The sequence below is a fragment of the Pseudomonas sp. GP01-A4 genome, assembly GCF_058780865.1.
The window spans coordinates 1-104,832 of record NZ_JBYSWF010000016.1; the positions used below are offsets into that span (position 1 = coordinate 1).

93 protein-coding genes and 1 tRNA gene are annotated in these 104,832 nt (G+C 61.1%); 50 read left to right on the forward strand and 44 right to left on the reverse strand.

The window, feature by feature from the left end; all coding sequences use genetic code 11:
• Nucleotides 1-278: 278 nt before the first annotated feature.
• A complete protein-coding gene (gene tyrS / locus AC3WKX_RS11920) occupies nucleotides 279-1,478 on the reverse strand; it encodes a tyrosine--tRNA ligase (RefSeq protein ID WP_003210928.1) in 1,200 nt (399 codons plus the stop codon).
• A 211-nt stretch (nucleotides 1,479-1,689) separates the two neighbouring features.
• On the opposite strand from tyrS, the gene AC3WKX_RS11925 reads away from it, so the two are divergent.
• Together AC3WKX_RS11925 and AC3WKX_RS11930 are read left to right on the forward strand one after the other, a co-directional pair.
• Nucleotides 1,690-3,105, forward strand: coding sequence for a peptidoglycan DD-metalloendopeptidase family protein (locus AC3WKX_RS11925; RefSeq protein ID WP_003210931.1), 1,416 nt, complete (start codon nucleotides 1,690-1,692; stop codon nucleotides 3,103-3,105).
• A gap of 3 nt (nucleotides 3,106-3,108) precedes the next feature.
• Complete coding sequence (locus AC3WKX_RS11930; RefSeq protein WP_102606493.1) at nucleotides 3,109-4,200, forward strand: anhydro-N-acetylmuramic acid kinase; 1,092 nt, start codon at nucleotides 3,109-3,111, stop codon at nucleotides 4,198-4,200.
• A 66-nt stretch (nucleotides 4,201-4,266) separates the two neighbouring features.
• Here the strand turns inward: AC3WKX_RS11930 and erpA are convergent, their stop codons facing one another.
• Both erpA and argC read right to left on the reverse strand, forming a co-directional pair.
• Complete coding sequence (gene erpA / locus AC3WKX_RS11935; RefSeq protein ID WP_003176443.1) at nucleotides 4,267-4,617, reverse strand: iron-sulfur cluster insertion protein ErpA; 351 nt, start codon at nucleotides 4,615-4,617, stop codon at nucleotides 4,267-4,269.
• Nucleotides 4,618-4,779: 162 nt separating this feature from the next.
• Entirely contained in the window at nucleotides 4,780-5,814 is a 1,035-nt protein-coding gene (gene argC, locus AC3WKX_RS11940) for an N-acetyl-gamma-glutamyl-phosphate reductase (RefSeq protein ID WP_003210935.1), read from the reverse strand.
• Between the two features lie 136 nt (nucleotides 5,815-5,950).
• Between argC and hemJ the strand changes: the two genes are divergently transcribed.
• The 6 genes from hemJ to coq7 all read left to right on the forward strand — a co-directional run bounded on the left by hemJ (nucleotide 5,951) and on the right by coq7 (nucleotide 10,464).
• The gene (gene hemJ, locus AC3WKX_RS11945) at nucleotides 5,951-6,379 is read left to right on the forward strand and encodes a protoporphyrinogen oxidase HemJ (RefSeq protein ID WP_003210937.1); all 429 of its coding nucleotides are present in this window, start codon (nucleotides 5,951-5,953) and stop codon (nucleotides 6,377-6,379) included.
• Between the two features lie 24 nt (nucleotides 6,380-6,403).
• Entirely contained in the window at nucleotides 6,404-7,372 is a 969-nt protein-coding gene (locus tag AC3WKX_RS11950) for an NAD(P)H-dependent flavin oxidoreductase (RefSeq protein ID WP_003210939.1), read from the forward strand.
• A gap of 63 nt (nucleotides 7,373-7,435) precedes the next feature.
• Nucleotides 7,436-8,401 (forward strand): DUF805 domain-containing protein, encoded by a 966-nt coding sequence (locus AC3WKX_RS11955; protein ID WP_003210940.1) that lies wholly within the window; start codon nucleotides 7,436-7,438, stop codon nucleotides 8,399-8,401.
• Nucleotides 8,402-8,463: 62 nt separating this feature from the next.
• Entirely contained in the window at nucleotides 8,464-9,252 is a 789-nt protein-coding gene (locus tag AC3WKX_RS11960; RefSeq protein WP_003210941.1) for an SDR family NAD(P)-dependent oxidoreductase, read from the forward strand.
• Nucleotides 9,253-9,298: 46 nt separating this feature from the next.
• Nucleotides 9,299-9,637 carry a histidine triad nucleotide-binding protein gene (locus tag AC3WKX_RS11965; protein ID WP_003210943.1) on the forward strand — a complete coding sequence of 113 codons (339 nt, stop codon included), beginning with the start codon at nucleotides 9,299-9,301 and terminating at the stop codon, nucleotides 9,635-9,637.
• A gap of 179 nt (nucleotides 9,638-9,816) precedes the next feature.
• The gene (gene coq7, locus AC3WKX_RS11970) at nucleotides 9,817-10,464 is read left to right on the forward strand and encodes a 2-polyprenyl-3-methyl-6-methoxy-1,4-benzoquinone monooxygenase (protein ID WP_003210945.1); all 648 of its coding nucleotides are present in this window, start codon (nucleotides 9,817-9,819) and stop codon (nucleotides 10,462-10,464) included.
• A gap of 64 nt (nucleotides 10,465-10,528) precedes the next feature.
• Here the strand turns inward: coq7 and AC3WKX_RS11975 are convergent, their stop codons facing one another.
• Entirely contained in the window at nucleotides 10,529-10,951 is a 423-nt protein-coding gene (locus AC3WKX_RS11975) for an OsmC family protein (protein ID WP_003210947.1), read from the reverse strand.
• A gap of 250 nt (nucleotides 10,952-11,201) precedes the next feature.
• Here AC3WKX_RS11975 and crp point away from each other — a divergent pair, with 250 nt between their 5' ends.
• On the forward strand, nucleotides 11,202-11,846 hold the full coding sequence (gene crp, locus AC3WKX_RS11980; RefSeq protein WP_003210949.1) for a cAMP-activated global transcriptional regulator CRP: 645 nt from the start codon (nucleotides 11,202-11,204) through the stop codon (nucleotides 11,844-11,846).
• Here crp and AC3WKX_RS11985 read toward each other — a convergent pair.
• Genes AC3WKX_RS11985 through AC3WKX_RS12000 form a run of 4 tightly spaced genes read right to left on the reverse strand, consistent with a single transcriptional unit; the run spans nucleotide 11,843 to nucleotide 15,026 of the window.
• A complete protein-coding gene (locus tag AC3WKX_RS11985) occupies nucleotides 11,843-12,538 on the reverse strand; it encodes a lipoate--protein ligase family protein (protein WP_102606384.1) in 696 nt (231 codons plus the stop codon). The genes crp and AC3WKX_RS11985 overlap by 4 nt on opposite strands.
• Before the next feature lie 2 nt (nucleotides 12,539-12,540).
• Nucleotides 12,541-13,377: an indole-3-glycerol phosphate synthase TrpC gene (gene trpC, locus AC3WKX_RS11990; RefSeq protein WP_102606385.1), complete on the reverse strand. Its 837-nt coding sequence runs from the start codon at nucleotides 13,375-13,377 to the stop codon at nucleotides 12,541-12,543.
• On the reverse strand, nucleotides 13,374-14,423 hold the full coding sequence (gene trpD / locus AC3WKX_RS11995; RefSeq protein ID WP_003210955.1) for an anthranilate phosphoribosyltransferase: 1,050 nt from the start codon (nucleotides 14,421-14,423) through the stop codon (nucleotides 13,374-13,376). The genes trpC and trpD overlap by 4 nt, the downstream gene beginning before the upstream one ends.
• A gap of 9 nt (nucleotides 14,424-14,432) precedes the next feature.
• Nucleotides 14,433-15,026 (reverse strand): aminodeoxychorismate/anthranilate synthase component II, encoded by a 594-nt coding sequence (locus tag AC3WKX_RS12000; protein ID WP_003210957.1) that lies wholly within the window; start codon nucleotides 15,024-15,026, stop codon nucleotides 14,433-14,435.
• Nucleotides 15,027-15,438: 412 nt separating this feature from the next.
• Between AC3WKX_RS12000 and estP the strand changes: the two genes are divergently transcribed.
• Nucleotides 15,439-17,361, forward strand: a complete 1,923-nt coding sequence (gene estP, locus AC3WKX_RS12005; RefSeq protein ID WP_102606386.1) for an esterase EstP — start codon at nucleotides 15,439-15,441, stop codon at nucleotides 17,359-17,361.
• A gap of 138 nt (nucleotides 17,362-17,499) precedes the next feature.
• Here the strand turns inward: estP and trpE are convergent, their stop codons facing one another.
• The 10 genes from trpE to AC3WKX_RS12055 form a co-directional block, all read right to left on the reverse strand.
• Nucleotides 17,500-18,981, reverse strand: coding sequence for an anthranilate synthase component I (gene trpE, locus AC3WKX_RS12010; RefSeq protein WP_087694720.1), 1,482 nt, complete (start codon nucleotides 18,979-18,981; stop codon nucleotides 17,500-17,502).
• A gap of 68 nt (nucleotides 18,982-19,049) precedes the next feature.
• A complete protein-coding gene (locus AC3WKX_RS12015) occupies nucleotides 19,050-19,868 on the reverse strand; it encodes a phosphoglycolate phosphatase (RefSeq protein WP_003210964.1) in 819 nt (272 codons plus the stop codon).
• Nucleotides 19,865-20,539: a ribulose-phosphate 3-epimerase gene (rpe, locus tag AC3WKX_RS12020; RefSeq protein ID WP_003210966.1), complete on the reverse strand. Its 675-nt coding sequence runs from the start codon at nucleotides 20,537-20,539 to the stop codon at nucleotides 19,865-19,867. Before rpe ends, AC3WKX_RS12015 begins: the two co-directional genes overlap by 4 nt.
• Nucleotides 20,540-20,622: 83 nt before the next feature.
• Nucleotides 20,623-21,771, reverse strand: a complete 1,149-nt coding sequence (locus AC3WKX_RS12025) for an iron-containing alcohol dehydrogenase (RefSeq protein ID WP_003210968.1) — start codon at nucleotides 21,769-21,771, stop codon at nucleotides 20,623-20,625.
• Nucleotides 21,772-21,973: 202 nt separating this feature from the next.
• Nucleotides 21,974-22,798: an ABC transporter permease gene (locus AC3WKX_RS12030; protein WP_003210970.1), complete on the reverse strand. Its 825-nt coding sequence runs from the start codon at nucleotides 22,796-22,798 to the stop codon at nucleotides 21,974-21,976.
• A 13-nt stretch (nucleotides 22,799-22,811) separates the two neighbouring features.
• The gene (locus AC3WKX_RS12035; protein WP_102604415.1) at nucleotides 22,812-24,044 is read right to left on the reverse strand and encodes an ABC transporter permease; all 1,233 of its coding nucleotides are present in this window, start codon (nucleotides 24,042-24,044) and stop codon (nucleotides 22,812-22,814) included.
• Between the two features lie 212 nt (nucleotides 24,045-24,256).
• Complete coding sequence (locus tag AC3WKX_RS12040) at nucleotides 24,257-25,297, reverse strand: ABC transporter substrate-binding protein (protein WP_003210973.1); 1,041 nt, start codon at nucleotides 25,295-25,297, stop codon at nucleotides 24,257-24,259.
• A 43-nt stretch (nucleotides 25,298-25,340) separates the two neighbouring features.
• A complete protein-coding gene (locus AC3WKX_RS12045; protein ID WP_003210974.1) occupies nucleotides 25,341-26,453 on the reverse strand; it encodes an ABC transporter ATP-binding protein in 1,113 nt (370 codons plus the stop codon).
• 226 nt (nucleotides 26,454-26,679) lie between these two features.
• Nucleotides 26,680-27,309, reverse strand: coding sequence for a response regulator (locus AC3WKX_RS12050; protein WP_003210977.1), 630 nt, complete (start codon nucleotides 27,307-27,309; stop codon nucleotides 26,680-26,682).
• A 25-nt stretch (nucleotides 27,310-27,334) separates the two neighbouring features.
• Complete coding sequence (locus AC3WKX_RS12055) at nucleotides 27,335-29,722, reverse strand: PAS domain-containing sensor histidine kinase (RefSeq protein WP_102604414.1); 2,388 nt, start codon at nucleotides 29,720-29,722, stop codon at nucleotides 27,335-27,337.
• A 77-nt stretch (nucleotides 29,723-29,799) separates the two neighbouring features.
• On the opposite strand from AC3WKX_RS12055, the gene AC3WKX_RS12060 reads away from it, so the two are divergent.
• Nucleotides 29,800-30,774 (forward strand): alpha/beta hydrolase family protein, encoded by a 975-nt coding sequence (locus tag AC3WKX_RS12060; RefSeq protein ID WP_102604413.1) that lies wholly within the window; start codon nucleotides 29,800-29,802, stop codon nucleotides 30,772-30,774.
• A 180-nt stretch (nucleotides 30,775-30,954) separates the two neighbouring features.
• Here the strand turns inward: AC3WKX_RS12060 and AC3WKX_RS12065 are convergent, their stop codons facing one another.
• From AC3WKX_RS12065 to AC3WKX_RS12075, 3 genes are read right to left on the reverse strand one after another with little or no spacing between them, the layout of a single operon-like run.
• A complete protein-coding gene (locus AC3WKX_RS12065; RefSeq protein WP_102370013.1) occupies nucleotides 30,955-31,722 on the reverse strand; it encodes a TerB family tellurite resistance protein in 768 nt (255 codons plus the stop codon).
• 1 nt (nucleotide 31,723) lies between these two features.
• Complete coding sequence (gene murU / locus AC3WKX_RS12070) at nucleotides 31,724-32,398, reverse strand: N-acetylmuramate alpha-1-phosphate uridylyltransferase MurU (protein WP_003210984.1); 675 nt, start codon at nucleotides 32,396-32,398, stop codon at nucleotides 31,724-31,726.
• Complete coding sequence (locus tag AC3WKX_RS12075; RefSeq protein WP_102604412.1) at nucleotides 32,395-33,414, reverse strand: aminoglycoside phosphotransferase family protein; 1,020 nt, start codon at nucleotides 33,412-33,414, stop codon at nucleotides 32,395-32,397. Before AC3WKX_RS12075 ends, murU begins: the two co-directional genes overlap by 4 nt.
• Nucleotides 33,415-33,544: 130 nt before the next feature.
• Between AC3WKX_RS12075 and AC3WKX_RS12080 the strand changes: the two genes are divergently transcribed.
• The 11 genes from AC3WKX_RS12080 to AC3WKX_RS12130 all read left to right on the forward strand — a co-directional run bounded on the left by AC3WKX_RS12080 (nucleotide 33,545) and on the right by AC3WKX_RS12130 (nucleotide 47,621).
• Nucleotides 33,545-36,343 (forward strand): LPS-assembly protein LptD, encoded by a 2,799-nt coding sequence (locus AC3WKX_RS12080; RefSeq protein WP_102604411.1) that lies wholly within the window; start codon nucleotides 33,545-33,547, stop codon nucleotides 36,341-36,343.
• Nucleotides 36,324-37,661 (forward strand): peptidylprolyl isomerase, encoded by a 1,338-nt coding sequence (locus AC3WKX_RS12085; protein WP_003210991.1) that lies wholly within the window; start codon nucleotides 36,324-36,326, stop codon nucleotides 37,659-37,661. Before AC3WKX_RS12080 ends, AC3WKX_RS12085 begins: the two co-directional genes overlap by 20 nt.
• On the forward strand, nucleotides 37,658-38,647 hold the full coding sequence (gene pdxA / locus AC3WKX_RS12090) for a 4-hydroxythreonine-4-phosphate dehydrogenase PdxA (protein WP_003210992.1): 990 nt from the start codon (nucleotides 37,658-37,660) through the stop codon (nucleotides 38,645-38,647). Before AC3WKX_RS12085 ends, pdxA begins: the two co-directional genes overlap by 4 nt.
• Nucleotides 38,644-39,456 (forward strand): 16S rRNA (adenine(1518)-N(6)/adenine(1519)-N(6))-dimethyltransferase RsmA, encoded by an 813-nt coding sequence (rsmA, locus tag AC3WKX_RS12095; protein WP_076017896.1) that lies wholly within the window; start codon nucleotides 38,644-38,646, stop codon nucleotides 39,454-39,456. The genes pdxA and rsmA overlap by 4 nt, the downstream gene beginning before the upstream one ends.
• 106 nt (nucleotides 39,457-39,562) lie before the next feature.
• Nucleotides 39,563-39,943: a Co2+/Mg2+ efflux protein ApaG gene (gene apaG, locus AC3WKX_RS12100; protein WP_003210996.1), complete on the forward strand. Its 381-nt coding sequence runs from the start codon at nucleotides 39,563-39,565 to the stop codon at nucleotides 39,941-39,943.
• Nucleotides 39,943-40,794, forward strand: coding sequence for a symmetrical bis(5'-nucleosyl)-tetraphosphatase (locus AC3WKX_RS12105; protein WP_102604410.1), 852 nt, complete (start codon nucleotides 39,943-39,945; stop codon nucleotides 40,792-40,794). The genes apaG and AC3WKX_RS12105 overlap by 1 nt, the downstream gene beginning before the upstream one ends.
• Nucleotides 40,795-40,827: 33 nt before the next feature.
• Nucleotides 40,828-41,157: a thiosulfate sulfurtransferase GlpE gene (gene glpE, locus AC3WKX_RS12110; RefSeq protein WP_008434417.1), complete on the forward strand. Its 330-nt coding sequence runs from the start codon at nucleotides 40,828-40,830 to the stop codon at nucleotides 41,155-41,157.
• 285 nt (nucleotides 41,158-41,442) lie between these two features.
• Nucleotides 41,443-43,365, forward strand: a complete 1,923-nt coding sequence (locus tag AC3WKX_RS12115) for a PrkA family serine protein kinase (protein WP_003210999.1) — start codon at nucleotides 41,443-41,445, stop codon at nucleotides 43,363-43,365.
• 126 nt (nucleotides 43,366-43,491) lie between these two features.
• Entirely contained in the window at nucleotides 43,492-44,763 is a 1,272-nt protein-coding gene (locus AC3WKX_RS12120; RefSeq protein WP_003211000.1) for a YeaH/YhbH family protein, read from the forward strand.
• Nucleotides 44,760-46,322 carry a SpoVR family protein gene (locus tag AC3WKX_RS12125; protein WP_102370017.1) on the forward strand — a complete coding sequence of 521 codons (1,563 nt, stop codon included), beginning with the start codon at nucleotides 44,760-44,762 and terminating at the stop codon, nucleotides 46,320-46,322. The genes AC3WKX_RS12120 and AC3WKX_RS12125 overlap by 4 nt, the downstream gene beginning before the upstream one ends.
• A 63-nt stretch (nucleotides 46,323-46,385) precedes the next feature.
• Nucleotides 46,386-47,621, forward strand: a complete 1,236-nt coding sequence (locus tag AC3WKX_RS12130) for a multifunctional CCA addition/repair protein (protein WP_102604409.1) — start codon at nucleotides 46,386-46,388, stop codon at nucleotides 47,619-47,621.
• Here the strand turns inward: AC3WKX_RS12130 and folK are convergent.
• Complete coding sequence (gene folK, locus AC3WKX_RS12135) at nucleotides 47,591-48,109, reverse strand: 2-amino-4-hydroxy-6-hydroxymethyldihydropteridine diphosphokinase (RefSeq protein WP_102604408.1); 519 nt, start codon at nucleotides 48,107-48,109, stop codon at nucleotides 47,591-47,593. The two genes, AC3WKX_RS12130 and folK, sit on opposite strands and share 31 nt — an antisense overlap.
• Nucleotides 48,100-48,453, reverse strand: coding sequence for a dihydroneopterin aldolase (gene folB, locus AC3WKX_RS12140; protein ID WP_003211007.1), 354 nt, complete (start codon nucleotides 48,451-48,453; stop codon nucleotides 48,100-48,102). The genes folK and folB overlap by 10 nt, the downstream gene beginning before the upstream one ends.
• A gap of 74 nt (nucleotides 48,454-48,527) precedes the next feature.
• On the opposite strand from folB, the gene plsY reads away from it, so the two are divergent.
• Entirely contained in the window at nucleotides 48,528-49,097 is a 570-nt protein-coding gene (plsY, locus tag AC3WKX_RS12145) for a glycerol-3-phosphate 1-O-acyltransferase PlsY (protein WP_102604407.1), read from the forward strand.
• Nucleotides 49,098-49,130: 33 nt separating this feature from the next.
• Here plsY and tsaD read toward each other — a convergent pair whose 3' ends face one another.
• Nucleotides 49,131-50,156: a tRNA (adenosine(37)-N6)-threonylcarbamoyltransferase complex transferase subunit TsaD gene (gene tsaD / locus AC3WKX_RS12150; RefSeq protein ID WP_087694726.1), complete on the reverse strand. Its 1,026-nt coding sequence runs from the start codon at nucleotides 50,154-50,156 to the stop codon at nucleotides 49,131-49,133.
• A 203-nt stretch (nucleotides 50,157-50,359) separates the two neighbouring features.
• Between tsaD and rpsU the strand changes: the two genes are divergently transcribed.
• The 6 genes from rpsU (at nucleotide 50,360) to AC3WKX_RS12180 (ending at nucleotide 59,514) form a co-directional block, all read left to right on the forward strand.
• Nucleotides 50,360-50,575: a 30S ribosomal protein S21 gene (gene rpsU, locus AC3WKX_RS12155; RefSeq protein WP_002551877.1), complete on the forward strand. Its 216-nt coding sequence runs from the start codon at nucleotides 50,360-50,362 to the stop codon at nucleotides 50,573-50,575.
• 445 nt (nucleotides 50,576-51,020) lie between these two features.
• A complete protein-coding gene (dnaG, locus tag AC3WKX_RS12160) occupies nucleotides 51,021-52,982 on the forward strand; it encodes a DNA primase (protein ID WP_003211012.1) in 1,962 nt (653 codons plus the stop codon).
• A 67-nt stretch (nucleotides 52,983-53,049) separates the two neighbouring features.
• The gene (rpoD, locus tag AC3WKX_RS12165) at nucleotides 53,050-54,900 is read left to right on the forward strand and encodes an RNA polymerase sigma factor RpoD (protein WP_003211014.1); all 1,851 of its coding nucleotides are present in this window, start codon (nucleotides 53,050-53,052) and stop codon (nucleotides 54,898-54,900) included.
• 120 nt (nucleotides 54,901-55,020) lie between these two features.
• Nucleotides 55,021-58,764 carry a bifunctional diguanylate cyclase/phosphodiesterase gene (locus AC3WKX_RS12170; RefSeq protein WP_102604406.1) on the forward strand — a complete coding sequence of 1,248 codons (3,744 nt, stop codon included), beginning with the start codon at nucleotides 55,021-55,023 and terminating at the stop codon, nucleotides 58,762-58,764.
• A 15-nt stretch (nucleotides 58,765-58,779) separates the two neighbouring features.
• Nucleotides 58,780-58,856: transfer RNA gene (locus AC3WKX_RS12175), tRNA-Ile, on the forward strand.
• 145 nt (nucleotides 58,857-59,001) lie between these two features.
• A complete protein-coding gene (locus tag AC3WKX_RS12180; RefSeq protein WP_102604405.1) occupies nucleotides 59,002-59,514 on the forward strand; it encodes a cupin domain-containing protein in 513 nt (170 codons plus the stop codon).
• Between the two features lie 89 nt (nucleotides 59,515-59,603).
• Here the strand turns inward: AC3WKX_RS12180 and AC3WKX_RS12185 are convergent, their stop codons facing one another.
• From AC3WKX_RS12185 to AC3WKX_RS12200, 4 genes are all read right to left on the reverse strand, one after another.
• Complete coding sequence (locus tag AC3WKX_RS12185; protein WP_003211020.1) at nucleotides 59,604-60,005, reverse strand: type II toxin-antitoxin system HicB family antitoxin; 402 nt, start codon at nucleotides 60,003-60,005, stop codon at nucleotides 59,604-59,606.
• A gap of 55 nt (nucleotides 60,006-60,060) precedes the next feature.
• The gene (locus AC3WKX_RS12190) at nucleotides 60,061-60,243 is read right to left on the reverse strand and encodes a type II toxin-antitoxin system HicA family toxin (RefSeq protein WP_003211022.1); all 183 of its coding nucleotides are present in this window, start codon (nucleotides 60,241-60,243) and stop codon (nucleotides 60,061-60,063) included.
• A gap of 185 nt (nucleotides 60,244-60,428) precedes the next feature.
• Nucleotides 60,429-61,682, reverse strand: coding sequence for an amidase (locus tag AC3WKX_RS12195; RefSeq protein ID WP_102604404.1), 1,254 nt, complete (start codon nucleotides 61,680-61,682; stop codon nucleotides 60,429-60,431).
• A 10-nt stretch (nucleotides 61,683-61,692) separates the two neighbouring features.
• Nucleotides 61,693-62,118 (reverse strand): VOC family protein, encoded by a 426-nt coding sequence (locus AC3WKX_RS12200; protein ID WP_010167388.1) that lies wholly within the window; start codon nucleotides 62,116-62,118, stop codon nucleotides 61,693-61,695.
• Between the two features lie 113 nt (nucleotides 62,119-62,231).
• On the opposite strand from AC3WKX_RS12200, the gene AC3WKX_RS12205 reads away from it, so the two are divergent.
• A complete protein-coding gene (locus AC3WKX_RS12205; protein ID WP_003211026.1) occupies nucleotides 62,232-63,098 on the forward strand; it encodes a LysR family transcriptional regulator in 867 nt (288 codons plus the stop codon).
• A 41-nt stretch (nucleotides 63,099-63,139) separates the two neighbouring features.
• Here AC3WKX_RS12205 and AC3WKX_RS12210 read toward each other — a convergent pair whose 3' ends face one another.
• Nucleotides 63,140-65,500 carry a glucose/quinate/shikimate family membrane-bound PQQ-dependent dehydrogenase gene (locus AC3WKX_RS12210; protein ID WP_102604403.1) on the reverse strand — a complete coding sequence of 787 codons (2,361 nt, stop codon included), beginning with the start codon at nucleotides 65,498-65,500 and terminating at the stop codon, nucleotides 63,140-63,142.
• Between the two features lie 161 nt (nucleotides 65,501-65,661).
• Here AC3WKX_RS12210 and AC3WKX_RS12215 point away from each other — a divergent pair, with 161 nt between their 5' ends.
• The 9 genes from AC3WKX_RS12215 to pqqE all read left to right on the forward strand — a co-directional run bounded on the left by AC3WKX_RS12215 (nucleotide 65,662) and on the right by pqqE (nucleotide 74,614).
• Nucleotides 65,662-66,144 carry an Lrp/AsnC family transcriptional regulator gene (locus AC3WKX_RS12215; RefSeq protein WP_102604402.1) on the forward strand — a complete coding sequence of 161 codons (483 nt, stop codon included), beginning with the start codon at nucleotides 65,662-65,664 and terminating at the stop codon, nucleotides 66,142-66,144.
• Nucleotides 66,145-66,311: 167 nt separating this feature from the next.
• On the forward strand, nucleotides 66,312-67,994 hold the full coding sequence (locus tag AC3WKX_RS12220; protein ID WP_032899288.1) for a flavin monoamine oxidase family protein: 1,683 nt from the start codon (nucleotides 66,312-66,314) through the stop codon (nucleotides 67,992-67,994).
• Nucleotides 67,995-68,004: 10 nt separating this feature from the next.
• Nucleotides 68,005-68,799, forward strand: coding sequence for a carbon-nitrogen hydrolase family protein (locus AC3WKX_RS12225; protein WP_003211036.1), 795 nt, complete (start codon nucleotides 68,005-68,007; stop codon nucleotides 68,797-68,799).
• Nucleotides 68,800-68,850: 51 nt separating this feature from the next.
• Complete coding sequence (gene pqqF / locus AC3WKX_RS12230) at nucleotides 68,851-71,223, forward strand: pyrroloquinoline quinone biosynthesis protein PqqF (protein ID WP_102604401.1); 2,373 nt, start codon at nucleotides 68,851-68,853, stop codon at nucleotides 71,221-71,223.
• Nucleotides 71,224-71,382: 159 nt separating this feature from the next.
• Nucleotides 71,383-71,457: a pyrroloquinoline quinone precursor peptide PqqA gene (gene pqqA / locus AC3WKX_RS12235; protein ID WP_003194766.1), complete on the forward strand. Its 75-nt coding sequence runs from the start codon at nucleotides 71,383-71,385 to the stop codon at nucleotides 71,455-71,457.
• Between the two features lie 77 nt (nucleotides 71,458-71,534).
• Nucleotides 71,535-72,446: a pyrroloquinoline quinone biosynthesis protein PqqB gene (pqqB, locus tag AC3WKX_RS12240; protein WP_003211040.1), complete on the forward strand. Its 912-nt coding sequence runs from the start codon at nucleotides 71,535-71,537 to the stop codon at nucleotides 72,444-72,446.
• A gap of 11 nt (nucleotides 72,447-72,457) precedes the next feature.
• On the forward strand, nucleotides 72,458-73,210 hold the full coding sequence (pqqC, locus tag AC3WKX_RS12245) for a pyrroloquinoline-quinone synthase PqqC (RefSeq protein ID WP_003211042.1): 753 nt from the start codon (nucleotides 72,458-72,460) through the stop codon (nucleotides 73,208-73,210).
• Nucleotides 73,207-73,482, forward strand: coding sequence for a pyrroloquinoline quinone biosynthesis peptide chaperone PqqD (pqqD, locus tag AC3WKX_RS12250; protein WP_003211043.1), 276 nt, complete (start codon nucleotides 73,207-73,209; stop codon nucleotides 73,480-73,482). Before pqqC ends, pqqD begins: the two co-directional genes overlap by 4 nt.
• Nucleotides 73,475-74,614, forward strand: coding sequence for a pyrroloquinoline quinone biosynthesis protein PqqE (pqqE, locus tag AC3WKX_RS12255; protein WP_173882992.1), 1,140 nt, complete (start codon nucleotides 73,475-73,477; stop codon nucleotides 74,612-74,614). Before pqqD ends, pqqE begins: the two co-directional genes overlap by 8 nt.
• A 6-nt stretch (nucleotides 74,615-74,620) precedes the next feature.
• On the opposite strand, the gene AC3WKX_RS12260 is transcribed toward pqqE, so the two are convergent.
• Both AC3WKX_RS12260 and AC3WKX_RS12265 read right to left on the reverse strand, forming a co-directional pair.
• A complete protein-coding gene (locus tag AC3WKX_RS12260; protein ID WP_003211049.1) occupies nucleotides 74,621-74,779 on the reverse strand; it encodes a YqaE/Pmp3 family membrane protein in 159 nt (52 codons plus the stop codon).
• A gap of 186 nt (nucleotides 74,780-74,965) precedes the next feature.
• Nucleotides 74,966-76,246 carry an aspartate aminotransferase family protein gene (locus tag AC3WKX_RS12265; RefSeq protein WP_102604399.1) on the reverse strand — a complete coding sequence of 427 codons (1,281 nt, stop codon included), beginning with the start codon at nucleotides 76,244-76,246 and terminating at the stop codon, nucleotides 74,966-74,968.
• A 209-nt stretch (nucleotides 76,247-76,455) separates the two neighbouring features.
• On the opposite strand from AC3WKX_RS12265, the gene AC3WKX_RS12270 reads away from it, so the two are divergent.
• Entirely contained in the window at nucleotides 76,456-77,346 is an 891-nt protein-coding gene (locus AC3WKX_RS12270; protein WP_003211052.1) for a LysR family transcriptional regulator, read from the forward strand.
• Between the two features lie 226 nt (nucleotides 77,347-77,572).
• Here the strand turns inward: AC3WKX_RS12270 and AC3WKX_RS12275 are convergent, their stop codons facing one another.
• The 10 genes from AC3WKX_RS12275 to bioB form a co-directional block, all read right to left on the reverse strand.
• A complete protein-coding gene (locus AC3WKX_RS12275; RefSeq protein ID WP_102604398.1) occupies nucleotides 77,573-79,351 on the reverse strand; it encodes an acyl-CoA dehydrogenase C-terminal domain-containing protein in 1,779 nt (592 codons plus the stop codon).
• 122 nt (nucleotides 79,352-79,473) lie between these two features.
• Complete coding sequence (locus AC3WKX_RS12280) at nucleotides 79,474-81,258, reverse strand: acyl-CoA dehydrogenase C-terminal domain-containing protein (RefSeq protein WP_102604397.1); 1,785 nt, start codon at nucleotides 81,256-81,258, stop codon at nucleotides 79,474-79,476.
• A 90-nt stretch (nucleotides 81,259-81,348) separates the two neighbouring features.
• Nucleotides 81,349-82,638 carry a GGDEF domain-containing protein gene (locus AC3WKX_RS12285; RefSeq protein WP_023659318.1) on the reverse strand — a complete coding sequence of 430 codons (1,290 nt, stop codon included), beginning with the start codon at nucleotides 82,636-82,638 and terminating at the stop codon, nucleotides 81,349-81,351.
• Nucleotides 82,639-82,843: 205 nt separating this feature from the next.
• Nucleotides 82,844-84,649 carry a phenylacyl-CoA dehydrogenase gene (locus AC3WKX_RS12290; protein WP_003211060.1) on the reverse strand — a complete coding sequence of 602 codons (1,806 nt, stop codon included), beginning with the start codon at nucleotides 84,647-84,649 and terminating at the stop codon, nucleotides 82,844-82,846.
• Between the two features lie 337 nt (nucleotides 84,650-84,986).
• A complete protein-coding gene (locus AC3WKX_RS12295; protein WP_003211062.1) occupies nucleotides 84,987-85,268 on the reverse strand; it encodes a hypothetical protein in 282 nt (93 codons plus the stop codon).
• Nucleotides 85,269-85,375: 107 nt separating this feature from the next.
• On the reverse strand, nucleotides 85,376-86,056 hold the full coding sequence (gene bioD / locus AC3WKX_RS12300) for a dethiobiotin synthase (RefSeq protein ID WP_008434374.1): 681 nt from the start codon (nucleotides 86,054-86,056) through the stop codon (nucleotides 85,376-85,378).
• The gene (bioC, locus tag AC3WKX_RS12305) at nucleotides 86,053-86,862 is read right to left on the reverse strand and encodes a malonyl-ACP O-methyltransferase BioC (RefSeq protein ID WP_102370046.1); all 810 of its coding nucleotides are present in this window, start codon (nucleotides 86,860-86,862) and stop codon (nucleotides 86,053-86,055) included. The genes bioD and bioC overlap by 4 nt, the downstream gene beginning before the upstream one ends.
• Nucleotides 86,855-87,586: an alpha/beta fold hydrolase gene (locus AC3WKX_RS12310; protein WP_102604396.1), complete on the reverse strand. Its 732-nt coding sequence runs from the start codon at nucleotides 87,584-87,586 to the stop codon at nucleotides 86,855-86,857. Before AC3WKX_RS12310 ends, bioC begins: the two co-directional genes overlap by 8 nt.
• Nucleotides 87,579-88,757, reverse strand: coding sequence for an 8-amino-7-oxononanoate synthase (gene bioF, locus AC3WKX_RS12315; RefSeq protein ID WP_102604395.1), 1,179 nt, complete (start codon nucleotides 88,755-88,757; stop codon nucleotides 87,579-87,581). The genes AC3WKX_RS12310 and bioF overlap by 8 nt, the downstream gene beginning before the upstream one ends.
• Before the next feature lie 153 nt (nucleotides 88,758-88,910).
• The gene (gene bioB, locus AC3WKX_RS12320; RefSeq protein ID WP_003211072.1) at nucleotides 88,911-89,966 is read right to left on the reverse strand and encodes a biotin synthase BioB; all 1,056 of its coding nucleotides are present in this window, start codon (nucleotides 89,964-89,966) and stop codon (nucleotides 88,911-88,913) included.
• An 89-nt stretch (nucleotides 89,967-90,055) separates the two neighbouring features.
• Here bioB and AC3WKX_RS12325 point away from each other — a divergent pair, with 89 nt between their 5' ends.
• The 5 genes from AC3WKX_RS12325 to rarD all read left to right on the forward strand — a co-directional run bounded on the left by AC3WKX_RS12325 (nucleotide 90,056) and on the right by rarD (nucleotide 95,745).
• Nucleotides 90,056-90,793 carry a ComFC family protein gene (locus AC3WKX_RS12325; protein WP_102604394.1) on the forward strand — a complete coding sequence of 246 codons (738 nt, stop codon included), beginning with the start codon at nucleotides 90,056-90,058 and terminating at the stop codon, nucleotides 90,791-90,793.
• A gap of 57 nt (nucleotides 90,794-90,850) precedes the next feature.
• Nucleotides 90,851-91,615, forward strand: a complete 765-nt coding sequence (locus tag AC3WKX_RS12330) for a TOBE domain-containing protein (RefSeq protein WP_102604393.1) — start codon at nucleotides 90,851-90,853, stop codon at nucleotides 91,613-91,615.
• 71 nt (nucleotides 91,616-91,686) lie between these two features.
• Nucleotides 91,687-93,585: a PhoX family protein gene (locus AC3WKX_RS12335; protein ID WP_102604392.1), complete on the forward strand. Its 1,899-nt coding sequence runs from the start codon at nucleotides 91,687-91,689 to the stop codon at nucleotides 93,583-93,585.
• Between the two features lie 193 nt (nucleotides 93,586-93,778).
• Nucleotides 93,779-94,753: a serine/threonine protein kinase gene (locus AC3WKX_RS12340; protein ID WP_003211077.1), complete on the forward strand. Its 975-nt coding sequence runs from the start codon at nucleotides 93,779-93,781 to the stop codon at nucleotides 94,751-94,753.
• Nucleotides 94,754-94,860: 107 nt separating this feature from the next.
• Nucleotides 94,861-95,745, forward strand: coding sequence for an EamA family transporter RarD (gene rarD, locus AC3WKX_RS12345; protein ID WP_102604391.1), 885 nt, complete (start codon nucleotides 94,861-94,863; stop codon nucleotides 95,743-95,745).
• A gap of 222 nt (nucleotides 95,746-95,967) precedes the next feature.
• Here rarD and AC3WKX_RS12350 read toward each other — a convergent pair whose 3' ends face one another.
• Nucleotides 95,968-96,486, reverse strand: coding sequence for a glycine cleavage system transcriptional repressor (locus AC3WKX_RS12350; protein WP_003211081.1), 519 nt, complete (start codon nucleotides 96,484-96,486; stop codon nucleotides 95,968-95,970).
• A gap of 420 nt (nucleotides 96,487-96,906) precedes the next feature.
• Here AC3WKX_RS12350 and AC3WKX_RS12355 point away from each other — a divergent pair, with 420 nt between their 5' ends.
• Nucleotides 96,907-99,084: a malate synthase G gene (locus AC3WKX_RS12355; protein WP_102604390.1), complete on the forward strand. Its 2,178-nt coding sequence runs from the start codon at nucleotides 96,907-96,909 to the stop codon at nucleotides 99,082-99,084.
• A gap of 44 nt (nucleotides 99,085-99,128) precedes the next feature.
• Here AC3WKX_RS12355 and AC3WKX_RS12360 read toward each other — a convergent pair whose 3' ends face one another.
• Together AC3WKX_RS12360 and AC3WKX_RS12365 are read right to left on the reverse strand one after the other, a co-directional pair.
• Nucleotides 99,129-99,557: a hypothetical protein gene (locus AC3WKX_RS12360; protein WP_102604389.1), complete on the reverse strand. Its 429-nt coding sequence runs from the start codon at nucleotides 99,555-99,557 to the stop codon at nucleotides 99,129-99,131.
• 134 nt (nucleotides 99,558-99,691) lie between these two features.
• Nucleotides 99,692-100,138 (reverse strand): response regulator, encoded by a 447-nt coding sequence (locus AC3WKX_RS12365; RefSeq protein WP_003211086.1) that lies wholly within the window; start codon nucleotides 100,136-100,138, stop codon nucleotides 99,692-99,694.
• A 246-nt stretch (nucleotides 100,139-100,384) separates the two neighbouring features.
• Between AC3WKX_RS12365 and AC3WKX_RS12370 the strand changes: the two genes are divergently transcribed.
• From AC3WKX_RS12370 to AC3WKX_RS12385, 4 genes are all read left to right on the forward strand, one after another.
• Entirely contained in the window at nucleotides 100,385-102,307 is a 1,923-nt protein-coding gene (locus tag AC3WKX_RS12370) for a putative nucleotidyltransferase substrate binding domain-containing protein (RefSeq protein ID WP_003211088.1), read from the forward strand.
• Nucleotides 102,304-103,011, forward strand: a complete 708-nt coding sequence (locus tag AC3WKX_RS12375; RefSeq protein ID WP_003211091.1) for a 3'-5' exonuclease — start codon at nucleotides 102,304-102,306, stop codon at nucleotides 103,009-103,011. Before AC3WKX_RS12370 ends, AC3WKX_RS12375 begins: the two co-directional genes overlap by 4 nt.
• A 260-nt stretch (nucleotides 103,012-103,271) precedes the next feature.
• A complete protein-coding gene (locus tag AC3WKX_RS12380) occupies nucleotides 103,272-103,790 on the forward strand; it encodes an RNA polymerase sigma factor (protein ID WP_102604388.1) in 519 nt (172 codons plus the stop codon).
• On the forward strand, nucleotides 103,787-104,755 hold the full coding sequence (locus tag AC3WKX_RS12385; RefSeq protein ID WP_102370054.1) for a FecR domain-containing protein: 969 nt from the start codon (nucleotides 103,787-103,789) through the stop codon (nucleotides 104,753-104,755). The genes AC3WKX_RS12380 and AC3WKX_RS12385 overlap by 4 nt, the downstream gene beginning before the upstream one ends.
• Nucleotides 104,756-104,832: the final 77 nt, after the last annotated feature.

The window sequence follows — 104,832 nt, forward strand, 5'->3', positions numbered from 1 at the left end:
TGCGCTTCCGATCTCTCGTTAGCGGGAGGCGAATTCTACAGCGTTACACGCTGCTGTCAACACCTCTTTTTCTCCGCCTTCGACCGAGAAGATCGAAACGTTAACAAGGCCAAACAACACTGCCTTACTAACTCCTTCTGGGCTTCGATGATCTGAAGCAGCTCGCTGTCGAAACCTACATAACTCTTTGTTTACCAAGGAGTTTTCCGTTTCGACTGCGCCGGAAGTGGGGCGAATTATAGACAGATATAAAACGCCGTCAACAGTTAATTTCAGGTTTATTCGGATTTAAGCGTAATACGCGCAAATGCCTTCTTGCCGGCCTGGCAAACGTGGGTCGCGCCCAGTTCGTATATAAAGGTGCGATCGACAACCTCACCATCTATACGTACACCGCCAGACCCCAGAAGGTCGCGCGCCACCGCCGAGTTCTTCACCAGGCCCGCCTTATTAAGGACGGCAGCGATCGGCATTGCCTCGCCAGCAGTCAATTCAATCTCAGGCAGATCATCCGGCAGCTCGCCATCCTTCATACGGTTACCCGCAGCACGGTGAGCACTGGCCGCAGCCTCTTCACCATGGAAGCGCGCAACAATCTCTTCAGCCAGCTTGATCTTCACATCCCGCGGGTTAGCCCCAGCTTCCACTTCAGCACGCAATGCATTGATCTCATCCATCGAGCGGAAACTCAACAGTTCGAAGTAACGCCACATCAGCGCATCCGGAATCGAAACCAGCTTGCCGTACATCACACCCGGCGCTTCCTGGATACCGACATAGTTACCCAGGGACTTGGACATCTTCTTGACGCCATCCAGCCCTTCCAGCAACGGCATCGTCAGAATGCACTGAGCCTCTTGCCCATACGCACGCTGCAGCTCACGCCCCATCAGCAGGTTGAACTTCTGATCAGTACCGCCCAGCTCGACATCGGCACGCAACGCCACCGAGTCATACCCTTGAACCAATGGGTACAGGAACTCATGGATAGCGATCGGCTGATTAGTGGAGTAGCGCTTATCGAAGTCATCGCGCTCGAGCATGCGAGCAACGGTGTACTGGGACGTAAGACGAATGAAATCCGCCGGCCCCATCTGATCCATCCAGGTGGAGTTGAAGGCCACCTCGGTCTTGGCCGGATCAAGAATCTTGAAGACCTGGGTCTTGTAGGTCTCGGCGTTATCGAGAACCTGCTCACGGGTCAGCGGCGGACGCGTAGCGCTCTTGCCGCTCGGATCGCCGATCATCCCGGTGAAGTCACCTATAAGGAAGATTACCTGATGCCCCAGCTCCTGGAACTGGCGCAGCTTATTAATAAGCACCGTATGCCCAAGGTGCAGATCCGGCGCCGTCGGATCAAAGCCGGCCTTAATACGCAGGGGCTGGCCACGCTTGAGCTTTTCGATCAGCTCAGCTTCGACCAACAGTTCTTCCGCACCACGTTTGATCAGCGCTAGCTGCTCTTCAACCGACTTCATAACAGACCCGCAAGGCTCAGATTCAAAAGGGAACCAACCATACAAGATCAGGGACTAATTACAAGTTTTGCCCTGCGCACGGACACCGTTCAGCAAGCCCAGCGTTCGCAAGCTTGCACCACAGATGATTTGGTTATATTTTATACAGTTATTTCATCTTCATCATGTCATTCATCTTTTCCAATTCATCTTTTCAAAGTCAAAATTACTTATGACCACAGAACCGTCTAAAGCGCCGCCGCTTTACCCGAAGACCCACCTGCTCGCCGCAAGTGGGATCGCCGCCCTTCTGAGCCTGGCACTCCTGGTATTTCCTTCCAGCGACGTAGAAGCCAAACGAACAACCCTAAGCCTTGACCTTGAAAGTCCGGTTGAGCAACTGACACAAGATCAAGACGCTTCCGACGCACTTCAAGCCACAAATGGCGCAGCCGAATCGCCGTTTGCCCAGATCGAAAGCAGCGCCGAAGACACCAAGGAAACCGCGCAGGCCGAACCTGCGGTAGTAGAGGCACCCAAGAACCCGCTGCACCGGGAAGTCATTGTTGCCAAGGGCGACACCCTTTCGACCCTGTTCGAAAAGGTCGGCCTCCCCGCCGCGACGGTCAACGATGTACTGGCAAGCGACAAGCAGGCCAAGCAATTCACCCAACTCAAGCATGGCCAGAAGCTTGAATTCGAACTGGCGCCCGACGGCCAGTTGACCAACCTGCACAGCAACGTCAGCGACCTGGAAAGCATCACCCTGACCAAAGGCGCCAAGGGCTTTGCGTTCAACCGCATCACCACCAAGCCGGTCATGCGCTCCGCCTATGTACACGGCGTGATCAACAGCTCGCTGTCGCAGTCCGCCGCCCGCGCCGGCCTGTCCCACAGCATGACCATGGACATGGCCAGCGTGTTTGGCTACGACATCGACTTCGCCCAGGACATTCGCCAGGGTGACGAATTCGACGTGATCTACGAACAGAAGGTCGCCAACGGCAAGGTCGTCGGCACCGGCAACATCCTCTCTGCGCGATTTACCAACCGTGGCAAGACCTACACCGCCGTGCGCTACACCAACAAACAAGGCAACAGCAGCTACTACACCGCCGACGGCAACAGCATGCGCAAGGCGTTCATCCGTACCCCGGTTGACTTCGCCCGTATTAGCTCGCGTTTCTCGATGGGTCGCAAGCATCCAATTCTGAACAAAATTCGCGCTCACAAAGGCGTCGACTACGCCGCCCCGCGTGGCACGCCGATCAAGGCTGCCGGTGACGGCAAGGTCTTGCTGGCTGGTCGCCGTGGCGGCTACGGCAACACCGTGATCATCCAGCACGGGGCCACCTACCGCACGCTGTATGGCCACATGCAAGGTTTCGCCAAGGGCATCCAGACCGGCGGCAACGTCAAGCAGGGCCAGGTGATCGGTTACATCGGCACTACCGGGCTGTCCACCGGCCCGCACTTGCACTACGAGTTCCAGGTCAACGGCGTGCACGTCGACCCACTGGGCCAGAAGCTGCCAATGGCCGACCCCATCGCCAAGGCCGAGCGCGCTCGCTTCCTGCAGCAGAGCCAGCCATTGATGGCCCGCATGGACCAGGAGCGCTCGACTCTCCTGGCTTCGGCGAAGCGCTAAGCCATGTCGCTCTATATAGGTGTGATGTCCGGGACCAGCCTTGATGGCTTGGACATTGCGCTGATCGAGCAAGGCCCGGCGATCAAGCTGATCGCCACCCACTACATCCCCATGCCTGAATCCCTGCGTTCCGAGCTGCTTGGCCTGTGCGCCAGCGGCCCGGACGAGATTGCCCGTTCGGCGCTCGCGCAGCAGAACTGGGTGACGCTTGCCGCCCAAGGTATTCACGCCCTACTCGATCAGGAGAACCTCAAGCCCCAGGACATTCGAGCGATTGGCAGCCACGGCCAAACCATTCGTCACGAACCTGCACGGGGTTTTACCGTGCAGATCGGCAACCCGGCGCTGCTCACCGAATTGACGGAAATCACCGTCGTCAGTGATTTCCGTAGCCGCGATGTCGCCGCCGGAGGCCAAGGCGCCCCGCTGGTGCCTGCATTTCATGAGGCACTGTTTGGCGAGCGTACGGGCAACCGCGCCGTACTGAATGTGGGCGGTTTCAGCAACCTCAGCCTGATCGAGACCGGCAAACCGGTCGCGGGCTTCGACTGCGGCCCGGGGAATGTCCTGCTGGATGCCTGGATTCACCAGCAACGCGGCGAGAACTTCGACCGCGATGGCCAGTGGGCTGCCAGCGGGAAGGTTGAACCCCAGCTACTCAAGGCATTGCTCAGCGATCCGTTCTTTGTGACCAAGGGGCCAAAAAGCACCGGTCGCGAAGTCTTCAACCTGGGATGGCTTGAGCATCACCTGGGACGATTGCCGCCATTCGCAGCCCAGGACGTGCAAGCCACATTGCTCGAGCTGACTGCCCTGACCATCGTCGAATCCCTGCAAACCGCCCAACCACAGACCGAAACCCTGCTGGTCTGCGGCGGCGGCGCCCACAACGCAACCTTGATGAGCCGCCTGAGCGCCCTGCTGCCGGCGACCCAGGTCAGCAGCACCGCCACCTGCGGCGTAGACCCTGACTGGGTCGAAGCCATGGCGTTCGCCTGGCTGGCCCATTGCTGTCTGGAAGGCATCGCCGCCAACCGCCCCAGCGTCACCGGCGCCCGCGGCCTTCGTGTACTCGGCGCGATCTACCCCGCCTGAATCCCACACAGCAAAACGCCGCTTGGCCCTATCAAGGCCAAGCGGCGTTTTTATATCCGCTGTCGATCAGATCGAGAACGAAGACCCGCAACCACAAGTGGTGGTGGCATTCGGGTTCTTGATCACGAAGCGCGAACCTTCCAGACCTTCCTGATAGTCCACCTCGGCTCCTGCCAGGTACTGGAAGCTCATCGGATCGACAACCAGGCTGACGCCCTCGCGCTCAACGATGGTGTCGTCATCGGCCACGTCTTCATCGAAGGTAAAACCGTACTGAAACCCTGAACAACCGCCGCCCGTAACAAATACGCGCAGCTTCAAGCGATCATTACCCTCTTCATCGACCAGGCTCTTCACCTTGTGCGCAGCACCGTGGGTGAATTGCAAAGCCGTGGGGGTGAAGGATTCAACGCTCATGCTGATAATCTCCCGGCGTAGCGCCGCCATATGCGTGATGGCGGGCATTATCCGCTTCTCCTAGAAAAGCGGTCAACTATTGTTACGGTATATCAATCTGCGCAGCGGCCATTAAAAACACGAAAGGCCCGATCAACGGGCCTTTGCGCAACAGCAGAAAATTTACGGCAGCATGCCCGCGTGGGACAGGCCCAGCTTCTCATCCAGGCCAAACAGGATGTTCATGTTCTGCACAGCCTGGCCCGAAGCGCCCTTGACCAGGTTGTCGATGACCGACAATACCACCACCAGGTCACCATCCTGTGGACGATGCACTGCGATACGGCACACGTTGGCACCGCGCACGCTGCGGGTCTCCGGGTGGCTGCCCGCCGGCATCACATCGACGAACGGCTCATTGGCATAGCGCTTTTCAAACAGCGCCTGCAGGTCTACCGAGCGATCAACGACTGTCGCATACAGTGTGGAGTGGATCCCGCGGATCATCGGTGTCAGGTGCGGCACAAACGTCAGGCCGACATCCTTGCCCGCAGCACGACGCAGCCCCTGGCGAATTTCCGGCAAGTGACGATGGCCTTTGACTGCATAGGCTTTCATGCTTTCCGACGTCTCGGAGTAAAGCGAACCTACAGCGGCCCCACGACCAGCACCGCTGACGCCCGACTTGCAGTCAGCAATCAGCCGCGATGCATCCGCCAGCCCGGCTTCCAGCAATGGCAGGAAACCCAACTGCGTAGCGGTCGGATAGCAACCCGGCACAGCGATCAGGCGTGCTTGCTTGATCTGCTCACGATTGACTTCCGGCAGGCCGTACACCGCCTCTTCCAGCAACTGCGGTGCACCGTGAGGCTGGCCGTACCACTTGGCCCACTCATCGGCGTCCTGCAGGCGGAAGTCTGCCGACAAGTCGATCACCTTGGTGCCGGCGGCCAGCAACTCGCCCGCCAGGGCATGGGCCACACCGTGAGGCGTGGCAAAGAACACCACATCACACGCGCCCAGGGTCTTGATATCCGGAACGCTGAACGCCAGGCCGTCATAGTGGCCTCGCAGGTTCGGGTACATATCGGCCACAGCCAGGCCGGCCTCGGATCGGGAAGTGATCACCACCACCTCAGCTTGCGGATGCTGAGCCAACAGACGCAGCAATTCGACACCGGTGTAACCCGTGCCGCCGACGATACCGACCTTGACCATAAACCTGCCCTCAACGAACCCACTGGAAAGCCGTCGATAATAGGGTTCGTATCGTCCTGCGACAACCTTCAACATGACGTGTAGACGCAAGAGCCACTACTATCTTCAGCTACCGTGAACCTGGGAATAACTAAAAATGCTTTATCTATGGGTCAAAGCCTTTCATATCGTCAGCATCGTCTGCTGGTTTGCCGCGCTGTTCTACCTTCCGCGCCTGTTCGTCTACCACGCCCAAAGCGAGGACACCATCAGCAAGGAACGCTTCAGCGTGATGGAGCGCAAGCTGTACCGCGGCATCATGGGCCCGGCGATGATCGCCAGCCTGGTGTTCGGCGGCTGGCTGATCTACCTCAACCCGGCCATCTTTCAATCCGGCGGGTGGATCCACGCCAAGTTGACTCTGGTAGTACTGCTCATCGGCTACCACCATATGTGCGGCGCGCAGGTAAAACGTTTCGCCCGTGGCGAAAACACCCGCAGCCATGTCTTTTATCGCTGGTTCAATGAAGTGCCAGTTCTGATATTGCTGGCTATCGTAATTTTGGTCGTGGTCAAACCGTTCTAATCTCTATTACTCGGGGTACTTCCAATGTCGCTGCCCGCTTCGCTCGAACACAGTCTGCGCCTGCCCGTCGTGGCTGCACCGATGTTTCTGATCTCCAACCCGCAACTGGTGCTGGCCTGCTGCCGCAACGGGATCGTCGGCAGCTTCCCTGCCCTCAACCAGCGGGAAAGCAGCGGCTTCAAGGCGTGGCTGGAAGAAATCGAAGCGGGCCTGGCGCTGCTGGATAACCCGGCGCCCTATGCGGTCAACCTGATCGTGCACAACAGTAACCCGCGGGTGGAAGCTGACCTGGCGATCTGCGTCGAGCACAAGGTGCCGATCGTCATCACCAGCCTGGGCGCGGTGAAAGAATTGGTAGACGCGGTGCATAGCTACGGCGGCCTGGTATTCCACGATGTCACCACCCGGCGCCACGCCGAAAAAGCCGCTGAAGCCGGCGTCGATGGCCTGATCGCCGTTGCGGCGGGCGCCGGTGGCCACGCCGGCACCTGGAGCCCGTTCTCGCTGATCGCAGAAATCCGTCAGTTCTTCGACAAAACCCTGCTGCTCGCCGGTTGCCTGAACCACGGCCACGAAATCCTCGCCGCGCAACTGCTCGGCGCCGACCTGGCCTATTTCGGCACGCGTTTTATCGGCACCACCGAAAGCCATGCCCCGGATGCCTATAAAGAGATGCTGCTCACATCGCGCGCCGCCGACATCGTGCACACTCCAGCCGTCTCCGGTGTTCCCGCAAGCTTCATGCGCCAGAGCCTGGAAAATGCCGGTTTCGACCTCGCCGCGCTGCAAGGCAAGGGTGAAGTCAATTTTGGCTCCAAGCTCAAGCCACTCAACGACGAAGCCAAAGCCTGGAAGACCGTGTGGTCCGCCGGCCAGGGCGTCGGAGAGATTGATGATTTGCCCAGCGTCGATGAACTCGTGGCCCGCCTGGATGCCGAATACCGCAAGGCGCTCGAGCATGCGGCACAATTGCCTGAACGCTGGCCACGCTGATCCGCGATCCAAAGCCTGCTGATCAAGGCAGGCCTCCCCTATTCAAGTGACAAGGATGCCCGCATGAGCGACAACCGTTTCAAGATTGTATTTGATGGCGCATTGCTCCCGGGTGTCGAAAGCACCACCGCCAAGCTGAACCTCGCCGAGTTGTTCAAAAGTGATGTCGACGCGATCGAAAAGCTTTTCACCGGCCGCCCGGTCGCGCTGAAACGCGACCTTTCCCGCGCCGATGCCGAGACCTATCTGCAAGCGCTGAAAAACGCCGGGGTGGATGCGCGGATAGAAGAAGAGCAGCCGGTCGCCTTCAGCCTTGCCGAAACCCATGAAACGGACTCCGGCAGCGCGACTGACTACACCCGCCCCGCCGCATCGCCTTACGCCCCGCCCCGAGCCGCGGTTGGCGAGAACCTGCCGGAGTTTTCCACCCTTAAGGTATTCACCGTCAACGGCCGGATCGGACGCCTGCGCTTCCTGGCGTGGACGCTGGTGCTGAGCGTGGTGATCCTCCTCGTCTCCAGCGTGTTCTTCACCGTCGGACTTGGTATCGCTGCGGTCTCTCCGACGATTGCCATGGTCATTGGCTTCCTCGTGGGGATTGCCATACTCGTGGCCGCTGTGTGGGTCAGCGTACAGATCACCGTGCAGCGCCTGCATGACCTGGGCTGGTCCGGCTGGCTGTGGTTCCTGCACCTGGTGCCCTTCGTTGGCAGCATCTTCCCGATCCTGCTGATGGTCCTCCCCGGTAACACGGGCGCAAACCAGTACGGCGCGCCACCACCGCGTAACTCCACTGCGGTGAAAATCCTCTCCGCATTGTGGCTCGCATTCATTCCGCTGGTATTTGCCGGCGCGGTGTTGGTTGGCATGAGCGGCTACCTGGATCAACTGGAAAGCGATGTAGGTGGCAGCTACGAAAGCAGCTCCATCAACTCCGATGACGACAGCGACCAGGCCACCACCGTCGATGAAGTCGATGTGCAAAGTGCTGACGACACAGCCGAACCTGTAGACTCTACGCAACAGTGAAAAACGCCCGACGCCTGTGACGCCTCTGTCACAGGCCCGGTAGCGTTGCGATGGAGAAACGCATGACCCGTTACGCTCTGATCACCGGTGCCTCCAGCGGCATCGGCCTGGCCTTGGCCGAAGCACTGGCCCGTCGCGGCCGCAGCTTGATTCTGGTGGCCCGCCAGCGTGATCAGTTGGAAAGCATTGCAATCGAATTGACTCAGCGCTTCGGCGTCGAGGTGCTGTTCCGCGCCTGTGACCTGGGCGAGCCCCTGCGGCTCTCCGGGTTCCTGCTGGAACTGGAAGAAGGCGAGCGGCAGATCGACCTGCTGGTCAACTGCGCCGGCATCGGTACCAGCGGCCCGTTCCTGGCGCAGGACTGGATGACCGAGCAGGACCTGATGGAGGTCAACATCCTCGCCCTGACCCGCATGTGCCACGCCCTCGGCAACGCCATGGCCCTGCACGGCGGCGGGCAGATTCTCAACGTCGCGTCGGTTGCCGCGTTCCAACCCGGCCCGTGGATGAGCACTTACTACGCCAGCAAGGCCTACGTGCTGCACTTTTCCGAAGGCTTGCGCGAGGAACTGAAGACCTGCGGCATCAAGGTTTCCGTCCTTTGCCCCGGCCCGACCCGCACCGCATTCTTCGGCACCGCCCAAATGGACACCGCCAAGCTGGATCGCAGCCAACAGTTGATGAGCCCGGAAGAAGTCGCGCTCTACACCGTGCGTGCGCTGGCCAGGAACAAAGCCATCATCATTCCCGGCCGGCGTAATCGCTGGCTGGCATTCAGCCCGCGCCTGAGCCCGCGCTGGCTGACCCGCAAAATCGCCGGCGCGATCAACAAGGCCTATTGCCCGCGCTGATCGCCTGAGTACACTCACCCTGCACTTTCACAATGGAGAAACAGCTGTGGATACTCTGTTCACCAAGATCATCAACAGAGAAATACCCGCGAAGATCATCTACGAGGATGACCAGGTCCTGGCGTTCCACGACATCGCGCCAATGGCCCCGGTGCACTTCCTGGTGATCCCGAAAAAGCCGATCCGCACCCTTAACGACCTCACCGAGGAAGACAAGGCACTGGCCGGGCATATCCTGTTCACCGCCCAGCGCCTGGCGGTGGAGCAAGGCTGTGAAAAGGGCTTCCGTGTGGTGATGAACTGCAATGAAGATGGCGGGCAGACCGTTTATCACATCCATATGCATGTGCTGGGTCAACGCCAGATGAACTGGCCGCCGGGCTGAGCACTACCTGTGGCGAGGGAGCTTGCTCCCGCTGGGCTGCGTAGCAGCCCCAAAAAAGGAGAGCGCTGCGCACTCCAGCGGCAGCAAGCTCCCTCGCCACACAAGCAATTTGACCCAGCGCAAACGCGTCCCCCTCTCTTGCGGTAAACTGGCCGCCGAGATTCTTCCCGGAGGTCAGCATGACTACCCAACGTCACTACTCGCCGATTGATCGTCTGTTGCTGCAAGCCGATACGGCCATGCGCACGCTGCTGCCATTCAGCGGCCAACCGCACCGCCCGTCGCCCGCCATCGTGCGGCCCGAAGCGCAGATGAGCGAGACCGACACCCGCCACGTCGCCGGCCTGATGCGTATCAACCATACCGGCGAGGTCTGTGCCCAGGCGCTGTACCAGGGCCAGGCCCTGACCGCCAAGCTGCCGCAAGTGCGCGCTGCGATGGAACATGCCGCCGAAGAAGAAATCGATCACCTGGCCTGGTGCGAACAACGCATTCGCCAGTTGAACAGCCATCCGAGCGTGCTGAACCCGCTGTTCTACGGCTTATCGTTTGGCATTGGTGCGGTGGCCGGGCTGATCAGCGACAAAGTCAGCCTGGGTTTTGTGGCCGCCACCGAGCATCAGGTGTGCAAACACCTCAATGAACACCTCGAGCAACTGCCGGCTGAAGACGAAAAGTCCCGGGCGATTCTTGAGCAGATGCGCATTGATGAAGAACATCACGCCGAAAGCGCGCTGGACGCGGGCGGCTTCCGCTTCCCGGCACCGGTGAAATTTGGCATGAGCCTGCTGGCCAAGGTCATGACCAAAAGCACGTACCGCATCTAGTTTCAGCAGAAAACAAAAAAGGGCGCTATCAAGCGCCCTTTCTTTTTGCCTGCCGATTGAAGAATCAGCCCAACTCAATGATCTCGTAATCATGAGTGATGGCAACGCCCGCAGCGCCCAGCATGATCGAGGCCGAGCAGTACTTCTCTGCCGACAACTCGATGGCCCGCTTGACCTGGGCTTCTTTAAGCGCCCGGCCCTTGACGACAAAGTGCATGTGGATCCTGGTAAACACCTTCGGGTCTTCGGTGGCACGCTCGGCTTCCAGGAATGCTTCGCAGCTTTCCACCGCCTGGCGGGACTTCTTCAGGATGCTCACCACATCGAAATTGCTGCAACCGCCTACACCGAGCAGGAGCATTTCCATCGGGCGTACGCCCAGGTTGCGGCCACCGGCTTCCGGCGGGCCGTCCATGACCACCACGTGGCCACTGCCCGACTCACCGAGGAACATGGCTTCGCCCGCCCATTGGATGCGTGCCTTCATCGCCCAGACTCCACTGCTAAAAAAGGGTCGCCAGCTTAGCACAGCACTTTGGGCCGGCAGCGTTTCCCATGAAAGCGATCAACAGCAGGGTTTGCTGGGTAAATTCCCTAATGAAGTCAGAATGTGTCTGTTAAGCTGGCGCCAAATCAATGGCGCATTGCCATCCATTGGATGATGTAGCTTAGCCGTTGATCGCGCTGGATAAAAAAACAAGCTCACCAACACCGTGCAGTCTTTTCGGGATACAACCATGGTTGCTATTACTCCCACACCCAAAATCAAGAACCTCGACAAACTGCTGATGCATTGTCAGCGCCGGCGTCATCCAGCCAAGCACAACATCATCTGCGCGGGCGAGCGCTCGGAATCCCTGTTCTTCATTATCAAAGGCTCGGTCACCATCCTGATCGAGGATGACGATGGTCGCGAAATGATCATCGCCTACCTCAATACCGGTGATTTCTTCGGTGAACTCGGGCTTTTCGAACAAGCCGGCAAGGAACAGCAACGCAGTGCCTGGGTGCGGGCCAAGGTCGAATGCGAAGTCGCCGAGATCAGCTATACGAAATTTCGCGAACTGGCCCAGCAGGATCCCGACATTCTGTACGCCCTGAGCGGCCAGATCGCACAGCGCCTGAGAGACACCACGCGCAAAGTCGGCGACCTGGCGTTCTTCGACGTCACCGGCCGGGTTGCCCGCTGCCTGCTGGAGTTGTGCAAGCAACCGGACGCCATGACCCATCCCGACGGGATGCAGATCAAGATCACCCGCCAGGAAATCGGGCGGATCGTCGGTTGCTCAAGGGAAATGGTTGGCCGTGTGCTCAAGGACCTGGAGGAACGCAACCTGGTGCATGTCAAAGGCAAGACCATGGTGGTCTTCGGTACGCGTTAAACCGGCAGGAAACTCGCAAGCATCTGACGGTACAACGTATCAAGCCGGGCAATCGCATCTGGCGCCGCAAAGGCTTCGTGCAGGGCGATGTGGCTTTCGGCGCGCACCCGTTGTTCCAGGCCGCACGCTTCATTGAAGCGATTGACCGCGGCGATCAATTCGACGCGATCGTCATCCAGCAGCAACGCACCATGCACCAACCCCACCGGGCGCCCGCCACTCTGGCGCCAGCGCTGGGCGGTACCGACCATTTTGCGACCATCAAGGTTGACGTTGTAGCGACCGTCGCAAAACGCACCGTCGATCTCGCCCACCGACGCGTTGCCACCCAACTCGGTCAGCAGGTCGCAAATCGGCTGGCACAGACGCTGGTAGCCGGTTTCGATACGGCCCTGGTCACCTTCACTGCGTGGTGGCGCGTAGACCAACGCGATATTGACCGTGGCTGCCGATTGCGGAACAGGCTCACCGCCCGTTTCCCGCAGCAGCACCGGCCAACCGGCATCTGCCGACACCTGGCTGGCGGTCTCGAATGCCGGAAGGCGGCTCAAACGACGAGGCATCACCAACGCCTGATCGCTGGGCTGCCAGAACAGCAGGCCGAACGGTTGCTCGCCGGCACAGACCGCGGCGAGCAAATCCTGCTCGGCCTTAAGGCCTGCCTCGACCGTCATCGCCGCCGGCTGGGTCATGATCAATCCAGGGTCGAGCCACTGACGGCAACGCCACGCTCCGGGAAGAACAGGCGCTGCAATTCAGCCCCCGGGTTCTCGGCACGCATGAAGGTTTCGCCGACGAGGAACGAGTACACGCCGCTGATTTCCATCAGTTCCACATCGGCGCGATTGACGATGCCGCTTTCGGTGATCACCAACCGGTCGCGCGGGATGCGCGGCAACAGGTCGAGGGTGTTTTCCAGGCTGACTTCGAAGGTGTGCAGGTTGCGGTTGTTGACGCCCACCAACGGTGTGTCGAGGGTTTTCAACGCGCGTTCCAGTTCATCACCGTCGTGCACTTCCACCAGCACGTCGAGGCCGACGCTCTTGGCCACGGCCGCCAGTTCAGCCATTTTCACGTCATCCAGTGCGGAGACGATCAACAGCACGCAATCGGCGCCCAAGGCACGGGCTTCGACGATCTGGTAAGGGTCGACCATGAAGTCCTTGCGGATCACCGGCAGCGAACACGCCGCACGTGCTTGCTGCAGGTACAGGTCGGAACCCTGGAAATAGTCGATATCGGTCAACACCGAGAGGCACGTCGCGCCGCCCTTCTCGTAGCTTTTGGCGATGTCTTCAGGGATGAAGATCTCGCGGATCACGCCCTTACTCGGCGAAGCCTTCTTGATTTCAGCGATAACGGCCGGCTGTTTTTCCTTGGCCTGCTTGATCAGCGCATTGGCGAACCCACGCGGTGCATCAGCGGTTTTCGCCAGGCCTTCCAGCTCAGCCAGGCTGACCCGGGCACGGCGCTCGGCGACTTCTTCTGCCTTGCGGGCCAGGATTTTTTCCAGAACGGTCGGAACACTCATCCTTCATTCTCCACTTTGAACACCGCAGTAAACGCACCCAGTTCTTCGAGCTTTTCGCGCGCCAGCCCGGTATGCAATGCATCATGAGCGAGGGCAACACCCTCTTTAAGACTGTAGGCGTGATCCGCGGCGTACAGCGCCGCACCGGCGTTGAGCACAATCATTTCTGCGGCTTTCTGGCCGTTTTCGGTCTTGCGGCGTCCCAGGGCATCGCGAATCAGTTCAAGGGAGGCGGCCGGGCTTTCTACTGCCAGGCCGTGCAGGCTCTGGCTTTTCATGCCGAGGTCTTCTGGCTCGACCCAATACTCGGTGACCTGGTCGTTCTTCAACTCCGCCACGAAGGTCGGTGCCGCCAGGCTGAACTCGTCGAGGCCATCCTTGGAGTGCACCACCAGCACGTGCTTGCTGCCCAGGCGCTGCAGGACTTCAGCCAATGGCCGGCACAGCGCCTGGCTGAACACGCCCACTACCTGATGCTTCACACCGGCCGGATTCGTAAGCGGGCCGAGCATGTTGAACAGGGTACGCAGGCCCAAGTCCTTGCGCGGGCCGGCGGCGTGTTTCATCGCGCCGTGATGGGACTGGGCAAACATGAAGCCGATGCCGACATGATCGATGCAGCGCGCCACTTGTACCGGGGTCAGGTTCAGGTAGATACCTGCTGCTTCCAGCAAATCGGCGCTGCCGCTTTTACCCGACACCGCGCGGTTACCATGCTTGGCCACGGTGCAGCCGGCAGCGGCCACCACAAAGGAAGAAGCCGTCGACACGTTGAAAATGTTCGCACCGTCGCCGCCGGTGCCGACCACGTCGACCACGCCGTCGAGGGTCTTGAGTTCAACCTTGTCGGCCAGCTCACGCATGACCGACACAGCGCCGACGATTTCGTCGATGCTCTCGCTCTTCATGCGCATGGCCATCATGAACGCGCCGATCTGCGCGTCGGTGCATTGACCGGTCATGATCTCGCGCATCACATCGCTCATTTCAGCGGTGCTCAGGTCCAGATGGCCGACGATACGGCTCAGGGCAGTCTTGATATCCATGAAAAGTCCTTAGCGCGTGCCGCCGCTCTGCTTGAGAAAGTTAGCGAACAGCTCGAAGCCCTGCTCGGTCAAAATCGATTCCGGGTGAAATTGCACCCCTTCGACGTTCAGTGTCTTGTGACGCAGGCCCATGATCTCGTCGACCGAGCCGTCTTCCAGCTGGGTCCAGGCCGTCAGCTCAAGGCACTCGGGCAGGGTTTCACGCTTGACCACCAGCGAGTGGTAGCGGGTTACCGTTACCGGCAGGTTCAAACCCTGGAATACGCCCTGGTCCTTGTGAAATACCGGGCTGGTCTTGCCGTGCATTACCTGGCGGGCGCGGACGACGTCGCCACCAAAGGCCTGGCCGATGGACTGATGGCCCAGGCACACGCCCAGGATCGGCAGCTTGCCGGCAAAGTATTGGATGGCTTCGAGGGAGATGCCCGCTTCGGTCGGCGTGCACGGGCCTGGGGAGACGACGATGCGTTCAGGGTTCAACGCGGCGATCTGGGCCACGGTCAATTCGTCGTTGCGCACCACCTTGACCTCGGCGCCGAGTTCGCCCAGGTACTGCACAACGTTGTAGGTAAAGGAGTCGTAGTTATCAATCATCAGCAACATGTGGGTTAAAACCTCTTGAATTCACTGACTTCTAATGACGGCCTTCCAAGGGAGTGACCCGCTGCCAGACGCACTTTCCGGTTGCCGGGGTTGGCCGGCAAGGGGCGTTTAACAGAGGGTGAAGAAGGCAAATCGGTACAGGTCCGGCGGGGCCGGTAGAGAAAAGTTAGGCGCGCCAACGCCAACGGGCGTGTGCCTTGACTACTCGCATCAAGAGTTTGCTGATGATCAACACGGAGAGGGTCTCATTCATACGTTCAGGCACAGTAACGTAGCCTCGCCAACGGTGCAATATCGAGCCGCAAATACGGGGGAAACTGCCCGACTGATAATTGGCGTCAAACTTTTCAGAACCCTTCCAAGGGCGCTACAGTCACAGTGCTGACAAAAAAACAAAATCATGGACGGACTCATGACCAAGATGCCCTATTTCACCCCCATCGTCGGCTGCCTCTTGGCGCTGGCATGCTCGCAAGCCTTCGCCGCGCCCTCGCCTTATTCGACGATGGTCGTTTTCGGTGACAGCCTGGCCGACGCCGGTACATTTGCCGACCCTGGCGCACCGGGCTCAACCTATCGCTTCACCAACCGCACCGGCCCGCAATACTTCGACGGCAGCGGCGAAAGCACATCGCTGATCTCCTCGACGTTATTGGGCGGCAAGCTGGGGGTTGCCCCGGGCGACCTGAATGCCTCGACCTCGCCGGAGCGCGCCGCGCTGGGCCAGCCAGACGGCAATAACTGGGCCGTCGGCGGCTACACCACCCAACAGATCTACGATGCCATCACCGGTAACTCCACCGTCACCGACAGCGACACCGGGCAGGTATTGCGTACACGTCCCGGATACCTGGCATCAACGGGGGGCCGAGCCGACCCCAACGCGTTGTACTTTCTCTCCGGCGGCGGCAATGACTTCCTCGACGGCCTGGTCCTCAGCCCCGACCAGGCCTCGGCCGCAGCCGGGCGCCTGGCCGACAGCGCCCAGGCGCTGCAACAGGCTGGCGCCCGTTATGTAATGGTATGGATGCTGCCGGACCTGGGCCTGACACCTGCCGTCAATGGCACCCCGCTCCAAGGGGCCGTCAGCACCCTGGCCGGCGCGTTCAACCAGACCCTGGTACAGCGCCTGTCGCAAATCGATGCGCAGATCATCCCGCTGAACATTCCGTTGCTGCTCAAGGAAACCTTTGCCGATCCCGGGCGTTTTGGTTTTGCCACCGACCAGAACCTCAACCAGACGTGCTTCAGCGGCACCACCTGCAGGAATCCGGTGTATGGCGTCGGCGGCACCAATCCGGACCCGACCAAGCTGATTTACAACGACACCGTGCACCCGACCGAGGCCGGCCAGGTACTGATCGCCGACTACGCGTATTCGCTGCTGGCAGCCCCCTGGGAAATCACCCTGCTTCCGGAAATGGCCCAAGGCACCTTGCGCGCCCATCAGGATTCATTGCGCAACCAATGGCAAGCCGACTCCCGTAGCTGGCAGGCCGTGGGCCAATGGCGGGCGATCGTCGACGCTGGCGGCCAGCACCTGGACTTCGATGATCAGAACAGCTCGGCCAGCGGTGACGGCAGCGGCTATAACCTGAACATCGGTGGCAGCTACAGGGTCAATGACGAGTGGCGCGTGGGTGTGGCAGCAGGCTTCTATCGCCAGAGTCTTGAGGCCGGCGCCAGCGATTCGGACTACAAGCTCAACAGCTACCTGGGCACCGCGTTCGCCCAATATCAGGAAGATCACTGGTGGGCCGACGCCGCATTGACCGGCGGCAAACTGGACTTCGACAACCTCAAGCGCAAGTTCGCCCTGGGCATCAGCGAAGGCACCGAGAAAGGCGACACCGACGGCTGGCTATGGGCATTGAGCGCACGGGTTGGGTATGACATCGCCGAGCCGAACAGCGAATGGCACTTCTCACCCTTTATCAGCGCTGACTATTCGCGGGTCGAGGTGAATGGTTATTCGGAGAAAGATGCCCGTTCCACCGCGCTGACCTTTGATGACCAACAGCGCGACTCCAAGCGTTTGGGAATCGGATTACAAGCCAACTACCGCTTCACCCCGCAAACCCTGGTGTTTGGCGAAGTGGCCCACGAGCACGAGTTTGAAAACGATACGCAGCGAGTGGGCATGTCCCTCAACAGCGTGCCGGGGATTGATTTCAAACTGGACGGCTACACGCCACGCAGCAATTCGGATCGCTTGAACCTGGGGATTACCCACAAGGTGACCAAGGACCTGGCGTTGAACGCGGCCTATAACGTGAGAAAGGATGACAACTTTACCCAGCAAGGGCTGAGTGTCGGGGTGAGTCTGGATTTCTGACTCGGACTTGAAACTGACAAATACCAAATGTGGGAGCGGGCTTGCTCGCGAAAGCGGTGCGACAGTCACCTTATATATCGACTGATACACCGCCTTCGCGAGCAAGCCCGCTCCCACATTTTTGATCTACGTCTGACTTCAGCCCTGCGGGGTCTGCTCAGCCAACGCCACCGCGCGGAACATCGCCCGGCGCTTGTTCAGCGTCTCTTCCCATTCCAGGGCCGGTACCGAGTCGGCCACGATCCCGCCGCCCGCCTGCACATGCAGTTCGCCGTCCTTGATCACCGCCGTACGGATCGCGATCGCAGTGTCCATATTGCCGTTCCAGGCGAAATACCCCACCGCGCCGCCATACACACCCCGCTTCACCGGCTCCAGCTCGTCGATGATTTCCATCGCGCGAATCTTCGGTGCGCCGGACAAGGTGCCCGCCGGCAGGATCGCCCGCAGTGCATCCATCGCCGTCAACCCGGCCTTCAGCTCGCCGGTGACGTTGGACACGATGTGCATCACGTTGGAGTAACGCTCGATCACCATCTTCTCGGTGAGTTTCACCGAACCGATTTCCGAGACACGCCCGGTGTCATTGCGGCCCAGGTCGATCAGCATCAAGTGCTCGGCGATTTCCTTGTCGTCGCTCAACAGGTCCTGTTCCAGCGCCAGGTCCGCCTCTTCGGTCGCACCGCGAGGGCGCGTGCCGGCAATCGGGCGTACGGTGATCAGGTTGTCTTCGACCCGCACCAGCACTTCCGGCGAACTGCCCACGACGTGGAAGTCGCCAAAGTTGAAGAAGTACATGTACGGCGTCGGGTTGAAGCAGCGCAGCGCCCGGTACAAATCAATCGGCGCGGCCTTGAAGTCGATGGACATGCGTTGCGACGGCACCACCTGCATGCAGTCACCGGCAAGGATATATTCCTTGATGGTATCGACCGCACGCTCGTAGTCATCCTGGGTAAAGCTGGAGCGGAACACCGGGTCAGCCGCCGGTGGGCGGCTGAGGTCCAGGCCGCGACGCGGGGTGATCGGCTGGCGCAGTTTTTCCAGCAGCGCTTCCAGGCTCGCCTGGCCTTGCTCGAACGCATCGGCCTGGGAAGGATCCGCCAACACGATCGCGTGCATCTTACCCGCGAGGTTGTCGAACACCACCACCGCGTCGGAAACCATCAGCAGAATGTCCGGCACACCCAACGGATCGGGGTTCGGGGATTTGCCCAGGCGTTTTTCCACGTAGCGCACGCAGTCGTAGCCGAAGTAACCCACCAGGCCGCCGTTGAAGCGCGGCAGGCCGGCGATGGTCGGCACGTTGTAGCGCGCCTTGAATTCCTCGACGAAGGCCAGCGGGTCTTCCACATCGTGGCTTTCGATCTCGACGCCGTCCAGGGTGATGCTCACATGGTGATCATGTACCCGCAGCACCGTGCGGCACGGCAGGCCGATGATCGAATAACGGCCCCACTTCTCGCCGCCCTGCACCGACTCCAGCAGATAGGAGTTGGGCTCGTCGGCCAGTTTCAGGTAGATCGACAGCGGGGTGTCGAAGTCGGCCAGGGTTTCGCAGGCCATGGGGATACGGTTGTAGCCGGCAGCGGCCAAACGCAGGAATTCTTCGCGGATCATGAGGTGCCTCGTGGCTTGAGGGTCTAACGGTCAGGTGTGCAAACGTGCCGCAGCGCGGCGAGGATCAGTCAGGCGCGCCAACGCCAGCGGGCCAGGGCCTTGATGACTTTCATCCAGAGTTTGCGAGTGACCACCACGATGGGATTTCCAGAAGGGGATGGAACAGCGTCGGGCAACGTTATCTCAGCGCCCGTTCCCAAGCAACCGGGGATTAACAGGCGCAGGTCATCAATCACCAGCGCCGGGGATTCTTCGGCAATCGGCCGGCCATGGTTGTAGCCGTAACTCAAGGCCACACACTTGACCCCCGCCGCTTTCGCCGCCAGCACATCACTGCGCGAATCGCCGACAAACAGCGATTGGGACGCCGGGATATTGGCCATTTTCATCACGAAGAACAGCGCGGCCGGGTCGGGCTTCTTCTGCGGCAAGGTATCGCCGCCGATGATCCAGCGGAAATACCGGCCGATCTTCATCTGGTCCAACAGCGGTGCGACGAAACGCTCCGGCTTGTTGGTGATCAGGGCCATTTCCACGCCCTGCTTGTGCAGCCATTTCAGGGTGTCGCGCACGCCGGGATAAACCACGGTCAGTTCGTGGCCGTTTTCGTAGGCCACGTTGAACAGCTCAAGCGCATGCTCGGCTTCCACATCATCGACACCCTCGGCCTCGATGTTGTTGGCCAAGGCCCGACGCACCAGCATCTGCGCGCCATTGCCGACCCACTCGCGCACCGACTCGATACCCGCCGGCTTGCGCCCCAGCTTGAGCAGCATCTGGTCCACCGCCGCGGCCAGGTCCGGCACTGAATCGATCAACGTACCGTCCAGATCGAACATCACCAGCCGTGGCAGTTTGCCGGGGAACAGTTGCTCAAAGCCACTCATGGACGCGCCAGCGCCAGTTCTGCACGCATCTTGGCGATCACTTCCTGATAGTCCGGGGCATTGAAGATTGCCGAACCGGCCACAAAGGTGTCGGCACCGGCCGCGGCGATTTCGCGGATGTTGTTGACGTTGACGCCACCGTCGATCTCCAGGCGGATATCACGGCCCGACGCATCGATCAGCGCCCGCGCTTCACGCAGCTTGTTGAGGGTGCCGGGGATGAACTTCTGCCCGCCGAAGCCCGGGTTGACGCTCATCAGCAACACCATGTCGACTTTGTCCATCACGTACTCAAGCACGCTCAGCGGCGTGGCCGGGTTGAACACCAGGCCCGCCTTGCAACCGCCCTCGCGGATCAGTTGCAGGGTGCGGTCCACGTGCAACGTGGCTTCCGGGTGGAAGGTGATGTAGGTCGCGCCGGCTTCGATGAAGTCACCGACGATGCGGTCCACCGGGCTGACCATCAAGTGCGCATCGATAGGCGCGGTCACGCCGTATTTACGCAGGGCGGCGCAGACCATCGGACCAATGGTCAGGTTCGGCACATAGTGGTTGTCCATGACATCGAAGTGAACGAAGTCGGCACCGGCGGCCAACACCTTGTCCACTTCCTCGCCCAGGCGGGCGAAGTCGGCGGAGAGAATCGATGGAGCAATGACGAAGGGCTGCATGACGCACCTTTTTGAGCTAAATCACGATGGCGCGCATTGTATACCTCATGCTTTGCCGCGCGCACCGTGACCTCGCTCAATGGTTAATAAGCTGCCCGGTAGATTTTCTCGATATCAGCGGCGCTGAGCTTGCGCGGATTGTTGCGCATCAGCCGCTCGATCCCCGCCGCTTCTACCGCCATGGCCGGGATCGCGTCTTCAGGCACACCGAAGCTGCGCAGGCCGGACGGAATCTCGACTGCGGCACACAGTCGCGTCATCGCATCGACGGCCTGGTCGGCGGCATCCACCGCACTCAACCCCGTGATATTCACGCCCATGGCCTCGGCTATCTCCTGCATGCGCTCCACACACGCCAGCTTGTTCCAGTGCATCACGTAGGGCAGCAGCAAGGCGTTGCTTACGCCGTGGGCGATGTTGAAACGCCCGCCCAACGGGTAGGCCAACGCATGCACCGCGCCCACGCCGGCATTCCCGAACGCCATCCCGGCCATCAGGCTGGCGGTGGCCATGTCGTCCCGGGCCTCAAGGTTGGCGGGGTTGGCGTAGGCCTTGGGCAACGCCTTGGCGATCAGTTTGATCGCCCCGATGGCCAGCGCATCGGTGATCGGCGAGGCATTCAGCGACAGGTAGGATTCGATGGCGTGCACCAATGCGTCCACCCCACTGGCGGCGGTGACGCTGCGGGGGCAAGTCAGGGTCATCTGCGGGCTGATCAGGGCCACGTCCGGCAGCAGGTAATCACTGACGATGCCTTTTTTCAGTTGCGCGACCTTGTCCGACAGAATCGCCACGTTGGTCACCTCCGAACCGGTGCCGGCGGTGGTGGGAATCGCGATCAGCGGCGGGCCTTTGCGCGGCACCTGGTCCACGCCGAACAGGTCGGCCAGGGCGCCGTGGTAACCGGCGTAGGCCGCCACGCTCTTGGCGATGTCGATGGCACTGCCGCCGCCGACGCCGATCAGGCCGTCATGCCCGCCTTCGCGGTAGACGCGCATGCAGTCCTCGACGATGGCGATTTCCGGGTCGGGCAGCACGCGGTCGAAAATCTCGTAGGTCCGTTCGCCCAGGTGTTCCAGCGCCAGCGCCACGGTGCCGGATTTGACCAGTGCCGCATCGGTGACAATCAGCGGGTTGTCGACATCCAGCCGCGTCAGCTCGGCGGCCAGTTGCTCGATGGCGCCTGGGCCGGTGAGCAGTTTGTGGGCGATCTTGAATGAGGAAGTACTCATGTGCGCGGCCTCTTATCAGTTATGGGCTGGCACAAGATTAGCTGACTTGGGCTGGTTGTCTTGCATTCAGCTACTGAATAGACACAAACCCAATGTGGGAGCGGGCTTGCTCGCGAAGGCGGTAGGCCAGTCGATATCTCTGTTGACTGACACACCGCCTTCGCGAGCAAGCCCGCTCCCACATTTTGATCTCTGTTTGGCTTTAGACCTGGGCCGTACGCAGTTTCTCGCTGCGCCCGCGCAGCCATTCCAGGGTCAGCAACAACACCACCGAGAACGCGATCAACAAGGTCGCTGCGGCGGCAATGGTAGGGCTGAGATTTTCACGGATGCCGCTGAACATCTGCCGTGGCAAGGTTGCCTGCTCGGGCCCGGCGAGGAACAGCGTCACTACCACTTCATCGAACGAGGTGGCAAAGGCGAACAGCGCCCCGGAGATCACCCCCGGGGCAATCAACGGCAAGGTCACCCGACGAAACGCCGTCAGCGGTGACGCGCCCAGGCTGGCCGCCGCCCGCACCAGGTTATGGTTGAACCCCTGCAAGGTCGCCGACACGGTGATGATCACAAACGGCACGCCCAGTACCGCGTGCACCACGATCAGCGAGAAGAAGCTGTTGCCCAGGCCCAGCGGCGCGAAGAACAGGTAACTGGCCACACCGATAATCACCACGGGCACTACCATCGGCGAAATCACCAGGGCCATCACCAGCGCCTTGCCGGGAAAGTGCCCCCGGGTCAGGCCAATCGCCGCCAGCGTGCCGAACACCATCGCCAGCACTGTAGCCGCCGGAGCCACGATGATGCTGTTCTTCAGGGCGCGCATCCATTCCGCCGAGCCGAAGAAATCCTGGTACCAGTGCAGCGAGAAACCTTGCAGCGGGTAAACCAGGAAACTTCCACTGTTGAACGACAGCGGGATGATCACCAGCACCGGCAAGATCAGGAACAACAGGATCAGGCCGCAGAGGATCCGCAAGCTGTAGAACCAGACCCGTTCCACGGGCGACATATAAGGGCTCAGCATCGCAACGGTCTCCTTAGCTCAGGCGCAGGCGGCTGGCGCCCACCAGCCAGTTGTAGATCAGGTACAGCACCACGGTGGCCAGCAGCAACAAGCCGCCCAAGGCCGTGGCCATGCCCCAGTTGATGCTGGTGTTGGTGTAGAAGGCCACGAAGTAGCTGACCATCTGGTCGTTCGGGCTGCCCAGCAAGGCCGGGGTGATGTAGTAGCCGATCGCCAAAATGAACACCAACAAGCAGCCGGCACCAACGCCTGCGTAGGTCTGCGGGAAGTACACGCGCCAGAAGCTGGCGAATGGGTGGCAGCCCAGGGAGATTGCCGCCCGCATGTAGGTGGGAGAGATGCCTTTCATCACGCTGTAGATCGGCAAGATCATGAAGGGCAGCAGGATGTGCACCATGGAGATGTAGACCCCCAGCCGGTTGAACACCAACTCGACGGGTTTATCGATCAGCCCCATGCCCATCAGCGCGCTGTTGATCAAGCCGCCGGACTGCAGCAACACGATCCAGGCCGCCACGCGCACCAGCACCGAGGTCCAGAACGGCAGCAGCACCAGGATCATCAGCAAATTGCTTTGCCGCGCCGGCAAGTTGGCCAGCAGGTAAGCCAACGGATAGGCCAGCAGCAGGCAGCACACGGTGATGACCAGGCCCATCCAGAACGTACGGGCGAAGATATCGAGGTAGATCGCCTGGTCCGGGGTGGCCGGGGCGATTTCGCCGAGGTCGTCGATGCGGTGATCGACGGCGGCCAGCAAGTAGTATGGCGTGAGGCTGGTGGTGTTGCGCCGGATCGCCTGCCAGTACGCCGGGTCGCCCCAGCGTTCGTCGAGGTTTTCCAGCGCTTCTTTATAGGAGGCAGGCGCTTCGGTGAACGGCAGCGCCCGCGCGGTTTTCGTCAGCAGGCTGCGATAGCCCGCCAGCTCCATGTTCAAGCGTTTGGAGAGGTCGCCCAGGGTCGAGTTTTTCCGGGCTTCGCCCAGGTCCTCGCTGATGGCTTGATACACCGGCTCGCCCGGCAAGCCACGACCGTCCCAGGCCGTCACCGCCACCACCGTGCGCGGCAGGCCGCCCACCACTTCCGGGTTGCCGACGCTTTTGTAGAGCAGCGCCACAATCGGTACCAGGAACACCAGCAGCAAAAACACCACCAATGGCGCGATCAGGGCCTGGGCCTTCCAGCGGTTGAGCCGCTCGGCACGCGCCAGGCGCTGTTTCAGGGTGGGGCTGGGAATGGCGAGGGCCATGGCGAACTCCGGATCGTAAAAAAGAATGCAGACCTGTGAAGGCCCACACCTGTGGCGAGGGGGCTTGTCCCCCGTTGGGCTGCGCAGCAGCCCCAGTAAAGCCACTGTGGTTTATTAGACTGACCGCGGTGGCTGGTTTTGGGGCCGCTTCGCAGCCCAACGGGGGACAAGCCCCCTCGCCACAAAAAGCCCATCCACCCTGGGTGCGGTGGTTACTTGGCAGCCCAGGAATTGAAGCGCTGCTCCAATTGCTCACCGTTATCCGCCCAGAAGCTCACGTCGATCTGCACCTGATTGGCGATGTTTTCCGGGGTAGTCGGCATGTCTTTCAGGATGTCCTTCGCCAGCAACGGTACGGCTTGCGTATTGGCCGGACCGTAGGCGATGTTTTCCGAATAGGTCTTCTGCTGCTGCGGCTGCACCGAGAAGGCGATGAACTTCTTCGCCGCGTCAGCACGGTCCTTGGCCAGGCCTTTTGGAATGGCCCAGGCGTCGAAATCGTAGATCCCGCCGTTCCACACCACTTTCAAATTGCTTTCTTTCTGCACGGCAGCGATCCGGCCGTTGTAGGCAGAACTCATCACCACGTCGCCAGAAGCGAGGTACTGCGGCGGTTGGGCGCCCGCTTCCCACCACTGGATATACGGCTTGAGCTCATCGAGCTTCTTGAACGCACGGTCCTGGCCATCTTTGCCGGCCAGCACCTTGTACACATCCTTCGGCGCCACACCGTCAGCCATCAAGGCGAATTCCAGGGTGTACTTGGCGCCCTTGCGCAGGCCGCGTTTGCCTGGGAATTTCTTGGTGTCCCAGAAATCGGCCCAGCCGCCTGGCGGTGCTTTCAGTTTGTCGGCGTTGTAGGCCAGCACCGTGGACCACACGAAGAAACCCACGCCGCACGGCTGGATCGCGCCCTTCACGTAGTCGCCCGGGTTGCCGAACAGTTTCGGGTCCAGGGGCTCGAACATGTCTTCGTCACAGCCACGGGACAGTTCCGGCGACTCCACTTCCACCAGGTCCCAGGACACGCTCTTGGTGTCGACCATGGCCTTGACCTTGGCCATTTCACCGTTGTATTCACCGGCGACGATCTTGCCGTTGCCCGCGCTTTCCCACGGTGCATAGAAGGCCTTGACCTGCGCCGCCTTGTTCGCGCCACCAAAGGACACCACCGTCAAATCAGGGCCTGCCATGGCCTGTGTCGCGCCCATCAAGCTCAGAGCCAGGGCGGAATATTTCAGGGATCTCAACATTGTTGTTCTCTCCACGTGCGAGGTTGGTGAAGCAAGGGGGCGATCAATTCGCCTCTAGAAGTGGGTCGAGTGCGCGAACGTGCTCGACTTGCCAGCCAATCGGTACCACGTCGCCGACCGCCAGGGCTGTGTCCAGCTCGGCGATCGGTTGTTTCACAAAAAAATCGGTCTTGCCGCAGACTTCCAGGCGCACCCGTACGTGGTCGCCCAGGTAGATGAACTCGGCCACGCGCCCGGAGAATCGGTTGACGCAGCTTTCACTGGAGCCATTCAGGCTGACGCGCTCGGGGCGCACCGACAGGGTCACCGGGCCGCCGACCTGGCCGACGTTCACCGCCAGCGCCTCGACCTTTTCGCCGCGCGCCAGTTCGACCACGCAGCGGTCGCCAGTGTGGCTGTGCAGGCGGCCATTGAGGCGGTTGTTCTCGCCAATGAAGTTGGCGACGAAGGTGTTTTTCGGTTCTTCGTACAAGGTACGCGGGGCAGCGATCTGCTGGATCTCGCCCTGGTGGAACACCGCCACCCGGTCGGACATGGTCAGTGCTTCGCCCTGGTCGTGGGTCACGTACACCACCGTCACGCCGAGGCGCTGGTGCAGGTGCTTGATCTCCATCTGCATGTGTTCGCGCAGTTGCTTGTCGAGGGCGCCGAGGGGTTCGTCCATCAGCACCAGCTGTGGCTCGAACACCAGCGCCCGGGCCAGGGCCACCCGCTGCTGCTGGCCACCGGAGAGTTGCGCCGGGTAGCGCTGGGCGAAGGCATCGAGCTGGACCATGCTCAGTACACGCTTGACCCGCTCGCTGATGTCGGTCTTGCTCAGGCCGCGTACAGAGAGCGGAAACGCCAGGTTCTCGGAGACGGTCATGTGCGGGAACAGCGCGTAGTTCTGGAACACCATGCCGATGTCGCGCTTGTGGGGCGGCACGTTGTTGATGGAGCGGCCGGCCAGCTGGATCTCGCCGGCGGTGGGGGTTTCGAAACCGGCGAGCATCATCAGGCTGGTGGTCTTGCCAGACCCGGACGGCCCGAGCAGGGTCAGGAACTCGCCCTTGCGAATCTCCAGGTTGAGGTCTTTGACGATCAGGTTCTCGCCGTCGTAGCTCTTCTGCACGCCACGAAAGCTGACCAGCACATCATTTGAATCCACCTCGCTCATACCCGCACCTTTTTGTTTTGGACTGCCGTGGAACAAGCGTAGTCCCAGGGCAAGGCCGCGCAAATCGGGGGCCCGGAGAGATTGGCATCAGCAGGATGGAAGGTTTGGGGTAGGGATTGCCCTACACGGATGGCGGGGATAGAACAGAGCAGTTACAAACCCCACGCTACAAGCAGCAAGACCGGGCAGCGCGGCGCTCGGCAGGTAGTCGCAAACAGGTATGCCGCTATAGGAGTTTGTGCTCCATGGCGTACTTCACCAGTTCCGCCAGGGAGGTGATATTGAGCTTTTGCATCAGGCGCGCCTTGTGGGTACTGATGGTTTTGCTGCTCAACGCCAACTGCTGGGCGATGTCGTTGACGTTGGCGCCCTGGGCCAGGCGCTCGAATACCGAGAACTCGCGCTCCGACAACAACGAGTGCAATGGGCGGGAATCGGTGAGGCCGACTTCGAAGACCATGCGGTCGGCCAGGTCCGGGTCGATGTACCGCCCGCCCGCCGCGACCTTGCGGATCGCGGTCAGCAACAGCGCCGGGTCGCTGTCCTTGGTGGCATAGCCGGCGGCACCGACCTTCAGCGCACGGGCGGCCATTTGCGCTTCGTCGTGCATCGACAGCACCAGGATCGCCGGGGGATTGTTCAGCGCACGGATCCGCGGGATGGCTTCCAGGCCGTTGACGCCAGGCATCGAGATGTCCAGCAACACCACCTCGCAGGGGACGTGGCGCAGGGTCTCCAGCAACTGCTCGCCATTGCTCGCCTCGCCCACCACCAGCAGGTCCTTGGCCAGTCCGATCAGTTGCTTGATGCCTTCGCGAACGATGGTGTGGTCTTCAGCTACCAGTACACGGATCACTGTGGATGTCCTCTTCTTTTGGTTATCAATCCAGCGGCACCGTCACACTCAGGGTGGTGCCTTCGCCCAATGCGCTGTCCAGGCTCAACTGCCCGCCCATGATCAGCACCCGCTCGCGCATGCCCACCAGGCCAAACGATACCGGGCGCCCGGGGGCCTGGACGAAACCTGCGCCGTCGTCGCTGATGGTCAGGCGCAGGTGCGCGCCCTCCACCACCAGCGTCAGCTCGACAGTATGCGCCTGGGCATGGCGCATCACATTGGTCAGTGCCTCCTGCAGGATGCGGAACAGGCCGATGGCCTTGGCGTCGCTCAGCGCCGGCAGATTATCCGGCACCTGCACCAGGCACGGAATCTGCGTGCGGGCCTCGAAACGCCGGGCCTGCCATTCGATCGCCGAGGCAATCCCGGCATCGAGAATCGGCGGACGCAAGGCGGTGGCCACATCGCGTACCAGTTGGAACAGTTGGGCGATCAGGCGCTTCATGCTGTTCAGCCGCTCGTGCAGGCCAGGATCCAGTTGGGCGTAGGTCAGCTCGCACATCGAGGTTTCCAGCTTGAGCACGGTGAGCATCTGTCCCAACTCGTCGTGCACTTCCCGGGCGATGCGGGCCTTCTCTTCCTCGCGCACGGTTTCCAGGTGGGCCGACAATTCCCGCAATTGCGCGCGGGAGGCGTCCAGCTCCAGCTCGATGCGTTTGCTCTCGCTGATGTCCCAGACAATTCCGTCCCAGACCACGGCGCCGTCTTCCAGGCGTCGGGTCACGGCCTTGATATCGGCCCAGCGCTGCTCGCCCAGGCGAGTCAGGATGCGGCCCTGCCAGGCCCAGTTGCTCTCGGTCTCGATGGCCTGGTCCTGGGTGCGGTGATAACTGGCGCGGTCGTCGGGATGCACCAGGCTGCGAATGCCCATGGCCGGATGGCTGAGCACTTCCGGCGCGTAACCCACCAGGCCCTCGCTGCCCTGGCTGATGTAGGCGAACTCGATCGCCTCGCTGCGCGGCAAGCGCTCCAGGCGAAACACCAGCCCCGGCACATTGGCGGCGATCCCTTGCAGCCGCGCCTCACTTTCCTGCAAGGCCGCGAGGGCCCGGCGACGCTCGGTGACATCGTTGAGGTAGACCACCAGGTATTCGCCGTCGGCAAAGCGCAGGAAACTCAGGGACACATCGGCTGGCAATACGCTGCCATCGGCGCGCAGGCAATTGGTGGCAAAACTCTGTGGCCCGTCTTCGCTGGCCCGGGCGCGCTTCCACAGGTTGAGCCAGCGGTCCATGGTCAGCGTCGGGTCGAATTCGATCAGCGGGCGTTCGATCAGGGCGCCGGGGGCGTAGCCGAGCATGGTTTCCGCCGCCTGATTGGCGTAGCGCACATGGCTGTCCCAATTGACCCAGAGGATACCGACGGTGCTTTGGTCGATGGAGAACTGGGTCAGGCGCAAGGCTTCGGCACCGGCGGCGCGGGCGGCGCTTTCTTCGCGGGCGGCCAGCAGATTATGCTCCAGGCCGCGTTGCTGGCGGCGCTGCCAGAACACCACGGCCAGGCTGGCGAGCAATAGCAGGCCCAGCAGCAACGTGAGGTTTTGCCAGAAGCCGGGGGACTCGGTCACCCGTGGGTATTTGGGCTGCAGCCAGCGGCTGTGCAACTGGTCCAGATCACGAGCGGGAATCGCGCGCAATGCGCTTTGCATGATATCGGCCAGCTCGGGCCAGTCGCGCCGCGTGGCCACCCGCAGCAATTGCGGCAGGCCGATATCGCCGACCACGGCAAGGCCGGCGAACTCGGTTTCGCCCGACAACCGGCTCAATTGCGCCTCATCCACCACCGCATACCGCGCCTGCTGGCTCACCAGCAATTGCAGGGCCTGGCGCTCCATGGGCACGCCTTGCAGGTTGAGACTCGGGTAGGTGCTGCGCAGGTAATCCGCCACTGCGCTGGGCATGCGCACGGAGACGCGGGATTGGTCGTCGAGTTTCTCCAGGTCGACGGCGGTGCTGCCATCACGAACCCCGACAATGTGCTGGGGCACCCGCATATACGGATCGGAGAACAACCACAGGCGCAGGCCGGCCGGGGTTTGCAGCAGGCCGGGGGCGAGGTCGACCTCGCCGTCACGCACCGCCGCCTCCAGTTGCTCCTGATTGGGAAAGTTGCGCCAGGTCAGTTCGATATTCAGCGCCTTGGCCAGCCACTGCATCAATTCGACGTTGGCCCCGGACAGCCGCTGCAAGCGCCGATCGTATTGGGCATAAGGCGCCTGTAACACCAGCCCGACCCGCAGGTCGGGATGCTGTTCGAGCCATTCGCGCTGGCCGGCATCGAGCTGCGCCTGGTGAGTGGCAGGCGCAGGCACGGCGCCCGCGATCAAGGGAAAGCATATACAGCCGATAACCAGCAGGTAGCGAAAACCCATGATCCACGTCTCATATCACTGACAAATACTGACCAACCCATTAGGCTGCCGGAATCACTTCTGGCCGGAAATCAACGATGCCACTTTCCCACCGCTCGGCACTGCCAGCATTGTGCCTGTCGCTGCTGTTTACCAGCGCCTTTTGTGTCGAGGCCGCCGACACTCCCGCTCCCGCCCCGGAAAAGCCGGTGGTGCGCCAGCCCTTGCCGGAGCGCAGCCAGGAAGAAGCCAACGCCCTGGAACGACAAATCCCGCAGCAGGAACAACAACAGTTGCAGGCTGGCAGCGATTCTTTCCTGGCTTTGTGGAAGCCGGCCAACAGCGGTGAGCCTGAAGGCGTGGTGATTATCGTCCCGGGCAACGGCGAAAGTGCTGACTGGCCTCAAGCAATCGCGCCGTTGCGCAAGAAATTGCCGGACGCTTCCTGGGGCACCCTGAGCTTGTCGCTGCCGGACCTGACCCTGGACACCTTGCCACCCCGCGTCATCGAATCGCCCAAGGCGACCGTGGAGACCAGCAGCAAAGACGCCAGCACCGTCGCCAAACCCGTGGAGCAAGCCGCCAGCGCCGAAGCGGAAGGCACTGACCCGGCCGTGGTTCCCGGCACCGATGAACAAGACAAGACCGACGCCACGCGAATCTTCGCGCGCATTGACGCCGCCCTCGCCTTCGCCCAGACCCAGAATGCCCGCAGCGTCGTATTGCTCGGCCACGGCACCGGCGCCTGGTGGGCCGCGCGTTACCTGAGTGAAAAACAACCGGCGCAGGTGCAGAAATTTGTCATGGTGGCCGCGCAGACCCCGGCGGGCCGTGCCCCGGACCTGCAACAACTGGCACCGAAACTGAAGCTGGCCACGGCAGATTTTTTCTATCAGGACAACGTCCAGGCACGCAAAGCGGCCCAGGAACGTTCCCAGGCCAGCAAGCGTTTGAAGAATGACAGCTACAAGCAGGTGTCGTTGAAGGCCTTCCCCGATAACAGCCAGGCCGGACAAGAGCAGCTGTACCGGCGGATTCGCGGGTGGTTGAGCCCGCAAAATCCCGGAGACTGATCGTAAATCTCAAAAACACTGGAGAACAAAATGTGGGAGCGGGCTTGCTCGCGAATGCGGTGAGTCAGTCACTGCATCTGTTACTGATCCACCGCATTCGCGAGCAAGTCGAATCGTCGCACCGCCACTCCCACAGTTGATCCGGTTTACGCCATAAAAAAGCAGCGCCTGATAATTCTGTTAGCGAAAGTCTCGCCTTTCGCGAATCAGCGCATAGGCGTTGTGCAGCTCGCGGGTGCGCTCGGTCGCCTCGCGCACTTGTGCGGGGCTGGCGCCACTGCCGGCAATCTTGTCCGGGTGGTGCCGGCTCAGCAGGCGCCGGTAAGCGCGCTTGATCACCGAAGGTTCGGTGGTCGACGTCACCCCCAGAATCCGCAACGCCTCCTGATAAGCCCCGCCACGATTGGCCAACGGCTTGCGCTCCGGCTCATAGTCAGCCGCCAGCGCCTGGATCTGCTGGACCGTCCAACCCAGCCATTTGCCCCATTGTTCAATCAACTCGCGCTCGGCCGTACTGGCCTTGCCGTCCGCCCAGGCCATGCGCCAACAGGCACGCAGCACACCTTCCGCCGCATGGGGCTGGGCCTTGAGCACGCCCAGGTAACTGCGTACCCGGTCCGAGCCGGATTTACCTCGATTGAACGCGGCAATCGCACGGCGCTGGGCCGGCTCGGCCATGTCCAGCGAGCGCATTTCCTGGCGGGCCTGCTGGATATGCCCGTCCACCACCCGGCCGTTGCTCTTGGCCAGGCGGCCGAGCAACACGAACAGCAACTCGTCATTGCGCAGCGCCGGCCGCCCGCCAAGGCGCTCGCGTAACTGGGCCCAGCTTTGCAGTTCCAGGCGCCGGTCCAGCGCCTGGCCCAGCAGTGCGCCCAACATGGCCCCCGGAATGCTGGCAATGGCAAAGCCCGCCCCGGCTCCGATCAGAGTCCCTGGCCACAACATCCTAGTGCCCCGCTGTCAACAGGGTTTCGACTTGCGCCAGGCGCTCCAGCGTCCCGACATCGATCCAGCGTCCGTTCATGTGTTCCCCCGTCACCAACCCTTTCGCCATGGCGTCACGCAACAGCGGCGCCAGCTTGAAGGCACCCGCACTGCAACCCGCGAACAGCTGGGGGTGGAGTACGGAAATGCCACTGAAGGTCAGGTTATCGGCACCGGCGGCGGCATCATGAAGCGCGCCGTCCTTCAGGTAGAAATCACCGCCGGACGGATGGTGCGGCGGGTTGTCGACCATCACCAGGTGGGCCAGCCCATCCAGCGGCTGGTGGAGGCTGGCGAAGTCGTAGTCGGTCCAGATGTCGCCATTGACCACCAGGAACGGTTCGTCCCCCAGCAGCGGCAAGGCCTTGAAGATCCCGCCGCCGGTTTCCAGCGGCTCGCCTTCGGCCGAGTACTGGATGCGTACGCCGTACTGCGAGCCATCGCCCAGATAGCCTTCGATCTGCTGGCCGAGCCACGCATGGTTGATGACAATATCGGTGAAGCCCGCTTTCGCCAGCGCCTCGAGGTGGTACTCGATCAGGCGCTTGCCGCCGGCCTGGATCAGCGGCTTGGGCGTGTGCAAGGTCAGCGGGCGCATCCGCTCACCTTTGCCGGCGGCCAGGATCATGGCCTTCATACCACCGCCTCGACGCGCAGGCTCGCCAGCAATTCACCCAGTTCGCTCAACTCTGGCCGGTCCGCGAGCACCGCCTCTATATAAGCGAAGAAGCGCGGCACGTCCGCCAGGTAGCGCGGCTTGCCATCGCGATGGCAGATGCGCGCAAAGATGCCGATCACCTTGAGGTGACGCTGCACGCCCATCAGGTCGCTGGCCCGCAGGAACTCCTCGAAGTCCGCCTGCACCGGGATACCCAGCGCGCCGGCGCGTTGCCAGTAACCGCGCTGCCATTCCCGCACGCGGGCCTGCGGCCAACTGAGGAAGGCGTCCTTGAACAGGCACGTGATGTCGTAGGTCACCGGGCCGTAGACCGCGTCCTGGAAGTCCAGCACGCCGGGATTCGGCTCGCTGATCATCAGGTTGCGTGGCATATAGTCGCGATGCACCAGGACCTTGGGCTGGGCCAGGGCGCTGTCGATCAGGTATTCGCTGACGCGTTGCCACAGGCCAAGCTGCCGGGCGTCAAACTCGATGCCCAGCTCCCGGCGAACGTACCATTCAGGAAACAATTCCAGCTCCCGACGTAACAGCGCGACGTCATAACTGGGCAACGGGGCTTCCATCGGCAATTGCTGGAAAGCCAACAATGCGTCTATGGCATCGGCGAACAATTGATCGGCATTTTCAGCCGTAATCACGTCCAGATAAGTTTTTTTCCCCAGGTCGTTAAGCAAAAGAAAGCCGCGAAGCAGATCTTGCGCATAAATTTTCGGAACATTTATTCCCGATTGACCGAGTAAATGAGCGATATCGACGAAAGGTTTGCAGTTTTCCTGGGGGGGTGGAGCGTCCATCACGACAAAACTGCGACCTCCTCCCTCCCACCGGAAGTAACGCCTGAAACTCGCGTCACTGCTGGCCGCAGTCAACGTGGCCGGGGGTACGACACCCCAGCCCTGGGTGGTAAAGAGGCCTGGCAATTGCTCATCAAGCCAGACTTTCAGCTGTTGCAAACGTAGATCTTGGTCGGGCATTACAAGGGTCTCCGACGGCGCTAGCCGTCAAGCGGGTCATGCTTTATTATCACGCATCTTTTTCAGACCATCGAGAGGCGTGCGGCCCACACCGCGGGCAGATGGCACGCAGGAAGCCCGGACTAATAAGATGGCATTGAAATCCCCCGCGTTTCGTAGAAAATTTCCGTTGCTGGTAACCGGCAGTCTGCTGGCCATGCAACCTTTCGCCACCTCATTCGTGGTCGCCGCGGAACAGTATGACTGCTCAGTCTCTGCTTCGGGTGCCTGGGATTGCGCGCCGAAAACGGCCGCAGCCCCGCTGCCACCGCGCCCGGTGCATGACGGCAGTGCCGTCAGCTCTGCCAGTGGCACGCCGCAAGGCGAGTCCGGCGGCACCGCCGAGGCCGTGCCGCAGACCGCTCTGGTCACCGAAGCCAAGGGCCGCGGCCTGCGTTCGCGCAGCGCCGACTATAGCCACCTGGACTGGGTCCCTCGCGAGAAGCTCACCGCCGCACAACTGGCCGAAACCGGCCCGTACTGCTCCGGCGCGTACATCGAGCCGATCCGTCCTGGCATGAACGACAAGACGAACAAGAGCGACGCGCCGACCTTCATCGGCGCCAAGGTCTCTCGTTACGAGCAGGAACAACAAGTTGCTTCCCTGGCCGGTGACGTCGTCATGCGCCAGGGCAGCATGCAGGTCGAGGCCGACGAGGCCAACCTGTACCAGGCCGAGAACCGTGGCGAGCTGAACGGCAACGTCCGTCTGCGCGACAACGGTGCCCTGCTGGTGGGCGACCACGCTGAAGTCCAGCTGGACACCGGCGCCGCCAAGGTCGACAATGCCGAATACGTGATGCACAAATCGCGCATCCGCGGTAACGCCCTGTACGCCAAGCGTGCCGAGAACGCGATCATCCGTCTCAAGGACGGTACGTACACCACCTGCGAGCCGAACAGCAACGCCTGGCAGCTCAAGGGCAACAACATCACGCTCAACCCGGCCACCGGTTTCGGTACCGCGACCAACGTGACGTTGCGGGTCAAGGACATTCCGATCCTTTACACCCCGTATATCTATTTCCCGATCGACAACCGTCGTCAATCCGGCTTCCTGCCGCCGAGCTTCAGCACCGGTAGCGAGACTGGCTTTACCCTGGTTACGCCGTACTACTTCAACCTGGCGCCGAACTACGACGCCACGTTGTACCCGCAATACATGACCAAGCGCGGCCTGTTGATGGAAGGCGAATTCCGCTACCTCACCAAGTCCAGCGAAGGCCAGTTCGGCGGCGCGTACCTGAACGATGATAACGACGAGCGCAAAAACCAGACCGACTACGAAAAAACCCGCTACATGCTCAACTGGCAGCACAAGGGCGGTCTGGATTCACGCCTGCTGACACAGGTCGACTACACCAAGATCAGCGACCCGTATTACTTCCAGGACCTGAAGTCGTACCAGATTGGCGTTCAGAGCCAGGAATACGTCAACCAACAGGGTTCCGTAAGCTATCGCGGCGACAGCTATACGGCGCGATTGAACGTCCAAGCTTATCAGCTGGCGACTATCTCCAATATTACGCCTTACAACAGGCTGCCCCAGCTCACGTTCAACGGCACGCTGCCATATCATCCAGCCGGTCTGGAGTTTGCCTACGAGACTGAGGCAGTCAGGTTCGAACGAGACCTTGAGAACGGCACGTTTACCGACGAGGACGGCCTTACATCTGACCGACTCGATAAAAACGTAGCCGGCCTGAACCGTGCGAACGGTAACCGCCTGAACCTGGCACCTAGCGTCTCGCTGCCACTGAACTGGACCTACGGTTTCATCACGCCGAAATTGAAGTACGTTTACACCAAGTACGATCTGGACTTGGACAGCATCGGCAAGAATGACCTGGTCACCAATCGCCTTGGCTCCTCCTCGCTTGGCGAGAGCTTCAAAAGCTCTGAGGACCGTGCAGTACCGATTGCCAGTATCGATAGCGGCCTTTACTTTGACCGCAATACCCAATGGTTCGGCGACAACTATCGCCAAACCCTGGAACCACGCTTGTTCTACCTCTATGTACCTGAGAAAGATCAAACCGACATTCCGGTATTCGACACCAGCGAGACAACGTTTAACTACTCATCGCTGTTCCGCGACAACCGCTTCGTCGGAAGCGACCGTATCGGCGACGAGAACAAACTGTCCCTCGGCGTGACCAGCCGCTGGATTCAGGACAACGGTTTCGAGCGTCAACGCGTCTCCATCGGCCAGGCCCTGTACTTCAAGGATCGCGAAGTCCAGTTGCCAGGTATTGATGCCAAGACCCGCGACGATGCGCATTCGAACGTCTCGCCTATCGCACTGGATTACGAGTTCCGCTTCAACCGCGACTGGCGCGCTACTGCAGACTATAACTGGGACACCGACAGCCACAGCCCACGCTCCGGCAGCGCGATGTTCCACTATCAGCCGGAAGACAACCCGAACAAGGTTATCAACGTCGGCTACCGCTATCGCAATGACCAGGTCGTCTACAACCAGTCGACCGGCAAGTGGCAGTTCGGCGGCGACTATGGCACTCCGGGCACCGACAACTTCGTGAAGGATTACTACAAAATCCAGCAACACGACTTCTCGATGATGTGGCCGATCATTCCGCAGTGGAACCTGATCACCCGCTGGCAGTATGACTATGCCCGCAACCGCACCCTGGAAGCCTTTGGTGGTTTCGAGTACGACAACTGCTGTTGGAAACTGCGTGTGATCAACCGTTACTGGGTCTCCAACGACGAATACACCCAGGCTGCCCCGCTGAACGAAAAGGGTGACCATGGGCTCTTCTTCCAAGTTGTCCTCAAAGGACTCGGCGGCCTGACCGGCGCCAAGGTAGAGAGCTTCCTCGACAAAGGCATTGAAGGTTATCGTGAACGTGAAGACCAAGCTTTCTGATTGTCTGCGCCCGCTGATGCTGGGCGCGCTGTTCCTGGGTACCGCCGCAGCTCACGCTGCGGTTCAACCGCTGGACAAGGTAGTGGCCATCGTCGATAACGACGTGATCATGCAGAGCCAACTGGACCAACGGGTCAAGGAAGTTCAGCAAACCATCGCCAAGCGTGGCGGCGGCGTACCGCCGACCAGCGTGCTGGACCAGCAGGTGCTTGAACGCCTGATCGTTGAAAACCTGCAACTGCAGATCGGCGATCGCTCCGGTATCCGTATCAGCGACGAAGAATTGAACCAGGCTGTCGGCACCATCGCCCAGCGCAACAACATGAGTGTTGATCAGTTCCGCGCAGCCCTGGCTCACGACGGCCTGTCCTATGAGGACGCCCGTGACCAGATTCGCCGGGAAATGATCATCAGCCGTGTACGTCAGCGTCGCGTGGCCGAACGGATTCAGGTGTCCGAGCAGGAAGTGAAGAACTTCCTCGCCTCCGACCTTGGCAAGATGCAGCTTTCCGAAGAACTGCACCTGGCGAACATCCTGGTGCCTACGCCAGACAGCGCCAACGCTGAACAGCTCAATGCTGCCGCAGCGAAAACCCAGGCTATCTATGACCGTCTCAAGCAAGGTGCCGACTTTGCCCAGATGGCCATTGCCCAGTCCGGCAGCGACAACGCCCTCGAAGGCGGTGACATGGGCTGGCGTAAAGCCGCGCAACTGCCACCACCGTTCGACCGCGAGCTGAGTGCCATGGAAGTCGGTGGCATCACCCAGCCTGCCCGTACGCCTGGCGGTTTCATCATCCTCAAGTTGCTCGGCAAGCGCGGTGGCGAAGAAGCGCAGATGAAGGACGAAGTTCACGTTCGTCACATCCTGGTCAAGCCAAGCGAGATCCGTACCGAAGCCCAAACCAAGGAACTGGCCCAGAAGCTCTATGACCGCATCGAAGCGGGCGAAGACTTCGGCGAATTGGCGAAGAGCTATTCCGAAGACCCGGGTTCGGCGCTTAACGGCGGCGATCTGAACTGGATCGATCCGAAGGCACTGGTTCCAGAGTTCCAGGACGTCATGGCCAAGACCCCGCAAGGCGTTCTGTCCAAGCCGTTCAAGACCCAATACGGCTGGCATGTGCTGGAAGTCCTTGGCCGTCGCGCCACTGACAACACCACCCAGGCCCGCGAGCAGCAAGCCCTGACCGTACTGCGTAACCGCAAATACGACGAAGAGCTGCAAACCTGGTTGCGTCAGATCCGTGACGAAGCCTACGTAGAGAACAAGCTTCCTGGTGCCGACCAAACAGGCACCGACCAGGCAGCCCAGTGACACCCAAGCGTTTCGCACTGACACCCGGCGAGCCGGCCGGCATTGGTCCTGACCTGTGCCTGCTGCTCGCCTCGCACCCCCAGCCACACCCCCTGATTGCCATTACCAGCCGCGACCTGCTCATTGAGCGGGCCGCGCAGCTGGGTGTGGTTGTCGATCTGCTGCCGGTGGGCCCGGGCAACTGGCCTGATCTGCCGGCACCGGCCAACAGCCTGTACGTATGGGATACCCCGCTGGCGACCAAGGTCGTGGCCGGGCAACTGGACAAGGCCAACGCTGCCTTCGTCCTGGAAACCCTGACCCGTGCCGGCCAGGGCTGCATCGACGGGGATTTTGCCGGGATGATCACCGCCCCGGTACACAAGGGTGTGATCAACGAATCAGGCATCGCCTTTTCCGGGCATACCGAATTCCTCGCTGAGCTGACCCATACCGAACAAGTGGTGATGATGCTGGCAACGGGCGACCTGCGGGTGGCGCTGGTGACCACTCACCTGCCCCTGCGCGAGATTGCCGACGCCATTACCCCCGAGCGACTGGAGCGTGTAACACGCATCCTGCACGCCGACCTGCAACAGAAGTTCGGCATCGCCCAACCACGCATCCTGGTCTGTGGGCTCAACCCCCACGCCGGTGAAGGTGGCCACCTGGGCCATGAAGAAATCGACATCATCGAACCAACCCTGGAGCGTCTGCGCCTTGAAGGCATGGACCTGCGCGGCCCATTGCCTGCCGACACTCTGTTTACCCCCAAATATCTGGAGCACTGCGACGCAGTGCTGGCGATGTACCATGACCAGGGCCTGCCCGTGCTGAAGTACAAAGGCTTCGGCGCCGCGGTCAACGTGACACTGGGCCTGCCGATCATCCGCACCTCCGTCGACCATGGCACCGCCCTGGACCTCGCAGGCAGCGGCAAGATCGATACCGGCAGCCTGCACGTGGCCCTGGAAACCGCCTATCAGATGGCCGAGACCCGTATATGACCGAGCATTACCAACACCGGGCGCGCAAGCGTTTCGGGCAAAACTTCCTGCACGACGCTGGCGTGATCGATCGCATCCTGCGTTCCATCCATGCCAAGCCCGAAGACCGCCTGCTGGAAATCGGCCCGGGCCAGGGCGCCCTGACCCAAGGCCTGCTGAAAAGCGGCGGCCAGCTGGACGTGGTTGAGCTGGACAAGGACCTGATCCCGATCCTCAACCAGCAGTTCGCCGGCATGCCCAATTTCAACCTGCACCAGGGCGACGCGCTGAAGTTCGACTTCACCAGCCTCAATGCAGCGCCCAACAGCCTGCGGGTGGTCGGCAACCTGCCGTACAACATCTCCACCCCGCTGATTTTTCACCTGCTGAACAACGCCGGCATCATCCGCGACATGCACTTCATGCTGCAAAAGGAAGTGGTCGAGCGCCTGGCAGCGGGTCCTGGAGGCGGTGACTGGGGTCGCCTGTCGATCATGGTTCAGTACCATTGCCGCGTAGAGCACCTGTTCAACGTCGGACCTGGCGCGTTCAACCCCCCGCCGAAAGTCGACTCCGCCATCGTGCGCCTGGTGCCTCACGCGGTGTTGCCACACCCGGCCAAAGATCACAAGTTGCTGGAGCGCGTGGTACGCGAGGCGTTTAACCAACGCCGCAAGACCTTGCGCAATACGCTGAAGGCTTTGCTCAGCAACGCTGAAATCGAAGCCGCCGGCGTCGACGGCAGCCTGCGCCCTGAGCAGCTGGACCTGGCTGCCTTCGTGCGCCTGGCTGACCAGCTCGCCATTCAGCCTGCGCCAGCGGCCGAATAAGTAGAGTCGGGCACGGCCAGACAGCATGTCTGGCCTAGTGCCCACCACTTGGCCTAGACTGATCGGCATCCGCTGTTCCCCCGCTTTTGCTTTTAAGGCCTCTTGCATGTCCGATCCTCGTTATCAGATCGACGTCAGCGTCGTCACCCGCTTTCTGGCGGAACAATCGCAACCCGAGCAGAACCGTTTTGCGTTCGCCTACACCATTACCGTGCAAAACAACGGCGAGCTGCCTGCCAAGCTGCTGTCGCGCCATTGGGTCATCACCGACGGTGACGGCCAGGTCGAGGAAGTCCGCGGCGCCGGCGTGGTCGGCCAACAACCGCTGATCGCCCCCGGCAAGAGCCACACCTACAGCAGCGGCACTGTCATGACCTCCCGTGTCGGCAACATGCAAGGCAGCTACCAGATGCTCGCCGACGACGGCAAACACTTCGACGCCATCATCGCCCCGTTCCGCCTCGCGGTGCCTGGAGCCCTGCACTGATGGCGACGTATGCCGTCGGCGACCTGCAAGGCTGCCTGGAACCGCTCAAGTGCCTGCTCGAGCGTGTGGCCTTTGACCCGGCCAAGGATCGCCTGTGGCTGGTGGGCGACCTGGTCAACCGTGGCCCGCAATCCCTGGAAACCCTGCGCTTCCTTTATGGCATGCGCGACTCCCTGGTGTGCGTACTGGGCAACCATGACCTGCACTTGCTGGCCGCCGGCAATAACATCGAGCGTCTGAAAAAGGGCGATACCCTGCGGGAAATCCTCGAAGCGCCGGATCGCACCGAGCTGCTTGACTGGCTGCGCCGGCAAAAACTCATGCACTACGACGAGAGCCGCGACACCGCCTTGGTGCATGCCGGCATTCCACCCCAGTGGACGCTGAAGAAAGCCCTCAAGTGCGCGAGTGAAGTCGAAGCAGCCCTGGCCGATGACAACCTGTACACCGCTTACCTGGATGGCATGTACGGCAACGAACCCGTTAAGTGGGACAACGAACTGACCGGCGTCGCGCGCCTGCGGGTGATCACCAACTACTTCACCCGCATGCGTTTCTGCACCGCCGAAGGCAAGCTGGACCTCAAGAGCAAGGAAGGCGCCGACACTGCGCTGCCCGGCTACAAGCCCTGGTTCGCCCACAAGGAGCGCAAGACCCGTGATACGAAGATCATCTTCGGCCACTGGGCAGCCCTGGAAGGCAAGTGTGATGAACCTGGCGTGTTCGCCCTCGACACCGGCTGCGTATGGGGCGGCGCCATGACCCTGATGAACATCGACACCGGCGAGCGCTCGAGCTGCCAGTGCGACTCCCCCGTTCCCGAACAACTGCAGGCCGCGGCAAAGCGCTGAGCCGCGCTTTCATACAGGCCAAAGGAGCCCGCCATGACTGAATTCAAACGTATCCCTCCCGAGCAAGCCCAGGCCCTGCGCGAGCAAGGCGCGGTGGTTGTAGACATCCGCGACCAGCCAACCTACAACGCTGCCCACATCAGTGGTGCCCAGCACCTGGACAACCACAACATCGCCGACTTCATCCGCGCCGCCGACCTCGACGCGCCGGTCATCGTCGCGTGCTACCACGGCAACTCCAGCCAAAGCGCGGCCGCCTACCTGGTGAGCCAGGGTTTCTCCGACGTCTATAGCCTCGACGGTGGCTTTGAGCTATGGCGTGCGACCTATCCTGCAGAAATTGCCGCAGGCGACGCGCAATAATTTTTTTCAAACCCCGCTATCCCGCGTGACGCTTGGCCTCGCGCCGTTTCTGACGAACGGCGCGGCCAAACTAATTTCGTATCGCGCCTTGACCTCCCGGATTCCGAACTATCCTTAAGCGCAGGCCATCCAAAACAGGGGAGAGCCGGTACACCGGCGTGCGGGTCATCGGTAGCGTTTCAGGGTGTTCTGGGGGGAAAACGGCCATTGGTGTCCACCAATGGCTGCCAGCATCGACTGATTGATCCGGCGTCGGCTCCACGTATCGAGCGAGGTGACGACGTCATGAGTATTTTTAGCCACTTCCAACAACGCTTCGAGTCCACCCGCCAGGAAGAGCTCTCGCTTCAGGAGTATCTCGAACTGTGCAAAAAGGACCGCAGCGCCTACGCGTCTGCCGCTGAACGCCTGCTGTTGGCGATCGGCGAGCCGGAGCTGGTGGACACCGCAGCCAATTCGCGCTTGTCGCGGATTTTCTCGAACAAGGTGATCCGTCGCTACCCGGCCTTTGAAGACTTCCACGGTATGGAAGAATGCATTGACCAGATCGTCTCGTATTTCCGCCATGCCGCCCAAGGCCTGGAAGAGAAGAAACAGATCCTCTACCTGCTCGGCCCCGTCGGCGGCGGCAAGTCGTCCCTGGCCGAAAAACTCAAACAACTGATCGAGAAGGTGCCGTTCTACGCCATCAAGGGCTCACCGGTGTTCGAGTCGCCCCTGGGGCTGTTCAACGCCACGGAAGATGGCGCGATCCTCGAAGAAGACTTCGGCATTCCACGGCGCTATCTCAATACCATCATGTCGCCCTGGGCGACCAAGCGCCTGGCCGAGTTCGGCGGCGACATCAGCCAGTTCCGGGTGGTGAAGCTCTATCCCTCGATCCTCAACCAGATTGCCGTGGCCAAGACCGAACCGGGTGACGAGAACAACCAGGACATCTCGGCACTGGTGGGCAAGGTCGATATCCGCAAACTCGAAGAATTCCCGCAGAACGACGCCGATGCCTACAGCTACTCGGGCGCACTGTGCCGGGCCAACCAGGGTCTGATGGAGTTCGTGGAGATGTTCAAGGCACCGATCAAGGTGCTGCACCCACTGCTCACCGCGACACAGGAAGGTAACTACAACAGCACCGAAGGCCTGGGGGCGATTCCATTCACCGGGATCCTGCTGGCCCACTCCAACGAATCGGAATGGCACACCTTCCGCAACAACAAGAACAACGAAGCCTTCATCGACCGGATCTACATCGTCAAGGTGCCGTACTGCCTGCGGGTCAGCGATGAAATCAAGATTTACGACAAGCTGCTGTTCAACAGCTCCCTGGCCAAGGCCCATTGCGCGCCTGACACCCTGAAGATGCTGGCCCAGTTCACCGTGTTGTCGCGCCTCAAGGAGCCGGAAAACTCCAACATCTACTCGAAGATGCGCGTGTATGACGGCGAAAACCTCAAGGACACCGATCCGAAGGCCAAGTCGATCCAGGAATACCGCGACACCGCCGGCGTGGATGAGGGCATGAACGGCCTGTCGACACGTTTTGCGTTCAAGATCCTGTCCAAGGTCTTCAACTTCGACCCGCACGAAATCGCCGCCAACCCGGTGCACCTGCTCTACGTGCTGGAACAGCAGATCGAACAGGAACAATTCCAGGCTGAAACCCGCGAGCGCTATCTGCGCTTCCTCAAGGAATACCTGGCACCGCGCTACATCGAGTTCATCGGCAAGGAAATCCAGACCGCGTACCTGGAGTCCTACAGCGAATACGGCCAGAACATCTTCGACCGCTATGTGCTGTACGCAGACTTCTGGATCCAGGACCAGGAATACCGCGACCCGGAAACCGGCGAGATTCTCAACCGCGTAGCCCTCAACGAGGAACTGGAAAAGATCGAAAAACCCGCCGGCATCAGCAATCCGAAGGATTTCCGCAACGAAATCGTCAACTTCGTGCTGCGCGCCCGGGCCAACAACAACGGCAAGAACCCTACCTGGCTCAGCTACGAGAAGCTGCGGGTGGTCATCGAGAAGAAAATGTTCTCCAACACCGAGGATCTGTTGCCGGTCATCAGCTTCAACGCCAAGGCCAGCAAGGAGGATCAGCAAAAACACAACGACTTCGTCACTCGCATGGTCGAGCGTGGCTACACCGACAAACAGGTACGACTGCTCTCCGAGTGGTACCTGCGGGTCCGCAAATCGCAGTAAGGCAGCGACAAGCGTGCAATGCCAGGCTCCCGGTGCGCCGGTCAGCCTGGCAATCGACCGCTTGTCTTTAAGCTTCCAGCTTGCCGCTTGAAGCTTGTAACTTGAAGCTGCCCGGAGGGCTCCTGCATGAGCTATGTGATCGACCGACGTCTCAATGGCAAGAACAAGAGCACGGTAAACCGCCAGCGGTTCCTGCGGCGTTACCGTGACCACATCAAAAAGGCCGTCGAAGAGGCCGTCAGCCGCCGTTCCATCACCGATATGGAGCATGGCGAACAGATCAGCATCCCCGGACGGGACATCGATGAACCGGTGCTGCACCACGGCCGGGGCGGCAAACAGACCGTCGTGCATCCCGGCAACAAGGAATTCACCAGCGGCGAACATATCCAGCGGCCCCAGGGCGGCGCGGGCGGCAAAGGCCCGGGCAAGGCCGGTAACTCCGGCGAAGGCATGGATGAGTTCGTGTTCCAGATCACCCAGGAAGAGTTCCTGGAGTTCATGTTCGAAGACCTGGAACTGCCCAACCTGGTCAAACGCAACCTGACCGGTACCGACACCTTCAAGACCGTGCGTGCCGGGATCAGCAACGAAGGCAACCCGTCACGGATCAACATCATCCGCACCCTGCGCTCGGCCCATGCGCGACGTATCGCCTTGTCTGGCAGCAGCCGGGCAAAACTGCGGGATGCCAAGGCGGAACTGGAACGCCTGAAACGCGAAGAGCCGGACAACTTCGGCGATATCCAGGAAATTGAAGCCGAAATCGCCAAACTCAGCGCGCGAATCCATCGCGTGCCGTTTCTCGACACCTTCGACCTGAAGTACAACCTGCTGGTCAAGCAACCCAACCCCAGTTCCAAGGCGGTGATGTTCTGCCTGATGGACGTGTCCGGCTCCATGACCCAGGCGACCAAGGACATCGCCAAGCGCTTCTTCATCCTGCTGTACCTGTTTCTCAAGCGTAACTACGACAAGATCGATGTGGTGTTCATCCGCCATCACACCAGCGCCAGGGAAGTCGACGAGGAGGAATTCTTCTACTCGCGGGAAACCGGCGGCACCATCGTCTCCAGCGCCTTGAAGCTGATGCAGGAAATCATGGCCGAACGCTATCCGGCCAACGAGTGGAACATCTACGCCGCCCAGGCTTCCGACGGCGACAACTGGAACGACGACTCGCCGATCTGCCGCGACATCCTGATCAACCAGATCATGCCGTTCGTGCAGTACTACACCTACGTCGAAATCACCCCGCGCGAGCATCAGGCCCTGTGGTTCGAATACGAGCGCATCAGCGAAGCCTTCGCTGACACCTTCGCCCAGCAACAATTGGTCTCGGCCGGCGATATCTATCCGGTCTTCCGTGAACTCTTCCAGCGCAGGTTAGTGACATGACCGCCAAAGAGCATAAGCGCCAACCCATATCCACGGGGTCCGAATGGACCTTCGAACTGATCCAGGCCTATGACCGGGAAATCAGCCGCATCGCGGCGGGTTATGCCCTGGATACCTACCCCAACCAGATCGAAGTGATCACCGCCGAACAGATGATGGATGCCTATGCGTCCGTGGGCATGCCCCTGGGCTATCACCACTGGTCCTACGGCAAACACTTCCTCAGCACTGAAAAGTCCTACACCCGCGGCCAGATGGGCCTGGCCTACGAAATCGTCATCAACTCCGACCCGTGCATCGCCTACCTGATGGAAGAAAACACCATCTGCATGCAGGCGCTGGTGGTGGCCCACGCGTGCTACGGGCATAACAGCTTCTTCAAGGGTAACTACCTGTTCCGCACCTGGACCGATGCCAGCTCGATCATCGATTACCTGGTATTCGCCAAGCAGTACATCATGCAGTGTGAGGAGCGCCACGGCATCGACGCGGTGGAAGACCTGCTGGACTCCTGCCATGCCCTGATGAACTACGGCGTCGACCGCTACAAACGCCCGTATCCGATTTCCGCCGAAGAAGAACGGCTGCGCCAGAAGGACCGTGAAGAGCATCTGCAAAAGCAGATCAACGACCTGTGGCGCACCATTCCCAAACGCGCCGGCAAGAACAACGACAAGGACAATGCGCGCTTCCCCGCCGAACCTCAGGAAAACATCCTGTATTTCATCGAAAAGCACGCGCCATTGCTGGAGCCCTGGCAGCGGGAAATCGTGCGGATCGTGCGCAAGATTGCCCAGTACTTCTACCCACAACGCCAGACCCAGGTGATGAACGAAGGCTGGGCCACGTTCTGGCACTACACCCTGATGAACGACCTGTATGACGAAGGCCTGGTCACCGACGGTTTCATGATGGAGTTCCTGACGTCCCACACCAGCGTGGTCTTCCAGCCGGGCTTCGACAGCCCCTACTACAGCGGTATCAACCCGTATGCATTGGGCTTTGCGATGTACCGCGATATCCGGCGCATGTGCGAGCACCCTACCGAAGAAGACCGCCGCTGGTTCCCGGAGATTGCCGGCAGCGATTGGCTGTCGACCATCAAGTTCGCCATGAGCAGCTTCAAGGATGAGAGCTTCATCCTGCAGTACCTGTCCCCCCAGGTGATTCGAGACCTCAAGCTGTTCAGCATCATGGACGACGACCTCAAGGACGATTTGCTGGTGCCCGCCATTCATGACGAGCCGGGTTACCGCACCATCCGCGAAACCCTCGCGGCGCAGTACAACCTGGGCAACCGCGAACCCAATGTGCAGATCTACAGCATCGACGTACGCGGCGACCGCTCGCTGACCCTGCGCCACCAGCAGCACGACCGCAAACCGCTGGGAGAGTCCACTGAGGAGGTTCTCAAGCACCTGCACCGGCTGTGGGGGTTCGATATCCACCTGGAGACGCTGCAAGGCGACCAGGTGATGAAAACCCACCACGTTCCGCCGCGTAACGAGCACAGCGACAACGATTACGGCCGCCTGGACCTGGCAGTCGTGCATCTGTGAAACGGCAAAGCCTCCATTGGCGGGCCGCAGGCGTTATCCTGTGCCGCTAATGGAGGCTTTTTCATGCAAATCTACAAAGTCGGTGGTGCGGTACGTGATCGCCTGCTGGGCATCCCCGTTACCGATATCGACCGTGTCGTAGTCGGCGCTACCACTGAAGAAATGCTCGCCCTGGGCTACAAGCCTGTGGGGTCGGACTTCCCGGTATTTCTTGACCCGAAAAATGGTGACGAGTACGCCCTCGCCCGCACGGAGCGCAAGAGCGGCCGGGGTTATGGCGGCTTTGTGTTTCACGCCAGCCCCGACGTTACCTTGGAAGAAGACCTGATCCGCCGCGACCTGACCATCAACGCCATGGCCGAGGATGACGCGGGCAACCTGACCGACCCTTATCACGGCCAGCAGGATCTGGACGCACGCATTCTGCGTCACGTTTCCCCGGCGTTTGCCGAAGATCCACTGCGTGTCCTGCGCGTTGCCCGCTTTGCCGCGCGCTATGCCGGCCTCGGCTTTACGGTAGCGCCCGAAACCCTGGAACTGATGCGCGAACTCAGCGAGTCGGGCGAACTGGAAGCCTTGACGCCCGAACGCAGCTGGAAGGAGATTTCCCGCGCATTGATGGAAAACCAGCCACAGGTGTTTATCCAGGTGCTGCGCGATTGCGGCGCCCTGAAAACCCTGATGCCGGAAATCGACGCACTGTTTGGCGTGCCGCAACCCGAGGCCCATCACCCCGAAATCGATACCGGCGTGCACACATTGAGCGTGCTGGAACAGGCAGCCATCCATGCCCAACCGTTGACCGTCCGCTGGGCGTGCCTGCTGCACGATCTGGGCAAGGGGCTCACGCCTGTGGATAAGTTGCCGCAGCACATCGCTCATGAGCAACGCGGCGTGAAGCTGATCAAGGCGATGAACGAACGCTTCAAGGTGCCAAGGGATTGCCAGGAGTTGGCGTTGCTGGTGGGCGAATATCACACCCACGGCCACCGCGCACTGGAGCTGAGGCCCTCGACATTGCTGGAGTTGCTGCAAAGCTTCGACGTTTACCGTCGCCCGCAACGCTTTGAAGAGTTTGTGGTGGCATGCGAGATGGACGCCCGCGGGCGCAAGGGCCTTGAGCAGAGAAGTTATCCACAAGCCGATTATTTGCGCGGTGCGGCGCTGGCGGCCAGAGGTGTGGCCGTCGCGCCGCTACTGGAACAAGGCTACAAAGGTCCCGAACTGGGCGAAGCGCTGAAACGCGAACGGCTCAAGGCGCTAAAAGCCTACAAGAGCGAGTCCGGCGTCAACGGCTGATCCCGCCATTCGAACGCGACCGGCGCCAGTACCTGGTCAATGTGTGCATCCTGCCACAGCGCGGCAAATGACTTGCCCACCTCAGGATGCACACGCCGCGGCGCCATCAACGACAGCGGCCACAGCACAAACGCGTTCTTCAGGATTTCGGCCCGGGGCAGGATCAGGCCATCGAAGTTACCCACCAGCTCGCCATACAGCAGCACGTCGATGTCCAGCGGCAAGCCCTTGCGATCCGGGGCGTAGCGGCCATTGTCGGCCTCGATGAATTTCAGCCGGCGGTCCAGCTCCATCAACGGCAGGTCGGTATACGCCGACACCACCAGATTGAAGAATGGCCCGCTCTTTATGCCCACAGGCTGGCTTTCAAACACCGGCGAACAGCGCATCTGCGTCAGGAAACCCGCCAGCGCATCAAGGCCAGCGTGCAAATGGGCCTCACGCTCGATGTTACTGCCAAGACCAAGGTAAACCTGAGTTAGCGACATCCGCGCTCGATCTCCACGCCCACACCCTTGGCGGCCGGTACGGCGCCGGGCTTGGTCAGTTTGAGGTGCAGCCAGGGAATCTGGAACTCACTCATCAACACTTCAGCCAGGCGCTCGGCGAAGGTTTCCACCAGCTGGAATTGTGCCTGCTCGGCAAAGGCCTGGATCCGTGCGGACACGCTGGCGTAATCCAGCGCCAAAGTCAGGTCATCACCGGCAGCGGCCGGGCGGTTATCCCAGGCGAAGCTCAGGTCCAGACGCAGGCATTGCCGGATACCGCGCTCCCAGTCGTAGGCCCCGATCACGGTGTCGACTTCCAGGCCTTCGATAAACACTCTGTCCAAGCACTCTTCTCCGCTGCACGACAAGGGCGCGATGCCCCGTTAGAATCAGGGCGTCCTCGCCCGGAATAGTTAGCATGTTTTGGTTACTGGCGACTCTCGCCTACCTGCTCGGCTCGCTGTCCTTCGCCATTTTGCTCAGCCGCCTGACGGGAAATCCCGACCCGCGAATGAGTGGCTCAGGCAATGCCGGCGCCACCAATATGTTGCGCCTGGCCGGCAAGAAACTCGCCGTACTCACGCTGTTCGGCGACGTCTGCAAGGGCCTGCTGCCGGTGCTGATCGCCGATCTCGCCGGGCTGTCGCTGCAACAGCAAGCCTGGATCGGCGTCTGCGCGGTGCTCGGCCACCTGTTCCCGCTGTACTTTCGCTTTCGCGGCGGCAAAGGCGTTGCGACGGCGGCCGGCATGCTGCTGGGGATCTACCCACCGGCGGCGCTGCTGGCCATCCTGGCCTGGCTGCTGACGCTCTACCTGACACGCACCAGCTCGCTGGCCGCCCTCATCGCCACGCCCCTGACCCTGCCGTTGCTGGCGTGGCAGGAACCGGAGGCGCTGGTGCCGATGAGCGTGCTCACGCTGCTGATCGTCTGGCGCCACCGGGGCAATTTACGCGACCTGTTTGCCGGGCGCGAACGGCATTTTTAAATACGCCCGGTGAACCCGGCTCACGTTCGCCCGTTACAGCGGCGGCAACTGCTCCATCGGCCAGCGCGCCTGCACGCTGATTGCCAGGCTTTCATGCTGCCCGGCCTGCAAACGCTGGCAACCGGCATAGGCGATCATCGCGCCGTTGTCGGTGCAGAATTCGGGACGCGCATAAAACACGTCGCCCTTCATGTCGCCGAGCATTTTCTCCAGGGAGCTGCGCAGCGCCTTGTTCGCGCTGACGCCGCCCGCGATCACCAGGCGCTTCATGCCCGCCTGCTTCAGGGCCCGCTTGCACTTGATGGTCAAAGTCTCCACCACGGCCTGCTGGAACGCCAGCGAGATGTCGCAACGGGCTTGCTCACTGTCGTCTCCGGCGCTGACGCTCTGCTGCCAGGTGTTCAGGGCAGAGGTTTTCAGGCCGCTGAAACTGAACATCAGGCCAGGGCGATCGCACATCGGGCGCGGGAAGGTATAGCGCCCCGGAACGCCTTTTTCTGCCAAGCGGGCGATTTCCGGGCCGCCCGGATAATTAAGGCCCATCATCTTCGCAGTCTTGTCGAAAGCTTCACCGGCAGCGTCGTCCAGGCTTTCGCCCAGCAGCGTGTATTGACCGATTCCATCGACCTGAACCAGCTGCGTATGGCCGCCTGAAACCAACAAAGCGACGAACGGGAACGCTGGCGGGTTTTCTTCCAGCATCGGTGCCAGTAAATGGCCTTCCATGTGGTGCACACCAAGGGCCGGAATGCCCCAGGCAAATGCCAGCGCCTGGGCGCAAGAGGCCCCAACCAGCAGGGCTCCGACCAATCCGGGGCCTGCGGTATAGGCAATGGCGTCGATCTCGGTCGGCACGCAGCCGGCCTCGTCCAGCACCTGGCGAATCAATGGCAGCATGCGTTTCACATGATCACGGCTGGCCAGCTCCGGCACCACGCCGCCATAGGCGCGATGCAGGTCGATCTGACTGAACAGTGCGTCGGCCAAAAGCCCGCGTTCACTGTCGTAAAGTGCGACACCGGTTTCGTCGCACGAGGTTTCTAATCCCAGAACTAGCATGGGTTTGCGCCTTGTAGAGGCTGAATTCGAAGGCGCGCATAATAGTCGCCACTCCCCCTCCCGACTAGCGGTTTTCGATCAGAGGCTTTGCATTCCGGGCAATGAGGGGTTAACATCCGCAACCCTTAAAAACCGACGACCTCAGCCGCGAATTTTTTGCGACGAGAACGTTGATTCCCGGTAATGAAAGAAGGTAGCTCTGGATGCCAGCCGTCAAAGTAAAAGAGAACGAACCCTTCGACGTAGCTCTGCGTCGTTTCAAGCGCTCCTGCGAAAAAGCCGGTGTTCTGGCTGAAGTTCGTAGCCGCGAATTTTACGAGAAGCCAACTTCTGAGCGTAAGCGTAAAGCAGCAGCCGCTGTTAAGCGTCACGCCAAGAAAGTTCAGCGCGAGCAGCGCCGCGCCGTTCGTCTGTACTAATACACAGACGTTCGTAGCAAGCTTCTGCCAAGCCCGGCCCTCAGCCGGGCTGTTGGCATTTGCGGATATCGCTTGATGCTTCACCGTTGACGCCGCACACGCGACTGAAACGAACTGCTTCACACGTCAGGACTGGCTCTTTTGCCAGCGGTGCACGTCTCTTCTGACGAGCCTAACAAGGCTACTGACGAGCACACTTATTTTTTAACAGGCGATCAACAGGTCGGCTGCGCCCACCGATGAGCTTCCGAGGCCCCCACATGGCCAAGACCGGACTCCCGGGCAACATTTCTACGCCGGGCACTGATCGGAACTAACGTCAGTGAATGTTCGGCAGATACACTTCCTGACAGACCAAGCAGACGACAGTAGATCGAGCCGCACAACACGCGCGCCTTGAGCACTTTGCGGGCCCTCTTTTACACGCAGTGATGACGAGAACGCCATGGCCGGGCTAATTCCCCAGAGCTTTATTGACGACCTTCTGAACCGCACCGACATCGTCGATGTTGTCAGCTCGCGCCTGCAGATGAAAAAGGCCGGCAAGAACTACACCGCCTGCTGCCCGTTCCACAAGGAAAAGACTCCGTCGTTCAGCGTCAGCCCCGACAAGCAGTTCTACTACTGCTTCGGCTGCGGCGCTGGCGGCAACGCCCTCGGCTTCATCATGGACCACGACAACCTGGACTTCCCCCAGGCCGTCGAGGAACTGGCGAAAGCCGCCGGCATGGAAATCCCCCGCGAAGAAAGTGGCCGCCCGCACAAACCGCGGCAACCCACCGATTCGCCGCTGTACCCGCTGCTTACCGCTGCTGCCGACTTTTACCGCCAGGCACTGAAAAGCCACCCGCAGCGCAAAGCCGCCGTCGATTACCTCAAGGGCCGCGGCCTGACCGGTGAAATCGCCCGCGACTTCGGCCTCGGCTTCGCCCCGCCGGGCTGGGACAACCTGTACAAGCACCTGAGCAGCGACACCCTGCAGCAAAAAGCCATGATCGACGCCGGCCTGTTGGTGGAAAACGCCGAGACCGGCAAGCGTTATGACCGCTTCCGCGACCGCGTGATGTTCCCGATCCGCGACAGCCGCGGCCGCATCATCGCGTTCGGCGGCCGGGTGCTGGGGGACGACAAGCCCAAATACCTGAACTCACCGGAAACCCCGGTGTTTCATAAAGGCCAGGAACTCTACGGCCTGTTTGAAGCGCGCAAGAACAATCGCAACCTCGACGAAATCATCGTGGTTGAAGGCTATATGGACGTGATTGCCCTGGCCCAGCAAGGTTTGCGCAACGCCGTGGCGACCCTGGGCACCGCGACCAGCGAAGAGCACTTGAAGCGCCTGTTTCGCGTGGTGCCCAACGTACTGTTTTGCTTCGACGGCGACCAGGCCGGCCGCAACGCAGCGTGGCGTGCCCTTGAGTCGACCCTGTCGAGCCTGCAGGACGGGCGGCGCGCACGCTTCCTGTTCCTGCCCGAAGGCGAAGACCCGGACACCCTGGTCCGCTCCGAAGGCACCGACGCGTTCCGCGCGCGCATCAACCAACACGCACAACCGCTGGCCGATTACTTTTTCCAGCAACTGACCGAAGAGTCCGACCCGCGCTCCCTCGAAGGCAAGGCCCACATGGTCACCCTCGCGGCCCCGCTGATCGACAAGGTTCCGGGCGCCAACCTGCGCACCCTGATGCGCCAGCGCCTGCTGGAAATCACCGGCTTGAGTGGCGAGGCCGTCAGCCAGCTGGCCCGCAGCGCGCCGCAAGAGGCGCCGCCGGCCTACGACCCGGGCATGGATTACGACGCCATGCCGGACTATTCCGACTTCCACCAACCGCAGGAGGCCTACACGCCCCAGCAGGAGTGGACACCGAAGAAACCCGGCGCCGGCGGCAAGAAGTGGGACAAGAAACCCTGGGACAAAAACGGCAAACGTGGCGGTGACCGTGACGAACCGCGCGGCCCACGCGTCCCAGCAGCAGTAGAGCCGCCCACCATGGCAGCCCTGCGTACACTTTTGCACCACCCGCAACTGGCACAAAAAGTCGAGGATGCGGGGCACTTTGCGGCCGAAGACCACACCAATACGCAACTGTTGGTGGCCCTGCTCGAAGCCGTACAGAAGAATCCTAAGCTAAACTCATTCCAGCTGATTGCACGCTGGCACGGCACCGAACAGGGCCGTTTGCTGAAGGCATTGGCAGAAAAGGAATGGCTGATTGATGGCGATAACCTTGAACAACAGTTTTTCGACACCATTACTAGCTTGGTAGCTCGTCAACGCGAGCGAAACCTGGAACAACTTCTTCGAAAAGCGCGTCAGAGTGAATTGACCGCCGAAGAGAAAAATCAACTGCGCGACCTTTTAAGTCGCAATGTTTCCGCATCAAACCCGACCTCAGCTGGCGTGTGAGGTCATAGCTCGGGTATAATCCTCGGCTTGTTTTTTGCCCGCCAAGACCTTCAGTGGATAGGGTGTTATGTCCGGAAAAGCGCAACAGCAGTCTCGTATCAAAGAGTTGATCACCCTTGGTCGTGAGCAGAAGTATCTGACTTACGCAGAGGTCAACGACCACCTGCCTGAGGATATTTCAGATCCAGAGCAGGTGGAAGACATCATCCGCATGATTAATGACATGGGGATCCCCGTACACGAGAGTGCTCCGGATGCGGACGCCCTTATGTTGGCCGACGCCGATACCGACGAGGCAGCCGCTGAAGAAGCAGCCGCCGCGTTGGCAGCGGTCGAGACCGACATCGGTCGCACGACTGACCCTGTGCGCATGTATATGCGCGAAATGGGTACGGTAGAGCTGCTGACACGTGAAGGCGAAATCGAAATCGCCAAGCGTATCGAAGAGGGCATCCGTGAAGTGATGGGCGCAATCGCGCACTTCCCAGGCACGGTTGACCACATTCTCTCCGAGTACACTCGCGTCACCACCGAAGGTGGCCGCCTGTCCGACGTCCTGAGCGGTTATATCGACCCGGACGACGGCATTGCGCCACCTGCGGCTGAAATTCCGCCACCGATCGATGCCAAGGCTGCGAAAGCAGACGACGACACCGACGACGACGAAGCTGAAGCCAGCACTGATGACGAAGAAGAAGTCGAAAGCGGTCCGGATCCGATCATCGCAGCGCAGCGCTTTGGCGCGGTCTCCGATCAGATGGAACTGGCTCGCAAGGCCCTGAAGAAGCACGGTCGCGGCAGCAAGCAGGCAACTGCTGAATTGCTGGCCCTGGCTGAACTCTTCATGCCGATCAAACTGGTACCGAAGCAATTCGAAGGCCTGGTTGAGCGGGTTCGTAGCGCCCTTGAGCGTCTGCGTGCACAAGAGCGTGCGATCATGCAGCTCTGTGTCCGTGATGCGCGCATGCCGCGTGCCGACTTCCTGCGCCAGTTCCCGGGCAACGAAGTCGACGAAAGCTGGACCGACGCACTGGCCAAAGGCAAAAGCAAATACGCTGAAGCCATTGGTCGCTTCCAGGCCGACATCGTTCGTTGCCAGCAGAAGCTGACTGCATTGCAGACCGAAACCGGTCTGACGATTGCCGAGATCAAGGACATCAACCGTCGCATGTCGATCGGTGAGGCCAAGGCCCGTCGCGCGAAGAAAGAGATGGTTGAAGCGAACTTGCGTCTGGTGATCTCCATCGCCAAGAAGTACACCAACCGTGGCCTGCAATTCCTCGATCTGATCCAGGAAGGCAACATCGGCTTGATGAAAGCGGTGGACAAGTTCGAATACCGTCGCGGCTACAAGTTCTCGACTTATGCCACCTGGTGGATCCGTCAGGCGATCACTCGCTCGATCGCCGACCAGGCCCGCACCATCCGTATTCCGGTGCACATGATCGAGACGATCAACAAGCTCAACCGTATTTCCCGGCAGATGTTGCAGGAAATGGGTCGCGAACCGACCCCGGAAGAGTTGGGCGAACGCATGGAAATGCCTGAGGATAAAATCCGCAAGGTATTGAAGATCGCTAAAGAGCCGATCTCCATGGAAACCCCGATCGGTGATGACGAAGACTCCCATCTGGGTGACTTCATCGAAGACTCGACCATGCAGTCGCCAATCGATGTTGCTACCGTTGAGAGCCTGAAAGAAGCGACTCGCGACGTACTGTCCGGCCTCACTGCCCGTGAAGCCAAGGTACTGCGCATGCGCTTCGGCATCGACATGAATACCGACCACACCCTTGAGGAGGTTGGTAAGCAGTTCGACGTTACCCGCGAGCGGATTCGTCAGATCGAAGCCAAGGCGCTGCGCAAGCTGCGCCACCCGACGAGAAGCGAGCATTTGCGCTCCTTCCTCGACGAGTGATCACAAAAACCCCGGCCCAGGCCGGGGTTTTTGCTTCTACAGATTAAATCCTCGCTGCCTCCCCTCCCCCGCAATGCCCGTCTACACTCGAAACATTCCCCGTGCCATAACGAGACCGTTATGCCCAGATTGCCGACCGTGTTACTGCTGTCGCTGCTGACCTGGACCGCAACGGCTGGCGCGTTGACTCTCACCGATGAAGAGCGTGGCTGGCTGGCGGACCACCAAGAGTTGCGCCTGGGCGTCGACGCCTCTTGGCCACCCTTTGAATACCGCGATGAAGACGGTCGCTACCAGGGCCTGGCCGCTGATTATGTGCGGCTGATGCAGGATCGCCTTGGCGTCAGGATCAAACTGATCGAGCCGGTGAACTGGAGCGCCGTGCTGGAACAGGCCCGCAACAACCAGCTCGACCTGCTGCCGGGCATCATGTCCACACCGGAACGCCAGGGTTTCCTGTCGTTTACCCGGCCTTATCTCGACTTCCCCATCGTCATCCTCGCCCACGAAGGCGGCCCGCAACCACGCAGCCTCAAAGACCTGTACGGGTTGAAGGTGGCCGTGGTGGAAAACTACGCGCCCCATGAACTGCTGCGCACTCACCACCCGGACCTCAACCTGGTGGCCATGCCCAATGTCAGCGCTACGCTGCAGGCCCTGGCCACCGACAAGGTCGACGCCGTAGTGGGCGATCTGGCGTCCAGCGTGTGGAGCCTGCGCCAACTCAAGCTGGAAGGCCTGTACATCAGCGGCGAAACGCCTTACCGCTATCAGTTGGCCATGGGCGTACCCAAGGACGACAAGATGCTGGTGGGCATCCTCGATAAAGTCCTGGCCGACATCAGCCCGTCTGAGACCGAGGCCATCCAGCAGCGCTGGGTCGGCAACGTCATCGACCACCGCACGCTCTGGACGGATGTGCTGCTCTACGGGTTGCCTGCCGTGCTGTTGCTGAGCATCGTGCTGGCCGTGGTTATTCGGATCAATCGCCGGCTCAGCTCGGAAATTTCCCGCCGGGTCGCCCTCGAACAGGAACTGCGCAGCAGCGAATACCACTATCGCGGCCTGGTGGAGAGCCTTTCCGCGATCGCCTGGGAAGCCAGCATCAGCGATTTCACCTACAGCTACGTGTCGCCCCACGCCGAGGAACTGCTGGGTTACCCCCGTGCCCACTGGCTGATCCCGGGCTTCTGGCGCAACATCATCCACCCCGCGGACCTGACCCGCACCGAATCCTATTGCTACGCCGAAACCCGGGCCAACCGCGACCACAGTGTCGACTACCGGGTGATCACCGCCGATGGACGCTGCCTGTGGGTGCGGGACATCGTCAGCCTGATCGAACACGGCCACGAACCCGTGCTGCGCGGCCTGATGATCGACATCAGCGAAGCCAAGCGCACCGAGGAAGCGTTGCAGCTTTCGGAACAGAAATTCGCCTCTGTGTTCCAGCAATGCCCGGACATCCTGGTCATCGCCCGGCTGTCGGACGGCTGCCTGATGGAGGTCAATAAGGCATTCGAAGACCAGATCGGCCTGAGCGCCGAAGCAGTCGTAGGAAAAACCGCCACTGAACTGAATATCTGGGGCATCCAGGGCGTAGGCCCCGGCCTGCTGCAACGGGTACAGACCACCAGCATCCGCAACCTGGAAATGCCCTTCCTGCGCAGCAACGGCCAGGCCTTCACCGGACTGATCTCCACCGAACCCTTTCAACTGGATACCACCGAAGCCCTGGTCGTGGTGGTGCGTGACATCACCCAGCTGAAAGAAACCCAGCAGCGACTGCAGACCTCCGAAGAGAAATTCGCCAAGGCCTTTCATGCCTCTCCCGACGGCCTGCTGTTGTCCCGCCAAAGCGACGGTTTGCTGATTGAGGTCAACGAAGGATTCAGTCGAATTACCGGCTTCAACAGCGTGATGTCGCTGGACCAGTCAACCCTGGACCTCGGGATCTGGGTCGACCTGAACGAACGCAAAGACATGCTGGAGCGGCTGCAACGGGATGGATTTGTCCGCGACTTTGTCTGCCACATCCGCCGCAGCGACGGCGAAATTCGCCTGTGTGAAGTCTCCAGCCGCCCGCTGCCCATCGGCGACGACGACTGCATGCTGACCATCGCCCGGGACATCACCGAACGCCAACTGATGCAGGAAAAACTGCAACAGGCCGCCACCGTGTTCGAGAGCACGGCCGAAGGCGTACTGATCACCGACACCCGACAAAATATCAGCGCCGTGAACCGCGCCTTCAGCGAGATCACCGGCTACAGCGAAGCCGAGGCCCTTGGCCAAACCCCGCGCCTGCTTGCCTCGGGCCTGCACGACAGCGCCTTCTACGCGGCCATGTGGCACCAACTGACGGCCAACGGCCACTGGCAAGGCGAGATCTCCAACCGGCGCAAGAGCGGCGAGCTGTACCCCAGCTGGCTGACCATCAGCGCCGTGCGCAACCGCGAGGAGTCGATCACCCACTTCGTCGCCGTGTTTGCCGACATCTCCAGCCTCAAGCACGCCCAGGCGCGCCTCGATTACCAGGCCCACCACGACCCGCTGACCGGCCTGCCCAACCGCACCCTGTTTGAAAGCCGCCTGCAAGCCGCCCTCAACAACCAACAGGAAACCGGCAGCCAGGGCGCCGTGCTGTTCCTCGACCTCGACCGTTTCAAACACATCAACGACAGCCTCGGCCACCCGATTGGCGACCTGCTGCTCAAGGACATCGCCGTTCGCCTCAAGGACCAACTGCGAGACGTCGACACCGTCGCCCGCCTGGGCGGTGACGAATTCATCATCCTGCTGCCCGGCCTGCAACAAGCCAGCGACGCCGAACACCTGGCCAATAAGCTGCTGGCCTGCTTCACCCCACCGTTCCAGGCGGGGGAGCATGAGTTCTTCATCAGCGCCAGCATCGGCACCAGCCTGTACCCACGGGACGGCAACGACGTCGCCACCCTGGTCAAAAACGCCGACGCCGCCATGTACCGCTCCAAGGCCAAAGGCCGCAACCGCGTCGAAAGCTACACCCAGGACCTCACCGCGCAAGCCAACGAACGCGTGGCCCTGGAACACGAACTGCGCCGAGCGATCGAGCGCGACGAATTGTCTCTCTATTACCAGCCGAAACTCAGCCTCGACACCCAACAACTGATCGGCGCCGAAGCCCTGATTCGCTGGCGCCACCCCACCTTCGGCGAAGTGCCGCCCGAGCACTTCATTGCCCTGGCCGAAGAGAACGGCATGATCCTGCAGATTGGCGACTGGGTACTGGAGCAGGCCTGCCGACAGATGCACGACTGGCGAGAAATTTTTGATGACTTCGGCCCGCTGTCCGTCAACCTCGCCGGCGCGCAACTGCGCCACCCCAACCTGCTGGCGCGCATCGAGCAACTGCTGCGGGACAACCGCCTGGAGCCTGGCTGCCTGCAACTGGAGATCACCGAAAACTTCATCATGAGCCAGGCCGAAGAGGCGCTGGAGGTGCTGCACCAGCTCAAGCATCTAGGCGTGCAACTGGCCATTGATGACTTCGGCACCGGCTATTCGTCCCTAAGCTACCTGAAACGCCTGCCGCTGGACTTCCTGAAGATCGACCAATCCTTCGTCCGTGGCCTGCCCGATGACCCACACGATGCGGCGATCGTGCGCGCCATTATTGCCCTGGGGCACAGCATGCAATTCACCATCATTGCCGAAGGTGTGGAAACGCCGGCCCAGCAAGCGTTTCTGGCGGCTGAAGGTTGTGAGCAGATGCAAGGCTATATCGTCAGCCTGCCGCTGCCGCCGGACCTTTTCGCCGCTACGTTCCTTCGTATGAGTGTTTCGGACTTTTCGGATGGCACAGCGAAGAAACCATCGCTATAATCCGCGGCCTACTGAGGGCCTATAGCTCAGTTGGTTAGAGCAGGGGACTCATAATCCCTTGGTCGTAGGTTCGAGTCCTACTGGGCCCACCATCTTGAAAGCCGCGCATTGCGCGGCTTTGTCGTTTCTGGCGCGTGAGTCGTGCAGCAATGAAACATTAGTTAGTTGTCCCGAACGACTACGGCGCTGACCATGATTCCCAGTCAACGCCAATTCAGCACGAGGGAAACTTGTTCCATGCATCAGCAAAAACGCTCGCCGCGCAACGCAATCCACAGCCTGGGCATGCGTGCCACAGCCGCCGTCGCAATAGTCCTCGCCACCTTGAGCGGCGCACAAGCCGCCCCCGCCGCCACTGACTCCATCAAGGCATTCAAGCTCTGCACCGGCGCCGACAACAATTCGCACGTACTGGAAGGCACCATCGACCAGAGCATGCGCAATGACGTGACCGCCATTCACTTCAAGCAAACGGCGGCGCATTCCTCGTATAGCTGGCATAACGACCCGGAGCCACAGTACGTCATGACGCTGTCCGGCACCCTGGCGTTCGTGACACGCGGCGGTGAGAAGTTCACGTTGCATCCGGGTGAAGTACTGATCGCCGAAGACAATACCGGCACCGGGCACCGCTGGAATCTGGTGGACGATCAACCGTGGCGGCGAGGGTACGTGGTGCTGAAGCCGGGCGCGCCGGATTCATTTATCCCGAACGATGCTGCCGCTGCGAAGGTGTGCAAGGGGTCGTAGTCTCGCTGATCACACCTCCTCGAATAAAAGAAAGACTTACGCTTTGCGGCGTAAGCCTTTTTTGTACTGCGTGCTCTACCGGCCCGTTATCAAACGGAAAGTTCGCGCAAAGCCGCCGTCGCCAGGAACCCAGAGCGCGAGGCATAGCGATGGTCTTTTTGCACTCGCTCATCGATACGATTCAAAAGTTGCTCAGGCAGTGAGGCGTTGAACCTGACTGACTTGCCCAGGTAAGGAGTGAGATCAAAGTCGATCACCGCCCACACGCCACCCGCAAAGTCCGGATTCTCCAAATGGACGTCGACCTCTCTAGCCTGAGGAAGCCGCTCCTCATCAGCAACCAATCCCTCGAGGTGCAGCGCTAAAGCTTCGCGGACATTATCCAGAGCTTCGGAAAAGGTTGTGCCCGCAGAAAAGCAACCTGGCACGTCCGGGACGGTCACGCTGTAATCTGAATCAGCGTCTTTGTGTATCACCACTGGAAATTTCATTTTTCCTCCTTTGAATGAGCCGCAGCGGGATCATTCACCACATAACCTACGGTCATCACTTCAGGCCTGCTGATTTCAAAATGCTGTGCAAGGTCCCCTTGGCTATCTCTGATTTAGGATGAGGAACCGTCACCCGGCCGGGCTTGGTTGAGTGCTTGAATTGATGGTGACTGCCTTTCGCCGCCACCTCAAACCATCCATCCGCCATCAGCAAGTCAATTACCTCTCTGCTTCTCATCGCGCCCGCTCCACAGTGTGTATCTTACACACCGAAGGTATCCTGCAGCATCTTTTATACACACAGGACACACCAATGAAAAAAGCCCGTTCATTTCTGAACGGGCTCATGCGAAGAATATGATGACTACGCCTATCGCCGCTTCGCCAGCGAACTAATGTCAGTTTTTGTGCCTTGACTGACTCTCAGCTTACCAACGCATTAACAATGACTTGCGCCGTACCTAGCAACGGCGCATCCCCTCTAAACGCCCCAATTACCTGCAACCCCACCGGCAACTCCCCTTCCCCACGCATCACCGGTACATTCACCTGCGGCAAGCCAAACGCGCCCCAGAACTTGATGAAGTCCGACGGGCCCGTGGTCGCCAACCCCACCGGCGCCAGCATCCCGCAGGAAACACTCAACATCGCATCAAACGGCTGGCAGATTTGCGCAAGCTGCGGGGCCAGTTGTACCAAGCGGGCCTTGGCTGCCGACTCCTGCTCCCAACTCGTCGTCTGGGCGCGCTCGATCATGGCCAACGTCGAGTCGCTGAGTAGTTCGGGATGAGACTGAAACTCCTTGGCCAATGAACGGGCACCTTCGCAATCGTTGATCAACTGGTGATCGTCGAATACTCCGTCGAACGCTTCAGGCAACACGACCTCACTGACAAGAGGCCCCAACCGTGCAACCGCTCGTTCAATAGCCTCGGCCACCAACGGCTGCACATCCGACCAGCGAGAGGTACGGCAGAAACCAAGCCGCAAGGGCCGACGCCCCGCCTCAACAGCCGGAAACCCCGGGATCAACACCCGCGCCACCCGCTCAAGATCACGCACCGAACGGCCATACCAACCCACCGTATCGAAGCTCGGCGCCAGGGGTTTCACGCCTTCCAGCGAGACCAGTCCAAACGACGGTTTGAAGGCAAACAACCCGCAATAAGCCGCAGGCTTGAGCAACGACCCCGCCGTCTGGGTACCCAACGCCAACGGGAAAAACCCGGCCGCCATCCCCGCAGCAGAACCCGCGCTGGAGCTACCCGGAGTGCAGGACAAATCCAGCGGATTACGCGTCGGCCCGGTGTTCATGTAGGCAAATTCGGTGGTGTGGGTCTTGCCCATGATGATCGCGCCCGCCTGGCGTAGCAGCGTCACCACATGGGCATCCCGCGACGGACGATTACCCAGGTAAATCGGCGAATAGAATTCCGTTGGGTGGTCGGCGGTATCAAAGATGTCCTTGACCCCCACGGGCACGCCGGCGAGCAGACCGGCGCAGCCCTCAAGCCCACGGGCTTGCTTGCTCACCGCCTCAGCGTCGAAGGATACAAACGCCTGGATATCTGGCTCGTCGACACCTATGCGCGCAAGAAAGTGTTCAGCAACCAAAGCCGGCGTAATCGCCCCCGAACCCACCGCCACGGCGATGCCCGTTGCATCCAGGCCATTCATCAAAGCGCCCTCACTTGGCAAACAACTGCCCAATGTCCTTGAACGCTTTGAACTCCAACGCGTTGCCGCACGGGTCAAACAGGAACAACGTCGCCTGCTCACCCACCTGGCCTTTGAAACGAATGTGAGGCTCCAGCACAAATCGGGTATTGCGCGCCTGCAAACGCTCCGCCAGCGCATGCCAATCATCCCAACTCAACACCACGCCAAAATGCGGCACCGGCACGTCGTGACCGTCTACCGCATTGGTGTGCGCCGCCTCTTGAGAAGCGGTTTTCGGATGCTCATGAATCACCAATTGATGCCCGAAGAAGTCGAAGTCGACCCAGTGATCACTGGCTCGTCCCTCCTCCAACCCAAACACCTCACCATAAAACTGCCGCGCTGCCGCCAGGTCGAATACCGGAATTGCCAGGTGAAAAGGAGCCAGTGCCATCAGATTTAACCTCTATGGATATTAATTCCTTGCGAGTCTAGCCTTGCCGTAACCGATGGAAAGACGATAGTTTTCGCAGCGAGCTCAAATTATTTTGATCAATCGAGACGCCCATGCTGCGGGAACTGAAAACCTTTATCGCCGTTACCCGCCATGGCACGTTCGCCGCAGCGGGCATGCATATCGGGCTGACACAATCGGCGGTGAGTGCGCAGATCCGTCAGTTGGAGCAGGTACTCGGCGTGCAGTTGTTCGACCGAACCGGGCGCCAGGCCACGCTGAACGCGGCGGGGATCCGCGCGCTGCCGCTGGCCAGGGAAATTCTCGAGACGTTCAACCGCATGGCTGTGCCGGTGGATGCCAATGAGTACAGGGGCGAGTTGAAGGTCGGCGCCATCACCACCGCCCAGACCGGCCTGCTGCCCCAGGCCCTGGTGCGTCTGCGCCAGGCGGCGCCGACGGTGGAGTGCAAGTTGGTGCCGGGAGTTTCCCTGGAGCTGCTCAGCCAGGTGGATGCAGGCGAACTCGACTCGGCGATCATCATTCGCCCACCCTTTGACTTGCCCAAGGAACTGCACGTGCAACTGCTGCGCAGGGAGCCGTTTGTGTTGATCGCGCCGCTGACGGTCGAGGGGGATGACCCGCTGCAACTGCTCGCCGCTCATCCTCACGTGCGCTACGACCGGGCTTCGTTTGGCGGGCGGCTGGTCAGTCGCTTTCTGCGGGATCAGCGGCTGGACGTGCAAGTGGCGCTGGAACTGGACGAGATCGAGGCGCTGGTCAAAATGGTCGAATGCGGCCTGGGCGTTTCACTGGTTCCCCACGCCGGACTATGGCTGGACCGATCCCCGCAGGTGCGTGTCATCCCGCTGGGCGAGCTGACCTTTAACCGGGAAATCATCTTGCTGAGCCGCTACAGCCAGCGCAACCTTCCGGTGCCACAACTCTTTGCCCGATGCCTGCTGGCAGACACGATCTAAGACGCAAAAAAAGCCGCACATCCGTGCGGCTTTTTCACGCCCTATTTCTTGGGCAACGCGTAGGCAATCACATAATCCCCACGGTCCGGCGACTGTCGCGCGCCGCCAGCGGTGAGCACGATGTACTGCGTGCCGGTCTTGGGCGACACGTAGGTCATCGGCCCCGACTGGCTACCCACAGGCAGGCGGGATTTCCAGATCTCATTGCCGTTGCCGGTATCGAAGGCGCGCAGGTAGAAGTCCTGGGTGCCGGCGAAAAACAGCAAGCCGGACTGGGTGGCCAGGGACGCGCCAAGGGTCGGCATGCCGATCGGAATCGGCATGTGCATGCGGATGCCCAGCGGCCCGGTGTCTTCAACCGTACCCACCGGCACTTGCCACATCAGCTTGTGGGTTTTCAGGTCGATGGCCGACAGGGTGCCGAACGGCGGCTTCTGACACGGAATGCCCGCCGCCGAGAGGAAGCGCTCGCGCATCGCACCGAACGGCGTACCTTCTTGCGGCACCACGCCCATTTCGATGCCACTGGCACCGGCGGCAATCTTGTCGCGCGGGATCATGTAGTTGGCCAAACCCAGGCGCATGTCGTTGACGAACATGTAGTGGGTGTTCGGGTCCACTGACACGCTGCCCCAGTTCATTCCGCCCAGGGAGCCCGGGAATTGCAGCGCGCGGTCCAGGCCTGGCGGCGTATAGACGCCCTGGTGGCGCATGCCCTTGAACTGGATGCGGCACATCAACTGGTCAAACGGCGTGGCGCCCCACATGTCGGATTCGGTCAGTTGCTGATTGCCGATCGAAGGCATGTCCACCGAGAACGGCTGGGTCGGCGAATAACGTTCGCCGGGCACATTGCCCTGGGGCACCGGGCGCTCTTCTACCCGGGCGATGGGCACGCCGGTTTCGCGGTTGAGCAGGAAGATTTCACCTTGCTTGGTGACTTGGGCCAGTGCCGGTTGCACGCCGCCGTTGCCATCCGGAATGTCGTAGAGCAGCGGCTGTGCCGGCAGGTCAAAGTCCCACAGGTCGTGGTGAGTGGTCTGGAAGTGCCAGCGCACCTGGCCGGTCTTCACGTCGATGGCGACGATGGAGGAGCTCCACTTGTCGTCATAGGCGGTACGTTCACCGGCGAAGAAATCCGGGGTGGCGTTACCGGTAGGCAGGTAGACCAGGCCGAGCTTGGCGTCGTAGGACATGGCCGACCATACGTTCGGCGTGCCACGGGTGTAGGTCTCTCCTGCAGGTGGGCGTTTGGTGGTGTTCGGGTTGCCCGGATCCCAGGCCCACACCAGTTCGCCGCTGTGCACGTCAAAGGCGCGCACCACGCCTGGCGGTTCACCGGTGGAGAAGTTGTCCGCCACGCGTCCACCCACGATCACAACATTTCCCGCCACCAGTGGCGTCGAGGTTTGCTGGTAATAACCGGGCTTCACTTCGCCCATGTCGGTCTTCAAGTCGACGGTGCCGTGGTCGCCGAAGTCTTCGCAAGGCGCGCCGGTTTCAGCATTGATCGCAATCAACCGGGCATCGCCGGTCGGCAGAAACAGACGTTTCACACAGGCTTTGGCGCCGGCGGGTTGCTCGCTGGCACTGCTGTCGAAATACCCCAGGCCACGGCAACGCTGCCAGTTGGGGCCGCTGCCCTGGGGGTCGAATTTCCAGCGTTGGGCACCGGTATCGGCGTCCAGGGAAAACACTTTGCCGTAGGCGGTGCACACGTAAACGCTGTCACCGATCTGCAGCGGGGTGTTCTGGTCTTCGGCACCGGCGCCATTGCTCTCGGGGATATCGCCGGTGTGGAAGGTCCAGGCCACCTGCAACTTGTCGATGTTGCCTTTGTTGATCTGGTCCAGCGCGGCAAACCGATTGCCGGCGGTGGTGTTGCCCCAGTGGGCCCAGTCTTTTTGCTCGGTGCCCGGCGTTACCGCAGTCACCGCAGGCTCACTGCTGGCCTTGACCACGTGGGTCGGTACAAACATGTACGCCAGGGTGGCGACCACGCCCAGGCCCAGCAGCCCGGCAACGCCATAGGCGCCGCGCCCGGGTGTCGATCCGGAAGCGCGGGCGAGCTGTGGATAAATCAGCGCGACTACCAGGCCGATGACGGCGAAGGTCAGGACTCGCGAAACCAACGGCCAGTATTCCAGACCGGTATCCCACACCGCCCAGATCGCAGTCAGCACCAATGCCACGGCGTACAGCCATGCTCCCTGAGGCCGGCGCTTGGCGATCAGCACACCAGAGACCAGCATCGCCAGGCCCATCAGCAGGAAATACCAACTGCCGCCCAACATTACGAGGTAACCGCCACCGCCTGCCAAACCCAGGCCGATCAAGGCGATCAGCAGGCCCAGCCCAACCAGCAACCATCTGCTGCCGGTGGCAGCCCCAAAGTTATTCATCGCGCAAACGTCCTTCCTGTATACCTAACGCAAAATAATGTACCAAACAGTTACTTTTCACAATCTGGCACAAAATAATGTGTTCGATCAGCGGCGAAAATAAATTCCCGGCGGGGCGGGCAGTATCGCCAGGACCGAGCCTGTAACATGCTCGCCCATTGATGCCCGCGCCGGAGAACACCTTGTCCGCCTCTCACCCTCCCGTCCTCGATGAAATCGATCGCCAGTTGATCGCCGCCTTGCAGATCAACGCGCGTGAAAGCGTGGCCATGCTTGCCCGGCAACTGGGCATCGCGCGCACCACCGTCACCTCACGCCTGGCGCGCCTGGAAAAAACCCAGGTGATTACCGGCTATGGCGTGCGCCTCAGCCAGCGGGTGGTGGACGGTGGTTTGCAGGCCTACGTGGGGATCACCGTGCAACCGCGCTCCGGCAAGGAAGTGCTGCGCCGGATCAGTGCCATGGCGCAGGTTCAGCAGTTATGTGCGGTAAGCGGCGAGTTCGATTACGTGGCCTGGCTGCGCACCGATTCGCCGGAACAGCTGGATCAACTGCTGGACCAGATCGGCAGCGTCGATGGCGTGGAGAAGACCACCACCTCGATCATCCTCAGTAACAAACTGGATCGCGGCCAACCAATCTGACCAGCAAGCTCGTCACTCTGACTAAAAACAATTCAATCCGACGACACATTGCGTCTTATTAACGAACGCTACGCTCCCTAGAATGGCTGCCATCTTTTCCTATACTCAGCGGGTCGCGCCCCGCCGAGCCGCCAGCAAGGTCAGCCATGAGCATTCCTTCCAGCACCATCAGCAAGACCAATCGCCACCCCGCTACCGGTAAAAAGCCGATCACCATCTTTGGCCCGGACTTCCCGTTTGCCTTTGATGACTGGATCGAGCATCCGGCGGGCCTGGGCAGCATTCCGGCGGCCAACCACGGCGCCGAAGTGGCGATCGTCGGCGCCGGGATTGCCGGGCTGGTAGCCGCCTATGAGCTGATGAAGCTGGGCCTTAAACCCGTGGTGTATGAAGCCTCGAAAATGGGTGGCCGCCTGCGCTCCCAGGCGTTTGAAGGCGCCGAAGGCATCATTGCGGAACTGGGTGGCATGCGCTTCCCGGTGTCCTCCACCGCGTTCTACCACTATGTGGACAAGCTCGGGCTGGAGACCAAACCCTTCCCCAACCCGCTGACGCCGGCTTCCGGCAGCACGGTCATCGACCTCGAAGGCCAGACGCACTACGCACAGAAACTCGCTGACCTTCCTGCACTGTTCCAGGAAGTGGCTGACGCCTGGGCCGACGCCCTGGAAGCCGGCTCGCAGTTCGCCGATATCCAGCAAGCCATCCGCGACCGTGACGTACCGCGCCTGAAAGAGCTGTGGAATACGCTGGTTCCGTTGTGGGACGACCGCACCTTCTACGACTTCGTGGCGACCTCCAAAGCGTTCGCCAAGTTGTCCTTTCATCACCGCGAAGTGTTCGGCCAGGTCGGTTTCGGCACCGGCGGCTGGGACTCGGACTTCCCCAACTCGATGCTGGAAATCTTCCGCGTGGTGATGACCAACTGCGACGATCACCAGCATCTGGTGGTCGGCGGCGTCGCCCAAGTGCCCATGGGTATCTGGCGCCATGTGCCGGAGCGTTGCGCCCACTGGCCCGAAGGCACCAGCCTCAGTTCCCTGCACAACGGTGCGCCACGGGCCGGGGTCAAGCGCATTGCCCACGCCCCGGACGGCCGTTTCGCCGTCACCGACAACTACGGTGACACCCGCGAATACGCCGCCGTGCTGACCACCTGCCAGAGCTGGCTGCTGACCACCCAGATCGAGTGCGACGAAACCCTGTTCTCGCAAAAGATGTGGATGGCCCTGGACCGCACCCGCTACATGCAGTCGTCGAAGACCTTCGTGATGGTCGACCGGCCATTCTGGAAGGACAAGGATCCGGAAACCGGCCGCGACCTGATGAGCATGACGCTGACGGATCGCCTGACCCGCGGCACCTATCTGTTCGACAACGGTGACGACAAGCCGGGGGTGATTTGCCTGTCCTACTCCTGGATGAGCGATGCGCTGAAAATGCTTCCGCAACCCATCGAGAAACGCGTGAAGCTGGCTCTGGATGCGCTGAAGAAGATCTACCCGAAAGTCGACATCGCCGCGCGGATCATCGGCGACCCGATCACCGTGTCATGGGAAGCCGACCCGCATTTCCTCGGCGCTTTCAAAGGCGCACTTCCCGGTCACTATCGCTACAACCAACGGATGTACGCGCACTTCATGCAGAAGGACATGCCGGCGGAGCAACGCGGTATTTTCATCGCCGGTGACGACGTGTCCTGGACCCCGGCGTGGGTTGAAGGCGCCGTGCAAACCTCGCTGAACGCGGTGTGGGGCATCATGACTCACTTCGGTGGCAGCACTCACCCGCAGAACCCGGGGCCGGGGGATGTGTTCGACGAGATCGGGCCGATCGCACTGCCCGAGTAAGGAGTTGCCCATGCGTGTTGCCCTGTATCAATGCCCACCTTTGCCGCTGGACGTGGCCGGTAATCTCAAGCGCCTGCATCAGTTGGCGCAAGAGGCCACCGACGCCGACCTGCTGGTACTGCCGGAGATGTTTCTCACCGGCTATAACATCGGCGTGGAAGCGGTCGGCGCCCTGGCTGAAACCCAGGACGGCCCATCCGCACAGTCCATCGCCGCGCTGGCGAAAAACTCGGGCGTGGCGATTCTGTATGGCTATCCGGAGCGCGGTGCAGACGGGCAGATCTACAACGCCGTGCAGTTGATAGACGCCAACGGCCAACGCCTGTGCAACTACCGCAAGACCCACCTGTTTGGCGACCTCGACAACTCGATGTTCAGCGCCGGGGACGATGATTTTCCGCTGGTGGAATTGAACGGCTGGAAGCTGGGTTTCCTGATTTGCTATGACCTGGAATTCCCGGAGAACACCCGGCGCCTGGCGCTGGCCGGGGCGGAGTTGATCCTGGTGCCGACGGCCAATATGGTGCCCTTCGATTTCGTCGCCGATGTGACCGTGCGGGCGCGGGCGTTTGAAAACCAGTGTTATGTGGCCTACGCCAATTACTGCGGGCAGGAAGGCGAGATCCAGTATTGCGGGCAAAGCAGCATCGCCGCGCCGGATGGCCAGCGGATTGCCCAGGCCGGTCTGGATGAAGCGCTGATCGTGGGCACACTCGATCGACAGTTGATGGTCGACTCACGCGCGGCCAATCGCTACCTGCTGGACCGTCGTCCCGAGCTTTATGGGGCGTTGCACAAGCACTGATCCCGGCTGCTTTGCGCTAGCATAGGCACTTCCTACGTTTCGGAAGTGCTCATGCCTGCGCCGGCCCACCCTCATCACCTTCAATTGACCCTGGCCAGCGGCCTGCGGGTTTCCTTGCATCATGCGCCGCGCTTGAAGCGCGCCGCGGCTGCCTTGCGCGTTGCAGCGGGCAGCCACGATGTGCCCCTGGCGTGGCCGGGACTGGCGCATTTTCTTGAGCATTTATTGTTCCTGGGCACCGAGCGTTTTCCTGCAAGCGAAGGGCTGATGGCCTACGTCCAGCGCCAGGGTGGACAGGTGAATGCCAGCACCCGCGAGCGCACTACCGACTTTTTCTTTGAGGTGCCTGTTTCGGCATTTGAAGCCGCACTGGAGCGCCTGGGGGACATGCTCGCCCATCCGCGCCTGGCCCTGGAAGACCAGTTGCGTGAGCGCGAAGTATTGCAGGCGGAGTTTATTGCCTGGTCGCAAGATGCCACGGCGCAACAGCAACAAGCGTTGCTGGGAGGTGTTGCGGCGGGTCATCCGTTGCGCGCGTTTCATGCGGGCAACCGGGATAGCTTGGCGGTAGAGCGTGAGGATTTTCAGCAGGCGTTGCGGGATTTTTATGAAGGTTTCTATCATTCCGGGCAGATGACCTTGAGCCTTGCGGGCCCTCAGTCGCTGGTGGAGCTGGAGGCATTGGCGCATCAGTTTGGCGCTGCGCTGAAGACTGCACCTCTGCGACGACAGACGCCGGCGCCAGCGTTGCTGGCCGGCAATCAACGTACTTATCAACACACCGATGAACACCACTGGCATCAGGTGGTGGCAAGCGAGGCTTCCCCTGAGGCGCTGGATTTCCTCTGCCTGTGGCTGAACACTTCGGCGCCCGGCGGGTTGCTCGCCGAGTTGCAGTCGCGGCAGTTAGTCAGTGCCATTAACGCAACGGCGCTGTATCAATTTGCCGGACAGGCGTTGTTGGATATCAAGTTCACCCTGGACACTCAGGGTGCGCAGCAGACGACACTGATCGAAGAACTGCTGCACGACTGGCTGAGCTTTTTCGCACACAGTGACTGGGCGCCCCTGCGGGAAGAGCACGCCTTGCTGCTTGCTCGCAAACAACAGGTCAGTGGTGCCCTGGCATTGGCCCGGCAGGACAAGGAACTGGTCCTGTCCGAGCAGAGCGCCAGCTCCCTCAAGACCCTGCTGGACTCGCTGCAATTGCCGCCGTCCCGGCACGCCTGGCAACTGCCGCCCACCAATCCGTTCCTGCAGCCGGCAGCCAGGGAAGAGCGCCCGGGGCTGATTCGCGGGCAAACCAGCGCCCATCGCGGCCTGCGTACGTTCGCCCAGGATCGCTCCCGTGGACGGAAGGATCTTTCGGCGCTGACCTTCAGCCAGGCCTTGCCAGGCGACACAGATGAAGGTGCGCTCTACCTGCGCTGGCATCTGGATTCGCCGCTGGATGCAGAGCTTTTCCCACGGCTGCGTGAGAACGCCAGCCAGGCTGGCGTCCAGTTGTCTTTCGAGACAATCGGCGGTCACTGCCAGCTGAAGATGCTAGGGCTGCACGAACCCATGCCCGCGATATTGGAGGAAGTGGCCCGTGAGCTGACCCGCCTCGACGAAAATGCCGGAGCGTCATCGTTCCCGGCACCGGCAATGGCGATCCGACAGTTGCTCAAGGCATTACCCGAGTATTGCGCCGACATCCCAGCTGCACAGCAGGTTGCTGGGCAAGACCGATGGTCAACCGCTCGCTGGCAAGGGCTTGCCGTGGGACTGCCCGCCGCCTGCGAGACGGCGATAAAAAGTGCAGCCGGGAAACTGCCCGGCCAACCCCAAGCGGCTATCAGCGAACTGCCGTCAATCAGCAGCCAGCATCGTTGGCACGAAGTCAGGACCGATTCCAGCGACGCCGCGTTGCTGCTGTTCTGCCCGACACCCACACGCTCCCTGGCGGACGAGGCTTGCTGGCGCCTCCTCGCACATCTGGTGCAAGCGCCGTTCTACCAGCAACTGCGTGTTGAGCTTCAATTGGGCTACGCGGTGTTCAGCGGCATCCGACAGTACAACGGGCAAACCGGCCTGCTGTTTGGGGTGCAATCCCCAAGCGCGTCTCTTGCGCAAATACTTGATCACCTGCAGGCGTTCCTGAAGCAACTGCCCGCGCTGATCAACGCCAGCGAACTGCCGAACGATCTGGCCCGGCAATTTTCCCTCGACGCCCTACCCACTTCCCAAGCCGCTGAACTGCTCTGGCACGCGCACTTGGCAGGCCACCCGTCGGATTACATCCAGCAGCTGCAAGATTTCATCCAGACCCGCACCCGCGAGGATTTAATGGTAGCTGCACAGCAACTCGATGCTGCTGCAGGCGGATGGCGCTGTGTGGCCAATGGCGCTTGTGCCGCCGGCTCCTGGCAACGATCTGGCTGATCATTGCCGCTTCGGTAAAAGGCTTTTTCCCGCAGGACAGCGCTATCTTCAAAAGAAGTACGTAACATTCACATGCACACATCTGAACATCTCCGCTTGGAGGTGGACTATATGTATTACTTGGTAGTAAACGTCCCTTCCCTTCGTAGGAGTAAGAACATGACCTGGTCCAAACCTGCTTACACTGATCTGCGTATCGGCTTTGAAGTCACCATGTACTTTGCCAGCCGCTGATTGGCTTTGTATCGCAATGCAACGCCTCGGCTCGCCCGGGGCGTTTTTATTTTTGAGTTGTGTGTAATGGAGCGGCCATGTTTGTCCAGATTCTAGGTTCCGCCGCGGGCGGTGGTTTCCCGCAATGGAACTGCAACTGCGTGAACTGTGCAGGTTTTCGCGACGGTAGCCTGCGGGCCGAGGCGCGTACCCAGTCGTCCATCGCGATTTCCGATGACGGCGTGAACTGGGTGCTGTGCAACGCCTCGCCAGATATCCGCGCCCAGCTTCAAGGCTTCGCCCCGATGCAACCGGGCCGCGCGCTGCGGGATACCGGCATCAGCGCGATCATCCTGATGGACAGCCAGATCGACCACACCACCGGCCTGCTCAGCCTGCGCGAAGGCTGTCCGCACCAGGTGTGGTGCACCGACATGGTCCATGAAGACCTGAGCACCGGCTTCCCGCTGTTCACCATGCTGACCCACTGGAACGGCGGCCTGGCCTGGAACCGCATCGAGCTGGACGCCAGCTTCACGATCCCCGCCTGCCCCAACCTGCGCTTCACACCATTGCCCCTGCGCAGCGCGGCACCGCCCTACTCACCTCACCGATTCGACCCACACCCGGGCGACAACATCGGCCTGATCGTCGAAGACCTGCGCACCGGCGGCAAGCTGTTCTATGCGCCGGGCCTGGGCAAGGTTGACGCACCGTTGCTGGAAATCATGGCCGGCAGCGATTGCCTGCTGGTGGACGGCACGATGTGGGACGACGACGAAATGCAGCGCCGTGGCGTCGGCACCCGCACCGGTCGCGAGATGGGCCACCTGGCACAAAACGGCCCCGGCGGCATGCTGGAAGTGCTGGAGCAGTTGCCCAAGCAGCGCAAGGTGCTTATCCACATCAACAACACCAACCCGATCCTGGATGAAGACTCGCCCGAGCGAGCCGAGCTGCTGCGACGCAATGTGGAAGTGGCGTACGACGGCATGAGCATTGAATTGTAGGAGCGAGCCAAATGACTGACACACCGCTGACCACCGCCGAGTTCGAACAGGCCCTGCGCGCCAAGGGCGCCTTCTACCATATCCATCACCCGTATCACGTGGCGATGTACGAAGGCCGCGCCACCCGCGAGCAGATCCAGGGCTGGGTCGCCAACCGTTTTTATTACCAGGTGAACATTCCCCTCAAGGACGCCGCGATCCTGGCCAACTGCCCGGACCGGGAGATTCGTCGTGAGTGGATCCAGCGCCTGCTGGATCACGACGGCGCTCCCGGCGAAGACGGCGGCATTGAAGCCTGGTTGCGCCTGGGACAGGCCGTCGGCCTCGACCCGGATCAACTGCGCTCCCAGGAGTTGGTACTGCCGGGCGTACGATTTGCGGTAGACGCCTACGTCAACTTCGCCCGCCGGGCCAGCTGGCAGGAAGCCGCCAGCAGTTCCCTGACCGAGTTGTTCGCCCCGCAGATCCACCAGTCGCGCCTCGACAGCTGGCCCCAGCATTACCCATGGATCGACCCGGCCGGCTATGAGTATTTCCGCACCCGCCTGGGCCAGGCTCGCCGGGATGTGGAGCACGGTCTGGCCATCACCCTGCAGCACTACACCACCCGCGAAGGCCAGGAGCGCATGCTGGAAATTCTTCAGTTCAAACTGGACATTCTTTGGAGCATGCTCGATGCAATGAGCATGGCTTATGAACTGAAACGCCCGCCGTATCACAGCGTGACCGATCAGCGTGTATGGCATAAGGGGATCACCCTATGAGCTTCGATCGCAGTAAAAAACCGACCTGGCGCCAGGGCTATCGTTTCCAGTACGAACCGGCGCAAAAAGGCCATGTGCTGCTGTACCCGGAAGGCATGATCAAGCTCAACGACAGCGCCGCGTTGATCGGTGGCTTGATCGACGGCGAGCGCGATGTCAGCGCAATCATCGCCGAGTTGGACAAGCAGTTCCCTGGCGTGCCCGAGCTCGGTGAAGACATCGAGCAATTCATGGAGGTTGCCCGTGCTCAGCACTGGATCGAACTTGCCTGACCTGCCACCCAAGCCGGAAATCGGCCTGCCGCTCTGGTTGCTGGCCGAGCTGACCTACCGCTGCCCGCTGCAATGCCCGTACTGCTCCAATCCGCTGGATTTTGCCGAGCAGGGCAAGGAACTGAGCACGGAACAGTGGATCAAGGTATTTCGTGAAGCCCGGGAAATGGGCGCTGCGCAACTGGGGTTTTCCGGCGGTGAGCCGCTGGTGCGCCAGGACCTCGCCGAACTGATCGCCGAGGCGCGCAAGCAGGGTTTCTATACCAACCTGATCACCTCCGGCATCGGCCTCACCGAGCAGAAGATCAGCGACTTCAAGAAGGCCGGCCTGGACCATATCCAGATCAGTTTCCAGGCCAGTGACGAGCAAGTGAACAACTTGCTGGCCGGCTCGAAAAAAGCCTTCGCACAAAAACTCGAAATGGCCCGGGCAGTGAAAGCCCATGGCTACCCGATGGTGCTGAACTTCGTCACCCATCGGCACAATATCGACAAGATCGACCGCATCATTGAGCTGTGCATTGCCCTGGAAGCGGACTTTGTCGAGCTTGCCACCTGCCAGTTCTACGGCTGGGCCCAGCTCAATCGGGTCGGCCTGTTGCCGACCCAGGAACAGCTGGTGCGCGCCGAACGCATCACCAACGAATACCGCGCCAAGCTCGAAGCCGAAGGCCACCCGTGCAAGCTGATATTCGTCACGCCGGATTACTACGAGGAACGCCCGAAAGCCTGCATGAATGGCTGGGGCAGCATCTTTCTGACAGTAACGCCGGACGGTACTGCCCTGCCGTGCCACGGCGCCCGACAGATGCCGGTGCAATTTCCCAATGTGCGCGACCACAGCATGCAACACATCTGGTACGACTCGTTTGGCTTCAACCGCTTTCGCGGCTACGACTGGATGCCCGAGCCGTGCCGTTCATGTGACGAGAAGGAAAAGGACTTCGGTGGGTGCCGCTGCCAGGCGTTCATGCTGACCGGGGATGCCAGCAATGCTGACCCGGTGTGCAGCAAATCGGAGCACCACGGCATGATCCTCCAGGCCCGCGAAGAAGCGGAGCACGCCACCCAGACCATCGAGCAACTGGCCTTTCGCAATGAGCGCAACTCACGGCTGATCGCGAAAGGCTGAGGTCTTTTAGCGTTTGGCGATGATGTACACCGCGTGCACGATGCCGGGAATGTAACCGCACAAGGTCAGCAGGATGTTCAGCCAGAACGCGCCAGCGAAACCCACTTGCAGGAACACACCCAGTGGCGGCAGCAGAATGGCGATGATGATGCGAATGATATCCATGGGTTCAGCTCCAGAAAATCGGCTCGTGTGAGCCGTACAAGCTAATCGACCTTGGCCGTTGGTAGGGGTTCAGTGGGATCTGGCACTCAGCCATCGTCTAATTCGCGGACAAAAAAACGCCCCCAGCCAAAAGAATCAGGCTGGAGGCGCCGCGTATACCGCGAGACGGTTCAGGAAATATGGGGCTTAAACGGCAATGCCCTTGCGGCATTGCAGCTGTGCAGTGCGCACCCGGGAGAAGGCACGGGCCAGACGCAGGAGCATTTCGTCGACGTTGCTTTTGCTCAATGTGAGCGCCGGGGTGAAGCGCAGGCAATCGGGTTGCGGCGCGCTCAGGATCAGGCCTTCACTGAGCGCGGCGTTTACCACCGCATCTGCCGAATCCTCCGACAGAGTCAGTCCCCACATCAGGCCCTGGCCGCGCAGTTCACCCTGGTCATAGCGATGCGCCAGGCGGGCAAGCCCTTCACCCAGGTAAGTGCCGACCTCGCAGACGTGTTCAAGAAATCCGTGGTTCAGCACCGTATCAAGCACCGCCACACCGGCGGAAGCCATCAGCGCGTTGCCGTGGTGGGTGCCTTCCAGCTCACCCAGCTCAAAACAACACGCTTTGCCCCGTGCCAGCAACGCCGCCAGCGGCACACCGCCCCCCAAGCCCTTGCCCAGGGTGATGATGTCGGCGCGAACGCCATAGTACTGTTCGGCGAGCAACGTGCCACAACGGCCGGTGCCGGTTTGCACTTCATCGAGGATCAACAGGATTCCCAGTTCACGGCACAGGCGTTCGACACCCTTGAGGTAATGCTCGGTCGCGGGAATGACGCCGGCATCGTTCTGGATCGGTTCCAGCATGATTGCCACGGTTTGCGCATCCACCGCCGCGTGCAGCGCCGGCAGGTCGTTGAACGGCACGTGGCTGAAGCCTGGCAACTGGGGCTCAAAACGGTTTTCACTGGCGGCTGCCGAGGCCGACATCGCGGCAAAGCTGCGGCCATGGCACCCGTTGCTCGCGGTGATGATGCGATAGGCGCCACCACGGTGCAGTTGGCCCCATTTGCGCGCCAGCTTGATAGCCGCTTCGCAGGCTTCGGCGCCGCTGTTGAGCAGGTAGGCCTGGTCGCTGCCGGTGCGATGGCACAGGCGGTCGGCGAGGTTCAGTTGAACGCGGTTGTGCAGGCTGTTACCGGGATTGATCAGCGATTGGGCCTGATCGGCCAGCGCCTTGGTCACTGCCTGTGGGCTATGGCCCAGGCTGTTGGCGCCGCCACCCTGGCTGAAGTCGAGATAGGCGCGGTCTTCGCTGTCCCACAGCCAGGAGCCCTGGCCGCGTACAAACACCTGGGGCGGGCGGGCCACACTGGGCATCAGGCAGTCGCTGGAAAGATCGTCTCGCAGAGCCGGGGTCTTTGCCTCGAGGATCAGATCATCCAGGCTGGGGGCGGGGCGACGCAGGTTGAACAGGTTCATGGATGAACCCCTTTGGCAATCGCACCTTGGTCGGTATTACCGATAAACCCATGGCGGAGGTTTTTTGCCTTGCCTATGCAAACACCGTCAACATAAACACTACTCATCGTGCTTTCCGGCCCTGTAAGCCCTGTGAATAGGCGCTAGACTAGGCGCCTTGGGGGCACTCGGCCATTTCGATTTTCCAGCATTTTCGATAAGCATTACTTATGGATTTCAAGCAACTGCGTTATTTCGTCGCGGTGTACGAAGAAGGCCATGTGGGGCGGGCAGCGGAGCGCCTGTCGATCTCCCAGCCAGCTTTATCGCAGCAGATTCGCCAGCTCGAGCAAAACCTTGATGTGAGCCTGTTCGAACGCAGCAGCAAGCGCCTGCTGCCGACCCTCGCCGCCCACACTTTGTATAACCACGCCCTGCCCTTGCTCGACGGTATGCAGCACGCGGTGGAAGCACTGCGCAACTTCAAGGGCCAGGCACTGCGCACCTTGGCGATCGGCGTGCTGCAAACCGTGCACACCAGCCTGGTGCCGCAGATGCTCGAACGGGTGCGCAAGGCCCAGCCGCACCTGGTCGTACAGATCTACGAGCTGACCGGGATGGAAATCGAACGCCGGCTGCTCAACGGCTCGCTGGATATCGGCATCAGCTACCTGCCGCCACGCCAGCCGGGGCTGCACGGCGTGCTGCTGTATGAAGATGAACTGAAGGTGGTCATCCCGGCTGATCACCCGCTGCGGGAATTCAAGAAAGTCTCCCTGAAGCAAGCCGCCGAGTTACCCATGTTGCTGCTGGGGGAGGAGTTTCAGGTGCGCCAGATATGGCAAGGTCAATTGGCCAACCTGGGCCGACGCCCGCAAGTGCAGGCCGAGTTGAATACGATGGCGGGGATTCTCGACAGCCTGCCCCATACCAAGCTGGCGACGGTGCTTCCCGGACGCTCCCAGGATGAACACAACAGCAAGGCGTTGCTGTGGAAACCCCTGAGCGAACCACGGGTGCCGTTGAAAGTGGGGTTGGTGTGCCGGGATGTGCAGCGCCAGCAGGCGACGCTGGAATTGTTGCGCACGCTGCTGGAAGACGTGATGAACGCGCCCGCCTGACTTTTTCGCAGGCAAAAGAAAACCCCGCCGAAGCGGGGCTTTGCAGACTGTTTCCCTGACATCCATTTCACTCCGCCTTCCTGGCAGAATCCTACGTGTCCGTGTTGTTGCTTTGCGCTTCCTGCGCGACGTCCATGTGAAGTAGATTATCCGTGGATCCAATTTGGCGATAGAGGACGAATAGCAGCACGTCATGTAAGAGAATGCTTACACGCCCTCCAAGTCCTTAGAACAGTGCTTCATCCAGCAAGAACAGCGATTCGCTACCGGCTTTTACCGAGGCGCTGAGGGACGCGATCCGCGGCAGCAAGCGCGCAAAGTAGAAACGCGCGGTGCCCAGCTTGCTCGCGTAGAAGTCTTCCTGAGCCTCTTTACCCAGAGCCGCCTTGGCCATCAGGGCCCACATGTAGGCATAAGCCATGTAGCCGAACGCGTGCAGGTATTCCACGGATGCCGCGCCGATTTCATTCGGGTTGGATTTGGCGCGGTCCAGCAGCCAGGCGGTCAGTTCGTCCAGGTCATCCACGGCCGCGTTCAGCGGCTTGGTGAATTCGGCCAGTTCGGCGCCGGCAGTGGCGGTGAAATGGCGGATCTCATCAGCGAACAGCTTGTAGAACGCCCCACCGCTGCCGACGATCTTGCGTCCCACCAGGTCCAGGGCCTGAATGCCGTTGGTGCCTTCGTAGATCTGGGTGATGCGCACATCACGCACCAGTTGCTCCTGGCCCCATTCGCGAATGTAGCCGTGGCCGCCGAAAATCTGCTGGCCGTGCACGGTGGTTTCCAGGCCCAGGTCGGTCAGGAACGCCTTGGCAACCGGGGTCAGCAGAGCAACCAGATCGTCCGCGCGTTTGCGGACGGTGGCGTCTTCGCTGAACTTGGCGGTGTCGAGCTGCATCGCCACATAGGTGGAGAACGCACGGCCACCTTCGTTCGAGGCTTTCATGGTCAGCAGCATGCGCCGCACGTCCGGGTGGACGATGATTGGGTCAGCGACCTTGTCCTTGGCTTTCGGACCGGTTGGCGAACGGCTTTGCAGGCGGTCGCGCGCATATTCGATAGCGTTCTGATAAGAGCGCTCACCGGAGGCCAGGCCCTGGATGCCCACACCCAGGCGCTCGTAGTTCATCATGGTGAACATCGCGGCCAGGCCACGGTTCGGCTCGCCCACCAGGTAGCCCACGGCTTCGTCGAAGTTCATCACGCAGGTCGCAGACGCCTGGATGCCCATCTTGTGTTCAATGGAGCCGCAGGTCACCGGATTGCGCGCCCCCAGGCTGCCGTCGGCATTGACCATGAACTTGGGTACCAGGAACAGCGAAATACCCTTGGGACCCGCCGGTGCGTCCGGCAGCTTGGCCAGCACCAGGTGGATGATGTTCTCGGTGAGGTCGTGTTCGCCACCGGTGATGAAGATCTTGGTGCCGCTGACCTTGTAGGAACCGTCTGCCTGAGGCTCGGCCTTGGTCCGAATTATCCCCAGGTCAGTGCCGGCATGAGGTTCGGTCAGGCACATGGAACCGGCCCACACGCCGGAGTACATATTCGGCAGGTAAGTGGCCTTGAGCTCTTCACTGGCGTGGGTGTTGATCGACACGCAGGCGCCGGAGGTCAGCATCGGGTACAGGCCGAAGGCCAGGCCCGAGGAGTTGATCATCTCTTCCACCTGGGCCGACACCGCCTTGGGCATGCCCATGCCGCCGTACGCCGGGTCGCCGCCAACACCTACCCAACCGCCTTCAGCGTAGGTTTTGTAGGCGTCCTTGAAGCCAGCCGGGGTGAAGACCGCGCCATTCTCCCAGCGGCAGCCTTCTTCGTCGCCGCCGCGGCTGAGCGGGGCGACGGTCTTGGAGGTGACTTTGCCGGCTTCTTCGAGGATTGCCTCAACGGTCTCGGCGTCGACGGTTTCTGCCAGCGCGGGCAGTTGGGCCCAGAGTTTGGCGACCTCGAAAACTTCGTTGAGGACGAAGCGCATATCGCGCAGCGGCGCTTTGTAGTCAGCCATGGCAAACCTCGTGAGAACTTTAACGTTATTCGGGTGGGGTCGGTTTTACAGACCCCGAGTGTAACCGAACAACTTTTGTGACACATAGGGTCTGCTTGTGACCAACAAGTATTTTACGGTCACTAAAGCGCAAACAGCTCCGCCGGCAGACTCATCAGGCACTCACTGCCCGCCTCCACCGCCGCCCGGTGCGCGGCCGTGCGCGGTAGCAGGCGCTTGAAGTAGAACTCGCAGGTCGCCAGCTTGCCTCGGGCGTAATCGGCATCACCGCTACCGCTGTCCAACTGCTCCTGCGCCACCAGCGCCATGCGCAGCCACAAGTAGGCAAGGATGATGTAGCCGCTGTACATCAGGTAATCCAGGGCTGCAGCGCCGACTTCATCCGGGTTTTTCATGGCTGCCATGCCTACCTTGACCGTCAGCTCACCCCACTGCTGATTCAACTGGTTGAGCTGAGCCACATGGGCCTTGAGTTGCGGATGTTCGGCGTTGGCCGCGCAAAACTTGTGGACGATTTTGGTAAAGCCGCGCAGCAGCTTGCCCTGGCTGCCGAGCACCTTGCGCCCGAGCAAATCCAGGGCCTGGATGCCGTTGGTCCCTTCATAGATCGGCGCAATCCGGCAATCCCGCACCAGCTGCTCCATGCCCCACTCACGAATGAAGCCATGGCCGCCGAACACTTGCATGCCGTGGTTCGTCACCTCCAGCCCGGTTTCGGTCATGAAGGCTTTGCAGATCGGCGTAAGGAAGGCCAACAGGTCTTCAGCTTCCTGGCGCTGACTTTCGTCGCCGCTCAAGTGCGCGGTATCGAGTAACTGCGCGGAGAAGTAGGTCAACGCCCGGTTGCCCTCGTTGAAGGCTTTCATGGTCAGCAACATGCGCCGCACATCCGGGTGGACGATGATCGGATCAGCGGCTTTTTCGGGTGCCTTGGCGCCGGTCAGCGAGCGCATCTGCAAGCGGTCGTTGGCGTACTTGATCGCACCCTGGAAGCTCGCTTCCCCCAGGCAAAGGCCCTGCATGCCGGTGCCCAGGCGCGCATGGTTCATCATGGTGAACATGCAGTTGAGGCCCTTGTTCGCCTCACCAATCAGGAAACCCCGGGCGCCATCGAAGTTCAGCACGCAGGTGGCCGACGCCTTGATGCCCATCTTGTGCTCGATGGAGCCGCAACTCATCGTGTTGCGCTCGCCCGAGTCGGCATGGAACTTGGGCACGATAAACAGCGAGATTCCCTTGGTGCCGGCCGGCGCATCCGGCAGCTTGGCCAGCACCAGGTGGATGATGTTGTCACTCATGTCATGCTCGCCGGCCGAGATGAAAATCTTGCTGCCGGTGACGGCATAACTGCCGTCGGCCTGCGGGACGGCGCGGGTCTTGATCAGGCCCAGGTCGGTGCCGCAATGGGCTTCGGTCAGGCACATGGTGCCGGTCCACTGGCCCGCGGTGAGTTTGCTCAGGTAGGTGTTTTTCTGCTCTTCAGTGCCGTGGGCACGGATCGCCGACATCGCACCGTGGGTCAGGCCGGGGTACATGCCCCAGGACGTATTGCTGGAGGAGATCATCTCCGCGAGCACCAGGCCCAGGGACATTGGCAAGCCCTGCCCGCCGTAGGCCGGGTCAGCCGCCAAACCGTGCCAGCCGCCTTCCACGTACTGCGCGAAGGCTTCCTTGAAGCCCTTGGGCGTGGTCACCACACCGTTGTCGAAATGGCAGCCTTCTTCATCGCCGGAGCGGTTCAACGGCGCCAGGACGTTTTCGCAGAACTTCGCACCTTCCTCGAGGATCGCGCCGACCATGTCCGGGCTGGCATCGCTTGCACCCAGCGCGGCGTAGTGGCCGTGGAAGTCAAAGACGTGATCGATCAGAAAGCGCATGTCGCGCAGGGGAGCTTTATAGTCAGGCATGGCAATGTCTCCGGCAGCAGATGCCTTCAACCTACTGCCGCACGGCCCACCGGACAATCACTGTAGGGCCGCTGAATACACCACCATCACTCAACCGGCAGCGCTGTCCATGCGGACCGCGCCGCGGCGGGTCTGCCCCGCAGCGACCACGCAGTTACGCCCCGCACCCTTGGCGTTGTACAGCGCCTGGTCGGCGGATTTGAGCACTTCTTCAGGGCTGCGCTGCTCGGCCTGGCGTTCGGCCACGCCGATGCTGACGGTCACCGACACGCTGGAAGCGCCATTGCCCACACGACGCTGGCGCCCCTGCTGGTCGTCGTGGGGACGGTCCGGGTTACGCAGTTTGATGTCGTAGTTGGCGATGATTTCGCGGATCTCTTCCAGGTGCGGCAGGCATTCATCCAGGGTCTTGCCGGCGAATACCACGGCAAATTCCTCACCGCCATAGCGGTAGGCCCGGCCGCCGCCGTTGACCTTGGACAGCTTGCTGGCCACCAGGCGCAGTACCTGGTCGCCCACGTCGTGGCCATGGGTATCGTTGAAACGCTTGAAGTGATCGACGTCGCCCATGGCCAGCACATAATTGCGCCCCAGGCGTTGCATGCGCTCATTGAGCGCGCGGCGGCCCGGCAACCCGGTCAGCTCGTCACGGAAGGCCATTTGATAAGCCTCGTGGGCCACCCCGGCAGCGATCATCAGCATCACCTGGCTGCACATGATGTTCAGGGTGAACGGCAGGATGAACGTCTGCGGCAACATCCAGAACAACCCCAGCAACCCTACCAGCTGCGCGGCGTGCAGCGGTCTTGGTTGATACCAGTACTGCGCGGCCAGGGTCACAAAACCAATCAGGAACATCGGATAGGACAGCTGGATCAGGCTCATCCAGCGGCCATGCAAGGCGGGCCAGCGAATTTCGGCCAACCAGCTCAACAAGGCATGGGGAAAACTTTGTTCAAGGGCAAGCGCCACGCTGCCTACCGCAAACAGCACCGCGCAGCGTGCGACGAAGTCACGAAACAGGTGGGTTTTTTCTTGCCAGACCGCGTAGATGCCGAACAGCAACGGTAACAGCAGGCAACACAGATGGAAGACCACGGCCGCGTCGTCCCGCACGCGACCGTTATCGCGGTAGTAATCGGTCTGGGTATCCAGCAGGAAATAGACCACGTACACCGTGATCATCAGGAACAGCTCTCGTTGGCGCCGGTAGACCGCGCAGTACGAACCGCCCAGCAGCAGCACGAGGGTCGGCAGCACATTGAACAGTGAAGTGAAGAACACATTGAGATCCTTCACATACGCAGCCGAGAGCCCCGCCAGCAGTAAAAGCAGTGAAGGTAAAAAATGACTGAAACGTACAGCAGACGCGCGCGACAAGGGTAAAGCTCCGACCCACAAAAAAAGATGGCACAGTGCCTTCACTGATCACAGTTAAGCACATTCAATGTGATGCGTATCACATTGCCATCACTGTAACGGCCGCTCGGAGCAATCCCTGAGTGCGGTACTGTGGTTTTTTATCGCGCAAAAAAAACCGCCGCTCCCGAAGGAGCGGCGGCTTTTGAAGCGAACTGGCCGAGGCTTAGTAGCCCAGGTCGAAGTTCTCTTCTTTCATGTCCATCAGGTTGTTGGCGCCCGACAGCATGGTTGCAACGTGGGTGCGGGTACGCGGCAGGATGCGCTGGAAGTAGAAGCGCGCAGTCTGCAGCTTGGCGGTGTAGAAGCCTTCTTCGGTGGTGCCGGCAGCCAGTTTCTCGGCGGCCAGGCGGGCCATGTCGGCCCAGAAGTAAGCCAGGCAGGCATAACCGGAGTACATCAGGTAATCCACCGAAGCGGCACCGACTTCTTCGCGGTCTTTCATGGCCGCCATGCCGACCTTCATGGTCAACTCGCCCCACTCTTTGTTCAGTGCCGCCAGCGGTGCAACGAATTCCTGTACGGCTTCGTTGCCTTCGTTGGCCTGGCAGAACTTGTGGACGATCTTGGTGAAGCCCTTCAGCGCTTCGCCCTGGGTCATCAGCACTTTGCGGCCCAGCAGGTCGAGCGCCTGAATGCCGGTGGTGCCTTCGTACAGCATCGAAATGCGGCTGTCGCGAACGTTCTGCTCCATGCCCCACTCGGCGATGAAGCCGTGGCCGCCGTAGATTTGCACGCCGTGGTTGGCGGATTCAAAACCGACTTCGGTCATGAACGCCTTGGCGATCGGGGTCATGAAGGCCAGCAGTGCGTCAGCCTGTTTCTTGGCTTCGTCGTCAGTGCCGTACTTGACCACGTCAACCTGCTTGGCGGTGAAGTACACCATCGCGCGGTTGCCTTCGGCGAAGGCTTTCATGGTCAGCAGCATGCGGCGCACGTCAGGGTGCACGATGATCGGGTCAGCGGCCTTGTCCGGCGCTTTCGGGCCAGTCAGGGAGCGCATTTGCAGGCGGTCGCGAGCGTATTTCAGGCCGCCCTGGAAGCCGATTTCAGCGTGGGACAGGCCTTGCAGCGCGGTGCCCAGGCGAGCGGTGTTCATAAAGGTGAACATGCAGTTCAGGCCTTTGTTCGCCGGGCCGATCAGGAAACCGGTGGCCGCGTCGAAGTTCATCACGCAGGTGGCGTTGCCGTGGATACCCATCTTGTGTTCCAGGGAACCACAGGACACCGCGTTGCGTTCGCCAATCGAACCGTCGGCGTTTGGTACGAACTTGGGAACGATGAACAGCGAAATGCCTTTGGTGCCAGCCGGTGCGTCCGGCAGGCGAGCCAGCACGATGTGGACGATGTTGTCGGCCATGTCGTGTTCGCCGGCCGAGATGAAGATCTTGGTACCGGAAACCTTGTAGGAACCATCAGCCTGAGGCTCGGCCTTGGTGCGCAGCATGCCCAGGTCGGTGCCGCAGTGCGGTTCGGTCAGGCACATGGTGCCGGTCCACTCGCCCGACACCAATTTGGTCAGGTAAGCCTCTTGCTGCTCGGGAGTGCCGTGCTCGGAAATGGTGTTCATCGCGCCATGGGACAGGCCCGGGTACATGCCCCACGACCAGTTGGCCTCGCCGACCATTTCGCTGACCGCCAGGCCCAGGGATTCCGGCAGGCCCTGGCCACCGTGCGCCACGTCGTGGGCCAGGCTTGGCCAGCCGCCTTCAACGAACTGTTTGTAGGCTTCTTTGAAACCGGTAGGGGTCTTAACGCCTGACTCGCTCCAGGTGCAACCTTCGATATCACCCACGCGGTTCAGCGGTGCCAGTACCTGCTCACAGAACTTGGCGCCTTCTTCGAGAATGGCGTCAACCATGTCCGGGGTAGCGTCCTGGCAAGCCGGCAGGCTCTGATAGTGCGCTTCATAGCCAAGCAGTTCGTCACGAACGAAGCGAATATCACGCAAGGGGGCCTTGTAGTCAGGCATAGCGATAAACCTCTGCTGATGTATCTGGGATGAACAACCGCATGGATGTGTTGTGGCGGTCAAACAGTTGTTTGAAACATACGTTTACGACCAATCCTTGTCAAGCGTCGCGCAAACGCCGTTTGTCATGACGCAGGTCAACGTCAGGCACGGCAAGGCCTGCAGCGAAATGCCGCATGACGATTCAGGGGGAAAAGATTATTGAGCGGTGAAGATCAGTGTGGGAGCTGGCTTGCCTGCGATGCGGGCGCCGCGGTGTATCAGGAGGATCGAGGTGACGCTATCGCAGGCAAGCCAGCTCCCACAGAGAAGCCAGCTCACACGATAAGAGGGGGGGTTATGCGTAAGTATCGATCAAGGTGCCGAGCATTTCGTCGGAAGCCTTGGCGACTTTGGCGCCCAGTTCAACCTGGAACTTGCCTTGGGCCATCTCGACCATGTTGCTCGCCGAGTTGCTGGCCTGATTGGCGTCTACCGAACGCAAACGATCACTTTGCGCGTCCGAAGGCTGGGAAGTGGCGGCGCTGGCAATCTTGCCGGCGGCCTGGTCGACACGGTTCTGCCCGGTCTGAATCGCGCTCAGTCCCGAGTAAAACGCACTGCTACCAGAGATTTCCATGGCGTGAACCTGCCTATAAGAGAATCGTGAACTGTTATTGAAGCAGACCTACCGGCAAAACGCCCGTCAAAAACACTAATGGCATAATGCCTTCGCGATAGGCAAAACTAGTCAAGCAGGTCCAGTTGCAAGTACGCGGCGACCGCTTCGGCGCTGGGATGCTTGAGCTTGGGCACCCTTCCCAGGCATGGCGCGGGGAGTCGTTCAGCCAGGGTCGCGAGGTTTTCTTCCAGACGAGAGGTCTTGGGGTCGATGATATTGGCCACCCAGCCCGCCAGCGGCAACCCGTCCCGGGCGATGGCTTCTGCGGTCAGCAACGCGTGGCTGATACACCCCAGCCGCACACCCACCACCAGGATCACCGGCAGCTTCAGCGCCTGGGCCAGGTCCGACAAATTGTCCTGGTCCGCCAATGGCACACGCCAGCCGCCCGCACCTTCGATCAAGGTGAAGTCCGCCTGCTTGGCGAGAACGTGCTGCATGGGCTTCAACAACGACTGCACCGTCAGCGCCACGCCGGCTTCACGGGCCGCCAGATGCGGCGCGATGGCCGGCTCGAAGGCCACCGGGTTGACCTCGGCATAACTCAACGGCAACGAACACTCGGCCAGCAACGCCAGGGCGTCCGAATTGCGCAGGCCCTTGGGCGTCAGCTGGCACCCAGAGGCTACCGGCTTGCCCGCCGCCGTACTTTTGCCGGCTTGCCGCGCGGCATGCAGCAGGCCGGCAGCGACGGTGGTCTTGCCGACGTCGGTGTCGGTCCCCGTGATGAAGTAAGCGGCATTCATAGAGGTTTCTCCAGGACGGCGTACACCACTTGATAAGTTGCCGGCAGGCCCTGGGCCTGGCGGAACTGCTCGTAGGCTTGCACCAGTGCAACAATCCGCGCCCGGCCCGTCAACCCTCCTGGGCGCCCCGGGTTCAGATTGTGCGCACCCAACGCTTTCAGTTCGTGGGTCAGGCTGCGCACGTCGGGGTAATGCAGCACATGGGGGCGCTGCTCCAGGCTGCGCACCCGCAAACCACTGGCTGCGCACAGTTGCTCATAAGCACTGAACGGCCGGAAGCGGTTCACATGAACCATGCCATCCGCTGCGCGCCAGCTTTCGCGCAACTCATCCAGCGTACCCACGCAGAGGCTGGCAAACGCCAGCACGCCACCGGGCTGCAATACGCGCCGCGCTTCGCTGAGCACTGCGGCAAAATCCGAACACCACTGCACTGCCAAACTGGAGTAGATCAGCCCGCAACTGGCGTCCTGCAAGGGCAAGCGCTCGGCATCGCCAGCGATGAAATGTTGTGCACCGCCCAGCGGCCGGGCGTGTTTGAGCATGCCCTCGGCGATATCCAGGGCCAAACCCTGGCTACCCGCAAATGACTGGCCCAGCACACGACTGAAATAACCCGTGCCGCAGCCCAGGTCCAGCCAGCGTTGTGGAGAAAGACCTTCGGGCAAACGCCGCAGCAGCTCGCTGCCCACCGCACGCTGCAACTCGGCAACGCTGTCGTAACTGGCGGCTGCGCGGGAAAAGGAGGCCGCTACCTGGCGCTTGTCTGGCAAGCCGCCGGGCAACACATGGGACAAATCAGTCATCACCGCACTCATGCAAAAAAGCCTGGATGGCCCCCGCCACACCGTGGGGGTCCTCCAGTAGAAAAGCGTGACCGGCCTGTTCAATCAGGCCGATTTCAACGTCAGGCAACAAGGCGAACAACTCACTGGCCACTTCAGCCGGAACCAGCCCGTCCAGCCCGGCAAACAGATGCAACTGCGGCCCTTGAAAGTCGACCAGCGCCTGACGGGTGTCCAATCGGCCCAACAGCTCCAGACCACTGAGCAAGGTCTGCGCGGAGGTTTTAGGGGCACCCGCCAGCAATAGCCGAGCAAGTGATCGGGGATCGCTGGAACCCCGGGCGCAAAGCAGACTGAAGCGTTTTAACGTCGCAACCGGATCAAGGCGGCAACCGTTAAGAAACGCAATAAAATCCTCTTCGTGCATGCCATGGTCCCAGCGGGACCAGGCCACGAAGCTTGCGTTGCTGGCAAAGGTGAGCAAACCGCAACAATGATCACCGCGCCGGGCGGCCAACTCGGCAGCAAGCATGCCGCCGAGGGACCAACCACCCAGCCAGACGTCTTGGGGCAAGGTCGAATCCAGCTCATCGAGCCACTCTTGAAGGTCGTCCGACTCCACGTCCGGCAACGGTTCGATCTGCACCTGCAAGTGTTCATCCAGCCCCTGCAACGCCGCCGCCAGCGGTTCCAGCAGCGAAACGCCGAGGCCCCAGCCAGGCAGCAATATCAGTCGATCACGCATGGTCGGGCTCCTGGCCTAACAAGCGGAAACACTCTTCCAATGCGCTTAACAATAGCTGCACCTGGGCGTTGCTGTGGGCCGCCGTCAGGGTCACCCGCAGGCGAGCGCTACCGGCAGGCACGGTCGGTGGCCGAATCGCGGTGACCATCAGCCCGCGCTCGCGCAGCATCTGCGACAAACGCACGGCGCGGGCACTGTCGCCAATCATGATCGGCTGGATCGGCGTGAAACTGTCCATCAGTTCCAGGCCAATCTGCTCGGCGCCCTGGCGGAACTGGCGAATCAGCCCATTGAGATGCTCACGGCGCCAATGCTCGGTGCGCAGCAATTCCAGGCTTTTCAGCGTGGCACAGGCCAGCGCCGGCGGTTGGCTGGTGGTGTAGATATACGGACGGGCGAACTGGATCAGGCTTTCGATCAGCTCTTCGCTGCCCGCGACAAACGCGCCGGCGGTACCGAAAGCCTTGCCGAGGGTGCCGACCAGCACCGGCACATCTTCCTGGCTCAAGCCAAAATGCTCGACGATCCCGCCACCGTTGGCGCCCAAAGGCCCGAAGCCATGGGCGTCATCCACCATCAACCATGCGCCCTTGGCCCGGGTTTCACGGGCCAGCGCCGGCAAGTCGGCCAGGTCACCGTCCATGCTGAACACGCCGTCGGTCACCACCAGCGTATTGCCGGTGGCTTTCTCCAGGCGCTTGGCCAGGCTTTCAGCATCGTTGTGCAGGTAACGATTGAAGCGCGCACCCGAGAGCAAACCGGCATCCAGCAACGAGGCGTGGTTAAGGCGGTCTTCCAGCACCGTATCGCCCTGCCCCACCAGCGCGGTGACGGCGCCAAGGTTAGCCATGTAACCGGTGGTGAATAGCAGCGCCCGCGGGCGACCAGTGAGGTCGGCCAGGGCCTCTTCCAGTTCATGGTGCGGCGTGCTGTGGCCGATCACCAGATGCGAAGCGCCGCCACCCACGCCCCAGCGAGCCGCGCCCGCGCGCCAGGCTTCAATCACTTGCGGGTGATTGGCCAGGCCCAGGTAATCGTTGTTGCAGAACGCCAGCAACGGCTGGCCGTCGACCACCACGTCAGGGCCTTGCGGGCTCTGCAGCAGTGGACGTTGGCGATACAGGTGTTCGGCACGACGAGCCGCAAGACGCGCGGCGAGATCGAAAGACATGAGACCTCGGTAGATCAGGTTGAACGCAGTCAAAAATGTGGGAGCGGGCTTGCTCGCGAAAGCAGTGGATCAGTCAGCTTATGTATTGGCTGACACACCGCCTTCGCGAGCAAGCCCGCTCCCACATTTGGGTGGCATTCCAAAGTGGACTTATCAAACAGCCGCGTTATAGAACTGCTCGCTGCTCTTCTGCTCCACCAGCGCCTGCTCGATCGCCGCCTGGTGCACTTCATCGGCGTGCTCTTCACGAGCTTCCGGCAAGATGCCCAGGCGCGAGAACAGTTGCATGTCCTTGTCCGCCTGCGGGTTGGCAGTGGTCAGCAGCTTGTCGCCGTAGAAAATCGAGTTGGCGCCAGCAAAGAATGCCAGGGCCTGCATCTGCTCGTTCATCGCCTCACGCCCGGCCGACAGCCGCACATGGGACTGCGGCATCAGGATGCGCGCCACCGCCAGCATGCGGATGAAGTCGAACGGGTCGATGTCGTCGGCGTTTTCCAGCGGCGTGCCGGCAACTTTCACCAGCATGTTGATCGGCACCGATTCCGGATGCTCCGGCAGGTTGGCCAACTGGATCAGCAGGTTGGCGCGATCGTCCAGGGACTCGCCCATGCCGAGGATGCCGCCGGAGCAGATCTTCATCCCCGAATCACGCACGTACGCCAGGGTTTGCAGGCGCTCGCCGTAGGTGCGGGTGGTGATGATCGAACCGTAGAACTCCGGCGACGTGTCGAGGTTGTGGTTGTAGTAATCGAGGCCGGCCTGGGCCAGGGCTTCGGTCTGGTCCTGGTCGAGACGGCCGAGGGTCATGCAGGTTTCCAGGCCCATAGCTTTCACGCCTTTGACCATCTCCAGCACGTAGGGCATGTCTTTGGCTGACGGATGCTTCCAGGCGGCGCCCATGCAGAAACGGGTCGAACCGATGGCCTTGGCGCGAGCGGCCTCTTCGAGGACCTTCTGCACTTCCATCAGCTTCTCTTTTTCCAGGCCGGTGTTGTAGTGGCCCGACTGCGGACAATATTTGCAATCTTCCGGGCAGGCGCCGGTCTTGATCGACAGCAGCGTGGAAACCTGGACGCGGTTGGCGTCGAAATGCGCGCGGTGCACGGTCTGCGCCTGGAACAACAGGTCGTTGAAGGGCTGCACGAACAGCGCTTTGACTTCGGCTAAAGACCAATCGTGACGCAGGTTGGCAGTGATGCTGGCGCTCATGGGCGATTCCTTGATTATGCTTTGGCAAGCCCTGTGGGAGTAATACCCACAGGTACGACACGGATGCTCGGCATATTTAAGGAAGATTCATGCACTGTCAACTTGATAACAAACACGAGGTTTACATCTGGTTAAAAAGCAACCAAACCTGTTTAGTCTGCGATGAAAGCAGCGGAACGGCCGATCCTGTCTGCAGCGCCTGCGAAACCGAGCTGCCTTGGCTGATGGAACATTGCGAGGTGTGCGCACTGCCATTGCCGGCGACGGGCCTGGTGTGCGGCCAGTGCTTGAAGCAACCTGCGGCGTTCAAGCAGGTCGTCGCGCCGTGGACCTACAGCTTCCCCATCGACAGCCTGATCAGCCGTTTCAAGCATCAGGCCCGCTGGCCGCTGGGGCATCTGCTTGCGCAGCTGTTGGGACAATTCCTGCAACACCGCTATGAAGATGCCGCACTGGCTCGCCCCGACTGCCTGCTGCCCGTGCCTTTGGCCCGCAAACGCCTGCGGGAACGGGGCTTCAACCAGGCGGCGATGCTCGCCCGCTGGCTGAGTAAGGACCTGAACATTCCCTGGGATGAGCACCTGCTGTCACGGCCGCGTGAAACCGTGGCGCAGCAAGACCTGGACGCCAGGACCCGCAAGCGCAACCTGCACCAGGCCTTCGCCCTGGCCGACGGCGCGCAAGTCAAAGGCCGGCACTTGGCGCTGATCGACGACGTACTGACCACCGGCGCCACCGCCAGCAGTCTCGCCCGCCTGTTAATGGATGCCGGCGCCCGACAGGTGGATGTGTATTGCCTGGCCCGTACGCCCAAGCCCGGCACATGACTTGACTCGCGGGCGCCCTGCCCGCAACGTCAGCCCATTCCATCGAAGCGTGTAACCATGTCCCTGCCAACTCTCTTGAGCCAACACATCGTCCGTCGCCCGCAGCGCATTGCACTGCTGCAACATATTGCCGAACAAGGCTCCATCACCCGCGCCGCAAAGAGTGCGGGGCTGAGCTACAAGGCGGCCTGGGACGCCATCGACGAACTGAACAACCTGGCGCAAAAGCCCCTGGTGGAACGCAGCGTCGGCGGCAAGGGCGGTGGCGGCGCCAGGTTGACGGCCGAGGGTGAGCGGGTATTACGCCTTTACCAACGCCTGCAGGTGTTGCAAGCCCAGGTGCTGGATTGCGCCGAAGACGCCAGCGACTTCAACCTGCTGGGCCGCCTGATGCTGCGCACCAGCGCACGTAACCAGTTGCACGGCCGGGTGATCGCCATCGACAGCCACGGCCGCAATGACCTGATTCGCCTGGAGCTGGCCGCTGGGCTGCGCCTGGATGCGCAGATCACCCACGACAGCACCTTGCGCCTGGAGCTGGAGATCGGCACCGAAGTCGTCGCCCTGATCAAGGCCGGCTGGCTTGAAGTACTGGCCGTCACGCAGGCAGCAACACCTGGACACAATTGCCTGGAAGGAAAAATCGAGGCCATTCTCGATGCCGAAGACGGCCCCAGCGAGGTGCGGATCACCTTGCCCAACGGCCAGGTTCTCTGCGCCCTGGCCCGGCCCGAGGCGCTTGCACAGATTAATGCCGCCGAAGGCCTGCAAGTGAAGGTGCAGTTCTCCCCCAGTAACGTGCTGCTGGGCACTCCGGTGTAGCGCTTCAAACTGCAACAATTTCGTCACGACTGCTCCCTAAGGTGGCTGCAAAAACCCGCAGGGAGCCTGAAATGAGCCTATTAGAAGAAAACCAAGCCACCGACCTGGAACAGATGGTCGGCCTCACCCGCCGGCGTTTTATCGGTGCCGGCGCCCTGTGCGGTGCCGCGATGTTCCTCGGCGGCAACCTGCTGACCCGCAGTGCCCTGGCGGTCAACGCCGCGTCGAACAGCCCATTGCTGGGTTTCACCAGCATCGCCTCGGCCACCAGCGACACCATCACCCTGCCGCCCGGCTACAGCGCTTCGGTACTGATCAGTTGGGGCCAGCCACTGCACAAGAACGCACCGGCCTTCGACCCCAGCGGCAACGGCACCGCCAAGGCCCAGGAACAGCAGTTCGGCGACAACAACGACGGCATGAGCCTGTTCGCCTTCCCCGGTGACGACAACCGCGCGCTGATGGCGATCAACAACGAATACACCAACTACCGCTACCTCTACGCCCACGGCGGCGCGCCGCAGTCGGCCGAAGACGTGCGCAAGGCGTTGGCCAGCGAAGGGGTGTCGGTGATCGAAGTGCGGCGCAAGGGCGACACCTGGCAGTTCGTCCAGGACTCGCGCTACAACCGGCGCATCCACGGCAACTCGCCGATCCGCTTCGGCGGCCCTGCGGCGGGCCATGCCTGGCTGAAAACCAGCGCCGACAAAACCGGCAAAAAAGTCCTCGGCACCTTCCAGAACTGCGCCAACGGCAAGACCCCGTGGGGCACGTATCTCACCTGCGAAGAGAACTTCACCGACTGCTTCGGCAGCAGCAACCCGCAACAGACCTTCGACGCCGGGCAGAAACGCTATGGCGTGGTCGCCGCCAGCAAAGACATCAACTGGCACCCCCACGACCCGCGCTTCGACATGGCCAAGAATCCCAACGAACTCAACCGCCATGGCTGGGTAGTGGAAATCGACCCGTTCGACCCGCAATCCACACCGGTCAAACGCACCGCCCTGGGCCGCTTCAAGCACGAAAACGCTGCCCTGGCGGAAACCCGCGACGGCCGCGCCGTGGTGTACATGGGCGACGACGAGCGCGGCGAGTTCATCTACAAGTTCATCAGCCGCGACAAGATCAATCACAAGAACCCCAAGGCCAACAAGGACCTGCTGGACCACGGCACCTTGTATGTGGCGATTTTCGACGCGGGCGACGGCAATGCCGACCATCCCAAGGGCCAGGGCCAATGGGTCGAACTGACCTACGGCAAGAACGGCATCGACGCCAACAGCGGTTTTGCCAGCCAGGCCGAAGTGCTGATCCACGCGCGCCTGGCCGCCAGCGTGGTGAAAGCCACCCGCATGGACCGCCCGGAATGGATCGTGGTCAGCCCCACCGACGGCCAGGTGTATTGCACCCTGACCAACAACGCCAAGCGCGGCGAAGACGGCCAGCCGGTGGGCGGCCCGAACCCGCGGGAGAAAAACGTCTACGGGCAGATCCTGCGCTGGAAGGCCAATGCCAACGACCATGGCGCGCCGGACTTCAGCTGGGATTTGTTTGTGGTGGCCGGCAACCCGGCGGTGCATGCCGGCACGCCAAAGGGCGGCTCATCCAACATCAACCCGCAGAACATGTTCAACAGCCCGGACGGCCTGGGCTTCGACAAGGCCGGGCGGTTGTGGATCCTCACCGATGGCGACTACAGCAACGGCGGCGACTTTGCCGGGATGGGCAATAACCAGATGCTGTGTGCCGACCCGTCGACCGGTGAAATTCGGCGGTTCATGGTGGGGCCGGTGGCCTGTGAAGTGACCGGGATCAGCTTCTCGCCGGACCAGAAAACCCTGTTTGTGGGGATTCAGCATCCGGGGGAAACCGGTGGGTCGACCTGGCCGGAGCATCTGCCAAATGGCAAGCCACGGTCCTCGGTGATGGCGATTCGTCGGGATGATGGCGGGATCGTCGGCGCCTGATAAGGCCTCTTCGCGAGCAAGCCCGCTCCCACACTTGACCGCATTCCAAAGCCAGGACTCGGTTTAATGTGGGAGCGGCGGTGCGACGATTCGACTTGCTCGCGAAGGCGTCAGAACAGTCACCACCTATCCAACCCTGGGTGCGTTACCATACCCGGCCGGACGCGGCGCCCTGCTGCGCGCAGGAGTTCGCATGGCACACCCGTTTGAAACACTGACCCCTGACCTGGTGCTCGACGCAGTCGAAAGCATCGGTTTCCTCAGCGACGCCCGCATCCTCGCGCTCAACAGCTACGAAAACCGTGTCTACCAGGTCGGCATCGAAGACTCCGAGCCCTTGATCGCCAAGTTCTATCGGCCGCAACGCTGGACCAACGAAGCGATCCTCGAAGAACACAGCTTCACCTTCGAACTGGCCGAGTGCGAAGTGCCGGTGGTGGCGCCGATGATTCACAACGGTGAAAGCCTGTTCGAGCACGCGGGTTTTCGCTTCACCCTGTTCCCGCGCCGTGGCGGACGCGCACCGGAGCCGGGCAACCTCGACCAGTTGTATCGCCTCGGCCAATTGCTCGGCCGCCTGCATGCGGTCGGTTCCACCCGCCCCTTCGAACACCGCGAAGCCCTGGGCGTGAAGAATTTCGGTCACGATTCCCTGAACACCCTGCTGGAAGGCAACTTCATTCCTCGCAGCCTGCTGCCAGCCTACGAGTCCGTGGCCCGCGACCTGCTCAAGCGTGTGGAGGAGGTCTACAAGGCCACGCCCCACAAGAACATCCGCATGCACGGCGATTGCCACCCCGGCAACATGATGTGCCGCGACGAGATGTTCCATATCGTCGACCTCGATGACTGCCGCATGGGCCCCGCCGTTCAGGACCTGTGGATGATGCTCGCCGGTGATCGTCAGGAATGCCTGGGGCAACTGTCGGAATTGATGGACGGCTACCAGGAATTCCACGACTTCGACCCGCGCGAACTGGCCCTGATCGAACCCCTGCGTGCCCTGCGCCTGATGCACTACAGCGCCTGGCTTGCACGGCGCTGGGACGACCCGGCGTTCCCCCACAGCTTTCCCTGGTTTGGCAGCGAACGTTACTGGGGCGACCAGGTTCTGGCGTTGCGTGAACAGTTGTCGGCGCTCAACGAAGAACCGTTGAAGCTGTTCTGATCCCTGCCGTCTGGGCCCTGACCTTGGGCCCTACACTTTCAACACACATCCGCTGACAAATATCCTTACAATCGCGGCTTTGTTAGCTGCCTAAGCAAGGATTCTGCATGCAAGCCGCCAACCCCCGTCGCGGGTACATATTGGGCCTGAGCGCCTACGTCATCTGGGGCCTGTTCCCGATCTACTTCAAGGCCATCGCCAGCGTTCCCGCCGCAGAAATCATCGTCAACCGCGTGCTGTGGTCGGCGCTGTTCGGCAGTCTGCTGCTGATAGTCTGGAAACACCCGGGCTGGCTCCGAGAACTGCGGGACAACCCCAGGCGCCTGGCGATCCTGGCCCTGAGCGGCACCTTGATCGCAGCCAACTGGCTGACCTATGTGTGGTCGGTGAACAGTGGCCGCATGCTGGAGGCCAGCCTGGGTTACTACATCAACCCGCTGGTGAACGTGCTGCTGGGCATGGTGATCCTCGGCGAGCGCCTGCGCCGCCTGCAATGGGTGGCCGTGGGCCTGGCAGCGGTAGGTGTGGCGCAACAGGTTTGGCAAGTCGGCAGCCTGCCGTGGGTATCCCTGGTCCTGGCGGCGACCTTTGGTTTCTACGGGTTGATCCGCAAGCAGGCGCCGGTCAAGGCATTGCCCGGGCTGGTGGTGGAAACCTGGATGCTGGTGCCGATTGCCATCGCATGGTTGCTGTTCAACCCCTCGGCCCACAGCGCACAGATGGAATTCTGGAGCACCTCCGAAGCGTGGTGGCTGGTGGCCGCAGGCCCGGTGACGCTGATCCCGCTGGTGTGTTTCAACGCCGCCGCACGGCATTTGCCCTACACCGCCCTGGGCTTCCTGCAATACGTGGCGCCCACCCTGGTGCTGCTGGAAGCCGTGCTGTTGTTCAACGAACACCTGGCACCCGCCACGCTGACCGCCTTCTGCTTTATCTGGGCCGGCCTGGTGGTTTACAGCATCGACGCCTGGATGACTGTGCGGAAAAACTGATCAAATAACGTACAAAACTCTGCAAGCCACGGCCGGTGTGGCTTGCAGGCATTCACCCCAAGGTTATCCACAGCCTGGTCCCCGGCGTTTGTGCACAAGCCCTTGAAACTGTTCGTTTTTTAGCCAGCTGGCGAAGAGCCACGGCCCGCCTGGGCCGGACGCGGGTCTCTACAGGTTATCCACAGGCCCATGCAAGATTTCCATGCATAACCTTGTGGGCAACTATTCCTCGCTGCGTAGTTCCAGTTCCACCATCAAGTCGTCGGCCAGGGTTTCCAGCGCCGCCTGCAAGGTTTCCAGCGGCAGCGTCAACGGCACCGCCAGCAAGGCTTCGGCGTGGAACAGCAGGTCGCTGCTCATGGGCGCCGGGCGCACGTCGGTGATCAAGCGCTCCAGGTTGACACCCTGCTTGCTGAGCAGCGCGGTGATGTCGCGAACAATCCCCGGCCGGTCGTTACCGACCAGTTCCATCGCGATGGGTTGCGACTCGCTGGGGGCGAGCGAACTGCTTTCGCCCAGCAGCACGCGAATGCCGTGGGTGGACAAGTCTTCCAGCGCGCCAATCAAGTCCAGCCGATTTTCCGCCGGCACGCTCACCCGCAAAATCCCGGCAAACTGCCCGGCCATGTGCGCCATGCGGCTTTCCAGCCAGTTGCCGCCATGGGCGGCGATGCATTGGGCGATGCGTTCGACCACACCGGGTTTGTCCGGGGCGATGACAGTCAGTACGAGATGGTCCATGGTGTCGTCCTCTTCTTATGAAAATCAGGTAGGAACCAGGCGTTCCCCTCGTACCTACCAAGGTGGACTCAGGTAGCCACGAAAACAAATCGTGTACCATTTTTATATTTATATGGAACAATCCAATAGTTTTTTGAGAACATCCCGTACCCCACTGTGACCGTACGACCAAAGTGGGTCGCTAAACGACGTATTTAGTCTAATTTTCACAACCGCAACTCATCATGTAGTATGCCCAATCGCGCACTACATAACGTTAGGTCGATGTCTGCCAAGGCAACCACGCACCGCGACGCAGCCCGCCCAGCCGCCTTCTACGGCATGTACTGGTGCAGCGTGTTCACGGTTTACATGGCCAGAGGCTTCATTGGTAAATTGAAAAGCTGAAAAGCGCATAAGCTCCGCAGAGTGAGGCAAGCAATGACTGAACACGTTCAAGTCGGTGGCCTGCAGGTCGCCAAAGTCCTGTTCGACTTCGTGAACAACGAAGCCATTCCTGGTACCGGCATTACCGCCGACCAGTTCTGGGCCGGTGCCGATAAGGTCATCCACGACCTGGCGCCGAAGAACAAAGCCCTACTCGCCAAACGCGACGATTTTCAAGCGCGGATCGACACCTGGCACCAGGCGCACGCCGGCCAGGCCCACGACGCGGTGGCCTACAAAGCCTTCCTTCAAGATATCGGATACCTGCTGCCAGAAGCCGCGGATTTCCAGGCCTCGACCCAAAACGTCGATGAAGAAATTGCCCACATGGCCGGCCCGCAACTGGTGGTGCCGGTGATGAACGCCCGTTTCGCCCTCAACGCCTCGAATGCGCGCTGGGGCTCACTGTATGACGCGCTCTATGGCACCGATGCCATCAGCGAAGCCGACGGCGCCGAGAAAGGCAAAGGCTACAACAAGGTGCGTGGCGACAAAGTCATCGCCTTCGCCCGCGCCTTCCTTGACGAAGCCGCGCCATTGGCTGCCGGCAGCCACGTGGACTCCACTGGCTACAAGATCGTCGACGGCAAGCTCGTGGTCAGCCTCAAGGGCGGCAGCAACAGCGGCCTGCGCAGCGATGCCCAGTTGATCGGCTACCAGGGCGACGCAGCCAAGCCGACTGCCATCCTGCTGAAGCACAACGGCCTGCACTTCGAAATCCAGGTCGACGCCAGCACCCCGGTCGGCCAGACCGACGCCGCCGGCGTGAAAGACGTGCTGATGGAAGCCGCCCTGACCACCATCATGGACTGCGAAGACTCCGTCGCCGCCGTCGATGCCGATGACAAGGTGGTGATCTACCGCAACTGGCTCGGCCTGATGAAGGGCGACCTGTCGGAAGAAGTCGCCAAGGGTGGCAAGACCTTTACCCGCACCATGAACGCCGACCGCGTCTACACCGGTGCCGACGGCAAGGAAGTGACCCTGCACGGTCGTTCGCTGCTGTTCGTGCGTAACGTTGGCCACTTGATGACCATCGACGCGATCCTCGACAAGGATGGCAACGAAGTGCCGGAAGGCATTCTCGACGGCCTGCTCACCAGCCTGTCGGCGATCCACAGCCTTAACGGCAACACCAGCCGCAAGAACAGCCGCACCGGTTCGGTCTACATCGTTAAACCGAAAATGCATGGCCCGGAAGAAGCCGCGTTCACCAACGAGCTGTTCGGTCGCATCGAAGACGTGCTGAAGCTGCCGCGCAACACCCTCAAAGTCGGGATCATGGACGAGGAGCGCCGCACCACGGTCAACCTCAAGGCCTGCATCAAGGCCGCCAGCGAGCGCGTGGTGTTTATCAACACCGGCTTCCTCGACCGTACCGGCGACGAGATCCACACCTCCATGGAAGCCGGCGCGATGGTGCGCAAGGCCGCCATGAAGGCTGAGAAGTGGATCGGCGCCTACGAAAACTGGAACGTGGACATCGGCTTGAGCACCGGCCTGCAAGGCCGCGCACAAATCGGTAAAGGCATGTGGGCGATGCCCGACCTGATGGCCGCCATGCTGGAGCAGAAGATTGCTCACCCGCTGGCCGGCGCCAACACGGCGTGGGTTCCTTCGCCGACGGCGGCTGCGCTGCATGCGCTGCACTACCACAAGGTTGACGTGTTCGCCCGCCAGGCCGAACTGGCCAAGCGCGAACGTGCTTCGGTAGACGATATCCTGACCATTCCCCTGGCCCAGAATACCGATTGGTCCGACGAAGAAATCCGCAACGAGCTGGACAACAACGCCCAGGGCATCCTCGGTTACGTGGTGCGCTGGATCGACCAGGGCGTGGGTTGCTCGAAAGTCCCGGACATCAACGACGTCGGCCTGATGGAAGACCGCGCCACCCTGCGTATCTCCAGCCAGCACATTGCCAACTGGTTGCGCCACGGCATCGTCAATGAAGCCCAGGTGATGGAAAGCCTCAAGCGCATGGCGCCGGTGGTGGACCGTCAGAACGCCGGGGATGCGCTGTACCGCCCGCTGGCTCCGGATTTCGACAGCAACATCGCGTTCCAGGCAGCGGTGGAGTTGGTGATTGAGGGGACGAAGCAGCCGAACGGCTATACCGAGCCGGTGTTGCACCGTCGGCGTCGGGAGTTCAAGGCTAAAAACGGCCTGTAAATAAAAAAGCCCTGGTCGAGAGATCAGGGCTTTTTTGCAGCGGTTTAAGAAGAGCTGAGTTTATAACCGCCATTGAGAACGACCGTATTACCATCCGACTCGAACCGCACATTCAAAAAGTTACCCTTGTGCGTGAAAGCGGTACCGGTCGGGGGGCGTTCAACTTCAAGAAAGATCTTCCCTTCAGTAGGTCCGAAATAATCCTTACCGTCTGGCGCACGGTAAGTCACGCGCCTGCCCCTTGCCTCGAATTCATGAAGGCCGTTCGGCACATCGTGCCCATAATCCAGGTCAATACGCTCTTGACCTGCCCCAAGCACCGCTGTCCATGACAGGAACCCGAGGACTTCCTTGGTGCTGAAAAACCGAAACTTGCCGGGAGCAAGCACAAGAACAAAAGCGTCCCCGGATTGTGCCCTCACCCTTGCGTCCTGCAAGGCCTCATCTTCAACTCGAAAAAGTTTGGTGCTCATAGCGAACTCCTGTTCATGGCTTTATGAGGCGCTGATCGACGATCAGCAAACCCCAAACCAGTAAACAGACGCTCTCAAGCTATTCCTACTGTCAGAATTGACAGTTCTTCGCGAAATCAGACCAATGGCACCGTCTAGGACGCCATCCCCAACTCCCGCTTCACCATTTTCGCCAGCTTCACGCTATCAATCGGCTTGAGCAAAAAGTCCACCACGCTCAAATGCATCGCATCAATCACATCCGGCGCTTCGGCGTCACCCGACATGATGATGATCGGCAGCGCCGCCCGGGTGGATTCGCGCACCTGGCGAATCAATTGCAGCCCGTTGCTCGGCGTCATGCGCAGGTCGGTGATCAGCAAGCCGATGGAGCTGCTGGAACTCAACAAGTCCCATGCAGCCTCGCCGCTGTCGGCGGTCATGCAACGAATGCCGTCCAGGCCAAGAATTTCTGCCAACAGTTCGCGCGCGTCCTTGTCGTCATCCACGATCAAAACCCGTTGTGGCGGCAAATCCGGCTCCTGCATAACAGCACTCAGGGCCTCGCGCTCGGCATCACTCAAAATATCGTGGTCGGACATACGTTTCTCGGCAGTTCTATTCAATCTCCCAGCACAGAAGTCAGACATCGCCGGAAGGGCGAACAATGTGCACTTCGTCGGAAAGTTTGCCTAGTGGGCGTTCTACGGGGTTTGGACGATATTCATGTAAGGTTTTTCCCTAGTCGTGGAAGGCATAACGCTACCTAGACTTACGTCCAATGGGCACCCGCAGCGCAGGAGTCGACCATGGGGCACGATAACGACAAAAAAACTGCGGTCATAGGTATGAGTAAAGCTGATGCTTTCACACAAGCGGGGAAAACCGCTGTGTTGCAGAACATCCACGGCACCCTGCAATTCCTGCAACGCTTCCCGCCGTTCAACCAAATGGAAAACGCCCACCTGGGATTTCTGGTAGAGCAGTGTCAATTGCGCTTCTACGGCCCCGGCGAGAGCATCCTCAAGCCCTCGGGCGGGCCGGTGGAACACTTCTATATCGTCAAGCAGGGGCGCGTAGTCGGCGAGCGGCCGGACTCGACAGAAACCACCTTTGAAATCACCACCGGTGAATGTTTTCCGTTGGCGGCGCTGCTGGGGGAGCGGGCCACCCGTACCGAGCACAAAGCCGCCGAAGACACCTTCTGCCTGCAACTGAACAAGCCGGCCTTTATCAAGCTGTTCGCCCTTTCCAGCGCGTTTCGCGACTTTGCCTTGCGCGGCGTGAGCAGCTTGCTGGACCAGGTCAACCAGCAAGTCCAGCAAAAGGCCGTGGAAACCCTCGGCACCCAATATTCGCTGAACACCCGCCTGGGCGAATTGGCCATGCGTCACCCGGTCACCTGCAGCCCGCTGACGCCGCTGCGTGAAGCGGTCACGCAAATGCACGAGCAGCAGGTGGGCAGCATTGTGATCGTCGATGAACACAAGGCGCCCCTGGGGATTTTCACCCTGCGGGACCTGCGCCAGGTGGTGGCCGACGGCACCAGTGATTTCAACCAGGGCATCGAGCGCCATATGACCCAGGCGCCGTTTTTCCTCACGCCGGACCACAGCGCCTTCGACGCGGCGATTGCGATGACCGAACGGCATATCGCCCACGTGTGCCTGGTCAAGGATCAGCGCCTGTGTGGCGTGGTGTCCGAGCGTGACCTGTTTTCCCTGCAGCGGGTGGACCTGGTGCACCTGGCGCGCACCATCCGCAATGCGCCCAGGGTCGAAAACCTGGTGGCGATCCGTGGCGAAATCGGCCAGTTGGTGGAGCGCATGCTCGCCCACGGCGCGTCGTCTACGCAGATCACCCACATCATCACCTTGCTCAACGATCACACGGTGTGCCGTGTCATCGAGTTGACCCTGGCCGACAAGGGCGACCCGGGCGTGCCATTCAGCTGGCTGTGTTTCGGCAGCGAGGGCCGCCGCGAGCAGACGCTGTATACCGACCAGGACAACGGCATCCTGTTCGAAGCCCGGGACGCCGCCGAAGCCGCCGAGATTCGCGGGCGCCTGCTGCCGCTGGCACAACAGATCAACCAGAGCCTGGCGCTGTGCGGCTTCAGCCTGTGCAAGGGCAATATCATGGCCGGTAACCCGGAGCTGTGCCTGTCCCGGGCGGAATGGGCGCGGCGCTTTGCCGGGTTTATCCGTGAGGCGACGCCGGAGAATCTGCTGGGTTCGAGCATCTATTTTGATTTGCGGGTGGTGTGGGGCGATGAGCAAGGGTGCGAGCAATTGCGCCAGGGCATTCTCGACCAGGTGGCAGACAACCGCTTGTTCCAGCGCATGCTGGCCGAGAACGCGTTGCGCCAGCGCCCGCCGGTGGGGCGCTTCCGGGATTTTGTGTTGACGCGCAAAGGCGCCGACAAGGCAACTCTCGACCTCAAGGTGCAAGGCCTCACGCCATTTGTCGACGGTGCCCGGCTGCTGGCATTGGCCAACGGCATCAGCGCCATCAACACCCTGGAGCGCTTGCGCCAACTGGTGGCCAGGGAAGTCATCGAACGCCTTGATGGCGCCGCCTATGAAGAGGCCTATCACTTCATCCAGCAAACCCGCATGCAACAACACCAACTGCAAACCCGCGAGAACCTGCCCTACTCCAACCGCGTCGATCCCGACAGCCTCAACCACCTCGACCGGCGCATCCTGCGCGAATCCCTGCGCCAGGCCCAACGCCTGCAAGGCAGCCTGACGTTGCGGTATCAGCTGTGAGCTGGTTTGGCTGGTTGCGCAAACCCAAACCTGGCCTGGATGCGGCGCAACAACGGCGCGTCGAACAATTGCCCACACCTGGGGAGCTGGGGGACGGATCGCTGCGGGCCCAGCGCTGGGTGGTGGTGGACCTGGAAACCAGCGGCCTGAACCTCAATCGTGACCAGGTGCTTTCGATTGGCGCCGTGGTGATCGAGGACGGCGCAGTGGACTTCTCGCAATTATTCGAGCGCACCCTGCACCGGGCCGAGACCAAGCTCAACCCCAGCGTGCTGATCCATGGCCTGGGGCCCAGCGCCATTGCGGCGGGCAGTGACCCGGCAGAAGCGCTGATGGACTTCATGGAGTTTGTCGGCGACAGCCCGCTGCTGGCGTTTCATGCGCCCTTCGATCAACACATGCTGTGCCGGGCACTCAAGGACAGCCTGGGCTATCGCTTGAACCACCCGTTCCTGGACGTGGCCGACATCGCCCCGCTGCTGTGCCCCGACGCCAACATCCGCGAAGCCGGGCTGGATGACTGGATCACGCATTTCAAGCTGCAAGTGGGCGAGCGTCACCATGCCAGTGCGGATGCGCTGGCAACGGCGGAACTGATGCTGATTTTGTTCAGCCGCGCACGGCAGCAGCAGATCGACAGCCCGCACGCGTTACAACAGCGCCTGGGCCAATGGAAACGCCGCAAGCAAGCGCCCTCATTCTAATGGTGGCGAGGGAGCTTGCTCCCGCTGGGGTGCGAAGCGCCCCCAAATCAGCCAACCCATTTCCAACTGAATAAATGCACTGCCTGGATTACGACTGCTGCGCAGCCGAGCGGGAGCAAGCTCCCTCGCCACAGTAAGCGGCATCACCATGATAGATAGCATTACGCCGCCGCCCGACCAACGCCAATTGCACCCGCCTTACACCTCTGCCACAATCGCGAATAATTCTCGTTAGTTTAAACTTTCCGATCGGTGTCGCCTTGTCGTCAATCCAAAGTCCCCACAGTGAGCTTGTTGGCGCGTTGTACCGCGACCATCGCCGCTGGCTGTTGGCGTGGCTGCGACGCAACGTGGCCTGCCCCAGCCGCGCCGAAGACCTCAGCCAGGACACCTTCATGCGCCTGCTGCGCCGTGAAGAACTGCGTGAACCCCGCGAGCCGCGGGCGTTCCTGGTGGCCATCGCCAAGGGCCTGCTGTTCGATTATTTCCGTCGCGCCGCGCTGGAACAGGCTTACCTCAGCGAACTGATGCTGATCCCGGAAAGCGAGCACCCGTCCCCGGAAGAACAGCAACTGATCCTCGAGGACCTCAAGGCCATCGACCGCCTGCTGGGCAAACTCTCGAGCAAGGCCCGCGCGGCCTTCCTCTATAACCGCCTCGACGGCATGGGCCACGCCGAAATCGCCCAGCGCCTGGGGGTTTCCGTGCCCCGGGTGCGGCAATACCTGGCCCAGGGTATCCGCCAGTGCTACATCGCCCTGTATGGCGAGCCGCTGTGAGCCCGGTCAGTTCCAAGCCGGTGTCGGCGCGGGTGCTCGACGCGGCCATTGCCTGGCAACTGTCCCTCGGTTCGGGCGACGGCAGTGCCGTGGAGCAGGAAGAATTCGCCAAATGGCTGGCCAGCAACGAAGAACACGCCCGCGCCTGGCGCCAGTTGGGCATGCTCGATCAGCGTTTCAGTGTGGCCTCGGGCCCGGCCCGTGCGGCATTGCTGCAGTCACGCGAAGGCATTCGCCGCCGCGTGCGCAAGCTCGGCAGCGGCCTGGCCAGTGTGGTGCTGGTGTGCGGCCTGGCATTGTTCGTCGGCCAGCGCTACGTGCCGCTCAACTATTGGCTGGCCGACCAGCGCACCGCCACCGGTGAACAGCGCACCCTGAAGCTGGCGGATGGCACCGTGATCAACCTCAACACCCACAGCGCCATTGACGTGCGCTTTGACGAGAAACGTCGGCTGATCGTATTGCAGGAAGGCGAGATCCTTGTCGAAACCGGCCACAACGACGCCCGCCCGTTTTTTGTCGAAACCCGCGAAGGCAGCCTGCGCGCCCTGGGCACACGGTTTATCGTCAAGCGCGAGGAAGATGGCACCCGCCTCAGCGTGTTGCAGTCTGCCGTCGGCGCACAGCCTGAAGCGCTGCATCAAGAGCAGATCTTCAAGGAAGGCCAGCAAGTGCTGATGCGCCGCGACAGCCTCGGCCCGATGCTTGCCGTCAGCCCCGGCACCGACGCCTGGACGCGCGGCATGCTGGTGGTGGACAACGCGCGGCTCGGCGATGTGGTTGCCGAGCTGAGCCGCTACCGCACCGGTTACCTGGGTGTGGATAAACAGGTGGCCGACCTGCGGATCACCGGCAGCTTCCCGCTGCACGACACCAACCTGGCACTGAACGCGCTGCTGCCGACCTTGCCGGTGCAGATTCAACAACACACGCCGTGGTGGGTGACGGTGGCGCCCAAGCCGTAGGCTCCTGTGGTGCATAGGCCATTGTCATCGCAGGCAAGCCAGCTCCCACAGGTGGAATGCGTTCCCCTGTGGGAGCT

Excerpts from the sequence above, each read along its gene's own strand:
- tyrS (WP_003210928.1), bottom strand. The coding sequence starts at position 1,478 with ATGAAGTCGGTTGAAGAGCAGCTAGCGCTGATCAAACGTGGTGCGGAA.
- AC3WKX_RS11925 (WP_003210931.1), top strand. The coding sequence starts at position 1,690 with ATGACCACAGAACCGTCTAAAGCGCCGCCGCTTTACCCGAAGACCCAC.
- AC3WKX_RS11930 (WP_102606493.1), top strand. The coding sequence starts at position 3,109 with ATGTCGCTCTATATAGGTGTGATGTCCGGGACCAGCCTTGATGGCTTG.
- erpA (WP_003176443.1), bottom strand. The coding sequence starts at position 4,617 with ATGAGCGTTGAATCCTTCACCCCCACGGCTTTGCAATTCACCCACGGT.
- argC (WP_003210935.1), bottom strand. The coding sequence starts at position 5,814 with ATGGTCAAGGTCGGTATCGTCGGCGGCACGGGTTACACCGGTGTCGAA.
- hemJ (WP_003210937.1), top strand. The coding sequence starts at position 5,951 with ATGCTTTATCTATGGGTCAAAGCCTTTCATATCGTCAGCATCGTCTGC.
- AC3WKX_RS11950 (WP_003210939.1), top strand. The coding sequence starts at position 6,404 with ATGTCGCTGCCCGCTTCGCTCGAACACAGTCTGCGCCTGCCCGTCGTG.
- AC3WKX_RS11955 (WP_003210940.1), top strand. The coding sequence starts at position 7,436 with ATGAGCGACAACCGTTTCAAGATTGTATTTGATGGCGCATTGCTCCCG.
- AC3WKX_RS11960 (WP_003210941.1), top strand. The coding sequence starts at position 8,464 with ATGACCCGTTACGCTCTGATCACCGGTGCCTCCAGCGGCATCGGCCTG.
- coq7 (WP_003210945.1), top strand. The coding sequence starts at position 9,817 with ATGACTACCCAACGTCACTACTCGCCGATTGATCGTCTGTTGCTGCAA.
- AC3WKX_RS11975 (WP_003210947.1), bottom strand. The coding sequence starts at position 10,951 with ATGAAGGCACGCATCCAATGGGCGGGCGAAGCCATGTTCCTCGGTGAG.
- crp (WP_003210949.1), top strand. The coding sequence starts at position 11,202 with ATGGTTGCTATTACTCCCACACCCAAAATCAAGAACCTCGACAAACTG.
- AC3WKX_RS11985 (WP_102606384.1), bottom strand. The coding sequence starts at position 12,538 with ATGACCCAGCCGGCGGCGATGACGGTCGAGGCAGGCCTTAAGGCCGAG.
- trpC (WP_102606385.1), bottom strand. The coding sequence starts at position 13,377 with ATGAGTGTTCCGACCGTTCTGGAAAAAATCCTGGCCCGCAAGGCAGAA.
- trpD (WP_003210955.1), bottom strand. The coding sequence starts at position 14,423 with ATGGATATCAAGACTGCCCTGAGCCGTATCGTCGGCCATCTGGACCTG.
- AC3WKX_RS12000 (WP_003210957.1), bottom strand. The coding sequence starts at position 15,026 with ATGTTGCTGATGATTGATAACTACGACTCCTTTACCTACAACGTTGTG.
- estP (WP_102606386.1), top strand. The coding sequence starts at position 15,439 with ATGACCAAGATGCCCTATTTCACCCCCATCGTCGGCTGCCTCTTGGCG.
- trpE (WP_087694720.1), bottom strand. The coding sequence starts at position 18,981 with ATGATCCGCGAAGAATTCCTGCGTTTGGCCGCTGCCGGCTACAACCGT.
- AC3WKX_RS12015 (WP_003210964.1), bottom strand. The coding sequence starts at position 19,868 with ATGAGTGGCTTTGAGCAACTGTTCCCCGGCAAACTGCCACGGCTGGTG.
- rpe (WP_003210966.1), bottom strand. The coding sequence starts at position 20,539 with ATGCAGCCCTTCGTCATTGCTCCATCGATTCTCTCCGCCGACTTCGCC.
- AC3WKX_RS12025 (WP_003210968.1), bottom strand. The coding sequence starts at position 21,771 with ATGAGTACTTCCTCATTCAAGATCGCCCACAAACTGCTCACCGGCCCA.
- AC3WKX_RS12030 (WP_003210970.1), bottom strand. The coding sequence starts at position 22,798 with ATGCTGAGCCCTTATATGTCGCCCGTGGAACGGGTCTGGTTCTACAGC.
- AC3WKX_RS12035 (WP_102604415.1), bottom strand. The coding sequence starts at position 24,044 with ATGGCCCTCGCCATTCCCAGCCCCACCCTGAAACAGCGCCTGGCGCGT.
- AC3WKX_RS12040 (WP_003210973.1), bottom strand. The coding sequence starts at position 25,297 with ATGTTGAGATCCCTGAAATATTCCGCCCTGGCTCTGAGCTTGATGGGC.
- AC3WKX_RS12045 (WP_003210974.1), bottom strand. The coding sequence starts at position 26,453 with ATGAGCGAGGTGGATTCAAATGATGTGCTGGTCAGCTTTCGTGGCGTG.
- AC3WKX_RS12055 (WP_102604414.1), bottom strand. The coding sequence starts at position 29,722 with ATGGGTTTTCGCTACCTGCTGGTTATCGGCTGTATATGCTTTCCCTTG.
- AC3WKX_RS12060 (WP_102604413.1), top strand. The coding sequence starts at position 29,800 with ATGCCACTTTCCCACCGCTCGGCACTGCCAGCATTGTGCCTGTCGCTG.
- AC3WKX_RS12065 (WP_102370013.1), bottom strand. The coding sequence starts at position 31,722 with ATGTTGTGGCCAGGGACTCTGATCGGAGCCGGGGCGGGCTTTGCCATT.
- murU (WP_003210984.1), bottom strand. The coding sequence starts at position 32,398 with ATGAAGGCCATGATCCTGGCCGCCGGCAAAGGTGAGCGGATGCGCCCG.
- AC3WKX_RS12075 (WP_102604412.1), bottom strand. The coding sequence starts at position 33,414 with ATGCCCGACCAAGATCTACGTTTGCAACAGCTGAAAGTCTGGCTTGAT.
- AC3WKX_RS12080 (WP_102604411.1), top strand. The coding sequence starts at position 33,545 with ATGGCATTGAAATCCCCCGCGTTTCGTAGAAAATTTCCGTTGCTGGTA.
- rsmA (WP_076017896.1), top strand. The coding sequence starts at position 38,644 with ATGACCGAGCATTACCAACACCGGGCGCGCAAGCGTTTCGGGCAAAAC.
- apaG (WP_003210996.1), top strand. The coding sequence starts at position 39,563 with ATGTCCGATCCTCGTTATCAGATCGACGTCAGCGTCGTCACCCGCTTT.
- AC3WKX_RS12105 (WP_102604410.1), top strand. The coding sequence starts at position 39,943 with ATGGCGACGTATGCCGTCGGCGACCTGCAAGGCTGCCTGGAACCGCTC.
- glpE (WP_008434417.1), top strand. The coding sequence starts at position 40,828 with ATGACTGAATTCAAACGTATCCCTCCCGAGCAAGCCCAGGCCCTGCGC.
- AC3WKX_RS12115 (WP_003210999.1), top strand. The coding sequence starts at position 41,443 with ATGAGTATTTTTAGCCACTTCCAACAACGCTTCGAGTCCACCCGCCAG.
- AC3WKX_RS12120 (WP_003211000.1), top strand. The coding sequence starts at position 43,492 with ATGAGCTATGTGATCGACCGACGTCTCAATGGCAAGAACAAGAGCACG.
- AC3WKX_RS12125 (WP_102370017.1), top strand. The coding sequence starts at position 44,760 with ATGACCGCCAAAGAGCATAAGCGCCAACCCATATCCACGGGGTCCGAA.
- AC3WKX_RS12130 (WP_102604409.1), top strand. The coding sequence starts at position 46,386 with ATGCAAATCTACAAAGTCGGTGGTGCGGTACGTGATCGCCTGCTGGGC.
- folK (WP_102604408.1), bottom strand. The coding sequence starts at position 48,109 with ATGTCGCTAACTCAGGTTTACCTTGGTCTTGGCAGTAACATCGAGCGT.
- plsY (WP_102604407.1), top strand. The coding sequence starts at position 48,528 with ATGTTTTGGTTACTGGCGACTCTCGCCTACCTGCTCGGCTCGCTGTCC.
- tsaD (WP_087694726.1), bottom strand. The coding sequence starts at position 50,156 with ATGCTAGTTCTGGGATTAGAAACCTCGTGCGACGAAACCGGTGTCGCA.
- rpsU (WP_002551877.1), top strand. The coding sequence starts at position 50,360 with ATGCCAGCCGTCAAAGTAAAAGAGAACGAACCCTTCGACGTAGCTCTG.
- dnaG (WP_003211012.1), top strand. The coding sequence starts at position 51,021 with ATGGCCGGGCTAATTCCCCAGAGCTTTATTGACGACCTTCTGAACCGC.
- rpoD (WP_003211014.1), top strand. The coding sequence starts at position 53,050 with ATGTCCGGAAAAGCGCAACAGCAGTCTCGTATCAAAGAGTTGATCACC.
- AC3WKX_RS12170 (WP_102604406.1), top strand. The coding sequence starts at position 55,021 with ATGCCCAGATTGCCGACCGTGTTACTGCTGTCGCTGCTGACCTGGACC.
- AC3WKX_RS12180 (WP_102604405.1), top strand. The coding sequence starts at position 59,002 with ATGCATCAGCAAAAACGCTCGCCGCGCAACGCAATCCACAGCCTGGGC.
- AC3WKX_RS12185 (WP_003211020.1), bottom strand. The coding sequence starts at position 60,005 with ATGAAATTTCCAGTGGTGATACACAAAGACGCTGATTCAGATTACAGC.
- AC3WKX_RS12190 (WP_003211022.1), bottom strand. The coding sequence starts at position 60,243 with ATGAGAAGCAGAGAGGTAATTGACTTGCTGATGGCGGATGGATGGTTT.
- AC3WKX_RS12195 (WP_102604404.1), bottom strand. The coding sequence starts at position 61,682 with ATGAATGGCCTGGATGCAACGGGCATCGCCGTGGCGGTGGGTTCGGGG.
- AC3WKX_RS12200 (WP_010167388.1), bottom strand. The coding sequence starts at position 62,118 with ATGGCACTGGCTCCTTTTCACCTGGCAATTCCGGTATTCGACCTGGCG.
- AC3WKX_RS12205 (WP_003211026.1), top strand. The coding sequence starts at position 62,232 with ATGCTGCGGGAACTGAAAACCTTTATCGCCGTTACCCGCCATGGCACG.
- AC3WKX_RS12210 (WP_102604403.1), bottom strand. The coding sequence starts at position 65,500 with ATGAATAACTTTGGGGCTGCCACCGGCAGCAGATGGTTGCTGGTTGGG.
- AC3WKX_RS12215 (WP_102604402.1), top strand. The coding sequence starts at position 65,662 with ATGCCCGCGCCGGAGAACACCTTGTCCGCCTCTCACCCTCCCGTCCTC.
- AC3WKX_RS12225 (WP_003211036.1), top strand. The coding sequence starts at position 68,005 with ATGCGTGTTGCCCTGTATCAATGCCCACCTTTGCCGCTGGACGTGGCC.
- pqqF (WP_102604401.1), top strand. The coding sequence starts at position 68,851 with ATGCCTGCGCCGGCCCACCCTCATCACCTTCAATTGACCCTGGCCAGC.
- pqqB (WP_003211040.1), top strand. The coding sequence starts at position 71,535 with ATGTTTGTCCAGATTCTAGGTTCCGCCGCGGGCGGTGGTTTCCCGCAA.
- pqqC (WP_003211042.1), top strand. The coding sequence starts at position 72,458 with ATGACTGACACACCGCTGACCACCGCCGAGTTCGAACAGGCCCTGCGC.
- pqqD (WP_003211043.1), top strand. The coding sequence starts at position 73,207 with ATGAGCTTCGATCGCAGTAAAAAACCGACCTGGCGCCAGGGCTATCGT.
- AC3WKX_RS12260 (WP_003211049.1), bottom strand. The coding sequence starts at position 74,779 with ATGGATATCATTCGCATCATCATCGCCATTCTGCTGCCGCCACTGGGT.
- AC3WKX_RS12265 (WP_102604399.1), bottom strand. The coding sequence starts at position 76,246 with ATGAACCTGTTCAACCTGCGTCGCCCCGCCCCCAGCCTGGATGATCTG.
- AC3WKX_RS12270 (WP_003211052.1), top strand. The coding sequence starts at position 76,456 with ATGGATTTCAAGCAACTGCGTTATTTCGTCGCGGTGTACGAAGAAGGC.
- AC3WKX_RS12275 (WP_102604398.1), bottom strand. The coding sequence starts at position 79,351 with ATGGCTGACTACAAAGCGCCGCTGCGCGATATGCGCTTCGTCCTCAAC.
- AC3WKX_RS12280 (WP_102604397.1), bottom strand. The coding sequence starts at position 81,258 with ATGCCTGACTATAAAGCTCCCCTGCGCGACATGCGCTTTCTGATCGAT.
- AC3WKX_RS12290 (WP_003211060.1), bottom strand. The coding sequence starts at position 84,649 with ATGCCTGACTACAAGGCCCCCTTGCGTGATATTCGCTTCGTTCGTGAC.
- AC3WKX_RS12295 (WP_003211062.1), bottom strand. The coding sequence starts at position 85,268 with ATGGAAATCTCTGGTAGCAGTGCGTTTTACTCGGGACTGAGCGCGATT.
- bioD (WP_008434374.1), bottom strand. The coding sequence starts at position 86,056 with ATGAATGCCGCTTACTTCATCACGGGGACCGACACCGACGTCGGCAAG.
- bioC (WP_102370046.1), bottom strand. The coding sequence starts at position 86,862 with ATGACTGATTTGTCCCATGTGTTGCCCGGCGGCTTGCCAGACAAGCGC.
- AC3WKX_RS12310 (WP_102604396.1), bottom strand. The coding sequence starts at position 87,586 with ATGCGTGATCGACTGATATTGCTGCCTGGCTGGGGCCTCGGCGTTTCG.
- bioF (WP_102604395.1), bottom strand. The coding sequence starts at position 88,757 with ATGTCTTTCGATCTCGCCGCGCGTCTTGCGGCTCGTCGTGCCGAACAC.
- bioB (WP_003211072.1), bottom strand. The coding sequence starts at position 89,966 with ATGAGCGCCAGCATCACTGCCAACCTGCGTCACGATTGGTCTTTAGCC.
- AC3WKX_RS12325 (WP_102604394.1), top strand. The coding sequence starts at position 90,056 with ATGCACTGTCAACTTGATAACAAACACGAGGTTTACATCTGGTTAAAA.
- AC3WKX_RS12330 (WP_102604393.1), top strand. The coding sequence starts at position 90,851 with ATGTCCCTGCCAACTCTCTTGAGCCAACACATCGTCCGTCGCCCGCAG.
- AC3WKX_RS12335 (WP_102604392.1), top strand. The coding sequence starts at position 91,687 with ATGAGCCTATTAGAAGAAAACCAAGCCACCGACCTGGAACAGATGGTC.
- AC3WKX_RS12340 (WP_003211077.1), top strand. The coding sequence starts at position 93,779 with ATGGCACACCCGTTTGAAACACTGACCCCTGACCTGGTGCTCGACGCA.
- rarD (WP_102604391.1), top strand. The coding sequence starts at position 94,861 with ATGCAAGCCGCCAACCCCCGTCGCGGGTACATATTGGGCCTGAGCGCC.
- AC3WKX_RS12350 (WP_003211081.1), bottom strand. The coding sequence starts at position 96,486 with ATGGACCATCTCGTACTGACTGTCATCGCCCCGGACAAACCCGGTGTG.
- AC3WKX_RS12355 (WP_102604390.1), top strand. The coding sequence starts at position 96,907 with ATGACTGAACACGTTCAAGTCGGTGGCCTGCAGGTCGCCAAAGTCCTG.
- AC3WKX_RS12360 (WP_102604389.1), bottom strand. The coding sequence starts at position 99,557 with ATGAGCACCAAACTTTTTCGAGTTGAAGATGAGGCCTTGCAGGACGCA.
- AC3WKX_RS12365 (WP_003211086.1), bottom strand. The coding sequence starts at position 100,138 with ATGTCCGACCACGATATTTTGAGTGATGCCGAGCGCGAGGCCCTGAGT.
- AC3WKX_RS12370 (WP_003211088.1), top strand. The coding sequence starts at position 100,385 with ATGAGTAAAGCTGATGCTTTCACACAAGCGGGGAAAACCGCTGTGTTG.